Raw genomic sequence first — 88,262 nt, forward strand, 5'->3', positions numbered from 1 at the left:
GGCCCGATTATTTGTTCGCCAGGGCCAACGGTGGATGCAGGACGGTGGTGTTTTGCGGTGATCGGGCCCGTTTGGCCACCTGTTCCACCACCGCCACAACACGCTCCGTCGCGGTGATCGGCAACATATGGGCGCGCCCCTCCACCAGTTGCAGCTTGAGGCCGGGCACCCGGCTCGCGAGGGCCTGGCCGTGCTTTTGAAAGTCCAGCACCTTGTCCTTTGCGCCGTAGATCAGGCCGATGGGCAGGGTCAGTTGCGGGTAGCGCTTGACCATGCCCGGCAGGTGATCGTTGACCTGGTTGATCTCGGTGGAGGCCGCATAGAAGTTGGCCGGGCGCATGCCGAGCAGCCCGCCGCCGCGTGTGGCGAAGTCCGCTGGTGCAGGATCGGGGGCGAACACGCCCTTGACCACCGAGCCTTTGGTCAGCAGGCCGATCGGCATCGTCAGCGTGTGCGACAGCCAGCGACGCAGCCACGCCGGGCGCACCGCCAATGACAGGAACACCAGCGGCAACAGGCGCTGGGGATGGGTCAGCGGTGCCACCAGGATCAACCCGGAGACCGCGTGGGGATGGTCGAGGGCCAGCGCCAGGGCCACCGCGCCACCGAGGGAATGCCCCAGCACCAGCGGTCGATCCAGGCCCAGCGCCTGGATAAAAGCCGCGATTTGCCGGGCCTGGGCCGGCAGGTCCGCCGCCGTGCCGGGATGCCGGGTCGAATAGCCCGAGCCAGGCCGGTCAAGCGTGATGACCCGGAAATGCTCGCGCAACTGCCCCGACAAGGCGTAGGTCAGGTTGCGACTGCTGCCCATCAGCCCGTGAATCATCACCAGCGGTGGGCCCTTGCCCTCGTCGAGATAATGAAAGCGCTCGCCATCGACGTCCACAAAGCGCCCGTTACTTGGAACGGCCGCTTCGATGCGCCGTGTCATCCAGGCACTGAAGCCCCATGCCACCACGCTCGCACCGACCAGCACACCCGCAGCAATAACCCATTCGACAGCCATAGCTCGGTCCTCTGCTTCCCTGCTGCCGACCGCCCGACCGGAATTGATCAAGGCCTCAGCCATCGCCCACACCCTGGACCTAAACTTCGTGCATACCGTCGCACATGAGGAGCCAGGGACTAGCCTAGGCGATATTTTCAGGTAGATTATTTAAAATCTTTTTTAAAATAAGTAATTCAATTTTCCTTTGCAATGGTGTTCTATCTAAAAAGACAAAACAAAAACAGGAGCACATCCGATGCCCACGCAGGCCCGCCTATGAATGCCCACAGTGATTCCATCGACATCGCCATCATCGGTTCAGGCTTCGCCGGCCTGTGCATGGCGATCAAGCTCAAGGAAGCCGGCTTTAGCGACTTCTTTATCGCCGAACAGGCCGCGACACTCGGCGGCACCTGGCGCGACAACCACTACCCTGGCTGCGCCTGCGATGTGCAGTCCCACGTCTATTCGTTTTCGTTTGCGCCCAACCCGGACTGGACCCGCCAATTCGCCGCGCAAGCGGAGATCCGCGCCTACCTGGAGCAATGCGCCCGACGTTTTGCGCTGGCGCCGTATCTGCGCTTCGGCATGGGCCTGCAACGTGCGGTGTTTGATGAGCAGCAACAACGCTGGCAACTGAGCTTCAGCAACGGGCGCCAGGTCAGCGCGCGGGTGCTGGTGTCGGGCATGGGCGGCTTGTCGCGCCCGGCGCTGCCGGATATCCCGGGGCTGGACAGCTTCAAGGGCCAGCGCTTTCACTCCCAGCAGTGGGACCACGCCTATGCCCTGAAGGGCAAGCGCGTGGCGGTGATCGGCACCGGCGCCAGTGCCATTCAGTTCGTGCCGCAGATTGCGCCGCAGGTCGCTCATTTGGACCTGTTCCAGCGCACCCCGCCATGGATCATGCCCAAGCCCGACCGAGCGATTTCCCGCGTTGAGCGCTGGGCATTCAAGCACCTGCCCTTCACCCAACGGCTGGTGCGCGGCGCCTTGTATTGGGCGCTGGAAGGCCGCGTGGTGGGCTTTGCCCGGCACCCACGGCTGATGAAGATGGTGCAGAAAGTCGCCCTGCGCCACTTGCACAAACACGTCACCCGCCCTGCCCTGCGCAAGGCGCTGACGCCGGACTACACCCTCGGTTGCAAGCGCGTGCTGATCTCCAACGACTATTACCCAGCGTTGTCGCGCAGCAATGTGCAGGTGGTGACCGACAGCGTGCTGCGCATCGAAGCCGATGGCGTGATCACCGCCGACGGCGTCAAGCACCCGGCCGATTGCCTGATCTTCGGCACCGGGTTCCAGGCCACCGACCCGCTGCCCCGCGACTGCATCATCGGGCGTCACGGCGTCGACCTGATGGACGCCTGGCACGACGGCGCCCATGCCTACAAAGGCAGCACGGTGCCGGGCTACCCGAACCTGTTCCTGATCATCGGCCCCAACACCGGCCTGGGGCATAACTCGATGATCCTGATGATCGAAGCCCAGGTCGCCTACATCCTCGATGCGCTGCAACAAATGCAACGCCACCGCATTGCCACGGTGGAGGTCAAACCCGCGGTGGAACAAGCCTACAACCACCAATTGCAGGACAAACTCACGCGCACCATCTGGAACACCGGCGGTTGCCGGAGCTGGTACCTCGACCCTCGCACCGGCAAGAACACCACCCTGTGGCCCGGCTCGACCTGGCGCTTCAAGCAGATCACCCGGCATTTTGCGCTCAAGGATTATGTCGCCAGCATGGCACCGATTGACGCGGCGCCCCGCGCAATGGCTGCGCCACATTCCACCGCAGAAGGGAGCCTGTCATGAAGTCGTTCAATGGCCGCGTGGCGGCGATCACCGGCGCGGCATCCGGCATGGGCCGCGCATTGGCCCTGGCCCTGGCGCGCGAAGGTTGCCACCTGGCGCTGGCGGACAAGAACAGCCAAGGCCTGGACCAGACCGTGGCGTTGATTCAAACCGCCACCCTGGCGCCGGTGCGGGTGACCACCCAGGTGCTGGATGTGTCCGACCGGCACGCCATGCAAGACTGGGCGGCGCGTTGCGCTGCCGAGCACGGCCAGGTCAACCTGATCTTCAACAACGCCGGAGTGGCGCTGTCGAGCACCGTCGAAGGCGTGGACTACAGCGATCTGGAATGGATCATCGGCATCAATTTCTGGGGCGTGGTGTACGGGACCAAGGCCTTCCTGCCGTATCTCAAGGCCAGCGGCGACGGCCATGTGGTCAACACGTCCAGCGTGTTCGGGCTGTTTGCCCAGCCCGGCATGAGCGGCTACAACGCCAGCAAATTCGCGGTGCGCGGCTTTACCGAAGCCCTGCGCCAGGAGTTGGACCTGCAACGTTGCGGCGTCTCGGCCAGTTGTGTCCACCCCGGCGGCATCCGCACCGATATCTGCCGTAGCAGCCGCATCGACGCCAACATGACCGGCTTTTTGATCCACAGCGAACAGCAGGCCCGCGCCGATTTCGAAAAGCTGTTCATCACCGACGCCGACCAGGCCGCCAAAGTGATCCTGCAGGGCGTGCGCAAAAACAAACGCCGCGTGCTCATCGGCCGCGATGCGTATGTTCTCGACCTGCTCACCCGCTGCCTACCGGCGGCCTATCAAGCGCTGGTGGTGTTCGCCAGCAAGCGCATGGCCCCCAAACGCCCAACGCCGCTGTTTGACAGCAACGACGAGAGCCGTCTCTGAACAGGAGCAAGCCCCATGCTACCGATCCGTCGCGATATCCGCTTTGCCTTGCCGGCCGAACGCATCAAGGACTGGCACGAACAAGGTCCGTTCATCACGCATTTTTTCAATGCGTTGTCGCTGCTGTTTCCCCAGGGCGAGCTGTTTTTCATGGACAGCGTGCGCCACTACCGCCAACGCATCGATGACCCGGCGCTGAAACAGGAGATCCAGGGTTTTATCGGCCAGGAGGCCATGCACAGCCGCGAACACCTCGCCTATAACGACTTGCTGCAAGCCGCAGGCCTGCCGGCACATCGCCTGGACCGGCGCCTGAAATTCTTCCTCGACCTGCAGAAAAAACACCTGCCGCCGGCGTTCAACCTGGCGGTGACCATCGCCCTGGAGCATTACACCGCGATGCTCGCGGAAATCCTCCTGAGCGACCCTTCGCGCTTCGGCGATTCACACAAGGGTTACCAGCAGATGTGGTACTGGCATGCCCTCGAAGAAACCGAGCACAAGGCGGTAGCGTTTGACGTGTGGAACCGCGTGATCAAGCCGGGCCCCCTGCGCTACCTGCTGCGCACCGGGAGCATGCTGACCACGACGCTGCTCTTCTGGCTGGTGGTGTTCGACTTCCACCTGCGCCTGCTGATTGCCGACCGCAAGGCCGGCGGGCATGTGCAAGGGTTCTGGCGCATGCTCAAGTTTTTGTATGGACCCAAGGGCGTGTTCCCGCGGATGCTGCGGCCGTGGCTGCACTACTTCAAGCCAGGCTTTCATCCGTGGGACCACGACAACCGTGCGCGCCTGGCGAGGATCGAGGGCTTGGTCGAAGAGATCGAACAGACCCAGCGCGAATACCGATCGGCCCAGGCCTAGACCCGCCGCGCACGCAACCTGGTACAGCGCCACGGCCATCGTGATCGCCGTGGGTGCTCGGGTCGGCGTCGAGGCGCACGCCGCCGACGCCGAATAACACACAGCGCGCCCTCGCGGCCGGCGCGCAGCCCCTCGAAGACAGGGCCGGGAACACACCGGCCAACGCCACACATGACCAGGCGCGGCACGAAAAGCCGTTGCGGTCGCCCAGTTGATTTTTCAGGTTTCTCAGCACGCTCATGTGCGCGCTTGCGCTTTAGCGACGGAACTTTCTGATAAAAACCAGCCCCTAAGCCTGTTTCAAGATGTAATATCTGCGACTTTTTCAGGGTTCCCGGATCGCGCAGCAAGGGGAACACGCTGAAATCGCCAGCAGCAAGGAGCTTGGCTTGAGATGCAACACAAACGGTCTAATACTATGCACCCACTGATGTTTAACGCACTGCTGTGGTTATGTGGGGTTGCCTTGCTCTACCTGGCCAAGGCGGTTATGGAGCTGTTTTTAGGGCCGATCAGCGAAACCTGGATCGACCTGACGCTGGTGCTGACCGCGTACCTGTTACTTTTCGTCCTCGACCCCATACGCACCCGGATAAACCGCCGCATGCGCAAACGCGCCCGGCGTAGACAGGCTTGCCAAGACACCGGCGCAGATGCCTGACTTTTTTTCGAGGAACCCACCTGTGTCCCAACCCGGCGATACCCATCAACTCGCGCTGGACCGATTTCTGCAGGCACACCCGGATGTCCTCACCCAACTGGACACTCTGAACCCGCTGGCCGCCCAGGCCAAAGGCGAAACCCTTGCGCAATACCGCGCCGAACGCCTGCATGAGGCGTTCGAAGCCGAAGCCGAGCGCCTGGGGCTGTTTGCCTGGGAGCTGACCCTCAAGCTGACGGCCGAATCCGCCCAGGCATTCGAAGCGCAACGCCTCGAAGTGCATAAGGAAGTGGCGCAGATGGCGGGGATGAGCTGGGACGAATACTGCGAGTTGCATGGCGTGAGCGGCTGACGCGGCACGCCCCATGCTGGTTTTATCGCCTCACACCATCGCCAGCGGATGCTTGCGCTTGGGCGCTCCGAACACCCGGTCGATGGCGTCGAGGTCGTGTTCGTCCAGCACCAGTTGAGCGGCGGCGGCGTTGAGCCGCACATGCTCTTGCGTGACGGCCTTGGGGATGGCGATCATCCCGTCCTGACGCACTACCCAGGCCAGCGCGACCTGCGCGGGCGTCGCCTGATGCCGATGGGCGATCTGCTGGAGGGTCGGGCTGGACAGTAATTCGCCGCCTTGCGCGATCGGACAGTAAGCCATCAACGGCAAGTGATGTTGTTGCCACCACGGCAGCAGGTCGAATTCGATGCCGCGCTCCTGGATGTTGTAGAGCACCTGGTTGGTCGCGCAGGCCGGTGACGCAAGTTCCTGCAGGTCGGCCACATCGAAGTTGGAAACACCCCAGCGGCCGATCTTGCCGGCTTCGCGCAAGCGCTCGAACGCCTCGACGGTTTCTGCCAGCGGGTACTGACCGCGCCAGTGCAGCAGGTACAGGTCAATGTAATCGGTGCCCAGGCGCTGGAGGCTGGCATCGCACGCGCGCGGTACGCCCCGGCGGCTGGCGTTGCGGGGGTAGACCTTGCTCACCAGGAACACCTGCTCGCGCTTGCCGCGAATGGCCTCGCCGACCACGCTTTCGGCGCCGCCTTCGCCGTACATTTCGGCGGTGTCGATCAAGGTCATGCCCTCGTCGATACCGCACTGCAACGCCGCGACTTCGGCGCGGCGCCGGTCCGGGTCTTCGCCCATGCGCCAGGTACCCTGGCCGATGACAGGGACCGGAACACCGGCCAGATCGATGGTTCGCATGACAACCTCCTGATGCGTTCGCGGGTTAACAGTGTGGCATTCACCGGACAAAAGGGTTCAATCGAAGTATGGTTGCCTTTTGCCAAATCGCCGGAAGGGCCTGCAATGCTGTTTGTCGTGATGCTCGGGGGCAAGCACCCACGGGCCAGGATCGAAGTCCATGACGTGGTATTCGCCGTGGCGGATACGCTGGAAGCCACCTACCCACAGTTACGCGATGCCTGGTTTGGCAGCCCCAAGGGCGTGCATATCGATTCGTGGATGGCGGTCGATGGCGTCGACGGTTGGAAAGTCGAACTCAGCCACCTGGCGCCCCAGGCCGGCGCGCAGCGCCTGTACTTCATCAACCTGGGCGGCTATGAGACCAACCGCTTTGGCGAGGCGCATCACTACCTGCTGGTGGTTGCCCGCGACAAAAAGGAAGCGACGGGCAAAGGCAAGCAACAGCTGCTGCGTCACTGGTCACAGGCCCACACCGACGGCGTGCTGGACATCGACGACTGCCTGCCCATCGATCTGGCCGACGGCCGTTACCTTCACCTCGTCCAAGCCCCGCACCGGCCGGTGCTCCAGCAGAACGACTACATTGTGCTGGCGTGAACCGGCTTTACCCGCTCCGCCGACGCTCAACCGCCGGCACCGGATGAACCGCTGCCGGAACTCAATTTACCCTATGGGCACATAGACGATGCCTTGCATGATCGGCTCCACGCTCCCGGTCAACACCACGCCGCCCTGCCCGTCCCACTGCACGGTGACTGTGCCGCCGTCGCATTGCACCTCGACGCGGTCGTCGAGCAAGCCGCGGCGAATCCCATTCACCACCGCGCCGCAACAGCACGAGCCGGACCCGAGCGGCACGCCGCCGCCGCGCTCCCAGATCCGCAGGCGAATATGCCCGCGATCGATGACCTGGACAAAATGCACATTGGTCCTGGCGGGGAACAGCACGTGGGTTTCCAGGGCCGGGCCCAGGGTTGCCACGTCGACAGCGCCGAGGTCCGCGACAAAGAAGGTGCAATGGGGGTTGCCCATGCTGCACGCCGCCGGGTCGCCTTCGAGGGGCAAGTACAGTGTGTCCATCGACTCGGCCAGCGGCACCGCGGCCCAGCCCAGCGATGGCGCGCCCATATTCACCGACACCCGCCGCCCCGACTCACGCACACAGGTCAGCAAACCGCGGTCGGTACGCAGCACGATGGAATCGGTGCCGGCTTCATGCATCAGCCGCTCGGCCACACCGCGCGTAGCGCTGCCGCAGGTTTGCAGGGGCGTGCCATTGGGGTTCCAGAATTTGATCCGTGCGGCAGCGTCTGCGCAATCGAGCACCACCGCCAACTGATTGAAGCCGATGCCGGTGTGGCGATTGCCGAGACGGCGAGCGACCTGCGCGCTGATCGGATCATCCAGACCACGGCGATCGATGATGAGGAAGTCGTCGCCGTGGGCGTGCATCTTCACGAAAGGCAGCGTCATGGCGTGTGCTGTGGGCGGTGACAAATCAGAGCACGCTCCCCATGGCTTTCATCAACACGGGGTCACGCCCGTAGATATCGGGCGCATACACCAACTCGCCCTGGCGATCCACTTCCACGGTCCAGTACCCGAGCAACACCGGCACCGGCGTCGCCAGGCGGAATTCATGGGTCACGCCGGTGGCCAGCAATTCATCGGTGCGAACGCGCTCCGCCGGGCTCACCAGCAGGTCGCGCAGCAGCAACGGTTGTTCGACCCGCACGCAACCCGAGCTGAACGCACGCGGGCCTTTGGTGAACAGCGGTTGGCTGGGCGTGTCGTGCAGGTACACCGAGTACGGGTTGGGGAAACGCAGCACGATCTTGCCCAGCGGGTTGCGCGGGCCGGCTTCCTGGCGCAGCAGGATGTTGCCGGGGCGGGTCCAGTCGATGTGTTCGGGGGCCAGCGGGCGCCCTTCGGGATCGAGCACTTGCAGGTTCTGCTGGCGCAGGTATTCGGGGTTGAGGCGGATGGCCGGGAGTTTGTCCTCGCGCATGATGGTGGGCGGCACGGTCCAGGTCGGGTTGAGGGTCAACCGGTTGATGCGTGATTTGAGCAGCGGTGTCTGGCGTTCGGCGCGGCCGACCTGCAAGCGGGTTTGCCACACCGGGATGCCACTCTGATAGACACTCAATTGCGCGGCGGCGACGTTGACCACCACGCCTTCGGGCTCCAGGTCCTGGCTCAGCCAGCGGAAGCGCTCCAGGTTGATGCGCAACTGCTCGCGGCGCACCGCCGGGCTGATGTTGAGTTCGGCCACGGTGCCGGCGCCGATCACGCCGTCGGATTGCAATGAGTGACCGACCTGGAAGGCCTTGACCGCCTTGACCAGTTCGTCGCGGTACTGCTTGCCGTTGTCCTTGGGTTCGCTGGCGAGGTAACCGCCGCGGTAGAGGCGCCGCGCCAGTTCCGGCACGCGCGGGTCTTCCATGCCGGGGCGCAACAGCGGCCCGCCGGCGACCGCGTCCCAATGCGGTAATGGCTGCTTACGCAGCGTGGAATAGACGTTGCGCAGGCTGCGGTATAAATCCGCGCTGGGCCGGGCCTGGTCGAAGGCTTGCGCCATGTCGTGCAGCCCGGTGGCGGCGAAGGCCAGCACCTCGGTATCCAGGTCGCGGGTGGGCGGCTGGAAATGCCACAGCGGTTCGAAGCGCGATTGCTGCAGGCGCCCGTAATGCAAATCCTGCAGGGCTTGCAGGTACTGTTCGCTGCTGCCGATATCGCTGCACAGCACGTTGTCCGTGGCGTTCGCCGGGGGCAGGCTATAGTGGGTGGGGTCCAGGCCGTCGTCGGCCAGCATCAGCAACTGCGCTTGCAGTGCCTGGCGGCGTTCGGCGACCCACAGCGGCACATCGCCCTGCTGCCGATAGAACGCCTGCAGACGCGCCAATGTCGCCGCGTCGATGCGCGACGCAAGGCTGGGGCACACGCTGGGCAACTGCGCGAGGGCCTGTTGGACCGGGCTGGCTGGAATCACCGGTAACGTGCCCATCGGTACTTCGTCGGCTGTAGCGACCAGCGGTGCAACGAGCAAGCAAATGCTCAAGTAACATGCGTGTTTTTTGAACAATAGCTTTGCTCCAATCCACAGTGGGGGATGTACTGTAGATGCTGACTTTTATGTGCCGCCTCGGCCTGATGACCTTGACCGTGGCTACGCTGAGCACCGTTGTGCTCGCCGCCGACGGCAACCCTGTTTCCTTGTATAGCAGCCTGGCGCGCTCGGCTCCAGAACTCAATCCCACTGTACTCAAAAGCGCGCTGAACGCGGTGCAGTGCGCGGTCAATAATGGTGAAGAGCGTTCCGAGCGCCTGGCCGTGATTGACTATTCCCAGCCTTCGACCGCTCGTCGGCTATGGATTTTCGATTTACGCAAAAAGACCCTGGTGCTGCGCGACCTGGTGGCCCACGGGGCCAAGTCCGGGGAAAACTTCGCCACCCAGTTCTCCAATCGTGAAGGCAGCCACCAGTCCAGCCTGGGCCTGTTCCGTACCCAGGAAAGTTACCTGGGCACCCATGGCTATTCGTTGCGCATGGACGGCCTGGAGCCGGGCTTCAATGATCAGGCGCGCGACCGTGCCCTGGTGATTCACGCCGCCGACTACGTCAACCCGTTGTGGAGCAAGCGCGAAGGCCGTATCGGCCGCAGCCAGGGCTGCCCGGCGGTGCGTCCGCAGGTGGCGCGCCAGGTGGTGGACAAACTCAAGGATGGGCAGTTCATGTTCTCGTGGTACCCGGACCAGCGCTGGTTGAAGTCTTCGACCTACCTCAACTGCAAACCCCAACAGGTGGCGAGTAGTCGTACAATCCGTGGCGGTTAGCCTGTCCCCACCGATAAAGAGAGCGTCGCATGCTTCTACATAAGTCCACCTGGATCGAGATCGGGCAGTTTCTGGAGCGCAGCCGCACGGTGGTGATCCCGATCGGCTCGAATGAGCAACACGGCCCCACCGGCCTGCTGGGCACCGACTGGATGTGCCCGGAAATCATCGCCCACCAAGCGCAGCTACACGCAGACATCCTGATCGGCCCGACCTTCAATATCGGCATGGCCCAGCACCACCTGGGTTTTCCCGGCACCATTTCACTGCGCCCTTCCACCTTTATTGCCGCGATTGGCGACTGGGTGCGTTCGCTGGCCGGGCATGGTTTCGAGAAGATCCTGTTTCTCAATGGCCATGGCGGCAACATCGCCACGATCGAAGCGGCGTTTTCCGAGCTGTATGCCGCCGCCAGCTTCGCCCGCCAACCGGCCGGGTTTGCGCTGAAACTGGTGAACTGGTGGGATCTGGACGGCGTCAACGAGCTGGCTCACCGGCAGTTCCCGGTCGGCCACGGCAGCCATGCCACGCCGTCGGAAATTGCCGTGACGCAATGGGCTTATCCGGAGTCGATCAAGTCTGCCGATTATTCGCCGCAGATCGCCAACACCGGGCCGATCCGTGAAGCGTTGGACTTCCGCGCGCGCTTCCCCGACGGGCGCATGGGCTCGGACCCGGCCCTGGCGACCGTGGAGAAAGGCGCTGAGTTGGTGGCGTTGGCGGCTCAAGGGTTGGTCAAGGTTGTCGACAGCTTCAGCCACGAAGCAACCCCTTGAGCCAACCCTCGTGCCCACCGAGTTATGGGTGGCTTGCGGTTACTTGCACTCTTGCGCCGTCAATTCCAGGCGCGACGGCGTGATGGTCGACGCGAGCGGCTTGCGCTCATACAGGAACACCTTGGTGCCGTCCTGGCTCTTGTAGGCCTCCAGTACATCATCGGCGGCAACCTTGCTGGTCAACACCACCTTGGCGTGGCGCGAGTTCTGCGTCACGGTCGAGGTGAGGTTGTGTTTTTCAAGCTTGGGCAACACGCATTGCATATAACCTTCGGGGGTCTTGGCGGTTTGCAGGGTCAATGTCGGCGCATTCGGAGCGGAAACACAACCGGCCAGTAACAAAGAAGCGACAGCCAGGGCCGGGGCAAAAAAAGAGCGCATAGAAATCCTGAATATATAAAAGGAAAAGTTCACATCAACCCGCTCGGACTAATGCCTTGAGCGACGCATCAAATTGTTTCAAGGCATCGAGCTGTACATCGCGCTGCTGCTCGATCTGCGCGGCAATCTCCGGGGCCGCCTTGTCATGCGCCCACACCGACGGCACCTGCTTCTGCACCGAGCCTTCGGCCTTGGCGATGTACTGCAGGTCCGCGTCATAGAAGCGCGCGATAAAATGCGCCTCGACCAGGTCGTTACGCGGGGTCAACAGTTGGTTATGGGTGTCGAGCATCACTACCACATCGGGGTGAGCCTGCACGAGCGCATCCAGCGTGTCGTAAACGGTCACCGACAAAAACGTGCCTTGCAACGAATTCATCAACCAGTCAATCGCCAACTCCGGGTCGGAACTGTTGACGAACGCCGCACGGATGCGCCCATCAAGGGCATCTCTGGCGCCATTCAAGGCTGTGGCGTGGTAGCGTTCAAGGTAGCTGAGGTTGTCGACCGTATTTTCGCTGTACAGCACCCCCACTGACTGCTCGTGCCGCAGCGAGTCTACGCTACCGCCGAGTGACAGCAAATGGCCTGTACGCAGTTCATCGGCGATTACCGGGTTGATCATGACCACAGTGCTCATCATCAGGGTCATTAAAGCCAGTTGAATAAACGTCCTCATCGCGCGATTTCCTTGAACTGCGTCTCGATGGGGAGATTTTCCGCCTTTGTGGAAAAAACAGAACTTGCAATCTTTGATGCTGACTATTATCTGAATCAATAGTGCTTACATAAAATCTATAAGGACCACGCTATGAAACCCCACCAGAAAACCTTCGACCGCATCCGCGAAGCCGTATTGCCGGATTTTCGCGATCGGGTCGCCGATTACCTGGTTGTCTATGAAGACGTGCTGCTGGACGAGGCCGCCGACCCGGACCAGGCCTACGCCATCGCCCAGCAATTGCTCGGTTACCTGCGCGGTTTGAACACCACCCGCGTGCTGGGCATGGCGGACTGGGAAGAGCTGGACCGACGCGTCGCGCAGGAATGGCCTAAAGCGCGGGCCTTGGCAGATTGACCCATTCCTGCACCGATGGCCGCTGCCATTGGCGCTGCGCATAGCTCACCAAGTCGGCCGGCACAGGGTCGCCGTTGAGGATCAGGCGGTTGAGCATCACCGCCAGGTCCACATCGGCAATTGACCACTCCCCGAACAAGTACGCCGGATTCCCCGCCAACAGCACCTGCGCCGCACCGATCAAGCGATGGGCGGCAGCTTCGGCCAATGGTGACAACGGCGGCATCTTCTGCCCATAGAACACCACCAACGTCGAACGCTCCTGGCGAATCGGCAGCAAATCGCTGCGCAACCACGCCTGGACCTGCCGCGCCCGCGCCCGCTGCTTCGGATCGGCCGGGTACACCGCCGTTCCGGGGTAGGCCTCGTCGAGGTATTCGCTGATCGCCGAGGACTCCGACAGGGAGAAATCACCGTCCACCAGCGTCGGCACGCGTTGGGTCATGGACAGTTGGGCAAAGCCCGCCGTCTGGTGTTGCGCGGCGTCGAGGTCGAGGGGCACGGTGTCGAACGCCAGGCCTTTTTCGCGCAGGGTGACGAACACCGACATCGCGTAGGGGCTGGTGAACAGCGAATCAACGTAGAGGCGCAGCGCAGCTTGGTTCATGGTGGATCTCCTTGAGTGAAACCCCACGCTACGAGATCGGCGGCAATAAAGACAATGCGCAGTTTTTATGGGGGCATTCCCCGGCGGAATAGCGCCTCAACCGGCAAACCCGCCCTGCTCCAGAAAGGCCCGTTCCGCCTCCGTGGTCGTCCTGGCCAGCACCTCATTGCGGTGGGGAAAGCGCCCGAAACGTTCGATGATCCGCGCGTGTTCCTTGGCCCAACGGTAAGTGTTGGCATCCAACTGCTGGTTGAGGAGCAGGGAGCGTTGCTGGTCTTGCGCGTCTTCGGAATGTTCAAACGGCAGATAGCAAAACGCACGCAATGCCGGTTCGACCAATTGATCCAGCCCGGCGTCCACCATGCGCCGCGCATACAGGCGCGCCAACGGGTCCGTGGCAAACATATGCGCCGTGCCGCGAAACGCGTTGCGCGGGTACTGATCGAGCAGGATCAGCAAGGCCAGCGCACCTTGCGCCGAGTCCAGCCAGCCCTCCAGCTCACGCCGCGCCGCTTGCAGATGAGTTGCGTTGAAGGTGTCGCGAAACGCCGCGTCGAACGCGGCGTCCTTGGCGAACCAACGCTTGGGGCCGGCCTGCGTCCAGAAATCGACGACGGTGTGCGGGGTGTCGTTGTGTGGCTTGCTCATGATCAGCCTCTCCCGATGCCAGGCGCGAACCTGTTCGCTCTCGATGACTTCGCGCAGCGGCGCGCGCATACGTTATAGGATAACATTCGTTTTCCATCCTGCCCTTGTGATCCACGCCCATGACCGACGCTGCTCCCCTGCGCCAACGCCTGCTTTCCATCGACGCCCTGCGCGGCCTGGTGATCCTGTTCATGCTGCTGGACCACGTGCGCGAAACCTTCCTGCTGCACCGTCAGGTCAGCGACCCGATGAGCCTCGACAGCACCGAGCCCGCGCTGTTTATCAGCCGTACCCTCGCCCACCTGTGTGCGCCGGTGTTTGTGTTGCTCACCGGGCTGTCCGCCTGGTTGTACGGGCAAAAATACCAGGGCCGTGGCGATGTGTCGGCCTTTCTGTTCAAGCGCGGGCTGTTCTTGATCGTGCTGGAGTTCAGCCTGGTCAACTTTGCCTGGACCTTCCAACTGCCGCCCAGCGTCATCTACCTGCAGGTGATCTGGGCGATTGGCCTGAGCATGATCGCCCTCGCCGCGCTGCTGTGGTTGCCGCGCCCGCTGCTGATCAGCTTGGCACTGGTGATCATGGCCGGGCATAACCTGCTGGACGCGCTGCACTTCGCTCCAGGGACAGCGCTGCAGACTGTGTGGGCGCTCCTGCATGAGCGTAGTTGGATCGAGGTGTCCGATCACCTGCGATTGCGCATCACGTACCCGGTGTTGCCATGGATCGGTGTGATCGCGCTGGGTTACGGCCTGGGCCCATGGTTTGCCACGGCCATGGCGCCGGCCCTGCGCCAGCGTTACCTGTTGCGGGCGGGGCTCGGTGCATTGCTGGGATTCGTGGTGTTGCGGGCGGCCAATGGCTATGGCGAGCAGCCGTGGCACGCGTATGACAGCGGCGTGCTGACGTTGATGAGCTTTTTCAATGTCACCAAGTATCCGCCGTCGCTGCTGTTCCTCGCGTTGACGCTGGGCATTGGCCTGTTATTGCTGCTGGCGCTTGAACGCGTGGGGCAGCGGCGCTGGATCGGCGTGCTCGCGGTATTCGGCGCAGCCCCGATGTTCTTTTATCTGTTGCACCTGTATGTGCTGAAGATGCTCTATGTCGCGTGCGTGGCGCTGTTGGGCCTCAACCATGGCGCCTACTTCGGCTTCGACAGTGTCGGCGCGGTATGGCTGGTCGCGCTGCTCTTGCCGATGGCGCTGTATTGGCCGGTGCGCTGGTTTGCCGGGCTGAAGGCGCGGCGGCGGGATGTGGCGTGGCTTAAATACCTGTGACCTGTCACTGCGCCTGCGGTGAAAGGGCGCAAGCGCCCTCTCACCTTGTCGGGCCGTGTTACGCCAGTTCGGCGCGCAGTTGCCGCGCCGCCGCGACCATATGGATCAGGGCCGCTTCCGTCTCCGGCCAGCCGCGCGTTTTCAAGCCGCAGTCGGGGTTCACCCACAAGCGTTCTGCCGGAATGCGTTTGGCGGCCTTGCGCAACAGGTTGGCCATTTCCGAGGCGTCCGGCACCCGTGGCGAGTGGATGTCATAGACGCCCGGGCCGATGTCGTTCGGGTAGGCGAAAGCTTCGAACGCGTCCAGCAGTTCCATGTCCGAGCGCGAGGTTTCGATGGTGATCACGTCGGCATCCATCGCCGCGATGGACTCGATCACATCGTTGAACTCGCTGTAGCACATGTGCGTATGAATCTGGGTTTCGTCACGCACGCCGCAGGCGCACAGGCGGAACACTTCGGTGGCCCAGTCCAGGTAGTGCTGCCACTGCGCCTGGCGCAACGGCAAGCCTTCACGGAACGCGGCTTCATCGATCTGCACGATCTGGATGCCGGCGGCTTCCAGGTCGACCACTTCGTCACGGATCGCCAGGGCGAGTTGACGCGCCTGCACTTCACGCCTCACGTCTTCACGCGGGAAGGACCACATCAGCATGGTCACCGGGCCGGTCAGCATGCCTTTCATCACCTTGCGGGTGAGGCCTTGGGCGTAGCGGATCCACGCCACGGTCATCGCCTGCGGGCGGCTCAGGTCGCCGAAAATCACCGCCGGTTTCACACAGCGTGAACCGTAGCTCTGCACCCAGCCGAAGCGGGTGAAGGCGTAGCCGTCCAATTGCTCGGCGAAGTACTCGACCATGTCATTGCGCTCGGCTTCACCATGCACCAATACGTCCAGGCCGAGGTTTTCCTGCACCTCAACGGCGTGACGAATCTCGCTGTGCATCGCCTCGACGTATTCGGCTTCGCTCAACTTGCCTTGTTTGTAGGACTGACGCGCCAGGCGGATCGACGCGGTTTGTGGGAACGAACCGATGGTGGTGGTCGGAAACAGCGGCAACTTGAGACCGGCGCGTTGTGTCTCGATGCGCTGGGCAAACGGCGACTGGCGCTGGCTGTCCTGAGCGGTGATCGCCGCCACGCGGGCTTGCACCGCCGGTTTATGAATGCGCGGCGATGCGGCACGGGCCGCCTGTACGGCGCGGCTTTCGGCGAGCGCGGCAAGCACGTTCGGCGCGTCGGGCTGGTCGACGGCCTGGGCCAGCACGGCCACTTCGGCGCACTTCTGGACGGCGAACGCCAGCCAGCTTTTCAACTCGTTATCGAGCTGGTCTTCACGGCCCAAGTCGACCGGGCTGTGTAACAACGAGCAGGACGGCGCCACCCACAGGCGATCGCCCAATTTTTCATGGGCGTGCCGCAAAGTGGCCAGGGCATTGTCCAGGTCGCAACGCCAGACGTTACGCCCGTTGACGACCCCAAGGGACAACACCTTATAGGCCGGCAGGCGGTCGAGAATGGTCGGGTACTGCTCCGGTGCGCGCACCAGGTCGATGTGCAGGCCATCCACCGGCAGGTTGGCGGCCAGGCCGAGGTTTTCTTCCAGGCCACCGAAGTAAGTCGCGACCAGCTTTTTCAGCGGGTCACGCTGGATCAGGTTGTAGGCACGCTCGAAGGCGTTTTTCCAGGCTTGAGGCAGGTCGAGTACCAGAATCGGCTCGTCGATCTGCACCCACTCCACGCCCAGGTCAGCCAAGCGCTGGAAGATCTGGCCGTACAGGGGCAGCAGGCGGTCGAGCAGCTCGAGTTTGTCGAAATCGCCGCCCTTGGCCTTGCCCAGCCACAGGTAGGTCAGCGGGCCGATCACCACGGGTTTGACGGTGTGCCCCAGGTCAAGCGCCTCCTTGACCTCGTCGAAGAGCTGGTCCCAGCCGAGGTGGAAGTGCTGGTCGACGCTGAACTCAGGCACCAGGTAATGGTAATTGGTGTCGAACCATTTGGTCATTTCCTGGGCGTGCGCCCCGCCGCAGCAATTGTCACTGACGCCACGCGCCATGCCGAACAAGGTTTGCAAGGTGGCTTTGCCATCGGCCGGGCGGAAACGCTCAGGGATCACACCGAACATCAGCGAATGGGTGAGTACCTGGTCGTACCAGGCAAAATCGCCGACGGGCAACAGCTCGATGCCAGCCTGTTTTTGCAGGGCCCAATGTGCCTTGCGTAAATCGCGGCCGACAGCGTGCAGGCCGGCTTCGTCGAGTTCGCCCTTCCAAAACGCTTCCTGCGCTTTTTTCAGTTCACGATCGCGTCCAATGCGCGGAAATCCGAGGGAATGAGCGACTGCCATGACTTACAACTCCACTGTAGGTAGTAATGGCAGCCATTGTCGGCAGATGACGATAGTGAGACAAACTCATTTTATTCCTGATGATCACAAGATCTACTCATGTTAATACTGCGCTCACGTCGCCTGAACACCTGACCCTTGTAGGAGCGAGCTTGCTCGCGAAGAACCCAAGTGCGCCGCGTACCGTCAGGCAGCCCGCATGATCGTTGGCGTTCTTCGCGAGCAAGCTCGCTCCTACAGGCTGTTACATCAATGGAATCGAATAACTCACGAACAGCCGATTCTGATCCTGGTCCCGCGCGACCTCACTGCGCGACATACCGTTGCGCCAGCCGAACCCGACGTTCTTGAAGGTGCCGCTCTGCACCACATAATCCAACGAGATATCCCGTTCCCACTCGCTGGCGTTGTTCCCGCTGGCGGTGAGGATATGGTCGCCTTTCAAATACATCATCGACGCCTTCAAGCCCGGCACGCCCAACGCCGCGAAGTCATAGGCGTACTGCGCAAAGGCCGTGCGTTCGCCGGCCTGGATAAAGGTTTGCACCGTCCGGTCGGTGTAGAGGTACAGGCTGGAGCCGCCCTCCCCTTTGTTCACCAGGCCGCCCTGGTTGAGTTGGGCAAAGTTGCTGTCATCGGACACTTGCTGGTAACCGGCGGTAATCGCGTGGGACCCCAGGGAGTAGATGAAGGCCGCACTCCAGGTGTTGTTGTCGATTTCACCGCTGCCGTTTTTGGTATAGCCGCTGAACTTGTAGCCTTCGGCGCGCCCGGCGGCGCTGCTGTTTTTGCCGTCGGAGGTGGTCTTGAAGTAACGCAGGTCGGTTTTCAACGAACCGTAGTCGCCCAGCGGCAATACATGAATCAAGCCGGCAAAGTGTTGTTGGTAATAGTCTTCGAGGTTGGCGTAGTAGTACTGGACCATCAGGTCCTTGGTCAGTTGGTAGTCGGCACCGGCGTAGGTGAATTTATTGCTTTCCTGGGTGCCGCCCGCCGCCGCCAGGCCGCTGCGGTCGCTGGAGCCGCGCCCGGTGGTGTGTTGAAGCTGACCGCCGATCAGGGTCAGGTTGTCGATGTCTTTGCTGGTGACCTGCCCGCCTTCGAACGATTGCGGCAACAGGCGGCCATCGTTGCTCACCAGAATCGGCAGGTTCGGGCGCAGGTAGCCGTAGCGCGCTTCAGTCTTGGCGAAGCGTGCCTTGGCGGTGGCGCCGCCGCGAGCCCAGTTGTCCACGGCCTTGCCGTCGTCGGTAGGGATCATCGAGCTGCCCACATGGCGCCCAGCGCTGCTGTCGAGGGTCATGCCAAGCATGCCGACCGCGTCCAGGCCAAAGCCGACGGTGCCGTCGGTGAAACCCGATTGGTAATTGAGTATGAACGCCTGGCCCCACTCTTCAGTCTTCGACGGTGCGGCGCTGCCGTCACGGTTGTCGTTGTTGAAGTAGAAGTTGCGCATGCTCAAGTTGGCTTTGCTGTCGCTCAAGAAATCGGCCGACGCCAGGGGGCTCAGGGCGATGCCCAGGCTGCCGGTCAATAGGCTTAATACATTCAAAGTAGCTTTCATCAGGACGAACTCCGGCGCGGAATCCAAGTTCCGGGCGCTAAAAATGGACAGCAGGAAGCACACGGCCACACGTGAGTTGGCCGTTGCGTTAACTAACGTTCAGTTACTTGGTTGGGTGAAGTGAACCTCCGTAAAACCTCAGTCAATCAATCCATGAGCGTCATAAAACGGATATGGCCCCGGGTAGTCCCCGAATACGCCGTTGTGGCTGACCAACCCTTGTTGCGCATCCCAGCGATGCAACAAGTAACCCGCCGGTTCCAGGTTGAAATGCGCCGGCGCGGCGTCTTGCAGGTCCAGCACGATCTGATGGGACGTGCCAGGGCATACACAGCTCAAACTGCCGCCGAAACGCCGCTGCATCGACCGGTGCAAATGCCCGCACAGCAAGCGTTCCACCTGCGGGTGGCGCGCCACGACGGTTTCGAGGGCGGCGGCATTGATAAAGCGCTCGCGGTCCATATGGCCGATGCCGCTGATAAACGGCGGGTGATGCAGGATCAGCACGGTCGGCGCTTGCGGACGCAGTGCCAACTGTTGGTCGAGCCACTGCAACTGGCTGTCCAGCAGTTGGCCGCCATGGCCGCCGGGGATGGTGGAATCGAGGCCGATCAGGCGCAGGGGGTGGGCGTCGACCACCCAATCCAACGGGCCCGCCGCCGAACTCGGCAAGTAGGTGTGATCGCGGAACGCATCCAGCAACGGCCCGCGCGTGTCATGGTTGCCGGGCACCAGGTAGCAAGGCATGTGCAGGCGCGCCAGTTCAGGGTGCAGCACGGCGTATTCATCGGCGCGGCCGAAGTCCACTAGGTCGCCGCTGATCACCACGATATCGGGGCGTGGGTGGCTGGCGTTCAGATGGTCGACGGCACGGCGCAGCGCGCCCAAGGTGTCGACCACGCCGTAAGTCAGGCGCTGGCCGGCTTTAAGGTGCAGATCGCTGATCTGTGCAACAAGAAACGGACGGTTCACAAGGCAACTCTCACGCATTCAGGGTGAACAACATGTGCGGCGCGATGGCCAAGGCAATCGGCGCGCCGACGGCGTACAGCTGGTTGTCGCTGCTGTCGACCAGCAACGGTTGCGGGCCGCCCACATCCACCAGCAGGCGGCTTTGCGCGCCCTGGAAAAACTGCGCCAGCAGATGGCCGTGCAGATGCCCTTCGTGTTCCATCACCCGCAAGTGTTCGGGGCGGCAATACACGGTGCCGGGCAACTGCGCTGCATGCCACGGCAATTCGCCGCCGCAGACTTTCAAACCATGGGGCGACGGCTCAATGACCTGGAAGGCATTCAGGTTGCCGACAAAGCCTGCGACGAAGGCGTTGGCCGGTTTCTGGTAGATGTCCCGCGGGCTGGCCAGTTGCGCGACGCGGCCGTGTTCCATCACCAGGATGCGATCCCCCAGGGCCATGGCTTCGCCCTGGTCGTGGGTGACAAACACCGAGGTGATACCGAGGCCGCGCAACAGTTGATTCAACTCACTGCGCAGGCGCTCACGCAATTGTGCATCGAGGGCGGCCAGGGGTTCGTCCAGCAACAGCACCTTGGGGCGCGGCGCCAACGCACGGGCCAAGGCCACGCGCTGGCGTTGCCCACCCGACAGTTCATGAATGCTGCGCTTGCCGTGGTGTTGCAAACCGACCAGTTCCAGCAGTTCCTCGCAGCGCTTGTTGCGCTCCGCTGGCGACACGCCGCGAATCTTCAGGCCATAGACGATATTCCCGGCCACATCCAGGTTGGGAAACAGCGCATAGTTCTGGAACACCATGCCCACATCGCGACGCTCGATGGGCAGGCGCGTGACCTCCTGGTCGCCGAAGAACACCTGGCCCACATCCGGGCGCTCCAGGCCGGCGATCAAGCGTAACGTCGTGGTTTTGCCGCAACCGGACGGGCCGAGGATGGCCAGGGTTTCGCCGCCTTCGACGGTCAGGTCCAAGTCATGCACGGCGACGGTGCCGTCGGCGAACGCCTTGCGGCAACCTTGCAGGCGGATAGTGATAGCGGTCATCGACGCTCTCCACGGGACAGACGGGCACTGATGGCCTGCAACGCAATCAGCAGCGGCACGATCATCAGCAAAAAGATAAGGGTGTAGGCGCTGGCGATTTCCAGGCGCGCCGAGGCGTAGCTGTCGGCCAGGCCCACCGGCAGGGTCTTGGTCATGGGCGTATGCAGCATCCAGGTCAGGTTGAATTCACCCAGCGACAAGGTGACCACCATCAGCACACCCGCGAGAATCCCTGCCCGGCAGTTGGGCACCACCACGCTGAAAAAGCGCTTGATCGGACCTGCCCCCAGGCTCGCCGCCGCCTCCTCCAGCACCGGCAGTTGCTGGCGTTGCATCACCGCCATCACCGGGCGCACCAGGAACGGCAAGGTGAACAGCACATGGCCGACCAAAATGAACAGCCAACTGCTGCGAAACGCGCCGAACTGGCCGTAGGTCAAGAGTAAGGCCAACGCGCTGGCCAGCCCCGGCATCGCCACCGGCAGCACCATCAGTTCCTCGAAGGCGCGACTGAAGCGATTGTTCATGCACACCAGGGCGTAGGCCGCCGGCACGCCGATCACGCAGACGCACACCGCGCAGGCCAGGGCCAGTTGCAGCGACAACCACACCGTCGGCGAATAGGCCTGCCAGACCTGAATCAACCAATCGAAGGTCAAGCCACTGGACAGGCCCACAAAGAAATTGCGCGTGAGCCCGGCCAGCAACGACATCAACACCGGCACCAACATGAAGGCGCACACCAGCAGGGTAAACAGCAGTTGCATCACGAACAGCGATGAGCGCTTCACAGGACAGTCCCCGCGTTTTTCACCCAGCGCCGGGTGAGCAGCAACACTGCCCAGGTCAGCGCGCCCAACACCACGGAAAGCGCCGCGGCGACGGCAAAGTTGGCGTAGTTGGTGAACACGTTGTAGATCGCCACCGGGGTCACGTTCAGCCGGGTGCCCAAGGTGAACGCGGTACCGAAGGCGCCCATGGACGTGGCAAAGCAGATCGCCCCGCAGGACGCCAACGCCGGCGCCAGGCCCGGCACGATCACATCGCACACCACGCGCCAATGCCCTGCGCCCAACGAGTGCGCGGCTTCTTCCAGGCTGCGGTCGAGGCTTTCGCACGCGGCCATCACCGTGAGGATCACCCGCGGGATCGAGAAGTACAGATAGCCGATAAACAACCCGGCCAGCGAGTAAGCGAAGATCCAGCGCTCACCGGCCAACTGCAGGCCCAGGGACGCCAGCAGGCCCTGGCGCCCGGCCAACAGGATCACCAAAAAGCCCACCACGACACCCGGGAATGCCAACGGAAACGTCAGCAACGCAACCAGCGCCGAACGCCCGAAAAACTGCTGGCGCGCCAGGAATACACCGCTGATGCCGCCGATCAGTAACGCCACGAGAGTGACGAACACCGCAAGCGCACAGGTTTGCGCCAGGCTGCCTAGATACTGCGCGCTGCTGAGGACCTGCCAGTAACCGCTGCCGTTGCTGTCGCGGCTCTCGGCGCCGAGCACCATCAGGTGCGCCAGCGGCAACAGCCAGAACGCGAGCAGCACCGCAAAGGCCGGGGCCAGGGCCCAGGCGGTATGTCTTGCCGATGCGGCCACTTACTTGACCTCGTTCAGGTAACGAGCGGCAAAGGCTTCCTGCACGGCGGCCATTTTCTGGTAGTCCACCACGCCGGCGCGGGCGTAATCGCTGTCGGGCAGGAACTGCGCGGCGACTTCGGCCGGCATCTGCACCGGGCGTATCGGGCGCAGGTAAGCCTTCGCCCACAGCGCCTGGCCGGCATCGGACAGCACGAAATCCAGCACTTTTTCGCCATTGGCGCGGTGCGGTGCGTTGGCCACCAGGCTCATCACGTAGGGCACGCTGATGCTGCCTTCCTGGGGAATCACGAACGCGACGTTGGCGTTGTCTTTGTAGCGTGCGCGGTAGGCGTTGAAGTCGTAGTCCACCAGGATCGGCAACTCACCGGACAACACCCGCGCATAGGCGGTTTGCTTGGGCACGATGGGGGCATTTTTCGCCAGTTTCTGGAAGTAGTCGATGGCCGGGGCGAAGTTGTCCAGGTCGCCGCCCAGGGCGCGGTTGATTGCCACCGCCGACACGTAGCCGACGAAAGCGCTGGACGGGTCGAGGTAGCCGACCATGCCTTTGTATTCAGGCTTGAGCAGGTCGGCCCAGCTTTGCGGCACCGGCAAGCCACCCAGCGCATCGACGTTGACCATGATGCCCAAGGTGCCGGAGTGGATCGCGAACCAGTGGCCGGTCGGGTCTTTCAAGCCGGCGGGAATCTGCTCCCAGCCTTTGGGTTTGTAGCCATCGACCACCTCGGCCTTTTGCGCCTGCAGGCCGAAGGTCACGCCGTAATACACCACGTCGGCCACCGGAGCGGCTTTCTCCGCCACCAACTGCGCCAGGGACTGGCCGGAGTTCTTGTTGTCCAGCGGCACCTGCACGCCAGTGCTGGCGGCGATGGCCTTGAGCTGGGTGCCCCAGTCGGCCCAGTCCGGCGGGCAGTTGTAGCAAATCGCCGTGTCGGCGGCCTGGGCCAGGCTGGCCATGCCGCACAGCAGCACGGCGGCCAGGGTTTTACTGAATACGCGCATCAAGGGTCTCCTCATGGGGTTGAGTGCTTTCACCCGGCCGGATATGGCAAGGCAGGCAATGGGAAATCGGGGCGTTGCCGGCGATCTGCGCCAGCAACTGGTCAATCACGGTGCTGGCAAGCAAGGCGATGGGCTGCACCACGCTGCACAGCGTCGGGTGCATCTGGGTGCCGAGGGCGATGCCGTCGAAACCCATCACTGACAGTTGCTCGGGTACGTTCCAGGCGTTGCGGCGCAGCTCGGCGATCAGGCTGATCGCCAGGAAGTCGTTGGAACACACCAGCGCGGTCGGGGCATCAGGGCCGTTGAGAAACGGAGCGATGGCGGCGAATTCGGCCTGGGTATGGGCCGGCATTTCGATCACCGGGCGGGGTTGGAGGCCATGCTCTTTCATCCCATCGCAATAACCGGCGTAACGCAGGCGTGCGCGGTCGGACTGCAACGCGGGGCCGGCGACCATGCTGATGCGCCGGTGCCCCGCTTCGAGCAAATAGCGCGTTGCCTGGGCCATACCGGCGCGGTTGTCGACGGACACCGCGCTGTAGTCGGGGTTGCTGGGTTGGTGGTAGGCGAGCACGAACGGCGTCTGCTCGGTAGCCAGGCTGTGTAGCACGCTGTTGCTTTCGGCATCCGTCACCGTCAGCACCAGACCGTCGACGCGCTGGCGCAGCAACTCTTCCACCACAATGCTTTCGCGCTCGCTGCTGTAGTCGGTGGTTGCCAGCAACAGGCTGTAGCCGCGCAAACGGGCCGCTCGCTCCATGGCCTGCAATTGCTCGGCGAAGACCGGGTTGAGCAGATTGGGCACCACCACGCCGATCAGGTTGGTGGTTTGCAGGCGCAGTTGGCGGCCGAGCAAGTTAGGCCGAAAACCCAGTTCACGGGCAGCGGCGAACACCTGTTCGCGGGTCGCCGGGCGTACCTGGTCGGGAGAGGCAAAGGTGCGGGCAGCGGTCGCACGGGAGACCCCGGCCAGCCGTGCAACGTCTTTCAAATCAGTCATGGTCACTCGCTTGAGATCGATCTCATTGGCGAGGACATTAGCGGCGCAATGTGGCAGGAACGTGGTGGACAGATGACGGTTTGATGTCAGCGCCCTGGACACACCGCGATTCGAATGTGGGAGGGGGCTTGCCCCCGATGGCGGTGGATCAGCTGGCCTATCGGGCGTTTGACACAACGCTATCGGGGGCAAGCCCCCTCCCACATTGGGTCGATGCATGCCGTTGGAGAGTCATATTCCGGGGCTATGCTTGGAAACCCGACGCGCAAAATCCGCCCGCTAACCTTTCGATCTGCTCCAAGTGCGGGCACAATGCGTGTCCTTTTTTGGCAGGCACCGCCGCAGGCTCTCAAAAATGATCAAAACGCCGTACTACCTCATCGATAAACAGAAACTTCTGGTCAACATGCAGAAGATTGCTTACGTGCGCGAACAGTCCGGCGCCAAAGCGTTGCTGGCGCTCAAGTGCTTTGCCACCTGGTCGGTGTTTGACCTGATGCAGCAATACATGGACGGCACCACGTCGTCGTCGCTGTATGAATTGAAGCTTGGTCGCCAGAAATTCCAAGGCGAGGCGCACGCCTACAGCGTGGCCTGGGCCGACGATGAAATCGAAGAGATGCTGGAAAACTGCGACAAGATCATCTTCAACTCCATCAGCCAACTGCAGCGTTTTGCCGAACGTAGCGAAGGCAAGACCCGCGGCCTGCGCGTCAACCCGCAGGTGAGCAGTTCGGATTACCTGCTGGCCGACCCGGCGCGTCCGTTCAGCCGCCTGGGCGAATGGGACCCGGTGAAGATCGAAGGCGTGATCGAGCAGATCTCCGGTTTCATGTTCCACAACAACTGCGAAAACGACGACTTCAGCCTGTTCGACAAGATGCTCGGCACCATCGAAGAACGCTTCGGCGCGCTGCTGCACAAGGTCGAGTGGGTCAGCCTCGGCGGCGGCATCCATTTCACCGGTGAAGACTATGCCGTGGACGCATTCTGTGCGCGCTTGAAGGCGTTCTCCGAGAAGTACGGCGTGCAGGTGTACCTGGAACCCGGCGAAGCGGCGATCACCAACAGCGCCTCGCTGGAAGTCACCGTGCTCGACACGCTGTACAACGGCAAACACCTGGCCGTGGTCGACAGTTCCATCGAAGCCCACCTGCTGGACCTGCTGATCTACCGCCTCAATGCCAAGCTGGCGCCGAGCACGGGTGAACACACCTACATGGTGTGCGGCAAATCCTGCCTGGCCGGGGACATTTTCGGCGAGTATCAATTTGATCGTCCGTTGGCCATCGGCGATCGGCTGTCGTTCATCGACACCGCGGGCTACACCATGGTCAAGAAAAACTGGTTCAACGGCCTGAAAATGCCGTCCATCGTAGTGAAACAACTCGACGGTACAGTCGAGGTGGTTCGTGAATTTGGTTACGACGACTACCTGTCCAGCCTTTCGTAAGCTGGCGGATAAAGGAGAGATAAAGCAATTGAAAAAGAACGTTCTTATCATTGGTGCAGGAGGTGTCGCCAAGGTGGTGGCCCACAAGTGTGCGCAGCACAACGACGAACTCGGTCGTATTGCTATTGCGTCGCGCAACATCTCCAAATGCCAGGCCATCATCGACAGCGTCAAGGCCAAGGGTAGCCTCAAAGTACCCGCCGACATCCAAGCCTTCGCGCTGAACGCCCTGGACGTGGAAGCGACCAAGGCCCTGATCCGCGAGACACAATCGCAGATCGTCATCAACGTCGGCTCCGCCTTCCTCAACATGTCGGTGCTGCGTGCCTGCATCGATACCGGCGTGGCTTACCTCGACACCGCCATCCACGAAGAGCCGGGCAAGATCTGCGAGACCCCGCCGTGGTACGGCAACTACGAATGGAACCACCTGGAAGAGTGCAAACAGAAGAACATCACCGCCATCCTTGGCGTGGGCTTCGACCCGGGTGTCGTCAACGCGTATGCCGCGCTGGCGCAGCAACAGCATTTCGACCGCATTGATTCGATCGACATTCTCGACGTCAATGCCGGCTCCCATGGCAAATACTTCGCCACCAATTTCGACCCGGAAATCAACTTCCGCGAATTCACCGGACAGGTGTGGAGCTGGCAGAACAGCCAGTGGACCAGCAACACCATGTTCGAAGTCAAACGTACCGACGACCTACCTGTGGTCGGTTCGCAGAACCTGTACCTGACCGGCCACGATGAAGTTCACTCGCTGTCGAAAAACCTCGACGTGCCCAACGTGCGTTTCTGGATGAGCTTCGGCGAGCATTACATCAACGTGTTCACCGTGCTGAACAGCCTCGGCCTGCTCTCCGAAAAGCCGGTCACCACCGCCGAAGGCCTGCAAGTGGTGCCGTTGAAAGTGGTCAAGGCCGTGCTGCCCGACCCGTCTTCGCTCGCCCCCGGCTACACCGGCAAGACCTGCATCGGCGACCTGGTCAAAGGCACCAAGGACGGCCAGCCGCGCGAGGTGTTCATCTACAACGTGGCCGATCATGAAGAAGCCTACGCCGAGACTGACAGCCAGGGCATCTCCTACACCGCCGGCGTGCCGCCGGTCGCCGCTGCGCTACTGGTAGCGCGTGGTGAGTGGGATGTGAAGCGCATGGCCAACGTCGAGGAACTGCCGGCTGAGCCGTTCCTGAAAGCGCTGGACGTGATGGGCTTGCCGACTCGGATCAAAGACGAGCACGGCGATCGGGCCTGGGATGCGATTGCCTGACAGGCGATAGCAGACCGAACCAAAATGTGGGAGGGGGCTTGCCACCGATAGCGGTAGATCAGTCACAGCTGTATTGACTGACACACTGTAATCGGGGGCAAGCCCCCTCCCACATTTGGATTCGTGATGCTTCCTGCACACACGGGAGCGGCCTCAAAACACCGACCACCCAATCCGCTCACTCAACAGTTCCAACGCCTTGATCCCCGCCAGCGAATTCCCCGCCGCGTTCAACTCCGGCGACCACACGCACACCGTGAACTGCCCCGGCACCACCGCGACAATACCGCCGCCGACCCCGCTCTTGCCCGGCAAACCCACGCGATAGGCGAAGTTCCCCGCCTCGTCATACAGCCCGCTGGTGGCCATGATCGAGTTGACCTGCTTGGTCTGGCGCGCAGTCAGGATCTGCTCGCCGCTGTGGGCACTCACCCCCTCGTTGGCCAGGAAACTGAACGCCCTGGCCAGGTCCAGGCAGCTCATCTGCAACGCGCAGTAGTTGAAGTAGCTGTGGAGCACCGCGTCGACGTCGTTATGGAAGTTGCCGAACGACTTCATCAGGTAGGCCATGGCCGCGTTGCGCGCGCCGTGTTGCGCTTCCGATTCGGCGACGACGCTGTTGACCAGGATCTGCGGGTTGCCCGACAGGCGCCGCACAAAGTCGCGCATCGACAGAATCGGCACGGCAAAGCGTGACTGGTTGATATCGCAGATCACCAGCGCGCCGGCATTGATAAAGGGGTTGCGCGGGCGGCCGCGTTCGAATTCCAGCTGCACCAGGGAGTTGAACGGTTGCCCCGAGGGCTCGTGGCCGAGGCGCTCCCAGATGGTTTCGCCGCCGTGGTCGATGGCTTGCACCAGGCTGAACACCTTGGAAATACTCTGCACCGAGAACAGGGTATCGGCATCTCCGGCGCAGTAGGCTGCGCCGTCGTTGCCGTACACGGCAATCCCCAGTTGATCGGCGGGCACGTCGGCCAGCGCGGGAATGTAGTCGGCGACGTTGCCGAGGCCGATCAGTGGACGAACTTCGTCGAGAATCGACTCCAACAGCGCCTGCATGTCTTGTCCTGTCATCGTTCTTTGAATCAGTGGTAAGCGGGGCGCGGAGGATACTTCAATGCGCTCGGCAGTCCCACTGGCGGGAGGCGGTGTATGGCTTAGAAATACGTCACATCCGACACCTGCTCATCCAGCACATCCCGCGCCAGCGCCCACGCCTGGTCATTGGACGCCACCATCAGCAGCGGATAACCCCAGGCATTGCCAAACGTCGCGGCGAACGGCTTGAGTGCCCGGCGCTTGGCCGCGCAGGGCTCCACCTGGATCATGCCTTTGACATACGCACGCAGGGCCTGCCGGTGTGTCTTCATCCAGTGCGAGGCGTGCTCGCGCTCTTCGTAGGAGTGCGCGTGATTCAGTTCGTCCAAGGCTTTTTCATACAGCAACACAAAAGATTGCTGACGTGCCAGCAGGCCTTCGAACATCACGAAGCTGTCCTGCGACCCGCCTTCATTCGGCGCATCAAAAACGATCTTCACCACGGGAAATGCTGAACTGTCGAGTCGCATGGCAGAGTTCCTTAATGAGAGGGAGTCTCACTATAAGGCTGACGAAGCTGGACGGCATTGCACAGAATAGCCAGAATGTTTCGCAATTCAGCCAAGCTGCGAGCTCACCATGAAACGCCATCGCCTGGACCTGCATGATCCGTTGTTAGCCAAGGATGCCGATCTGGTCCCGCGTGCGGTGGTGGCCGTGAGCGCGACCAGTACGTCCGAGCGTTGGGAGCACGTTCAGCACACCCACCGCAAAGGCCAGTTGATGTACACGCTGCGCGGGGTGATTCATTGCGAAATCGAGGCCGGCATCTGGATTGTGCCGCGCCAGTGTGCGCTGTGGATTCCCGGCGGCATGCCCCACGCCGCGCGTGGCGCCGGCGAAGCTGAGTTGTATTGCCTGCTGATCGACCCGGAGGCTGCCGGCGCCCTGCCCTCGCAATGCTGCACCCTGTCGGTATCCGGCCTGTTGCATGAGTTGATCAGCAAGGCGGTGAGCTTCCCGCAGTTGTACGACGTGAACAGTGCGCAGGGGCGTTTGATCGACACGCTTTTGGACGAACTGGCCCAGGCGCCCATCGAAGGCCTGCACCTGCCGATGCCCCAGGACCCGAGGCTGCGTCGCCTGGCCGACAGCCTGCTGGCCAACCCCGGCGACAAGGCCACGCTCGGCCAATGGGCGGCGCGCATCGGCATGAGCGAGCGCAGCATGACGCGCTTGTTGCTGGAGGAGTCAGGCCTGAGCTTCGGCCGCTGGCGTCGGCAGTTGCATGTGATCCTGTCGTTGCAACGACTGGCCAGGGGCGAAAGTGTGCAGCGGGTCGCCCTGGACTTGGGCTATGAAAATGCCAGCGGTTTTATCACCATGTTCCGCAAGGCCGTGGGCCAGCCGCCAGCGCGTTACCTGGCGGGCCGCGTCGGGGTGTCGACGTCAACCGAGGCCCCGGCGGCCATCGCATTGCACTCGCTCCAGGCGCCCGATCAGCGCTGAACCGGAATGCGGATATCACCGTCCCGGCACTGGGTTTTCACACTCTTGGGGCAGCCGGCAAAACGCAGTTCCTTGCTCAGACACACGCGCACTTCGGACAGCACCTTGCCCTTGCAGATCACCGCCACGCCATGGTTGCCCATGGCCGGGTTACTCTCGCGAAAGAGCGCCTCGATCTCCCGTGCCTCCAGGTAACCCGGCACGTTGAACGGCTGCAATTGCTGCGGGATCTGCACCGTGGCCAAGGCCGCATCGGTGGCTTGCAGGTAACGCGTGGCTTCCAGGCCGCTGCAGGTGCCATGTTTGGACCATTCATGCTTGAGCAATGCCTGCGTGGGGAATATCAACGCGCCTTTGGCCAACTCATCCGCCGACAGCCGCGACTGCGTATCGCACGACGCCGGCCAGCCACCCCGCGCGTATTGCGGCCATAGCCCATGCAATACAAACCCGTAGCCTTTGCCGCTGCATTGCTCGTTGTTCGGGTGCGCCAGGCAGAACGTCGGCGACCACGACAGCGACAGCACATAAAAATCAAAGTCCCCCGCCGGCCGTTGCTCACGTGGCGCCGCCTGCGTCGCCATGCTTGCCAGTACCCACCCCACGGCCAGCCAGGCTGCCTTGTATTTCATCCGTCTGTTCCTTGAAAAAAATAAGCCCGCATTGTGAGTGCAGGCCAGGGTCCGGCGAAAGTGGTGAATGCAACGCCGGCGCCAGGAAAACTACTCAGGATGATAGGGATTGCGTTGCAGCACCTTGTCCAGAATCCGGTCGGTCTTCAATGCCTCGATCGCCAGCGAGGGGTGCTCGGCTTCGCCGCGAATATGGGCGTTCATGCCCAGCACATGGTGCCACTGGATATGCGTGTGGCAAGGCACCTCCAGCACTTCGTCGACCGCCCCTTCAAGCCGCAACGGCTGGTCGTCGAACACCGCAAACGTGATCCGCCCCAGGGTGCCGATCAGCTCGACGCGATCTTCACGGCGGTCCGCGACAAAGTTCCAGCAGCCCATGCCCAGCGCGCCGGAGCTGAAAGTCCAGCAGGCGGTCACCGCGTCTTCCGCCGCATACTGTCCGGCCTGTCGCGCGGTAAACCCGGCAACCTCGACAATGTCGCCGGCCAGGTACTGGAACAGATCAAAGCCGTGGCTGGCCAGGTCGGCAAAGTAGCCGCCGCCGGCAATGGCCGGGTCGGTGCGCCAATTGGCGGCACTGGTGTCTTCGACGGCTGGCGGCTTGCACAGGGACCAGGTCAGGTGACGCAGTTGGCCGATGCGTCCATCGCGCAACCAGTCGCGCACTTGCTGGAAGCGCGGCAGCGAGCGGCGATAGTAGGACACAAACAAATGCAGCCCGGCACGTTCGAAAGTGCGCTGCATCAATGCGCCCTGCTCGGCATTCAGCGCCATGGGTTTTTCGACACAACAGTGCTTGCCGGCGGCCGCGACCATCAGGCTGTATTCGAGGTGGCTGTCGGGCGGTGTAGCGATGTACACCGCGTCCACCTCAGGGTCGTTGATCAGTGCCTGGGCGTCGGTATAGAAACGACCAATGCCGTGGCGTGCCGCATAATCGCGCACAGCCTCTTCGCGGCGCCCCATCACGGCCACCAGGGCCGAACCTGGCGCTTTGTAGAAAGCAGGTCCACTCTTTAACTCAGTGACGCTGCCACAGCCGATCATGCCCCAACGTACCGTCTTCATCTGCTCCCCTCGTGCGTTGTCGTCAATCGACCAGTATCTATATCCTCACGCAGATGCGCCACCACCACCCAGCATGACATTTGCATTACACTTTTATGACAGACATCTCGCTGCGGGGCACAGACGATGAAAATACGCGCAACGGTGATTTGCGAACACGAGGGGCATATCCTCTTCGTGCGCAAAGCCAGATCTAAATGGGCGTTGCCGGGCGGTAAGGTCGAACGCGACGAGCGCCCGGTAGGCGCCGCCGAACGGGAGCTGGAAGAAGAAACCGGGTTGAACGTCGACGGACTGCTGTACCTGCAGGAATTGAAGGCGCGCGACACGCTGCACCATGTGTTCGAGGCGTCGGTGGTGAACATCGCGCAAGCACGGCCGTGCAACGAAATCATCGATTGCCGCTGGCACGCCTACAGTGCGATGGACGAGCTGGACACTACCGATACCACCCGGCACATCGTCAAATCCTTTCTGCGACGCCTGTAGTTCCGCGCTCTGTCCGGCGGCCTGTGCAGATTCTGCGTCGGGGCGCTTCACTCGAATGTGCTCAGGCAGGTTATCGACTTGCTCGCCACCGAAATCGGTAATCTCATCCAGCGAGTTGGATGGAACAGTGTGATGCTCGAGTTTGCCGAGAACATCGACGAGTTGCTGTACCAAGCCAAGCACAATGGTCGGATGCGCGCGGAGCTTGTTGATGCCGACAACAAATCCCAGGCAAAAAAAATCCCAAGTAGCTGATGGAAACTTGGGATTTAAAAAATGCATAAACCGTGGGAGGTGAACGCCCGGCTATAGTACCGATTGCCTAATCCCGTAACAAGATGGTTTTAATCCTTTCGTCGGAATAAAACAATCGTAAGTCCTTCAATAACCACACATTTATCAAGGTAGGGAGGTATATAAGTGCCACTTTTTGGTGCAAATACCATCGCGACTTTGAAGTACTATTCCCCTTTATAAAGAAGGGTTATCAATCGATCTCGGCGTCAGACTTTTCGATGACTGTCCGCTCAACTGTTTGCACGTATTGCTAAGTTCAATCCTGTTTGCCGACGCGGCACTGGCCACGCGCTCCACTTGCCTGCAGAGAGCCAGGTACTCGACGGTCTGTTCACGCTGGCGGTCGACTTTGGCATTGAGTTGTACGAAATAGATCCCCAGCAACACCGCAACGCACAACACCGCGACTGCGAAGTAGCGCAAGCTGTCGGGCGACCGGGGCTCCGGAGGGGTCATCATTTTAGTGCGCCCTGCTCTTCCGGCAGCGAACGTCGGCGATCAGGAACAGCGCGGCGACATCATCCGACGTCGCCCCGGGAAAAAGCGTTTGCATACCAGCCTCCTCAATGACGGGGGCAATTGTATGCAAATAGAAACACTGAGATTGTCGTGGATTTGTAAACCGCGCTGCTCGACCAGCAAGAAGCGCCTTATTTGCGCGCCACTTTGTAGCGCACGCAATCCTGATAGAAACTCTGGCGAATCGCCTCGGGCTTGAGCCGTGAACGGCTGTCATAGGTCTGCTCGGTGATGCCCATGGCCATCATCCGCATCCATGACTTGTTGAACTTGATGGTCTGGATCTTCTGCCGCGCGGCATACAGTGAAACGCCCGACAGCTTGAGTTCCTGTGCCCTGGCGGCCGTGCCCGCGCCCCAACTGCACATGTACTTGTCGCCCTCGCGCAACTCCCGCGCCTGTACGGCAGCCGCGCCGCCGGCCAGGGAACAGGCGATCAGCATGATTCCTACATTGCGCATTTGCTTCCTCACCTAACCAGCTGAAAATAAAAGCGATTCTGGCGAGGATTTTGTTACAAAGGGGCCACTAAATTGCCTTATCGCACGGATTGAAGGATCGCCACAACGCGGGCTCAACTCGCCGGCCGATATCTGGAAACCGGGCGGCAAGACGAGTGGTTTTATTTGCGCGAACGATGACGGGCGGTCTCGCAATCGGTCGGATCGACTTTTTGGGTAGCCCTTTCAATTGCTTTTTCGCGGGATTTTCCCTGGGTGTGTCAGCCCCTTCTGATTTTTCCAGCCGTTCGTCCAGCGTCTTTTTTCCGCGGCAGACTCCGACGTCTTACCCTTTGCCGAGACGTCACGGATGACTAACGCTTCCCACATTGCCTTTATCACACCTGAGCTGGATGGCATGCATCAACGCCGGGCCGAGTATCCCCAGCAGGTCAACGCCGGGTATGGCGCACTGGATTCGCTGAGGCTGACCGATGCCGCACTGGACGGGCTCCTGCCGTTCGAATGGACGCGGTGCTATCACCCCCGTGCGGTGGATGTGGACTGCGGATTGGGGGTTTGCTGGAGCCACTCGCTGGCGCATCGGCTGACGCTGACAGACGCCTCGGCGGTGTGGATCGACCATGAGCACCGATCGACCGCCCTGCCCTTACCGACCGAGGCGCGACCGACAACCGGCAATCGCCAGGCCGACGCCGCGATCTTCCTGGGGGCGCCGCCGGATGAGCTGGTGCTGTGCCAGGCATCGCGCTTCTACCACTTCTGCCACGGTGTGCTGACCGCGATCAGCGATGCCTACGGCAACCGGCTGCGAATTGTCCGCGATGTGTTGGGGAACATTGAACGCCTGGATAACAGTGTCGGTCGCTCGCTGTTTTTCCGTTATGAGCGCGGCCACTTGGTGGCCCTCGATTACCAGGTTCAGCGGCCCGCGGGCGGTGCGGCAGGGGATTGGATGACCGAACAGACCGTGGTTTCCTACACCTATGACGACATTGGAAGACTGGTTTCGGCGACCAATGCCGTAGGGGAAAGCGAGACCTATCGGTACGACGAGCAACACTTGATCCTTGAACGCCAGTTAGCCGGCGGCGCGCGCTTCTTTTGGGCTTGGGAACGAGCTGGCAAGGCGGCGCGATGTGTCCGGCATTGGGCGAGTTTCTTGCAGATGGACACGCGGTATGCCTGGGGGGACGACGGTAGCGTGACCCTTCACAACGCCGATGGGAGTCAGGAAACCTATGTTCATGCCCCGCAGGCACGGCGGGTGCAGCGGGTGGGTCCGGATGGCGCCAAGCATTTCAGATCCTATGACGACAAGGGCCGTCTCACAGTCGAGCAAGACCCCCTCGGCGCGGTAACGGCGTATCAGTACGACGACGCTGGATGCTTGGTCGCTTTTTTTCCGGGGGAAGATGAGCCAATGTCCTACGAGTATGACAATGGACTCTTAAGAGTTGTACGTCGTGGCCAGGCAGTTTGGAACTACGCACATAACGACCAAGGCAATGTCATTCGTCAGACCGACCCCGATGGCAACGTTACCGACTATAGCTACAACCAGTATGGCCAACTGATCGGGGTATGGTTTCCCGACCATAGCTGCCTGCGGCGGTGGTGGAATGAGCGTGGGCAGTTGCTTGAAGAACACTGGCCAAACGGCAGTGTGAAGCGCTATCGCTATGACGATCTCGGTCGGAGGGTGGCGCAAGAGGACAAGCATGGGGTGGCGACCCAGTACCAGTGGGATGGTGTCGGACGATTGGTTCGTGTGGTCATGCCCGGCGGTGGCACGCGGGAATACAGCTACAACCCCTACGGAAGAATCACCGCCGAACACGATGAACTGGGGCACGTCACTCGCTACGAATACACCGACGGTCTGCCCCTGATCAGCCGCCGCATCAATGCGGACGGTAGCCAGGTCAACTACCGCTACGACCACGTGCGATTGTTGCTCGCCGAAATCGAAAACGAAGTCGGCGAAATCTACCGCTTCGACTATCACCCCAACGGCCGGCTCCAGCAGGAAATCGACTTCGACGGCCGACGCACCGCCTATGCCTACGACCTCAACGGTCACCTGCTGGAAAAAACCGCACACGGCACCGACGGCAGTCAGCTCGTCACCCGTTACCGGCGAGACCACGCCGGCCGGTTGGTCAGGAAAACCCTGCCCGATGGCGGCATTGTTGAATATACCTACGACCGCCAGGGCAACCTCCTCAGCGTCGACGACGGCTACCGCCCGCTTACCTACGAATACGACCCGCAAAACCGCCTGATCGCCGAACACCAGGGCTGGGGCACACTCCGTTATGGCTACGACGCCTGCGGCCGACTCAAATACCTGCGCCTGCCGGACAACAACCAGCTAGGGTTCAACCATGACAAGGGCGGCCACCTCGCGACCGTTGAACTCAATGGCGCGCTGTTGACGTCTCACCTGTTCGACGCCGGCCGAGAACACCAACGCGCCCAAGGCAAACTGCTCAGCAGTTACCAATACGATGAGCATGCACGCCTGTTCAACCATGGCATCTGCGATATCGAAGGCACTCGCTACCGCCGCCAGTACAGCTACGACAAAGCCGGCAACCTCAGGTACTTGCTCGACACCCGCAAAGGCGAGCACCGCTACCACTACGACACGCTAAACCGTCTGGTCCGAGCTGATCATTCCCAGGCCCCACAGGAACGCTTCGCCTACACGCCGGCGGGTAACCGTCTGACGCTCCAGGATGACCGCCACTACGACTACGACGCCTTTGGCAATCTCATCCGCGAACGGCGTGGCCAGGCCCACTCTGTCGTTACCGAATACCGCTACGACTGCCAGCAGCGCCTGATCGGCCTCACCCGCCCCAACGGCCAAACTGTCCACTACCGCTACGACCCGTTTGGTCGCCGCATCAGCAAAACCGTCGCCGGCACGACCACCGAGTTTTTCTGGCAAGGCGACAGACTGATCGCCGAGCACCACGCGCAACGGCATCGCAGCTACGTCTACGAACCCGACAGTGTCCGCCCACTGGCCCTGCTGGAAGGCTTCGGCCCACAGCACACCACGCCTTTCCACTACCAACTGGATCACCTTGGCACCGCGCAGGAACTCACCACCCCCGACGGCGAAATCGTGTGGTCCGCGCACTACCGCGCCGATGGCCGGATCACGCGATTGGACGTCGAAAAAATCGAAAACCCGCTGCGCTTCCAAGGTCAATACTTCGACCGGGAAAGCGGGCTGCACTACCATCGCCACCGCTACTACGATCCGGATAACGGTCGCTGCCTGACGGGTGGGCAGGATCAACGCCTATCGGTAAGCGCCCAAATCCACGGGGCGGGTCTGCAGGCGGGTGAACGCTCGCGGCGCGATCAGGCGATCAACTCCACGCCACCACCAACAACCCGGCGCCCAACAACAGGCACAACGGCGAATAAAAATACGTATCCCACCGTGCAAACCGCGAACCACCGACCTTTTTGAAAAAACCCACCAGCTCCGAATCGCCGATTGCCCTGGCAAACATGATCACGGCAATCGCGCTGATGCCCCATTGCAATGCGCCATGGGACACCGGCGAAAAATACAGCCCGGCCCGCAGGCAAACGAGCAAGGCGATTGCCACCAGGCCCATCGCCACCAGCAAGGTGCCCAATGCCGAAGGCTTGAACGCCAGGCGGGGGCCGCTGGCGAATTCGCCGGGAAGTTGAGGGATGGCGGCGAGGCTGCCGAGCTTGCCACCGGCGGCCCAGTACAAATGCACCATGCTGACAAAGGTGAAAATACCGACGATCCATCGTGCGACGATAAAGCTCATGGCGGCCTCTCCCGGAATTTGTGCGAAGTAGGATAGTCCCCCTGAGATTTTTTGCAGGCATTTCGTCGGCGGCCGATGGTAAAGTGCCACCCCATGAAAATCACCCGTGCCGACCGCTCGCTCATTGCCTGGATGCTCTACTGCAGCGTCCTGTTCAATGTGTTCGCGTGCAGCATTGGTCATGGGCAGATGGTGGGCATGCAGCTCAACGGCATCGGCGGGCAGTTCTGTACCGTCGACCCACGCACCCAGGCGCCCAAGCCGTCCACCCCCGCCGATGAAAGCCTGCCGACGCTGTCCAAGGCGTTTGGTTGCCCGCTGTGCTCGACCGGCGGCATGGGCCCGGCGCTGAACTCCAGCCTCAACGTCGCGGTGTTGCCGCAACCCCACGCACCGCCGCCGGCTATCGTACTGGCGGCTGACATTCCTGCCCGCTTCACCTGGCCCACGGCCCACCCACGGGCGCCTCCCGCCCTCGCCTGATCCTCGCGCTTTCTGATCTGCACTGACACCGTTTCCGTAAGGAAGTACGGGCGACTGTGCGTTGTTTTCAAGCAGGTTTTTCAGGATTCAAGCATGAAACATTTACCTCTGTTGGCAGGCCTGTTCGGCTGCCTGCCAGTCTGTGCCTGGGCGCTCGAACTGGCCCCGACCACCATCGATGGCGAACCCTCCCACGAACCCGGCCTGGCCCTGGACCAGTCCAGCGGCGTGGCCTCGCGACTGGGGTTGAGCGTGCGCGAAACGCCCGCCTCGGTGGCGATCGCCAACCGCAATGACATCGAGCGCCATGGCGCCAAGACGTTCCGGGATGCAGCCAATACCTTGCCCGGTGTCAACGCCAGCGCACCGCCGGGGTTTGGGGGGTTTGTCTCGTATCGTGGGTTTACCAGCAGCCAGATCACCCAGATGTTCAACGGCATCAACGTCGCCACCGGCCTGGCCCGGCCGGTGGATGCGTGGATCTATGATCGGGTGGAACTGGTCGGCGGCCCCTCGTCCTTGATCAACGGCGCAGGCTCCGTGGGCGGTTCGCTGAACTACGTGACCAAGCTGGCCACCCGCGAAGAACAGGCCGCCGAAGGCCAACTGACCTACGGCAGCTACGACACCGCCGGCATGGCATTCGGCCTGAACCACGCGCTGACCGACCCCAGCGCCGACGTGCAGCATTACGCACGCCTGGACGTCAGCCGCAACACCAACCACAGCTACATCGACCGCGACCAGCGCGACGCCTGGAGCGTAGCGTTTTCCCTGCTCAGCGACCTTACCCCCAACCTGTCCCATACCCTGGCCCTGGAATACCAGGACGAACATGAAGACAGCCCGTACTGGGGCACGCCGGTGCTGAACCCCAAGGCCGGCGAGCTGAAGATCGATAAACACAACCGTTTCAACAATTACAACGTCGCCGACGGTCGTTACGAACAGCGCACGCTCTGGGCGCGTTCGATCATCGACTACCGGATCAACGACAGCACCACGCTGAAAAACACCCTGTATCACCTGGACAGCCAGCGCGATTACCGCAACCTGGAGACCTACCAGTACAACGCCGACAACAGCGCGGTGAACCGCTCGACCGCGTACCAGGTGCGTCATCAGGGTGAGCAGAATGGCAACCAGTTCGAGCTGCGCCACGACGACCGCGTCTTCGGCCTCGCCACCACCTGGTCCGGCGGCTTCGAATACAAGGTCAACAGCACGACCAACAGCCCGCTGAGAGCCGCAGGCAACAGCACGGTCGATCCTGACCATTACGACCCGGGGTACTTTTACGACATCCCAGGCACCCGACCGGGCTTTATCAGCGACAAGACCAACGAGGTCACCACCAAAGCGCTGTTCGTGGAAAATCGCCTGGGCCTGACCGATAAACTGACATTGCTGACGGGCCTGCGCTACGACGCCATCGACCTGGATGTCACCAACCATGGCGCGATAACCGCCAGCAGTCCACGGCACTTCACGCGCAGTTGGGAGCCGGTGACCGGGCGCGCGGGCCTGACCTACCAGTTCATCCCGACGGCCAACGTGTACGTGCAATACAGCACGGCCGCCGAACAGCCGAGTACCACCACCCAGGTATTCGACGTATCGACCGGCAAACAGTGGGAGGTGGGCAGTAAATTCGATTACCTGGACGGTCGCGGTTCGGCCACCGTCGCGGCTTACAAAATCGAGCGCAAGGACTTTGCCGTCACCGACCCGCTGGACCCCACCAACAGCATCCCGGTAGGCGCACAGTCGTCCAAGGGCATTGAGTTGGCCAGTTCGTTGCGCATCACGCCGCGACTACTCGCCGAAGGCAACTTCGCCTGGGTGGACGCCGAGTACGACGAGTTCAACGAAAAAATCGCCAGCGGCGCGGTGGTCTCACGCAAGGGCAATACGCCGACCAATGTGCCCAAGCGCGTCGGCAACCTGTGGCTGACCTATGATTTTTCCGAGGATTGGCAAGGCGGCGTGGATGCGCGGTATGTGGCCCAGGTGTATGCGGATAACGCCAACACTCAGACAGTGCCGGCCTACACCCTGTTCGGCACATTCCTGCGCTACAAGGTGGACGCCCACACCTCGGTGACCGGCCGCGTGCGCAACCTGACCAACGAGGTGTATGCCGAATTTGCCCATGTGTCGCCGGCGTATTACCTGGGGTCGCCGCGCACGTTTGAAGTGGCGGTGCAAACCCGCTTCTGAGGCTGGAATGCTAGCCAATGTGAAAGCGGGCACACGCTGACAAGCCCGCTTCCACATTCTTGCCCCGCGTTCTGCCGCAGGATGGGACGCTATTTCAGGCTGGCTTCAACCTTCTGCGCCACATCCTCCGTCAACCAGGCCTTCCACACATCAGGATGCGCCTTGAGAAACGCCAGCGCGACGTCCCGTGGCGCGGTGTGATTCTCGCTCATGGTCGCCAAGGCTTTGTTCAGCGGCTCGATCGGGAACTCGACTTTCTCGAAGAACCCGACAATCTGCGGATGTTCTTTCTGGAACGGCGTGGACACGCCGATACTCAACTTGGACGCCAAAGACCGTGTCGGCTTCGGATCGGGATTGTCCGCATCCGTCAGCGTCTTCCACGCCTCGGCATCGAACGCCGGCTCTTCCAGCTGGATCAATTTGTAGCGCCCCATCAAGGGCGTCGGCGACCAGTAATAGAACAGCACTGGCTTACCGCGACGAATCGAGGAAGTTATCTCGGCATCCAACGCCGCCCCCGAGCCACTGCGGAAGTTCACATAGCTGTCGTCCAGGCCGTAGGCCTTGAGTTTCTGTTTGTTGACCACTTCCGAGGTCCAGCCAATGGGGCTGTTGAGAAAGCGCCCTTTGCCTGGGGATTCGGGGTCCTTGAACACGTCCTTGTAACGCGCCAGGTCCGCGACACTTTTGAGGTCTGGTGCCAGGGGCTTAAGGCCTTTGGCGGGGTCGCCCTTGACCACGTACTCCGGCACCCACCAGCCTTCGGTGGCGCCCTTGACCGTATCGCCCACCCCGGCCACCTTGCCTTCGGCCTCGGCCTTGACCCACACCGGACTGCGGCCTGCCCATTCTTCGCCGATCACCTGGATGTCATTCTTCGCCAGTGCGGTTTCCAGGGTGATGGTGGTGCCGGGCAAGGTGTCGGTGGGCAGGTCATAGCCCTTCTCGACGATATAGCGCAGCACTTCGGTGATCAGACTGCCGCTTTCCCAGTTCAGGTCGGCGAAATGCACAGGCGCCTGTGCAGCCGAAACCGGCAACGAAGCCACCGACAGACTCAGGCTCGCCAGGGACGCCGCCAACAGGGATCTCAATCCTTTCATGCCTTTGCACCTCACGTGTTCGCTGCAATAACGGACGGCTTGGCCGCCACTGCGCGAAGCCTCTGAATAGTTAAGTCAACTCAACTGTAGTAGAGGTTCCGGGAGATAAAGGCTGTTTGCTGTACGAGCGGGTTATTCGCTGGCCTTGAAGGTCACCAGTTCACCCTTGCGCCACTTGGCGGCCTTGCCGGTCACGGCCTTGAGGGTTTTGGTCAAGCCTTCCTGCAATTGTTCGTTGGCGGCAAACACCAGCATCACGCTGTGACCTTCCTTGAACACAATGCCCTGGCCTTCGGCCGAGGAAACAAAGGCATAGTCGCCCAAGCCATACACCGTCAACTTGATATCGCGGAACTTCAATTCAAACTTGCCACCTTCGCGACTGGGCAATACCGCGGCACGAAAATGATCACCGACCTTGAGTTCAAGGCGTTGTTTGTCATCCACGACCAATGCCGATTCAGTATCGATCTCGGCGATATAGATGCCTTCCGGTGTCTGTTCAGTGATGTAAACAAAACGGGATTGAAACTGCTTGACCAACTTTGCGCGCAAATCACCCAGCACGAATAACGCGTGCATATCCAGATTACTGACTGCCAAGGAAACGCCCCCAGATCAAAAAAAGCACTGTCCGCCGAAACGGGCAGCACAAAAAAGCGGCCATACCGGCACGCTGACACAACGCATTGATTAAAAACCCTGAAAAAACGCCCCTGCGGTGCCATAAGACTAATACAGGCATACACGACGAGCCTTATGCAGGCCATCGATCTTCACAGCAAATCACAGGTTTAACAGCCCGAGAAGACGGGTCGACCAGCTTCAGAGAATAACCCAATTAAAAAGCGCAGTTTCCGACAACCTGCACAAAACAAAACATCTGGAATGGAACCGAGTACCGATTGCCGACGACAATATTAAAACAGCAACACGGGTCAAAACCACCCGTTCCGCTGCTGGCGGGCCAACCAGATCGATCGACAGGAGCTGACCATGCAACGACGTCAACACAACGCTACGTCTTCCAGCACTCACTCATCCTATCAAGACGAGCGCCAATACTACTGCTTGCACAGCCATGATGGGTACTCAAACTCCGTGCTTTATCAAGTTGTACCGGCCGGACGCAACTTCTTTCATATTCTGGAAGTCACCAGCGGCAGGATCAAAGGCTTTCGCAGCAACCATATCCGCGCCTGCGAACTGGCAAAAACCCTCGAGGCCGCCCTGCACGCCCCGCACGGCGGGATCGTTTCGTCACCTGGATGACTTTACCGCGCCGTCGCCCCTCAACAACTGCCATACTGGCCCGTCCATTGAAGTTTGCCCCGTGCGGGTCAGGTTTCATCAGTGCAGTTACCTTGAAGGGAAGGTTATACGTGACGGAATTTGATATTGGCGAATTTTTTATCCATGGCGAAGCCAAGGAAGTAGACGGAGAATTCCAAGCAGTTATCGTAATGCGTGCCAAGCCCCCCTTGACCACGATCACAATGCACCAAGTGGAAAAAGATCGTTGGTTCAAGACCGCGGACGCCGCCGCCGTCGCGGCAAAAGAAGCCGCCAGGGCCCTCAAGACAGCGGTGGACTCAGGGGCGTTGACCTCCTGAGAATCCGATAGAACTCTACTGCGCGACAAGCCTCCGATGCATACCCCCCCCCAAAAACCGGCATGGAGAACGATATGGATGCGCCAGTACCAACCCTTGAAACCCTGTTTGATCAACTGGGCCTGGATTCCACCCCGAAGGACATCGACGCGTTTATCGCTGCCCATCCTTTGGCCGACGACGTCAAGCTGATCGACGCGCCCTTCTGGACGCCCCAGCAGGCTCAGTTTCTCAAGGAAGAACTTCGGGAAGACGCTGAATGGGCGATGGCCGTGGATGAACTGAACCAGCGTCTGCACCAAGCGCAATAACACCCCTCAATGCAGGCTGTCTGACTGTTCCATGCGCAACAGTGCTTGCCAGGCGGCCCTGCACTCCTCGGCTTCATCACGGCTGGCGAAGGCGGTGCCACGCTGCTCACCGTTGAGCAGCACGACCCAACAAGCCTTCTGACCCAACGCACGCAGGGTTTCGGGTACGCCACTGCCAATCATCACAGCGACATCGACTTTGTTTTGCATGGAGCTTCTCCGCAACAATCGTTAGCTAACTAACAACGGCGGCCATGCTACGTTTTTCCTACCCTCAGAAAAAGCTATCCCCTGGATAGCTCTATTGCGCAAACAGCAACAATCTCTAGTGCCTGGCCTTCGTGCCTTCGGGTTTATAGCCCAGGCGCAACCCGCCCCAATGCCGGCCCTTGACCATGATCGGCACCGACAAGTCGTGCATCAACTCACCGGTATCGCGGGTGTAGGTCTGCAACAGTACCGCTTGCTGATGGCTGCCACAGCGAATCCCGGTACGGTCATCGAACTTGCGCTTGGTGCGATTCTGTAACGCATCCACCTGTACATCGCCGGTCAAGGGTTGGGAAAACGCCTTGTTGTGTGTCGGCACATACCCCTGTTGCGTACAGGCGATGGCAAATACCAAACCTTCGTGTCGCGGCAGCAGCGCCTCTTGAATCGCCGGCAAAACCTGATCGGTGTAGCTGTCAAAACGCGTGTGGTACTTGCTGGGGTGGGTGTTGGGGATCGCCGCGTAGTTGCGGTCGAACAGATCCTCCAGGCTGACGCGGTTTTGCAGTACATCAGCCTCGAACTGTTCGGCGATGCGGCTCGCGCCTTCGCGGGCGAGGTCGTAGACGCGCTGGTGATAGTCATCCAGCCCGACGGCGGCCAAGCGTTCGCTGATGGTTTCGGCCTGCCCTTCCATTTGCACGGCGGCATCGGCCAGTTGACGGGTTTGCTCGTCGCTCACCGTCAGGTCGCTGCGCATTTGCTCCACGGCATGGAACAGGCTATCGAGTTGCGCCCGATTGGTCTCGGTGCCTTGGGCGATTTCGTTGACCTGCCCTTCGACATCCGCGGCCAGGCTGGCGATGTTCTGCAACTGCTCACCGGCATGCTCCACCTGCTCCACGCCGGTGTGCAGGTCCGCCGACAGTTGGCGAATCTGCTCCACCACCTGGCCGGTACGTTGCTGGATATCGGCCACCATCACCCCGACTTCCTCGGTGGCGGTAGCAGTACGGCCGGCCAGCCCGCGGACTTCATCGGCCACCACGGCAAACCCGCGCCCATGCTCGCCGGCACGCGCGGCTTCGATGGCGGCGTTCAAGGCCAGCAGGTTGGTCTGGCTGGCGATGGACTGGATCACCAGGGTCACCCGCTGGATTTCCTCGCTGCGCTGGCTCAGGGCTTCAATCATCTCGCGGCTGGCATTCGCGCGCTGGCTGAGTTGGTGCATGCGGGTGATCGACTGGGCCAGCACTTCGCGGCCCTCGGTACTGCGCTGATGCGCCTGGCTGGCGGCGCCCAGCGCCTGGTGACTGAGTTGGGAGGTGACTTGTTCGGTGCCGATCATCACTTCGGCGCTGTTGACGATCTGCTGGGCAGCGCTCAACTGCGACTGCAGGCGCGCAGCCAGTTGCTTGACCGAATAGGCCACGCCGGCCGCCGACAATGCGTTATGGCTGGTGGTATAGGACAGGTCGCGGGTCAGGTCGCCAATCGCATCGACCGCTTCGGACGGCGCCGCGCTGGGCGTGCGTTTTTTCAGACGGGGCAGCCAGATCACCAGCAAGGCCAGTGTCAGGCAGAGATAAATCGGCAGGCTGGCAAACGCAAGGCCGAGCAGGACCAGCACCACGGCGGTGCTCTGCAAAAGCGGCGTCAGCCAGCCGGGCAACCCGCGCACCACCGCGTGCGGTGGCACTGCTGCGCCCATCAGAGATCCGTCTCCAGCCATCTTCGTCACCCCACTGCTTGTCATTATTGTCTCTGCATTAAACGCCACTATCAGGCCATTATCTATGGGCCTTTAGTGGGGGAGCTTGCAACAGATCAATATAGCGGGCGTAACGGATATTTTCCCTGGGGAGCGCAGTACTCGCCCCCCAGCTTCAGCGCATCAGGCTTGACGCTGGTGCTTGTCGATCTGCTCGTGGCGCTCTTGCGCTTCGATGCAGTACTTGGTGGTCGGGCTGATCAGCAGGCGCTTGAGGCCGATAGGCTCGCCGCTGTCATCGCACCAGCCAAAGGAATCTTCCTTGATGCGCTCCAGTGCGCGCTCCAGTTGCGGCAGCATGCGCTGGTCGCGATCAATGGCATTCACCAACCAGGTGCGCTCTTCTTCCACGGAGGCGGCATCCGCCGGGTCGGCCGGGGTGTCCAGGCTCTCAATGGCGATGCGGTTCTGTTCAATGCGCTCGTGGTGTTCCACTTTCATGTCTTGCAGCAACTGCTCGAAAAAAGCGTGCTGTTCGGCATTCATGTAGTCATCCGCCGGCATGGCCAGCAACTTTTCCTTTGTCATTGATTTCTCTATAAAAAATACGTGCATTAAGGCGAATAAGGGAGCGTTCCGGTCAACCTCTGCAGGTCTCGGAAAGGCGCCATCCATTCCAAGCGCCACCCGGCACTCAATTTACGAGGGGCGGCAGTCTAAGGCCGACTTGAGGGCGCAGCAACTGAAAAGACAGGCATTTTTTCCAAGATAACCCCCAAAGGCACCAGGACGGGCTTGGCGAATGGTCATCGGAGTGCGTTTATAGCAAGAAATTCAGTGTTGTGGAGCTATATAGAAGACAAACGGTTGGATCTGACGAATACAGGCCTGAATGTGGGAGGGGGCAAGCCCCTCCCACATTTTGCACTGCGTCAGCGTTTTAGCTTGCGCTTGTTGCGATATTGGTCGATCACCACCGCCGCCACGATAATCAGGCCCTTGATGATGTCCTGGATATACGCGTCGACCCCGACAAAGGTAAACCCGCTGGCCATCACCCCAAGGATCAGCGCACCGATCACGGTGCCGGTGATGCGCCCTACTCCGCCGGCCAGGCTGGTGCCGCCGATCACCGCGGCGGCAATCGCATCCAGTTCGTAGGACATGCCCATGCCGGCCTGGCCGGTGGCGGCACGCGCCGAGGCCACCACACCGGCCAGACCCGCCAGGAGCCCGGCGATGCTGTAGACGATGATCAGGTGGCGCTTGACGTTGATCCCCGAGGTGCGCGCCGCCTGCATATTGCCGCCGATGGCGTAGGTGTACTTACCGTACTTGGTGTAGCGCAGGGCGATATGGAAGATCACCGCCACCACCAGAAAGATGATCACCGGCATCGCGCCATGCCCGATGGCCGTGTAGGAATCCGAGAGCATGCTCACTGGCTGGCCTTCGGTGTAGTAACGCGCCAGGCCACGGGCCGACACCATCATCCCCAGCGTTGCGATAAACGGCGGGATACCGGTCACCGCGATAATGCTGCCGTTGATCGCGCCCGCCAGCAGCCCCACGCCGAGCCCCGCCACCACCGGAATCCACACCGGCAGGTCGGTCAGGGACGGAAACACCGCACGGGAAAAATCAGATGTTTGCGCAAGACTGGCAGCGATCATCGCCGATAATGCCAAGACCGAGCCGGAAGACAAGTCGATCCCGGTGGTGATGATCACCTGGGTCACACCGATGGCCAGCAGGCCGATGATCGACACTTGCAGGATCATCAGCACCAGGCGCTGGGAGTTCATCAGGAAGCTCTGGTCTCGCACGATCCAGCCAAACAGCTCAAACACCAGGCCGATGCCGATCAACACCAGGAAGATGCTCAGCTCGGTGGGCAAGCGCCGACGGTGCTTGACCGCTGCCGTGGCAGGCTTGTTGTCTGTTATTGCGTTCATAGCCAATCACCTTTTTATTCTATGGCGCAGGCCAACCGCAGGCCCGCGCGGCTGTTCGTCAGTGGACCGCGGTCATACCGGAGGCCAGCTGCATGACTTTTTCCTGGGTCGCGTCTGCACGGTCCAGGGTGCCCATCAGTTCGCCTTCATGCATCACCATCACCCGGTCGCTCATACCCAGCACTTCAGGCAGCTCCGAGGAAATCATGATCACCGCCATGCCCTCGCTGGCGAGGAATGCAATCAAACGGTAGATCTCGGCCTTGGCGCCGACATCGATGCCACGGGTCGGTTCGTCGAGGATCAGCAGGCGCGGGTTGGTCATCAGCCAGCGCGCCAGCAGGGCTTTCTGCTGATTGCCGCCGGACAAGGTGTCGATGCATTGCTCCAGGGACGGGGTTTTCACCCGCAGCTTCTTGCACATGTCTTCGCACAGCGCACGCAGGGCTTTCTGCTGGATAAACCCGTTGCCCGAGTAATGCGGCAACACCGCCATTTCCATGTTTTCCAGGACCGACAGGCACGGGAACAGCCCGCTGAGCTTGCGGTCTTCGGTCAACAGCGCAAAGCCTTTGTCGATGGCCATGTGCGGGTCGGTGATACGCAGCGCCTTGCCATCGAGGGTTATCTGCCCGCGAGTGCTTGGGCTGATGCCGAAAAGGGTTTCCGCCACGTTGGTGCGGCCCGAGCCCATCAGCCCGGCGATGCCGAGGATCTCGCCGGCATGCAGGTCGAACGAGACGTTGTTGAACACGCCGTCCAGGCCCAGGTCGCGCACCGACAACAGCAACTCACCGATGGGCGTTTCGCGCACCGGGAACAACTGGCTCAGTTCACGGCCGACCATCATCGAGATCAGGCTGTCGCTGTTCATGCTGTCGGCGCGCTGCAGGCCGATGTACTGGCCGTCGCGAAACACCGCCACTTCATCGGCGATGGCGAACACTTCATTCATCTTGTGCGTGATGTAGACGATGCCTTTGCCCTGGGCCTTGAGGTCGGCAATGATCGAAAACAGGTGGGCGACTTCCTTCTCGGTGATGGCGGACGTCGGCTCATCCATGATCAGGATGTCGGAATCGTAGGACACCGCCTTGGCAATCTCGACCATCTGCCGCTCGGCGATGCTCAGGTTGCCCACCTGCTCCTCGGGGTCGAGGTTGATGCGCAGGCGGGCGAGCAATTGGGCGGTGCAGCGGTGCATTTCGCGGTGGTTGACCATGCGCAGGCTGTTGAGTTGCTCGCGGCCGATCCAGATATTCTCGGCGATGCTCATGTGCGGCATCAGGTTGAGTTCCTGGTGGATCATCGCGATTCCGGCCTTTTGCGCGGCCAGCGGCGTCTCAAACACAATCGGCTTGCCGCGCAGGCGGATTTCCCCGGCGTCGGGCTGGTAGATGCCGGCGATGATTTTCATCAGGGTCGACTTGCCCGCGCCGTTCTCGCCCATCAGCGCCAGCACCGAGCCCGGGCGCACACGCAGTTGTACATCGGCCAGGGCCACCACACCGGGAAAGCCTTTGCTGATGTTGAGGATTTCCAGCAGATACGGTTCTTCCAGCAGCGACGGCTGGATACCGGGCGGCTGCGAGACAGTGGCTTGAGCAAGCATAGGGCGGTACTCCATCGACAGGGCGGGCACGACCGCCCTGCCGGCTTATTGTTGTGATGTAAGGGCTACTTGAAGTCTTTGACGTTGTCCGGGGTGATCAGCTTGAACGGGATGACAATGTTCTGCTCGATCGCTTCCTTCTTCGCCATCTTGCGCGCCGCCTCCACCGAGCCGACTGCCTGGCCCTTGGCATCCTGGAACACCGACACGGTCATTTCGCCCTTGGTGATCGCATTCAAGCCGTCCGGCGTGCCGTCGACCCCTGCAATCAAGACGCTGCCCGGCTTGGTGCCGGCCGACTTCAACGCCATGGCCGCGCCAATCGCCATTTCGTCGTTGTTGGCCAGCACGGCATTGAATTCGCGGCCCTGGGTCAACCAGTCGTTGACCAGGGTCATCCCGCGGTCACGCAGCCAGATGCCGGTCTGTTCCTGCTCGATCTTGATCTGCGGGTACTTGGCCAGGACTTCTTTGATGCCCTTGGTCCGGTTGGTGGTGGAGTTGTTCGCCAGGTCACCGAGCAGGATCACCACCTTGCCCTTGCCCCCCAGTTTTTCGGCGATGTACTGCATTTGCAGCCTGCCGGCCTCTTCATCATCGGAGGTCACGGCCGCCACGCCTTTGGGCAGGTCTTTCTGGTCAGGTCGGCGGTTGACATAGACCAGCGGAATACCCGCTTCGAGCGCCGACTTGCTGATCCGCGCCGTGGACGCCGTGTCCACCGGGTTGACGATGATCGCGTCGACCTTCTGGCTGATGAAGTTCTCGACCTGGCTCAATTGCTTGACCACGTCGGCGCGCGCGTCTTCGAACTGCAGTTGCACGCCATCGCCCTTGGGGTAGGCCTTGGCTTGCTTGTCCATGAATTCACGCACATTGGTCAGGTAGGTGTCATCGAACTGCGACATGCTCACGCCGATCTTCAGATCGGCAGCCATGGCAAAACCGCTGGCCAGCAGCAGGGACAACGCCAGCGCGGTAAAACGGATCGGGGTCTTCATGAACGGTCTGTCTCCACTTTCTTGTTGGTTTTTTGGACGTTGCGTTTTTCAGAGCGAGGATGACGGCAGGCGGACGAGCGGTGCTCCCGGAATGCAGCACACCAGGGCGCCTTGGTTTTCGACGCACAGCACGTTGAGGAAGGAGAAGTAAAACGGCCGGGTGCGGGGCAGACCGCGTGGCGCAAGGGCTGGGCGTAAAACTCGCAGTACAGCGTTGAAGATTTTCATCTGACGGTACCTGGTTGTTTTTGATCTTGTTTTTGTTGAGTCGTCGGGATCGAGTCCGGAACGTACTTTATGCAACCTGGAAAAGACTTTATTGGAAAATAATTTCTATATCAACCTGTTTTAGAATTTTATTCTATTTTTGTCGAAACCACCTGCTGGCGCTCGGCGCTCAGGCGTGCGGCGTCCAATATCCTTGTGGTTTCCAGCGCCTCGTAGGCGTCCACCGGCAGCGGCCCCTGCCCTTGCACGGCGGCCTGCCACTGGCGATAGAACTGGGTCCAGCAACCTTTTTCCGACGGCACACGCTCGCGCTCGGGGCCTTGTTCGAACCAGCCCCAGCGGCGGTGCTCCTCGGCCCCCCAGTGCTCGCCCTCGGTTTTGGGCGACTTGCCGGCCATCAGTGCGTCTTCCTGGCCGTCCAACCCGTCGACGGTGTAGCAACCCAGGGTGCCGCTGACCCGCAAGCGCGGTGCCGGGCTGTTCTGCAAGGCGTTGCCCCACAGGTGGGAAATCACCCCGTTGGCGTGGGTCAGGGAGACAAAGAAGCCGTGGTCGATGCTGGGGTGTTCGGCGCTGTAGTGCAGTTGCGCGAAAACCCGATCTACCGGGCCGAACAGTTGCAGCGCCTGATCCACCAGATGGCTGCCCAGGTCGCGCAGCCAGCCGCCGCCGCTGGCATTGCCCACCGATTGCGGGCTGAAACGCTCGACGCGGGATTCAAACCGGGTGACAGCGCCGAGGGCGCCGGCGTCGATCAGTTTGCGCAAGGTCAGGAAATCCGAATCCCAGCGCCGGTTCTGGTAGACGCTGAGCAACACGCCCTGGCGTTCAGCCGCGGTGATCAGCACCCGGGCCTGCTCGGCGTTGGCGGCGAAAGGTTTATCGCTGACCACGGCGACGCCGTGCTCGATGGCCTCCAGCACCAGCGCCGGGCGACCTTTAAGCGTGGTGGAAATCACCAGGGCGTCAACGCCGGCCTCGACGATCTGGCCGATGCTGTCAAAGGCTTTAACCCCTGGAAGATCAGTGCTCAATTGCTGACGGCGCTCGGGCGAACGAGTCACCACACCAACAAAAGTAGCGCCGGGCAGGGTTGCAATCAGTGGCGCATGAAAGAAGCGCCCTCCGTGGCCATAGCCGACCAGTCCAATTCGCATACATTCACTCCTTTATTGAAGTGCACACCCAATCCAACTGTGGGAGGGGGCAAGCCCCCTCCCACATTGACCGAGTGTTAGCCGCAGAAGGCAGGGTTGCAGTCAGTGGCGCATGAAAGAAGCGCCCTCCGTGGCCATAGCCGACCAGTCCGATTCGCATACATTCACTCCTTTATTGAAGTGCACACCCAATCCAACTGTGGGAGGGGGCTTGCCCCCGATGGCGGTGGATCAGATCCAGATTCATTAGCTGACCCACTGCTATCGGGGGCAAGCCCCCTCCCACATTGACCGCGTGTCAGCCGTAGAAGCGCGGACGCTCAGGCAGGCTGACTTGGACAATTTGCCCACTGCCCTGCGCTTCAATACACGCATCCGCCGCGACCGCCGCTGCAAACCCATCCCACGCCGACGGCCCGCCCACTTGCCCGGCGCGCACGCTGTCGATGAACGCCTGCAACTCGACGTCATAGGCGCCGATAAAGCGGTCTTTCCAGTCCATCAGAATCGCATTGGACAGCTTGGCTTCGCTGCGCAATTGCACCTGCGACGGCTCCGGCAGCTTGGCGATACCGGTCTCCCCCACCACTTCGCACTGAATGTCGTAGCCGTACTGGCAGTTCACAAACACTTCCACATCGATGCGCGTGCCCTTGGCGGTTTCCAGCAGCACGATCTGCGGATCGCGCAGATGGGCCAGGGCCTTGCTGGTCTTGCGCGGGAACACCACTTGCACCGACACATAGTCGTCGTCGAGCAGCCAACGCAACACATCCAGCTCGTGGATCAGGGTGTCGGTGATCGCCATGTCGGTCTTGTAGCTCTCGCCCACCCGCGGGTTGCGGTGCGCGCAGTGCAGCATCAGCGGCTCGCCGATCCGGCCGCTGTCGATCACCGCTTTGAGGGCGCGATAACCTTCGTCATAGGGGCGCATGAAGCCCACTTGCACCAGGCGCTTGCCGTGCGCCACTTCGGCCTCGACGATCCTGCGACAGCCTTCGGCGGTGACCGCCAGGGGTTTTTCGCAGAACACCGGTTTGCCCGCCTCGATGGCGGCGAGCACGAATGCCTCATGGCTCGGGCCCCAGGAAGTGACAAGAATGGCTTCGACCTGAGGCGAACGGATCAGCGCATGGCCGTCCGGATACACCTCGGCGTCCAGTTTCAGATCCGCCACCACCTTGGCGGCCTGCTCCAGGTCGATGTCGGTCACCGCCACCACCTGGCTGTTGAGCAAGGTCTGGCTGCAACGACGAATATGGTCCCGGCCGATAGCGCCCGTACCGATAACACCCAGCTTCAACGACATACATTCACTCCTCTTGTTATTAGTACTGCCGGGCCTTGGCCAGCTGTTCATTGAGTTTTTTCGCCGCCGCGTTGGTGCGTTCGCTGGTGGAGACCTGCGCCACACCCACCCGCCACCACGACAGGTAGCCGTGGATCATGGTCTTGGGCAGCACCTTGATATCGATCAGCGTCGACACCGTTTGCGTGCGCGCATCGGCCAGCGCCGCTTCGAGCTGTTCGACGCTGCTGACCTTGTAAGTCTTGCAACCGTAGGCCGCCGCACTCATGGCGAAATCCACCGGCACCAGGCCGCCGTCGAGCTTGCCGCTCTCGGGGTTGCGGTAGCGGAACTCGGTGCCGAAGCTGTCCATGCCGTTGCCGATCTGCAGGTTGTTGATGCAACCGAAAGCCATGTTGTCCAGCAGCACCACGTTGATCTTGCGGCGCTCCTGGATCGAGGTGGCCAGCTCCGAGTGCAGCATCATGTAGGAGCCATCGCCGACCAGCGCATAGACCTCGCGCGTCGGCTCGGCGAGTTTCACGCCGAGGGCGGCGTTGATCTCGTAGCCCATGCACGAATAACCGTACTCGACGTGGTAAGTGTTGACGCCCTTGCTGCGCCAGCTGCGCTGCAGGTCGCCGGGCAGGCTGCCGGCGGCGGCGACGATGATCGCGTCGTCGGCCAGCGCCTGGTTGAGCACGCCGAGGACCCGGCTTTGGGTCAGGCACGAACCGGTCAGCTCGATAAATTCGCGCAGCACGCCGCGGTCGAGGTGGTCGTCGACCTCGGGGACGAAGTCGTCACCGGCGTATTCCAACTGATGCACCCGGTCGACTTCAGCATCCAGTTGCGCCCTGGCATCGCGCACCTGCTCGCCCCAACCGGCGCGATAATCGCCCAGCGCTGCGGCCAATGCCTCAAGGGCGACTCGTGCATCCGCCAGCACTTGCACGCCATCGAGTTTCAACGCATCGCCGGGGCTGATGTTGAGGTTGAGGAACCGCACCTCGGCGTGCTTGAACAACGACTTCGACGACGTGGTGAAATCGGTGTAGCGCGTGCCGATCCCGATGATCAGGTCGGCCTCGGCGGCCAACAGGTTCGCGGCCAGGCAGCCGGTTTCGCCGATCCCGCCGACGTTCAGCGGATGGCTGGACAGCACCGCGCTCTTGCCCGCCTGGGTTTCGGCGAAGGGCATCTCGAAGCGTTCGGCAAATGCCTGCAGGGCCGCATTCGCCCCGGAGTACTTGACCCCGCCGCCGCAGATGATCAACGGCTTGCGCTTGCCCTCGAAGGCCGCCACGGCATCGCCGATCATCGCCTCGGTGGGCGGGCGCCGGTCGAGGCGATGGACACGTTTTTGCAGGAAGTAATCCGGGTAATCCCAGGCCTCGGCTTGCACGTCCTGCGGCAGCGCCAGGGTGACGGCACCGGTTTCGGCCGGGTCGGTGAGCACGCGCATGGCGTGGATCGCCGCGCTCATCAATTGCTCGGGGCGGTTGATGCGGTCCCAGTATTTGCTCACCGAACGGAAGGCGTCGTTGGTGCTGATGCTCAGGTCATGGAACTGCTCGATCTGTTGCAGCACCGGGTCGGGCTGGCGGCTGGCGTAGACATCGCCAGGCAATAGCAGCAACGGAATGCGGTTGGCCGTGGCGGTCGCGGCAGCGGTCAGCATATTCGCTGCCCCCGGGCCGACCGACGCGGTACACGCGTAGATCTTGCGGCGCAGGTGCTGTTTGGCAAACCCGATGGCGGCGTGGGCCATGCCTTGCTCGTTGCGGCCCTGATGCACCACCAGGTCGCCGCTGTCCTGCTCCAGCGCCTGGCCCAGGCCGAGCACGTTGCCGTGGCCGAAAATCGTGAACACCCCGGCCACGAACTTGCTCTGCACACCATCGACTTCGATGTATTGGTTATCCAGAAATTTCACCAGGGCCTGGGCCATGGTCAAACGAGTGGTGGTCATGTCGCGCCCCTTAAAGGTCCAGCAGCCAGCTGTGCTGCGGGTCGTTATGAAAATGCCAGGCGCGCTTGGGGCCGGCCATTACGTTGAGGTAGTAGGACTCGTAGCCATACGGCACGCTCACCGGGTGGTAACCCTTGGGCACCACCACCAGGTCGCTGTTTTCCACGGCCATGGCCTCATCGATGCTGCGGTCGTCGGTGTACACCCGCTGGAACACGAAGCCCTGGGGCGGGTTGACCTGGTGGTAATAGGTCTCTTCGAGAAAGCTCTGGTGCGGCAGGTCGTCGGTGTCGTGCTTGTGCGGCGGGTAGCTCGACGAATGCCCGGACGGCGTGCGGACTTCCACCACCAGCAGGGAGTGGGCGGGCTCGCTGTCGGGCAGGATGTCGCACACGTAACGGGTGTTGGCGCCTTTGCCGCGCACGCTGCGCTTGCACTGTTCGGGGCGGATCAAGCGCGGCGCGAAACCCGTCGCGCCAGGCGCGGCGCAGACCGCGAGCTGCACGTCGCTCAATGCCGTCACCTGGGCGTCGGTGCCCGGCGGCAGGTAAGCGGCAAAGGGCGATTTGTCTTCAAACACCGACTGACGATCGCCGAGGTTCTGCCAGTTGAACCCCTCGCCTTCGATCGTCACCCGGCCGCTGAGCAGCACCAGGCACAGCTCCTGATCGCCGGCGGTGACTGGCAGGGTTTCGCCCAGGCTCAGGCGGTAGGCGGCAAAGCCGACATAGTCCAGGCGGCCCGCTTCGAGGGCGACCATGGTTTGCCCGCGCTTATTGCTCTTGACCAGCAAGCTCATTGCCCCGTCCTCTCGTTCAGCAGCGCACGCAAGGTGTCATAACCTTTTTTCGCATAGATATAGCTCGGCGCGACAGCCGGGTCCTGCTCGGCTTCGACCACCAGCCAGCCTCGGTAATGCGCGGCCAGCAGCACGTCGAGCAACGCGGCAAAGTCGATATCGCCGTCACCCGGCACCGTGAAGGTGCCGTTGACGATGCAGTCGGGGAAGCTCCACATCTGGTTGCGCGCCAGTTGCACCACCGCTTTGCGCACGTCCTTGAAATGCACATGGCACACGCGGTCGATGTGCTTGCGCAGTACGTCGAGGGGTTCGCCGCCACCCATGTAGCAATGGCCCGAATCGAACAGCAGGCCGACTTCGGGGCCGGTGCGGCGCATCAGTTGATCAATGTCCTCCGGCGATTCGACATAGGCGCCCATATGGTGGTGGTAGGCCAGGCGCACGCCCTGGGACAGAGTAAAGCGCGCCAGCTCGGTGAGCTTGTCGGCGTAGTCCTGCCAGGCCTGCTCACTGTGGAAACGCGGGCGTTCGATCAGGCGGATGCGGGAGCCCTGGATCGAATCGGCCACTTCGCCGTAGACCAACACCGTGGCGCCATTGTGTTTGAGCAACTCGACGTGAGCGGCGATGGCTTCGATTTCCTCCGCCACCGACCGCTGGGCCAGACGGCTGGAGTACCAACCGGAGACCAGCGCCAGGTCGTAGGGGCGCAACACATCGGCGACGCCCTTGGCGTCCTTGGGGAATTTGCCGTTGAGTTCAAAACCCTCGTAGCCGATCTGCTTGCCTTCGCTCAACGCCGTGCTCAGGGGCGTTTCGCCGCCCAGGGCCGGCAGGTCGTCGTTGCTCCAGGAGATCGGGTTGATGCCAATTCGGATTGCGGGCATGGCTGCACCTTTATTATTTTCAGGTATCACTGAGATCTGCATTATGTGGGAGGGAGCTTGCTCCCGATGGCAGTGTGTCAGGCAACACTTCTGTAACTGCACCACCGCCATCGGGAGCAAGCTCCCTCCCACATTGGATTACATTTCAAATTAAGAACTGCGTTCAGCCTCTGGCACTGCACCAGGCACTGATCAATTGCTCGAAAGTGGCCCGGACTTGGCGGATCAGGGTCTCGTCATCAATCTCCCCCGCCATCCACGCGCGACTCGGCTCCTGGAAAATCGTGCGTCCCACGGCAAAACCACGGCAGGTGCGACTCTGGCTGGCTTGGCGGAAGCCCTCGGCCAGGCACTCGGCCGAGGCATTCAGGCCCAGCAGCACCACACCGCGGCAGTACGGGTCGCGTTCCTCGATCAGTTCGTCGAGTTTTGTCCAGTCCTCGGCCGACTGTGCCTCGATTTTCCACCACGCCGGGTAGATACCCAGGTTGTACAGGCGCTTGAGGCTGCGGTAGAGCACATCGGGGTAGGTCGAGGGGTGATCCTTGGGCGGGATGACTTCCAGCAACAGTTCATGCCCGCTGACCAGCGAAGCCTCGTACACCGCCTTGAGTTGCGCTTCCTGTTCCAGGCGCAGCAGCGGTTCGTCATCGGGGTGGTATTGCACCAGGCACTTGATGATTTGTTCCTGGGGCCAGGCGATCAGGTTACTGCCGATCGAGCGGCCGTGCTCGAACGCCAGGGGCCGCGAGTTCTGCACCTCCACCGGACGCGCGATCCACCAGCCGCGACCGCTGGCGGCGTTGAGTGCGTCCTGGCCGAAGCGCTGGTCGGCGAGCAAACCGACATCGGCCTCGATGCCCTGCCCGCGCAGCGTCTTCTCCACGCGTTCGACGGCCTGGATAAACAGCTGCTTGATCGTGCTGATGCGGCTCGGGTCCCGGCCGCCGCGTTGCGCCAGGTCGACCAATTGCCAGCGGTGGTCGAAGGCGAACACGAACAGTTGCTTCCAGGCCTTGCGTGGCACCGTGACCCGATGCAGGCGCTGCAGGGTCACGTCTTGATCGGGACGGGTGATCGGCACCGGGCTGTTGAACAGGTAATCCAGTTCGGCCGGCGTCGGCATGGCCGGTGCGCAGGCGTGGCGCGACACCACCAGGCCGCCGCAGGCATTGGCCAACTGGCTGCATCGCGCGTCGCTGGCATCGTTCAGCCAGCCGCTGAGAAAGCCCGCCATGAACGCATCGCCGGCGCCCAGCACGTTAAGCACTTCAACGCGCACGCCGGGGTAGATCGCACCCTCTTCCAAACGGGCCGGGATCGCGCCGTGGATCACCGTGCAGCCCTGCGGGCCGAGCTTGACCACCAGGGTCGCCGGGGTCAGTTCACGGACGGTGCGCAGGGCGCTGAGCAAATCTTCACTGCCGCCGGCGATCAGGAACTCTTCTTCAGTACCGACGATCAGGTCGAAGCGCGGCAGGATGCTCTGCACGTGCTGGCTGACGCTCTGGTCGGCGACAAACCGGGTTTCGCCATCGGCCTTGCCCGCCAGGCCCCACAGCACCGGGCGGTAGTCGATGTCGAGCACGCGCTGGACGTTGTGTTTGGCCGCGTAATCCAGGGCCTGGACGCTGGCCTTGTACACAGCGTCGGTGGAGAAATGCGTGCCGGTGATCAGCAGGGCCTTGCTCGAGGCGATAAAGGATTCGCTGATGTCTTCGGCGCGCAGGGCCATGTCGGCGCAGTTTTCGCGGTAGAACACCAGGGGGAAGGTTTCGCGGTCCTTGAGGCCCAGCAGCACCAGCGCGGTAAGGCGTTGCGGGTCGACCTTGATGCCGCTGACATCGCAGCCTTCACGGGCCAGGGATTCCGTCAGGAACCGGCCCATATGGTCGTCCCCTACCCGGCTCAACATCGCCGACTTGAGGCCCAGGCGCGCGGTGCCGAAGGCAATGTTGGCGGAAGAACCGCCGAGGTACTTGGCAAAGCTGGACACATCCTCAAGCCGCGCACCGACTTGCTGCGCATAGAGGTCGACGCCCAGGCGCCCGAGGCAAATCAGATCCAATTGACGCCCACTGGCAAAACGAGTCTGGCCCATGCTGGCTCCTGTTATTTTTATCAGCCTGCGTTGTGCCGCCGTGGCGACGGCACACGCTCTTGGTGGGAGCAGACTAGAACGTTCAGCGAGCCCAATCAATATTTATTCCATAATTATTTTTGGTAGAATATTTTTTCCAATACGTCAGCATAGGGGCACGCCAGCGACAGTGCATCGTTTCAGCCGTCCATTCGCTGGCGCATGCTGGGGTATTTTTTTGCGCCTACCCTGTAGACTTGCGCCCACTATCAGCGCACCAGATGAACCCGCCAGAAGGATTGCCCATGTCCCGCACCGATCAGCCGGCCACGCCCGAGACCGCTTCCCAAGACACTCTCGCCAGCCCTGCGATCAATGCCGAACGCCTGTTGCAGCTGATCACCGACGAATACGAAAGCCTGCCACGCCAGCTCAAGCGCATCGCCAGCTACATGAGCCAGCAGAGCGACCGGATCATGGTCGACCGCATCAGCGACATCGCCCGCGAATGCGAAGTGCATCCGTCGGCCATCGTGCGGTTCTCCCAGCGTTTCGGCTTCAGCGGGTTCAGTGAGATGCAGGCGCTGTTTCGCGAGGCGTACACCCACAAGACCACGCCGGTGCAGAACTATCAGCAGCGCATCCGCAGCATGATCGCCAACAAGTCGCAGAAGGCCAGCGGCGGCGACCTGGCGCGCGAGTGTGTCAATGCCACGCTTTCGGGCATCGAGCGCCTGGGCCTGGAACTGGATGACGCGGCGTTCGAAAAAGCCGTCGACCTGGTGGTCAACGCCGACAACATCTACGTGGTTGGCGTGCGCCGTTCGTTTGCGGTGGCCGATTACCTGGTCTACAACCTGCAACACACCAACAAGCGCATCCACCTGATCTCAGGCCTGGGCGGCAGCTACCGCGAGCAGATGCGCAGCGTGCGCGCCAATGACCTGGTGATCGCCATCAGCTTCACGCCCTACGGCAAAGAAACCCAGCACTGCCTGCGTATCGCCCAGCACCACCAGGCCAAGACCCTGATCATTACCGACAGCAACCTGTCGCCCCTGGCCAAGCGCGCGAACGCAGTGCTGTTGGTCAATGAAGGCTCGTCGTTTGCCTTCCGTTCCTTGAGCGCCACGTTGTGCCTGTGCCAGGCGCTGTTCATTGCGGTGGCGTATCGCCTGGAGTTGAAGGTGGATGAGATTCATGAGCAGGTGGGCTTCGACGACTGACTCGCCAGGGATCTGCAGGCGCGGGCTTGTTCGCGCAGAGCGTTAACGATGACGCCCGAGCGCCGCGTCCCCGGGCGCAGGCCGGTCATTGCACAAGGGGACTGACGACTTGGGCTTGATCAAGCCTCAAACCTACTCGGAAATATCAAAATTCACCCTCACCGCAAACGGCGTCTCCTCGTTCCTCTGCACCATGCAATCCACACTGCCCACTGTACGCCCGGTCTCAGGCAAGGCAGTAAATTCAAGGCTGCCACTGATGGAATGGGCAAAACCGAAAGAGTTGATTCGGCCAAATTGAACTTGCACTTCCTTGCTGGTGGCCAGGTCAAACGCCATACCCTTCGCCTCTTCTCTCACCACAATCAGCACCAGATTCTGAACCCGTGAAAGATCGTCATATTGGCGACCGATTACCTGCCAGTAAGTAAACGTGCTTACAACCTTCCTGAGACTCACTTCCGTCGCGTCGAACTCAGGCGCCGGCATCGGCCCGCCGGGTACTGACCCGCGCATATAGCCGGTGCCGGTGATCTGCGGTGTGCACATTCGCGAACTCAAGCCGATCAGGTTAATCACGCCCTGCGTGATTTCAACGTCCTTGCTGCCATGCTTGGCCGAAAAACTGAACGTGCCGACCAGCCGGTCCTGTGAGTCAAGGGACAGACTGAGACTCCCTGTGAACGCTACGTAGGGTGCACTGCCGAGGTTTTCGTGCGCCCAATAAGTGCCCGTGGCCTGACTTCCAAGGGAATACGTTCGCTCCTCGCCATCGTCCAGGACGTCCGAAACAACAAAATCGAAGCCGAGCCGCTCGTTGATATCGGGGCCGATTTTTTCGGTCGCACTGATGTACAACTTGTTATCCAGGAAATACATCATCATCTGATCGGCGTCCCCTTGAAAGGAATGCTCGGGAGGACTGACCTGAGGGTTATTGATCTTGGCGGTAAAACTTCCTGTTGTCTGGTTCATGGCTACGCCCCTTGAACATGATTGGTCGACTCACGCTATTTGCTTCGAGCGAGGGCGTAAACTGTCAAATCTCACAGGTTTAAAAACCACGGTTTTAATAACGATAAATAACCGACCTACGGGGGCTGGCGCGCCAGGCGGTGTTTATGAAAACTGTGTCAGTTTTGCCAACATGAAGTTTTATTTAGGAAGCGTTCAGCCATTTCTTGGCAAAATGCCCACACTTCTAGTGTGAATCGCTCACCAGGTAATCCTATGACCCGCATTTTGACCATTGAGGATGACGCCGTAACGGCCCGCGAGATCGTCGCCGAGCTGAGTAGCCATGGACTGGATGTTGATTGGGTGGACAACGGCCGCGAAGGCCTGGTCCGCGCCGTGAGTGGTGATTACGATCTGATCACCCTCGACCGTATGTTGCCGGAACTCGATGGCCTGGCCATCGTCACCACCCTGCGCACCATCGGCGTGTCGACGCCGATCCTGATGATCAGCGCGCTCTCCGATGTCGACGAGCGGGTGCGCGGCCTGCGCGCCGGTGGGGATGACTACCTGACCAAACCGTTCGCCTCCGATGAAATGGCCGCCCGCGTTGAAGTGCTGCTGCGGCGCAAAAGCACGGTCAAGGAATTCGAAACCGCGCTGCGCGTGGCCGACCTTGAGCTGAACCTGATCAGCCGTGAAGCCAGCCGCGCCGAGCAGCCGCTGAGCCTGCTGCCCACCGAATACAAACTGCTGGAATTCCTGATGCGCAACACCGGGCAGATCCTGTCGCGGATGATGATCTTCGAGGAAGTCTGGGGTTATCACTTCGACCCCGGGACCAACCTGATCGATGTCCACATCGGTCGCCTGCGCAAGAAGATCGATCCACCGGGCCTCACGCCGCTGATCCGCACGGTACGAGGTTCCGGGTATGTCATTGCTGAACCCCTCTAAGGGCTGGCGTTCCTCCAGCAGCCGCTTGCTGGCGCTGTACAGTTCGCTGTTCGTGGCTTGGAGCTGCATCCTCATGGGGGTGCTGTATTACGAGGTGTCCGGTTACCTCAGCGACCTCTCGCGCCATTCGCTGATGCAGCGCCAGCACCTGTTCCAGCGGTTCGACGGCGAAGAACTGTTGGAAGCCCTGACCACCAGCATGACCTTTGACATGAAGGGCGTGGACGCCTATGGCCTGTTCGATGAGCAATTTCGCCCATTGAACGGACCGATCCAGGCGATACCGCCCGACTTGCCCCTGGACGGCAAGATCCACGCCCTGGCCAATTGCGTCGACTCCGACGACCCGAAACTGCCCAAAGACAGCTGCGACGCCGTGGTCACCCACACCGCCGATGGCCGCTGGCTGGTGCTGGTGCGCGCCAACGGTTCGCTGTTCGGCGTAACCCGGATCATCTGGCACGCGCTGCTGTGGGCGGTGTCGCTGACCATCATCCCCGGCGCCGCCGGCTGGCATTTGCTGCGCCGCCGCCCATTGCGACGGATTCGCGGGATCCAGGCCAGCGCCGAGGCCATCGTCGCCGGCGACCTCACCCATCGCCTGCCGCTGTCGAACCGGCGTGACGAACTGGACATGCTCGCCGCCATCGTCAACGCCATGCTCGACCGCATCGAGAAGCTGATGAACGAGGTCAAAGGCGTGTGCGACAACATCGCCCACGACTTGCGCACCCCGCTCACCCGCTTGCGCGCGCAGCTCTATCGCATCAAGCAACAAGCCGAACACGACTCGGCCCACGCGGTGCAGCTGGACGACGCCATCGCGGAGACCGACACGCTGATGGCGCGCTTTCGCGGGTTGTTGCGGATCTCGGAACTGGAAGACCACCAACGCCGCTCGGGCTTCCTGGTGATGGACCCACTGCCGCTGCTGCGCGAACTGCACGACTTCTACCTGCCCCTGGCCGAGGAAGGCGAACTGCAACTGGTGCTCGACATCCCAACATCCTTGCCCTGGATCACCGGCGACCGGGCCTTGCTGTTCGAGGCCCTGGCCAACCTGCTGAGCAACTCGATCAAGTTCACCCCCGCGGGCGGCGAAGTGATTTTGCGCGCGGTCAACGATGCGGGCAGCACGCGTATCGAAGTCCACGACTCCGGCCCCGGCATCCCAACAGCGGAACGCAAGGCGGTGTTCCAGCGGTTCTATCGCGTGGATGAAAGCGACCAGCAAGGTGGGTTTGGGCTGGGCTTGTCGATTGTCGCGGCGATCATCAATCTGCACGGTTTCAAGCTGGACGTCGGCACCAGCCAACGCGGCGGTGCGCGGTTGGTGCTGGAGTGTCGCCAGCAACTGATGCCCAAATAAACCAGACACGACACCGATCGAAACGGTGGGAGGGGGCTTGCTCCCTCCCACATTGGGTGTCGGTTGCCCGATCGATCAGGTCAAGCCGGGAAGTTGGCGCGCAGCGCCTCAAGCCCACCGCGGTACACGCCGGCAAACAAAGCCTCCACCGCCTCGTCGGTGGTGCCCGGCACCGGGGTGAACACGCCCGACCACGTCACCTTCGCCGACGACTCCGTCAGGGCTTCGACCCGCAACGTCGCCAGGTAGGCACTCACCGGAAACGGCGACTCCTCGATGCTGTAGCTGTAAGTGCGGGCCACGTTATCAAAGGTCTGCAAGCGCTCCACCACCACGCCGCCATCGGCGGTCTTCAGGTGACGCAGGCGCCCGCCGTCGCCCGGCTTGCTCTCGACGATCAATGGCAGCCAGTCCGGTAGGGCGTCAAAACCGCCGACCAATTGCCACACCTGATCGGCCGAAACCGGAACTTCAATGACAGAAGAAGCTGTAGGCACAATCAATACTCCAGACAATAAACAATTCAGATCGCCAGATCTGTCGCACCGACAGTTGCTGGCGACCGGGGTTGAACAATGTACGCCAGCCGATTCGTCACTTCACCCCCTATTCGTGGCGCGATGGATGCTCGAGATTGACGCCATGCCGTACCGGACCACTGAAATCATCTGCGTGCCTGGACGGCCCGCAGGGCGCAAAAACACCGATGCTAACGCACAGCCACTCGTTCTGTACCTGTTAGAAATGACAGTTGTAACGCCCCCATCTCCAGCGTTTACTGGTACGCAACGGCGCCTGTCCATACGGCACCGACAGGTAAACACTCCAGGGAGGGACTCATCATGCCGCGTTATTTCAAAACCTCGATCACTGCGCTGACACTGCTCGGCGCCTCGCTGCTGTACGGCTATGGTGTAACCGCCAGTGCCGCCACATACGTCGACTCGGGCAGTGCGGCCGGGGCGCAATGTTCAACCAGTAGCGTCAACGATAGCGCACAAGCCGTGGGCAATTGTTCATCCGCTACGGTCAGCGCCAACAGCAATCCTTGGTACGCCGCATCGCTGAGCGGCCCTCAACAGGTCTTGCCGCCGCTGGTGAACGGGCAACCGTGCAGCGTCGAGGCAATCGCTAACAGTGGCTGGATGCTGGGAAGTTGCGCCAACGCCGCCAATCTCAGTTTTGCCGTATTCTGGAATGCAGCGACGCCCAGTGGCCTGCCGACGGCGACGGCCCCCTTGCCTGGCACCTTGCTGTTTCCCCTGCTGCGACCCGCCGATGTCCAGACCGTGCCCACCGCCCTGAACCTGCTAGGCGCGGCCCTGGCTCAAAGCATCAGCGCCACGTTACAGGCAACCGTGGTGCTGTATACCCCGGGCAATGCCACGCCCCAACGCGTTTCCAACTATGGCGACAACTGTGCCGGGATCGACGTGAACAACACCTTGATCAACGGCTATCCCAGTGTCGTCATGAACTGTCCGGGGGCCAATGCCACGCCCAAACCCACCGTCGCCACCTGGAACGGCAGCAGCTACGTGTTGACCGCGCTGGCCAGCCCCTCCGGCGCCAGCTATTGCTGGGCGGTGGGCATGAACGATCAGCTTCAGGTGGTCGGTACCTGCGTGTTCAGCGGCGCTACCGGCGATGTGCCGCAAACGGCATTCTGGGGAACACCCAGCAGCGCGCCCCTGCTGCTGACCATGCCCCTCAATGCGCAGAATTACGCGGTGTCGATCAACAACCCCGGGCATATACTCGCGTATGGCAGGGACCCGTCGGGTTTCGAGAAAGCACTCTTTTGGCCAGACCCCACCAACTCGTTCAGCGTGCAGTCGATCCAGCCGCTGCCTGGCAGCGCCCAGACCAACGCGGTGGGTTTGGCGGATAACGACACCGTCGCCTTGAACAGTTTCGATGCCAACCAATACCCCAGCGGCGCCTACTGGGACGGCGTCAACGGCACCGTGGAGATCAACCCTCTTTTGGACGGACGGATGAGCCGGCTGGAGGGCATTACCCGCTCCGGGGCGATCGTGTATGGCACAGCAACCGATTCCACGCTCAACTACAGGGCCGTAGGCGCAACCTTGCCATGACGAGGAAAAGCGGTTTTCCTTGCAGCCTTAGGTGCGGCTCAATCCAACCGCCCCCATGCGGCGGCAGCTCATCACTGCAGGGTCTCCCGCAACCGATACCACAGCATCCCCAACGCCAACAACGGCGAGCGCAAGACCTTGCCGCCCGGAAAGGTCATGTGCGGCACCTGGCTGAACACCTCCAGGCCCTGGCTGTGCCCGGCATGGATGGCTTCAGCCAGCAGCCGCGCACACCAATGGCTCACGTTCAGCCCATGGCCGGAATAGCCCTGGGCATACAACACGTTCGGGTACTGTTTTAGCCGCCCGACCTGGGGAAAGCGATTGGCGGTGATGCCGATCTTGCCGCCCCACTGGAACTCGATCGCGGTATTGGCCAGTTGCGGGAATACCTGGAGCATCTTCGGTCGCATATACGCGGCGATGTCCTGCGGATCACGCCCCGAATAATGGCAGGCGCCGCCGAACAACAGGCGTCGGTCGGCGGTCAGTCGGTAGTAGTCCAAGCCGACTTTCTGGTCGCACAACGCCAGGTTCTGCGGGATCAATTGCTCGGCCAGCAACGCCGTTAACGGTTCGGTGGCAATGATGTAGCTGCCGGCGGGCAGTACCTTGCCGCTCAAGCGCGGCTCCAGTTCCTCCAGGTGCGCGTTGCAGGCCAGCACCAGATTGGCCGCGCGCACCGTACCGCCGGCGCAGCGCACCTGCACGGTGTCGCCGTGGAGCAGTTCCAACGCTGAGGTGTGCTCGAAAATCCGCACCCCCAGGGATTCGGCCACCCGCGCCTCGCCCAACACCAGATTCAATGGGTGCAGGTGCCCGGACCCCATGTCCACCAGGCCGCCGGCATAGACCTGCGAGCCGACGACCTGGTGCATATCCTGCGGCCCCACCACACGCAGCTCATGGTTGTAGCCCTGCGCCGACAGGCGCTCCTGCTCGCCCTTGAACGCAGCGAACTGCGCCGCGGTATTGGCCAGTTCGCAAAAGCCCCAGCGCAGGTCGCAATCGATACCCTGCGTGCGAACGCGTTCCCCCACCAACGTGACCGAATCAATCCCGGCCCGCTCCAGATAACGCACACCCTCCTCGCCCACATACTTGGCAAAGCCCGACACGTCGTGGCCGATGCCGCGAATCAATTGCCCGCCGTTGCGCCCGCTGGCGCCCCAACCGATGCGCCGCGCCTCCAGCAGGATCACCGACAGCCCGCGCTGGGCCAGTTCGATGGCGGTATTGACCCCGGTGAACCCACCGCCGATCACACACACATCTGCGCTCAAGTCGGCGGCCAAGGCCGGACGCTCGGGCATGGCATTGGCCGAGGCCCGGTAATAGGACCGGGCGTGGTCGTTCGATTGGATCATTTGTCGGTCTTCACTTTGCTCCAGGCGCGGGTCATCAGGCGCATGGTCGCCGGGGTCGGCGTGGTGGAAATATAGAGTTTGTCGAGCACGGCCTGGGACGGGTACACCTCAGGGTTGTTCACCAGTTCCGGATCCATGAAGGCCTTGGCTGCCGGGTTGGCGTTGGCATAGCCGACCGAGGCGCTGACTTTGGCGATGACTTCAGGGTCGAGCAGGTAGTTGATAAACGCGTGGGCTGCTTTCGGGTTGCTCGCATCGGCGGGGATCGCCAGCAGGTCAAACCACAGGTTGGAGCCTTCCTTGGGAATCGAATAGGCAATGTTCACCCCGTTCTTGGCTTCCTTGGCGCGGTTGGCGGCCTGGAACACGTCGCCGGAATAACCGAACGCCACGCAGATATCGCCGTTGGCCAAATCCGAGATGTACTTGGAGGAATGGAAGTAGGTGATGTAAGGCCGCAGCGTCAACAGCTTGGCTTGCGCCTGTTTGTAGTCTTCAGGGTTCTCGCTGCGCGGGTCCTTGCCCATGTAGTTGAGGATCGCCGGGAACAACTCATCCGCCGAGTCGAGGAAGGCCACGCCGCACTGGTTGAGCTTCTTGAGGTTCTCCGGCTCGAACAGCACCGCCCACGAATCGATATGGTCGATGCCGAGCACCTGCTTGACCTTGTCGACGTTGTAGCCGATGCCGTTGGTGCCCCACAGGTACGGCACCGAGTGCGCGTTGCCCGGGTCGTTTTTCTCCAGCAGCTTGAGCAGCTTGGGGTCGAGGTTCTTGAAATTGGGCAACTGCGCGCGGTCGAGCTTGAGGAACGCGCCGGCCTTGACCTGGCGCGCCAGGAAGTGGTTGGACGGCACCACCACATCATACCCGGTGCGCCCCGCCAGCAGCTTGCCCTCCAGGGTTTCGTTGGAGTCGAACACGTCGTAGATCACCTTGATCCCCGTCTTGGCCTGGAAGTCGGCCAAGGTGGTTTCGCCGATGTAGTCGGTCCAGTTGTAGACACTGACCGTCGGCTCCGCCTGCGCGGCGCTGCTGAATGCTGCCACCAGGGCCAGCGGGAGAAGTTTTTTCATCAGACGCATATCGACACCCCTTTATGATTGTTTAGACGCTCAACAGCAGGAACTCACGCTCCCAGGAACTGATCACCCGCTTGAAATTCTCATGCTCGGCGCGTTTGACCGCGACGTAGCCGCGCACGAATTTGTCGCCCAGGTATTGCTTGACCGTCGCGCACTCCTCCATACGCACCAGCGCATCCTCGAGCGTGATCGGCAGGCGCAGGTTGCGCCGCTCATAGGCGCGGCCTTCCACCGGCGCGCTCGGCTCGATCTTTTCGATCATGCCCAGGTAGCCACACAACAGGCTGGCGGCGATCGCCAGGTACGGGTTGGCATCCGCGCCGGGCAGGCGGTTTTCCACGCGCATGGCGTCGGGGTTCGATGTCGGCACGCGCAGGCCGACAGTGCGGTTTTCTTCGCCCCATTCCACGTTGACCGGCGCCGAGGTGTCCGGCAGGAAGCGGCGGAACGAATTCACGTTGGGCGCAAACATCGGCAGCAGCTTGGGGATGTACTTCTGCAGGCCGCCGATGTGGTGCAGGAACAGCGTGCTCATCTGGCCGTCGGCGTCGACGAACACCGGCTTGCCCGTGGCGATGTCGACCACGCTCTGGTGCAGGTGCATCGCGCTGCCCGGCTCGTCGGCCACCGGCTTGGCCATGAAGGTCGCGGCCACATTGTGCTTGAGCGCGGCTTCGCGCAGGGTGCGTTTGAACACGGTGATCTGGTCGGCAAGATCCAGGGCGTCACCGTGGCGGAAGTTGATTTCCATCTGCGCCGGGCCGTCTTCGTGGATCAGTGTGTCGAGGTCCAGGCCCTGGGCTTCGCACCAGTCGTAGACGTCTTCGAACAGTGGGTCGAACTCGTTGGCGGCGTCGATGGAGAACGACTGGCGACCGGTTTCGGCCCGCCCGGAGCGGCCGACCGGGGTTTTCAGCGGCAGGTCCGGGTCATCGCAGCGCTGGGTCAGGTAGAACTCCATTTCCGGCGCGACAATCGGCTGCCAGCCCTGCTCGGCGTAGAGCTGCAACACCTTTTTCAGCACGTTGCGCGGCGACAGCTCGATGGGGTTACCCTGCTTGTCGAAGGTGTCGTGGATCACGATGGCGGTCGGTTCAATCGCCCATGGCACCACGTAGGTGGCGTGGGCCACCGGGCGGCAGACCATGTCGATGTCGGCCGGGTCGAGCAGGTCGTAGTAGACATCGTCGTCGACAAAGTCCCCGGTTACCGTTTGCAGCAACACACTTTCCGGCAGGCGCATGCCTCGCTCATGCAGGAACTTGTTGGTGGGCGCAATCTTGCCGCGTGCGATGCCAGTCAAATCACTGATCACGCATTCGACCTCGGTAATCTTGTGTTCTTTCAGCCAGGCGGACAGCTGATCGAAGGGGGCGTTCATAAGGACCTCGTCATGGGTGGGAGACTGCACCGGCTTGTACTTCCGGCGCATTGAGGTCTATCTTGGGCTCGCCGCGCCACGGCATCTATCCACTTTGCTCCGAACACAACGCACCAATAGAGTGCGAGCAGGTTCCCCCCATGACACAGGCAACCGCTTTGCGCGTACAGGCCTTCACCACCGGTGATGTGGCCGCTCAATGCCGTGCGACACCCGGCTGGGTGCAGCACTACCAGCAGATGTCCCCCGGGCATTTTGCCGGGCAGATCCGCTACCTCGACCTGCACGGCGTGGAGGTCTACGAAGAGAGCATGAACACCCGGGTGGAGCAGCATTTCAACGCGCCGCCGGGGGCCCTGGCGTTCTGTTTCGACGGCAGCGACAACGCGCTGTACCTGCTCAATGGCGAGAGCCGCAACACCTGGATCACCCCGGAGAACTACCGTGAAGTGGCGGTGGTATTCGGGCCGCAGTTTGTGCAGCGCCATCGGTTGGATGTGGCGAAACTCGAAGGGTTGTTCATGGCGCCGCTGACCTGCCAGCAGAATGCGTTATTCAGCCGCTGGCTCAGTGGCACGCTCACACGGTTGTCCGGCACCACCGACCCGATCAGCCGCGATGCCCTCACCCAGCAGTTGCTCGACGATTGCCTGTTCATTCTCGACAACGCCTGCGTATGCCTGGACCGCCAGTCATTGCAGCGCCGCAGCGAAGAGCGCCGGCTGATGACGCGCATCGGCGAATGGGCGGTCGATGCACCGGATGACACCGTCAACCTGCTGGAGCTGGCGCAGATCGCCGGCGTGCCGTTGCGCCAGTTGCAACAAGGCTTCAAGACCTACACCGGAATGAGCCCGGCGCAGTGGTTGCGTTTGCGCCGCTTGAACGGGGCGCGGCGGGAGTTGTTGAGTTCAGCCGCGGCCACAGTGGCGCAAGTGGCGATGAACTGGTCGTTCTGGCATTTGGGGCGGTTTTCCAATAGCTACCGGGCGTTGTTCAAGGAGCTGCCGAGCGAAACCCTCAAGCGCGCCGTTTGAAACGCACTCTAAATGGTGGGAGGGAGCTTGCCCCCGATGGCAATGGGTCAGTCACCAGGAATATTGACTGAGACACCGCTATCGGGGGCAAGTCGAATCGTCGCACCGCCCCTCCCACATTGGACTGCATCAAGGCTGGGAGTTGAGGAAGGTTGCCATCAACTGGTTGACCCGCTCCGCCGCCTCCAACTTTTGAAATGCACTCTAAATGGTGGGAGGGGGCTTGCCCCCGATGGCAATGGGTCAGTCACCAGGAATATTGACTGAGACACCGCTATCGGGGGCAAGTCGAATCGTCGCACCGCCCCTCCCACATTGGACTGCATCAAGGCTGGGAGTTGAGGAAGGTTGCCATCAACTGGTTGACCCGCTCCGCCGCCTCCAACTGCACCATATGCCCCTGCCCCGGCAGGATTTCCACCTGAGCCTCAAGCCCCTCGGCATGTCGGGCCGGGATGATTGCGTCGTCGCTGCCCCAGATCACCAGGCTTGGCTGCTGCCCGACAATATTGCGCAGATCCAGGCGCTGCCGCCCGCCCTCGAACAGCTGGGCATTGAGCTGGCGCAACGCTTGATCCACGCCTTCGAGGCGCTTGAACTTGAGCATGTCCTCCAGCATCTGCCGCGTGACCAGCGCCGGGTCGCTGAACAGTTGAATCAAGTGCGGCTTGAGCGCGTTGCGGTTAGTCGCGTCGGTGAAGCCGTGCAAGTAGTCCGCGTTGATCTCTTCGCCGAGCCCGGCGCTGGCGATCAGGGTCAGCGAGGCGACCCGCGCGGGGGCCTGGCGCGCCACGGTCAGGCTGACCAGGCCACCCATTGAGTGGCCGGCCAGGTGGACGCGGTCGAGCGCGAGATGATCGAGCAACGCCAGCAGCGCCTGGCTCAACTCGTCGGCATCGCCGCTGCGCAGTTGCTTGCCCGACTCGCCATGGCCCGGCAGGTCCAGGGCGATCACCCGGCGCTGCGCCGCCAACCCCGGGTGGTTGAACAGCCAGTTGTTCAAGTCGCCGCCAAACCCGTGGACCAGCACCAACGGCGTGCCGCCCTCACCGAGGTCGAGATAACGCAAAAGCCGCCCGCCCACCTCGACTTTCTGCGCGCTGGGCCCGGACGCTTGCGCCTCGGCCGCACTCGACACGAAGCTGGCCTGGAAACCCTCGATTACCGCATCAATCTCGGCTTCCGTGGCCTCGCCCTCCACCACGATCCCGAGCAGCCCGCCCACCGGCAAGGTCTCGTCGCTCAGCGCCAGCACGCGGCGCAGCACGCCACTGAATGGCGCCTCGACGCTGCTGGAGATCTTGTCGGTCTCCACGTCGAGCACTTCCTCGCCCTTCTCCACCCGGTCGCCCGGCTGTTTGAGCCAGACATCCACGCGGCCTTCGGTCATCGACAAGCCCCACTTGGGCATGGTCAAGATATGGATCATGCGGCAGTCCTCTTATCGGCGATCTTCAACACCGCGGCTTCGATCTTCGCTGCGTTGGGGATGTACAGATCCTCCAGCGCATCGGAGAACGGCACCGGCGTGTGCGGCGCGGTGACCATTTCGATCGGCGCGCGCAAGAACGAAAACCCGCGCTGCGCGACCAGCGCGCTGATATCGGTGGCGATCGAGCAGCGCGGGTTGGACTCGTCGATCACCACCAGGCGGCCGGTCTTCTCCACGCTTTCCAGGATGCTGTCTTCGTCCAGCGGGCTGGTGGTGCGCAGGTCGAGTACTTCGCAGTCGATGCCTTGGCGCGCCAGGTTGGCAGCGGCTTCCAGGGCGATATGCACCATGCGCCCGTAGGTGACCAGGGTCACGTCATTGCCTTCGCGCACGTAATTGGCTTCGCCGAAAGGCACGGTGTACAGCTCTTCCGGTACTTCGCCCTGCAGGCTGTAGAGCATTTTGTGTTCGAGGAAGATCACCGGGTCGTTGTCGCGGATCGCCTGGATCAGCATGCCCTTGGCGTCATAGGGCGTGGCCGGGCACACCACTTTGAGGCCGGGGATGTGCGTCCACATCGAGGTGAGCATCTGCGAATGCTGCGCGGCGGCGCGCAGGCCGGCGCCGTACATGGCGCGCACCACCAGCGGCGTGGCGGTCTTGCCGCCGAACATGTAGCGGAACTTGGCGGCCTGGTTGAGCAACTGGTCGAGGCAGCAGCCGAGAAAGTCGACGAACATCAACTCGCACACCGGGCGCATGCCGCGGGTGGCCGCGCCGACCGCCATGCCGACGTAACCGATTTCGGACAACGGCGCATCCAAGACGCGGTCGGGAAACTCCGGGTACAGGCCCTTGGTCACGCCGAGCACGCCGCCCCAGGCATCCTGCTCGCCGGGAGAGCCGGTGCCGCCGGACACGTCCTGGCCGATGATGAACACACTCTGGTCGCGACGCATTTCCTGGGCCAGGGCTTCGTTGATTGCCTGCTGATAACTGATTTTGCGAGCCATGATCAATTCTCCACGGATTATTTTTGTAGTGGGTGGCGATTAGCGGTAAGCGACGTAGACATCACTGAGCAGGTCTGCGGCCTGGGGCTTGGGATCGGACTTGGCCAGGCGCACGGCGTCTTCGATCAGTTGCGCGACCTCCGCGTCGATGCGCTCGAACTGCGCCGCATCGAGCCAGCCTTCGGCGCTGCAGCGTTGGCGAAACAGCACCAGGCAATCGTGGGATTCGCGCAGGTTCTTCACTTCGTCGGGGCCGCGATAGGTTTGCGCGTCGCCTTCGAAGTGGCCGTAGAAACGGCTCAACTTGACCTCCACCAGCGTCGGCCCCTGGCCGCTGCGCGCACGTTCCACGGCCACCCCCAGGGCCGCGTGGACGGCGAAGAAATCATTGCCGTCGACGATCACCCCCGGCATGCCGAAGCCCACGGCGCGCTCGGCGATGTCTTTGCACGCTACCGACCAGCCCGAGCCGGTGGCTTCGGCGTAGCCGTTGTTTTCAGCCACGAACAGACACGGCAGTTTCATGATTGCGGCCAGGTTCATGGCCTCGAACACCGCACCCTCGTTGGAGCCGCCGTCGCCGAAAAACGCCACGGCCACGCCCTGGCTGCCCTTGAGCTTGGAGGCCAGCGCCGCCCCGGCCGCCAAGGGCGCGCCGGCACCGACGATGCCGTTGGCGCCGAGCATGCCTTTCTCCTGGTCGGCAATGTGCATGGAACCGCCCTTGCCACCGCACACCCCGGTTTTCTTGCCGTAGATCTCGGCCATCATGCCGAACACGTCCACGCCCTTGGCGATGCAGTGGCCGTGGCCACGGTGGTTGGAGGCGATGCAATCTTCATCGTTGAGGTGGGCCATGACCCCGGCGGCGCTGGCTTCCTGGCCGGCATACAGGTGGACGAAACCTGGGATCTCGCCAGTGGCGAATTCCACGTGCAGGCGTTCCTCGAAATCGCGGATGGTACGCATCACAGTGTAGGCATGGAGCAGTTGATCAGTGGACAGGTGAGTGGACATCTTGTTGTTCTCCAGGTTGTCTCGACACACAAAAGGCTGGCTGCAGCCAGTTGCAAGACCTTCAGCACAGCCTGTGCCAACGCCTCGAAAAACCTCGCACAGGCTTGATCCAGAGCAGTGCCATACGGTTGTGCGGTGGCGGCCGCCAACCACAGAATGAGACGCGCCATTGCAACCTGCCCGTGGCGTGCGCGGCCGGATGAGACGCTGCGTCTCACACCGGGCAGTTGGTCAGGCCGCCCTTGTCCCCCTGCGCGCATGCGCGCTTAATGGCGGGCATAACAACAAAAGATCGAGAACCGGAGGCCTTATGCTCGCCGCGAACTCCAAAGACCATGTCGACTGCGTCAGTCGCGTGGTCCGCAATGCCGATCGCCTGCCCCAGGCTCCGGTGCCGTCGCTGATTTTCGATTCATGGCGCCGTTCCATGGAGCAACACCACCTCGACCCTGGCTCGCTGCAAGGGCCACGCATTCTCAGTGAACCGCTGCTCAAGGAATGCCGTGAGCGCGCCGAACTGTTCATGCACATTGCCAGCGAAGAAGTCGGCCAACTCCACCACCGCGTGCGCCATGCCGACTACTGCGTGATGCTCACCGACGCCCAGGGCCAGACCATCGACCACCGCGTGGACACGGCGATTCGCACCGATTGCCGCAAGGCCGGCCTGTACCTGGGCACCTGCTGGTCGGAAGCCGAAGAAGGCACCTGCGGCGTGGCCACGGTGCTGACCAGCAAGGCTGCCGTGACGGTGCATAAGCGCGATCACTTTCGCGCGGCATTTATCGGGCTGACCTGCTCCGCCGCGCCGATCTTCGACCCCCAGGGCAACCTGCTGGGGGTGATGGACGCCTCGGCGCTCAAATCCCCGGATGACCGGCGCAGCCAGCATCTGGTGCGGCAGATGGTGGCGCAGAGCGCACAAGCCATCGAAAATGCCTTCTTCATGCACAGCGCCCGTCAGCACTGGGTGCTCCAGGCCCACAGCACGCCAGGCTATGTCGACAGCCAGCCCGACCTGCTGCTGGCCTGGGACCAGGATGGGCGCCTGCATGCGTTGAACAGCAAGGCGCGCCAGGCCCTGCGTCGGCGCTTTGGCCAGGTGCCGGCGCATATCGGCGAGGTCTTCGACCTGGATGCGTTGCGCGCGGTCACCGATCAATCGGCGCAACAGCTGCACTGGCTGGGCGAGCCCGGCGCATTGCATGTGCGGGTCAGCGCGCCGCGGCGTAAGCCGGCGCGTCCAGCGAAGGCCGTAAACAATCAGGTCGACCCCCGGGTGGAAGAACACCTGCGCCTGGCCTTGCGGGTCAAGGACCGCAACCTGCCGGTGCTGGTGCAGGGTGAAACCGGCGCCGGCAAGGAAGTCTTCGCGCACCAACTGCATGAGCGCAGCGCTCGTCGCGACGGGCCCTTCGTGGCGGTGAACTGCGCGGCGATCCCGGAAAACCTCATCGAAAGCGAGCTGTTCGGCTATGTCGCCGGGGCCTTTACCGGCGCGTCGAACAAGGGCATGCCCGGGCTGTTGTTGCAGGCCGATGGCGGCACGCTGTTCCTCGATGAAATCGGCGATATGCCGCTGGCCCTGCAGACGCGCTTGCTGCGGGTATTGGCCGAAGGTGAAGTGGCGCCGCTGGGTGCGGCAAAAACCCGTGCGGTGGATATCCAGGTGATCTGCGCCAGCCACCGCGACCTGGCGGTGCTGGTCAGCGAGGGGCGCTTTCGCGAAGACCTGTACTTTCGCCTGGGCTGTGCACGGTTCTGCCTGCCGCCCTTACGCGAGCGCAGCGACAAGCTAGCCTTGATCAATCGGCTGCTGGAACAGGAGGCGCACAGCGGCGCAATCTCCGTGGGCATCGGCCCCGCCGCGCTGGAGGTACTGCTCGGCTATGCCTGGCCGGGCAATGTGCGACAACTGCGCCATGTGCTGGCGTATGCCTGTGCGGTGTGCGACGGCGGCACCATCCAACTGGCAGACTTGCCCGTGGAGGTGCGCGGCGAGCAGATCGAGGCCGACGTGGAACAACGTGTCAGCCCGGAACGCCAGGTGGTGCTGGATGCACTGATCCGGCATCGCTGGAAGCCGTCGCCGACGGCCCAGGCGCTGGGGATTTCGCGGGCGACCCTGTATCGCCGGGTCAACCAACTGGGCATCGACATGCCGGGCAAACATATCTGACCCAGCACGGTCAAACATGTGGGAGCGGGCTTGCCCGCGATGGCGGTGTATCAGCCACCGATGCCGTGACTGAACCGCCGCCTTCGCGGGCAAGCCCACTCCCACCTTTGAACCGCGTTATCGGTACACAATCCCACCATCGATCAACGGCGACTGGCCGGTCATGTAGTCCGCATCCGGCCCCGCCAGGTAAGACACCAGCCCGGCCACATCCTCAGGCGTTTCCGCACGGCCCAGGGCAATCCCGTCCACATACTTCTTATAGGTCGCACCGACTTCGGCGCCGGTAATCTCGGCCATGCGCTTGTCGATCTCGACCCACATATCGGTGCCGACCACGCCCGGGCAATAAGCATTGACCGTAATCCCGGCGCTGGCCAGTTCCTTGGCCGCCGCCTGGGTCAGGGCGCGCACGGCGAACTTGGTCGCCGAGTACACGCCCAGCAGGGCAAAACCTTCATGCCCGGCGATCGAGCAGGCGTTGATGATCTTGCCCTTCTGCTTGAGCGCCTTGAACTTCTTGCCGGCGGCCTGGATGCCCCACAACACACCCTGCACATTGATGCCCAGGGTGCGCTCGACCTGCTCGGGGCTGACGTCCAGCAGTGAATCGATCTGCGCCACCCCGGCGTTGTTGACGATGATGTCGAAACCACCGAGGGTCTGGTATGCATGTTCGACGGCGGCCACCACCTGTTCGCGCTTGGACACGTCGGCGATGAACACCGAGGCCTTGCGCCCTGCCGCGACGATTTCAGCAGCCACGGCTTCGAGCTTGGCGCCATTGATATCCACCAGCGCGATATCGGCACCGTCCCGTGCCAGGCGCAGGGCGATGGCGCGGCCGATGCCCTGCCCGGCGCCAGTCACCAGCGCAACTTTTCCAGCGATGAGGTTTCCAGCGGTACTCATGACGACCTCCTGCAACGATGAGAGAAGCCTCGTCTATCGCAGATGCACGCCAGGGCTGTCGAGGCGCACATAAATCGGCGTGCGCGCTGAGACCGGATGTCTCAATGCGCGAATCCTTGTAAATGCGCGCACTTATGCCTAGCTTATGCGCCCCCCGTCCTGCGCTTTAAGGCCTTGCCCCATGGTTCTGCGTTTTCGCCCCGTCGTCACGTCACGTTTCGCCCTCGGCCTGCTGCTCAGCGGTGGCATCGGCAGCAGCCTGGCTGCGGAAATTGAACTGCCGGCGGTACAGGTCCAGGGCCAGGATGAGTCCGGTTATCGCAGTGAAACCGCCTCGGTCGGCGGTTTCAATGAAGCGCCGCTGCTGGACACTCCCGCCTCGATCAGCGTGATCAACGCCGCCCTGATCAAGGACCAGCAAGCCCGCCTGCTCAGCGAAGTGCTGCGCAACGACGCCTCGGTGGGCGATAGCTACGCGCCGATCGGCTACTACGAAAACTTCGTGGTGCGCGGCTTCTCGCTGAACGCGGCGAGCAGCTACAAGATCAACGGCCGCACCATCACCGGCGAGCAGAACGTCGCCCTGGAAAACAAACAGCAGGTGGAAGTACTCAAGGGCCTGGCCGGCCTGCAAAGCGGGATCTCCGAGCCCAGCGGCGTGATCAACTACGTGACCAAGCGCCCGCAAGACGTGCGTTCGGTGACGGTGTCCACCGACGACCGCGGCAGCGGTTATATCGCCACCGACGTCGGCGGCTGGTTCGGCAGCGAGCGGCAGTTCGGCCTGCGCGCCAACGTGGCCCATGAAGACCTCAATTCCTACGTGGAACACGCCAACGGCCAGCGCGACTTCCTGTCCCTGGCGTTCGACTGGAACATCAGCCCCGACGCGGTGCTGCAACTGGATGCCGAATACCAGAACAAACAACAGCGCTCGGTGCCGGGCTACCAACTGCTGGGCGGCAGTGAAGTGCCCCACGATGCATCGCCGAAACAGCTGCTGGGCCATCAAAGCGGTTCCAAGCAGGTCGGTATCGATTCGCTGAACCTCAACGGCAAGTTCGAATACCGCTTCAGCGACCAGTGGAAAGGCAGTGTCAGCGCGGCGCGCAGCAAGGTGGTGATCGATGACTACAGTTCGTTCGCCTGGGGCGGCGACACGAACGGGGTCGGAAACTACTTCGGCTCAGACGGCAACTACGACATCTACGACTACCGCAGCCCCGACGACACCCGCCGCGACGATGAAGTGCAGGCGGCCATGACCGGGCTGTTCGACACCGCCGGCCTGGGCCATGAATTGACCTTCGGCACCAGCGCGTTTCGCCGGGTGATCGACAAGCGCAAGGCGGTCAACGAGTACATCGGCAGCGGCAATATCAATCAGGACGCGCCGACGTTTGCGCCGACCAACGTACCGCTGAACGACAGCCATCGCACCCTCGACAGCCGCCAGTACGGCGTGTTCGTCACCGACCGCATCCGCTTCAACGAGCAGTGGCAAACCCTCCTCGGCGGTCGCGAAGTGCGCCTCGATGAACAAGCCTTTGACAGCAATGGCGACCAGGCGCGCCATACCCAGCAGTACGTGTTCCTGCCCCAGGCCTCGCTGATCTATAAGCCGATTGAAAACATCTCGCTGTACACCAGCTACAGCAAGGGCCTGTCCCTGGGCGGCACGGCGCCGTGGTTCGCGAACAACGCGGACGAGACCCTGGCCCCGACCGTGTCGCGACAAATAGAAGCCGGCGTGAAATACGACTGGCGCCGCATCAGCTTCGCCGCGGCCGTGTTCCAGACGCGCCAGGCCTACCAGTACGCCAAGCCAGATGGCGCCGGGAGTTTCACCTACGTGCAACAAGGCGAACAGAAGAACACCGGGCTAGAACTGTCGGCGAATGGTTGGGCCACCGACCGCCTGCAGATCGCCACCAGCGTCGCGGCGATTCGGGCGCGGGTCAGCGGCAGCGGCACGCCGGACTACGAAGGCCACCAGGCGATCAACGTGCCCAAGCTGCGCGCCAGTGTCTACGCCGACTACGCGCTGCCGTGGGTCAACGGCCTGGCGGTCCTGGGCGGCGTGCAATACAGCGCCAAGAAGTACGCCAACCGCAGCGGCAACGTCGAGGTCGGGGACTATGCGGTGGTCAACGTCGGCAGCCGTTACACCACCAAAGTCGATGGCTATGAAACGGTGTTTCGCCTGAGTGTCGACAACCTGTTCGACAAACGCTACTGGCGCGACGCGGGCGAGTACATGGGCGATGACTACCTGTTCCAGGGCGCGCCGCTGACCGCGCGCCTGAGTGCCTCGGTCAACTTCTGACCGCGCACGGCCCCGGGCTTACTTGGGCATCTTGCGAAAGCCCACCGCCAGGCGGTTCCAGCTGTTGATGGTGGCGATGGCGACGCTCAGATCGACCTGTTCCTGGGGGCTGAACTCGGCGGCGAGTGCGTTGTAGTCTTCGTCTGCGGCGCGGGTCTGGCTGACCAGGGTCAGGCTTTCGGCCCAGGCCAGGGCGGCGCGTTCACGCGGGGTGAAGAACGGCGTTTCGCGCCAGGCCGACAATGTGTACAGGCGGCGTTCGGTCTCACCGCCCTTGCGCGCATCGGCGGTGTGCATATCGAGGCAGAAGGCGCAGCCATTGATCTGCGACACGCGCAGGCGCACCAGTTCCAGCAGGGGCAGTTCGATGGACAGTTTGCCCACTGCGGTTTCCAGGGCGAGCATGGCTTTCATGGCGTCTGGGGAAGCGGTGTAGAAATCGGTACGGGGTTGCATGGTAGAGCTCCTGAACACTGGAAATTGGTGGCCAGATTAGTCAGCGCAGCACTCAGGAGAAATAGCCAATTCCGGCAAAGATCAGGTAGCCAATGTGCCCACGGGCTCAGCCCCTCAGCGCGGCAGCGGAATCACGCGCAAAGGCCGCACCGATTTGTAGGAAAAGCTCGAGTAGATCTCTTTGACGCACGGCAATGTCTGCAACACCTCCCGCGCGAATTCGCCAAACGACTCCAGGTCCTTGGCCACCACTTCCAGCAGGAAGTCATAGCGCCCCGAGACGTTATGGCAGGCGACGATTTCCGGAATGTCGAGCAAGCGCTGCTCGAACGCCCGCGCAATTTCCTGGGTATGGCTCTCCATCATGATGCTGACAAACGCCGTCACCCCATAGCCCAACGCCTTGGGCGACAGGATCGCCTGGTAACCGCTGATCACCCCGCTCTCTTCCAGGTTCCTGACCCGCCGCCAACACGGGGAGGTGGTCAGGGACACGCGCTCGGCGAGCTCGGCCACGGTCAAGCGGGCGTTGCCTTGCAGTGCGTTTAAAAGCGCCTTGTCAGTGCGATCCAGACTGAGGGGCATAACGTGCCTCTAATCATTATTTTTAGGAAGGTTTCATCCCATTGCGCGGGATTTGTCAGCAAATATTGCAAAGTTCAGCTGTGGTTATGAGCATAGCATTGTAGGAAATAAGGAGTGTCCGACATGAACAATAAACACAATGCATTCGGCTTTTCCACCCGTGCCATCCACCACGGTTACGACCCCAAGGACCACCACGGCGCCCTCGTACCGCCGATCTATCTCAGCGCCACGTTCGCCTTCCCCACCGCAGAATACGGCGCCGCGTGTTTTGCCGGTGAAGAAAGCGGGCACTTCTACACACGCATTTCCAACCCGACCCTGGCCCTGCTGGAAGCGCGCATGGCGACCCTGGAAAACGGCGAGGCCGCCGTCGCCTTCAGCTCCGGCATGGGCGCGATTGCCGCCACCTTCTGGACCCTGCTGCGCCCCGGCGATGAGGTGATCGTCAGCCAGACGCTCTACGGCTGCACTTTCGCCCTGCTGCACCATGGCATCGCGGAGTTCGGCATCAAGGTGCGCCATGTCGACCTCACCGACCTGGATGCGCTGCACGCCGCGCTGTCCCCGGCCACGCGCATGATCTACTGCGAAACCCCGGCCAACCCCAACCTGCAACTGGTCGATATTGCCGCCGTTGCTACGCTGGCGCACCAGCAGCCCAACGTCATCGTGGTGGTCGATAACACTTACTGCACGCCCTACCTGCAACGCCCCCTGGAGTTGGGCGCCGATGTGGTCGTGCATTCGGCCACCAAGTACCTCAGCGGGCATGGCGACATCACCGCCGGCATTGCGGTGAGCAACCATGCACTGGCGCAGCGCATTCGTCTGCAAGGGCTCAAAGACCTGACCGGTGCGGTCATGTCCCCGCAGGACGCATCGCTGCTGATGCGCGGCCTCAAGACCCTGGCCCTGCGCATGGACCGCCATTGCAGCAACGCCCAGGCAGTGGCCGAAGCCTTGCAGGCCCACCCCGCCGTCGAGCGCGTGACGTACCCGGGGTTGCGCTCATTTCCCCAGTACGAACTGGCGGCGCGGCAGATGCGGATGTCCGGCGGGATGATTGCCTTCGAGCTCAAAGGCGGGATCGCGACCGGCCGGCGCTTCATGAACGCACTCAAGCTGTTCAGCCGCGCGGTCAGCCTGGGCGATGCCGAGTCCCTGGCCCAACACCCGGCGAGCATGACCCACTCCACCTACACCCCAGAGGAGCGGGCAGCACACGGGATCAGCGAGGGGTTGGTGCGCCTGTCGGTCGGGCTGGAGGACATCGCCGACCTGCTGGCGGATGTGCAGCAGGCTTTGACCAAGTGTCTGCGGGCTGCGCCGCGTGCGACACAGGTGGTCGAGCATGCGATGAAATAGCGCTCAGTCCACGGCCACCGTGGCCTCGCCGCAGGCCCCTGTCTGCGGCACCAGGTGAATATCCACGCGACGGTTCGCGGCGCGCCCGACGTCGGTTTCATTGCTGGCAATCGGCTGACTGGCCGCGAAGCCCTGGACGGCAAAGCAACTGTCGGCGATGTCGCCCATGCGCTGCATCCAGTCGCGCACGGCAGAGGCGCGGGCATGGGACAGCGCCAGGTTCTGTTCGACGGAACCGGTCGCGTCCGTATGCCCGGCGACCACGATCAGCCAGCCGGGTTGGGCTTTGATGTCGACCAGGGCATTGATCAGCACCTTGGCCGAGCCTGGCTTGAGCGTGGCACTGCCGGCATCGAACAGCGACAGGCTGTCCAGTCGAACGGGGTCGGGCATAAGGGGTTCAGTGCCTGGACCGGCCAACCACATGCGCCAACCGATCCCTGCGAGCAAGGCAACGATCAGCGCCCCGAGCAGCCCCCACAGCGCGATGCGTGGCCGGCGCGCCACCACTGCGGGTGGCGGCAGGATCACCACGGGGCTCACCAGCGCCGGCGCCGGCAACCTGAGCGGCGCGAGCATCGTGCCGTCCGGCGCGGGGCTTTGCTCCAGCCGCTGGATCAAGCCGCCGACCTGATAGCGCAGGGCGTGCAGCGGTTGTAGAGGGTGGTCTAGATGAGCCCGCAAACGCACCTGCAAACGGGCCAACTCAAGGTCCAATTGAACCAGCGCGGGCACGCCGTGGGCGGTCATCGCCCGGCTGCGCAGCACCAGTTGCAGTTGCTCGAACAACCATCCCAGCAAGTCCACGCGCGCCGACGCCATCGGCGGCCACAGGCGCACCCACTCACCGCCCAGCGCCTCGATCAACGCCACACCTTGGGTGATGCCCTCGACCCCATGACGCTGGCCGCGAGCCAAGGTGTAAAAGCACGCGCTGTGCAACTCCGCGCCGTTTTGCTGGAACAGCGCAAGGCAGCCTTGCTCGACCTTGGCCCAGTCCACATCCGGGCAGGCGGGATGGCTGAGCTTGGCCAATTCCTCGCGCAAAGCGATGAACTCACTGAAGCCGCGCGGATCACCGCCGACTTGAATACGCATCTCAAACAACGCCGTCATCGGGTTTCCCTTGCGTTATCGGTTCAAGGCTTCGACAGGTAATGCTGTCGCTTCAAGTGACGCACCAGCACCCGGCCTTCGGGTGTCAAGCGGGTGCCGAAGGTCACGTGCTGCCCATCCTTCAATTGCATGTCCAGGGCGTACTCCAGATGCCCCGGCAGCACCTGGGGCAGCAGCTCGATGGTGATCGCCGCCAGACGCGGCTCGTACTTGAGCAACGTGTCGGTCATGACGCCGATCAGGCCTTGGGCCGTGGCGGGCAACCCTTGCAGGATCAGGCCCATGTCCGGCAGCCCGTAATCCGGCAGATGGCTGAGCGCGCCCGCTCGGCTGCTGAGGATGCGCTGCAGGTTGTCCAGCACCGAGAGGGTGTGCTGGTCCGCCTCGCAGACCCGCTGCAGGTCCAGTTCACCGGCGAAATTCTGCAACAGGCGTTCGTAGAGCGAAGGGGTGTACTCGGTCATGGCTCAATCCTTCGTCAATGGGCGCAGGATCAAGCGGTTATCGCCCAGTTCGATCACCCGTGCGCGATCCGGGTCGAGGTCGTCACGCGTCAATGTCAGGCGCCAGCTGTTCTGCCGGGTATCGGGGTCGCGAAACAACGCCACCAACGTGACAAACTGCGCGTCCTTGTCCATCGGCACGTTCAGCTGAGCGCCTTCTTCGGGCTTTACCACCACCGAGTGTTTGTCCAGTAACGCACGCGCGAGCAAGCGCTCGTCATCGCCCAGCAGGCCTTCGTAGGTCGCCAGCTCCACCGCCTTGCTGTCGCGCAATTGGTAAACCCGCACCAGGGTCGGCACCGACAACGCACGCATGTCCGTGGCATCGGTGTTCAGCGCCGTGCGCGCGCTGAAATCCAGATGCAGGGTGTTGACCTGCTTGTAGAAGATCGCCTTGGCGGTGGATGCCGTGCCATCCGCCACGGTCTGGGCCAACCCACAACCGCCGAGCGGTAGCGTGAAAGCCGCCAGCAGCACAAGATTAAAAACGGTACGCGACATGCTGTGTCTCCCTGTTGCGCGGGTTAATCGAAAGGCCTTGGTAGCGCCCCAGGTTGATCGTGAGGGTCTCGTGTTCCGTCGTGCGCCAGGCGCTGCCTCCCAAGCCCAGCACACCGGTCATGCCGAGCCGGAGGGTGGCCAGCCCCAACACCGGCGCAGGCAGGCTGTGCAACGGCAGCGACAAGCGCAGTTTCGCCGTGCAACGCCACCCCAGGTAAACGCGCAACAGCACCCGCAGGTCGCGGTGTAGCTGGCCGTCGGGGAGCCAGCCACGGGCTTCCTGGGCGTGCTCGGTATAGAGCGTCAGACCGAACTGGCTGTTGGCGTCGCGGCCGATACGCCCCAGCGGCGTGCCCTGGGCCAGGCTCACCGGACGTTGCCGGGAGAGGCTGGCCGGCGCCGCCAACGTAATGTTCTGCGGCCAATGCGGAGTCACCTGCACCTGGGTGTCGGGGGCGAGCAATTTGACCAGTGCGACGATGCCTTGTGCATTCCGCGTGGGCAGGCGCATCACGCTGAGCAAGGCCAGAAAGCGCGAGACCGGCGTGGCGACCTGTTGCGCGGTGCCGGGAATGCCCAGGCCGATCAGGCCCAGCAGGCATTGCGAGGTGGCATCGGTGCCACCCGCTTCGAACGTCGCCGGGTAGGAGTACTTGCGCCAGATCCGGTAGAACTGGGTGAAGATCCGGTGATTGAACATATCCAGGAAGGCTTCCAGCGCTTCATGCCCCTCCCGACGCTGCGCGATGTCATCCAGGTACACGGTCGGCATCGGCGAATCGACCCCGTACAACCCAAGCAAGCGCGTGCGTACCGTCGCCGCTCGCTCCGGGTGCGCTTCATCGATTTCAATCGACTTCAACTCGCCGGCCGGAAAGCCCATGCCCGGATCGGGCCGAAAGCGCACGGCGTCATCCGCCGGGTGCGCGGTGCTGCCCAGCGGCGGATGGTCGGGCAAGGCCTGTTCCAGCAACTGGCAAAAACGCTGCAGATTGGCCTCGGCCACCTGGCCCTGTAAGGCATCCAGCAAACCGCTGGCTTTCAGCCGGGAATACGCTGACTGTGATTCTCGTTCCATCGCAGGCACTTTCCAGTAGGTTGCAGGATCAGCGTGAGCTGGGTGTACACATGAATGTCGGCATACAAGGCGAAGAAGCGATTGAGCATCTCGCCGAACAGGCTGATGTCGCCCTCCCCTGAAAAGCCGTTGGCGTCGAGGGTGATCTCGATATCCACGCCGCGTAGCAAAAAGCCTTTCTCGAAACGTTGGACCAAGTGATGACGGACCTCGACGATCGCCGCCAGACGACGACGGTTGAGTTCGCTGCCCGTCCAGTCGTACAAGGCCAATGTGCCGCGCAACACCTCGGCGTTGTCGAGCATCGGCAGGAAGTTCGAGCCCAGGTGACTCAGCACCCGCCAGTGAAAGCGGTCGCGGTTCGGCGGGTAGCACGGCAAGCTCGGCGCACACAGGTTGCGCACCCGCAAACCGGCCTGGGGGCTTTGCACCAGCGTGTCGAGCACGGTGCTTTGCAGTGCCTTGCGCGGCAATTGGCCGTGGGTGCCGGTCAGTCGCAACGACAGGCTTTCACGCGTGCGCAGGCGGTCGCTGTCGAAGCCCTCGCCGCCGAGGATCAGCCAGGTGTCATGCAAGCCATTGGCGGCGCGCTTGAGGCGCGTATGGAAGTAGCGTTCGGGAGCCTCGTCACGCAGCATGCCGCCTTTGTGGCGAAAGCTGCTGAACGGCACATAGTCCTGGCGCTCGGCGTTTCGCGAGGCGGTCACGCGGTCCACCGAATAGATCTCGGTATGGCCGTCCTGCAAACGCATGGGGCGCAGCAGGTAGTCGCTTTGCAACGGTGCCAGGGTCAGCGGATCGGCCTCCAGCGCGAACAGGTTGATCACCGGCACCGCATGCAGGCGGATATGCTCGCGGCTCAGGTCGAAATCGGCCGGCCAGGGTTCGCGCAACACCACTTCAAGCTCGAACCAGGCGGCGTCGGGAGCAATCTGCAGGTGCTCCAGGCCACACAGGGTCACGAACATGAATTTTTCGCGGAAACTGAAATACTCCAGCAATAACTGATAACCGCTGAACGCACTGTCGCCCTTGGGCCACAGCCGGTCTTCATCGGCAAACCCTTTGGGCGCAAAATGCCCGGCCACCGGCTGGCGTTCGGTCTGGCCGGGCCAATGCACGAACATCGCCTGCACATTCAGGGTCAGCGCCTGATGCAAAGCACTGGCCAAAGGGCCTTCTGCATTCAGGTACAGCGGCACGCGACTCAGGTCGATCTGGCTCCAGTCGGTCAACGCGCCGCAGGCAAAACGCAGGCGCAACACGGAGCGACCATCCGGGGCGAAGCCGCGCCCGACCGAGGCCAGGGCCAGCGGGCGCAGGGCCAGGTCCTGGGTGGTGGTGTAGCGGCAACGGGTACTTTGGGGCCCGATGGGTTGCGACAGCACTTCAAAGCCCTGCGCGATCAACTCGCTGTGCTTCATCTGCGCCAGTTCCGGCACCAGTTCGACGATCGACAGCGACGGGATGGTGCGCAGGTAGTGTGGCCAGAGCAGGCTGACCAGGCCTTCGGTCAATTCCGGCAGGTCATCGTCGAGTTTTTCCCGCAGGCGGCCCATCAGGAACGCGAAGCCCTCGAACAGGCGCTCCACATAGGGGTCTTGCGCCCCCGGTTTGTCCAGGTTGAGCTGTGCCGCCCGATCCGGGAAGGCCTCCGCGAATTCCTTGCCGGCCTCGCGCAGGTAGCGCATTTCGGCATCGAAATAGCGCAGTGTGAGATTGTCCATGTTCACAGAACGACTCCTGATAGATAAGGGTTAGCCGCACAGCACGGCGGCGCGTACCGGGTCGATGGCGGCCAGCGCCGCCAGCAGGGTTTCCATGCGCCGCGCCAGGCTGGGTTTGTCGGCGTCGTTGCGTTGGGCTTTCACGCGCAGCAGCTTGAGCAGGCGCGCCTTGACCTCGAAATGCAGCGCCGGCTCCCAGTCGGCCAGGGCCTGGCGTTGCGCGGTGGCGTCCAGTTCCCCCAGCAGGTGAATGGCCAGGTCGCTCTTGCCATGCTGTTCGGCCACCCGCGCCATCAGCAAGCGCAGCAGCCAGCGCTGGCGCCCGCTGTCGATACCGGGCCGCGCAGCCAGCCACGCCAGCGCGTGATCCACGCCGTCGCTGTCGGCCTGGGCCACGGCCTCACCTTCCAGGGACAAGATGTCCGCATCACTGCTGGCCACGGCCGCCGAGGGTACGGGCAGCCATTGCTGGGGTTGGTTGCCGCTGACGTGCTGGGCAATCCACTCGCGGGTGGTTTCGTCGGCGAACGGGGTGCCGTCACTCCAGCACAGCACCTCCAGGCCAGGCAGGCGCTCGAGGAACATGCCCAGGTCACGTTTGGTGATAGCGGCCCAGCGGTCCTGCGGTGCGGGTTGTTTGCTCAAGGCCTGATACAGGTACCATTGCAGGTCGAGCCAGAAATGGTTCACGCCTTCGGCATACATCCGCTCGACCTGTTCGATCAACTCCGCCCAGTTCTGTTGCAGGTACAAACGCTTGAGCTGTGCCCGATAGTCTGCACGCGGCGGCGTCAGGCGCGTGTTGCCGTTGGCCTCCTGAGGCGGCGTCAGATGCACGGTGTCCCAGCGCAAGCTCTTCATCAGTCGGTGAGCGGCCAGCCAGCCCAAGGGTTGCTCGCGCAGGTAGCTCGTCAGGGCCCGGCCGCTGTCCAACAGGTCCCGTCCGGATTTGATCATCGTCGGCGGCGACGCGTTGGCATGCACAGTCGACTCAAGGCTGGCGGTGTGTTGCGGGACCAATGCGTCCATCCCGCCGGACTGCGCAAGTCGCGCCGACAATGCCGCGTACAGCGGCTGCAGATCCGGACGCTGCTCCGGCGCCCACCCACTCAAGCCGCGCTCCAGCCAGGCGAGCGCGGCGGCGGTGCGCTCGGCTTCGGCCTTGACCACTTCCGGGTACAGCGACAGCGTGTCCAACACCTTGCCACTGGCCAACCATTCCAGGGCCATCTTGCGGCTGTTCGGACGGCTGGGCAGCACCGCGTCGGCAAAGCGCTCCACCAGCGCGGCCAACAGACTCAAGCCATCCGCCAAGCCGAGTTCGCCGTCTTTGTGCAAGCGCGCCCACAGGTAGTACGTGGCGACGCGCAAGTCCTTGCAGCGCTGGGTCAGCAGCTTCTGCGCCAGTTGGGCAACCTGCTCGGCATCGGCACCCGACAGTTTGTTGACTTCTTCGCGCATGCGTTGGAAGTCATCGTCGTAGCCGGGGTCGTCGCCGACGGGGGATTCGGTGCTGATGGGGTGTAGCCAGGGTTGCCAGTGGGCGGCGTGTTCGTGTGCGACAGACAGTGCGTCACGCTCCCCAAGGCAGCGGGCGATCAAGGCGCGCAGGCTCATTCGGACCCCTCGCTCACGCCAGCGGGCTGTGTTACACCCTCATGCTTGCCGCGCGTCTGCACACGCTTCTGGAATGGATATAGATGCTGACGCAGAATGCCGTCCGGCAACGGCTCGCCAAACACTCCGTAGCGCGTTGGCCAGTCCTTTGCGGGCAATTTGAATGTTCCAAACACCCTATCGATCAGCGGCAGGTGAATCGCATAGTTTTTGTAGCGGTAGTCTGGATGACGGGCATGGTGCCAATGGTGGTAGCGTGGAAGTACCAATACGTATTCCAGCCAACCACCTTTGATGCACACATTGGCATGAGCCAGCACCGCCCGGACGCCGACCAGCACCACATAGGCATTCAATGCCTGCGCAGAAAAGCCCAGCAACATCAGCGGCATCAGTACGGCGGTGCGCGTCAATAGCACTTCGACAAAGTGGACACGCGAGCCGGCCAGCCAATCCATCGCCGTACTCGAATGGTGTACTGCATGGAAGCGCCATAACCACGGCACCGCATTCTTGGCATACAGCTTTTCCAGCGGAATAAAGACCGCCGCGGAGATGAGGAGCACCAATCCGAGCAGTAGCAGGCTACGCGCCAATTGTTCGTTGTAAACCTTGCGCAGTTCGGTCGTGGTCAGCCACTCGGGAAGCAAAAAACACAACACGGCCAGCAGACTCAACAGCCCGAGCGCAGCGCAGATATAACCGCTGATACGCCCCTCGCCGAATTTGAACGGAGCGTGGCCATGGTCCCGAAGATACGTTTTAATTTTTTGCATTACACATCCTTTGTATCCAATACCTGTTAAGGGTGTTCCTTGGTTACGTCAGCGCGCCGATGGCGGCAGTGATTCACCGGAGTTCGAAACTCCCGTTCTGCGCATAGGGTTCTTCTGCGGCGCCCTCATTGAGAAATATCTGTTGCGGCAACCTGAAATCACGCAGCTTGAGCAACGCCAGCGGCCCCGCATCCAGTTCGGTGCGCAGGTGCCACGTCAGGTTCAGGCCGTCGGGCGCCTTGAGGGCCAGGCGGTAGCGGCTGTTGCCGTCGTCCAATGGCGTGACCTGGGCGTTTTCCAGCAGGCGGATCAGGCCCCAGGTGCCGGGGTAGTCGCCAAATAGCCGCTCGCCGGCATGTACGCTGGTCCAGCTGAGGCTCACGCCGGGATAGTCGCTGCGCCCCGGCCAGTTGA

General features: G+C 62.1%; 84 protein-coding genes and 1 pseudogene. 29 read left to right on the top strand and 56 right to left on the bottom strand.

What is annotated here, in order from left to right; genetic code table 11:
- Positions 1 to 7: 7 nt before the first annotated feature.
- On the bottom strand, positions 8 to 1,006 hold the full coding sequence (locus tag TU80_RS13300) for an alpha/beta fold hydrolase (RefSeq protein WP_057004671.1): 999 nt from the start codon (positions 1,004 to 1,006) through the stop codon (positions 8 to 10).
- A 258-nt stretch (positions 1,007 to 1,264) separates the two neighbouring features.
- On the opposite strand from TU80_RS13300, the gene TU80_RS13305 reads away from it, so the two are divergent.
- The 5 genes from TU80_RS13305 to TU80_RS13325 all read left to right on the top strand — a co-directional run bounded on the left by TU80_RS13305 (position 1,265) and on the right by TU80_RS13325 (position 5,567).
- Complete coding sequence (locus TU80_RS13305) at positions 1,265 to 2,803, top strand: flavin-containing monooxygenase (protein WP_057004672.1); 1,539 nt, start codon at positions 1,265 to 1,267, stop codon at positions 2,801 to 2,803.
- Positions 2,800 to 3,690: an SDR family NAD(P)-dependent oxidoreductase gene (locus TU80_RS13310; protein ID WP_017846509.1), complete on the top strand. Its 891-nt coding sequence runs from the start codon at positions 2,800 to 2,802 to the stop codon at positions 3,688 to 3,690. Before TU80_RS13305 ends, TU80_RS13310 begins: the two co-directional genes overlap by 4 nt.
- Before the next feature lie 15 nt (positions 3,691 to 3,705).
- Positions 3,706 to 4,554 (top strand): metal-dependent hydrolase, encoded by an 849-nt coding sequence (locus TU80_RS13315; protein ID WP_057004673.1) that lies wholly within the window; start codon positions 3,706 to 3,708, stop codon positions 4,552 to 4,554.
- A 430-nt stretch (positions 4,555 to 4,984) separates the two neighbouring features.
- On the top strand, positions 4,985 to 5,215 hold the full coding sequence (locus TU80_RS13320; RefSeq protein ID WP_226927611.1) for a hypothetical protein: 231 nt from the start codon (positions 4,985 to 4,987) through the stop codon (positions 5,213 to 5,215).
- A gap of 22 nt (positions 5,216 to 5,237) precedes the next feature.
- Positions 5,238 to 5,567, top strand: a complete 330-nt coding sequence (locus TU80_RS13325; RefSeq protein ID WP_046383675.1) for a DUF6388 family protein — start codon at positions 5,238 to 5,240, stop codon at positions 5,565 to 5,567.
- A gap of 30 nt (positions 5,568 to 5,597) precedes the next feature.
- On the opposite strand, the gene TU80_RS13330 is transcribed toward TU80_RS13325, so the two are convergent.
- Complete coding sequence (locus TU80_RS13330; protein ID WP_046383676.1) at positions 5,598 to 6,419, bottom strand: aldo/keto reductase; 822 nt, start codon at positions 6,417 to 6,419, stop codon at positions 5,598 to 5,600.
- 105 nt (positions 6,420 to 6,524) lie between these two features.
- On the opposite strand from TU80_RS13330, the gene TU80_RS13335 reads away from it, so the two are divergent.
- Positions 6,525 to 7,019: a DUF1543 domain-containing protein gene (locus tag TU80_RS13335; protein ID WP_057004674.1), complete on the top strand. Its 495-nt coding sequence runs from the start codon at positions 6,525 to 6,527 to the stop codon at positions 7,017 to 7,019.
- Positions 7,020 to 7,085: 66 nt separating this feature from the next.
- On the opposite strand, the gene dapF is transcribed toward TU80_RS13335, so the two are convergent.
- Complete coding sequence (gene dapF, locus TU80_RS13340; protein ID WP_057004675.1) at positions 7,086 to 7,895, bottom strand: diaminopimelate epimerase; 810 nt, start codon at positions 7,893 to 7,895, stop codon at positions 7,086 to 7,088.
- A gap of 25 nt (positions 7,896 to 7,920) precedes the next feature.
- Positions 7,921 to 9,504: a L,D-transpeptidase family protein gene (locus TU80_RS13345; RefSeq protein WP_057004676.1), complete on the bottom strand. Its 1,584-nt coding sequence runs from the start codon at positions 9,502 to 9,504 to the stop codon at positions 7,921 to 7,923.
- Between the two features lie 38 nt (positions 9,505 to 9,542).
- On the opposite strand from TU80_RS13345, the gene TU80_RS13350 reads away from it, so the two are divergent.
- The gene (locus TU80_RS13350) at positions 9,543 to 10,256 is read left to right on the top strand and encodes a murein L,D-transpeptidase catalytic domain family protein (protein WP_017846517.1); all 714 of its coding nucleotides are present in this window, start codon (positions 9,543 to 9,545) and stop codon (positions 10,254 to 10,256) included.
- A 29-nt stretch (positions 10,257 to 10,285) separates the two neighbouring features.
- Entirely contained in the window at positions 10,286 to 11,032 is a 747-nt protein-coding gene (locus tag TU80_RS13355; RefSeq protein WP_057004677.1) for a creatininase family protein, read from the top strand.
- A 39-nt stretch (positions 11,033 to 11,071) separates the two neighbouring features.
- On the opposite strand, the gene TU80_RS13360 is transcribed toward TU80_RS13355, so the two are convergent.
- Together TU80_RS13360 and TU80_RS13365 are read right to left on the bottom strand one after the other, a co-directional pair.
- Positions 11,072 to 11,413 (bottom strand): hypothetical protein, encoded by a 342-nt coding sequence (locus tag TU80_RS13360; protein WP_057004678.1) that lies wholly within the window; start codon positions 11,411 to 11,413, stop codon positions 11,072 to 11,074.
- Between the two features lie 34 nt (positions 11,414 to 11,447).
- Positions 11,448 to 12,092 carry a hypothetical protein gene (locus tag TU80_RS13365; protein ID WP_057004679.1) on the bottom strand — a complete coding sequence of 215 codons (645 nt, stop codon included), beginning with the start codon at positions 12,090 to 12,092 and terminating at the stop codon, positions 11,448 to 11,450.
- 132 nt (positions 12,093 to 12,224) lie between these two features.
- Between TU80_RS13365 and TU80_RS13370 the strand changes: the two genes are divergently transcribed.
- Positions 12,225 to 12,491, top strand: coding sequence for a hypothetical protein (locus TU80_RS13370; protein ID WP_017846521.1), 267 nt, complete (start codon positions 12,225 to 12,227; stop codon positions 12,489 to 12,491).
- Here TU80_RS13370 and yfcF read toward each other — a convergent pair.
- Together yfcF and TU80_RS13380 are read right to left on the bottom strand one after the other, a co-directional pair.
- On the bottom strand, positions 12,466 to 13,098 hold the full coding sequence (gene yfcF / locus TU80_RS13375; RefSeq protein ID WP_017846522.1) for a glutathione transferase: 633 nt from the start codon (positions 13,096 to 13,098) through the stop codon (positions 12,466 to 12,468). The genes TU80_RS13370 and yfcF overlap by 26 nt on opposite strands.
- 96 nt (positions 13,099 to 13,194) lie before the next feature.
- Positions 13,195 to 13,746: a DUF924 family protein gene (locus TU80_RS13380; protein ID WP_057004705.1), complete on the bottom strand. Its 552-nt coding sequence runs from the start codon at positions 13,744 to 13,746 to the stop codon at positions 13,195 to 13,197.
- A gap of 119 nt (positions 13,747 to 13,865) precedes the next feature.
- On the opposite strand from TU80_RS13380, the gene TU80_RS13385 reads away from it, so the two are divergent.
- Positions 13,866 to 15,020, top strand: a complete 1,155-nt coding sequence (locus TU80_RS13385) for an acetyltransferase domain-containing protein (RefSeq protein WP_057004680.1) — start codon at positions 13,866 to 13,868, stop codon at positions 15,018 to 15,020.
- Between the two features lie 58 nt (positions 15,021 to 15,078).
- Here the strand turns inward: TU80_RS13385 and metE are convergent, their stop codons facing one another.
- The 8 genes from metE to TU80_RS13425 form a co-directional block, all read right to left on the bottom strand.
- Entirely contained in the window at positions 15,079 to 17,367 is a 2,289-nt protein-coding gene (gene metE, locus TU80_RS13390; protein WP_057004681.1) for a 5-methyltetrahydropteroyltriglutamate--homocysteine S-methyltransferase, read from the bottom strand.
- A 244-nt stretch (positions 17,368 to 17,611) separates the two neighbouring features.
- The gene (locus TU80_RS13395) at positions 17,612 to 18,931 is read right to left on the bottom strand and encodes an OprD family porin (RefSeq protein ID WP_046383684.1); all 1,320 of its coding nucleotides are present in this window, start codon (positions 18,929 to 18,931) and stop codon (positions 17,612 to 17,614) included.
- Between the two features lie 138 nt (positions 18,932 to 19,069).
- Positions 19,070 to 19,903: a phosphodiesterase gene (locus TU80_RS13400; RefSeq protein ID WP_046383685.1), complete on the bottom strand. Its 834-nt coding sequence runs from the start codon at positions 19,901 to 19,903 to the stop codon at positions 19,070 to 19,072.
- A gap of 10 nt (positions 19,904 to 19,913) precedes the next feature.
- Positions 19,914 to 20,945: an ABC transporter ATP-binding protein gene (locus tag TU80_RS13405; RefSeq protein WP_057004682.1), complete on the bottom strand. Its 1,032-nt coding sequence runs from the start codon at positions 20,943 to 20,945 to the stop codon at positions 19,914 to 19,916.
- A complete protein-coding gene (locus TU80_RS13410) occupies positions 20,942 to 21,736 on the bottom strand; it encodes an ABC transporter permease (protein ID WP_017846529.1) in 795 nt (264 codons plus the stop codon). Before TU80_RS13410 ends, TU80_RS13405 begins: the two co-directional genes overlap by 4 nt.
- Positions 21,733 to 22,551 (bottom strand): ABC transporter permease, encoded by an 819-nt coding sequence (locus tag TU80_RS13415; RefSeq protein WP_017846530.1) that lies wholly within the window; start codon positions 22,549 to 22,551, stop codon positions 21,733 to 21,735. The genes TU80_RS13410 and TU80_RS13415 overlap by 4 nt, the downstream gene beginning before the upstream one ends.
- The gene (locus tag TU80_RS13420) at positions 22,552 to 23,556 is read right to left on the bottom strand and encodes an ABC transporter substrate-binding protein (RefSeq protein ID WP_017846531.1); all 1,005 of its coding nucleotides are present in this window, start codon (positions 23,554 to 23,556) and stop codon (positions 22,552 to 22,554) included. It abuts the gene before it with no gap.
- Positions 23,540 to 24,559, bottom strand: coding sequence for a LacI family DNA-binding transcriptional regulator (locus TU80_RS13425; protein ID WP_046383687.1), 1,020 nt, complete (start codon positions 24,557 to 24,559; stop codon positions 23,540 to 23,542). Before TU80_RS13425 ends, TU80_RS13420 begins: the two co-directional genes overlap by 17 nt.
- 355 nt (positions 24,560 to 24,914) lie before the next feature.
- On the opposite strand from TU80_RS13425, the gene TU80_RS13430 reads away from it, so the two are divergent.
- Entirely contained in the window at positions 24,915 to 26,012 is a 1,098-nt protein-coding gene (locus tag TU80_RS13430) for a carboxynorspermidine decarboxylase (protein ID WP_017846533.1), read from the top strand.
- 28 nt (positions 26,013 to 26,040) lie between these two features.
- Positions 26,041 to 27,285: a saccharopine dehydrogenase family protein gene (locus TU80_RS13435; RefSeq protein ID WP_017846534.1), complete on the top strand. Its 1,245-nt coding sequence runs from the start codon at positions 26,041 to 26,043 to the stop codon at positions 27,283 to 27,285.
- 153 nt (positions 27,286 to 27,438) lie between these two features.
- Here TU80_RS13435 and glsB read toward each other — a convergent pair whose 3' ends face one another.
- The gene (gene glsB / locus TU80_RS13440) at positions 27,439 to 28,347 is read right to left on the bottom strand and encodes a glutaminase B (RefSeq protein WP_017846535.1); all 909 of its coding nucleotides are present in this window, start codon (positions 28,345 to 28,347) and stop codon (positions 27,439 to 27,441) included.
- A 98-nt stretch (positions 28,348 to 28,445) separates the two neighbouring features.
- On the bottom strand, positions 28,446 to 28,856 hold the full coding sequence (locus tag TU80_RS13445; RefSeq protein WP_017846536.1) for a hypothetical protein: 411 nt from the start codon (positions 28,854 to 28,856) through the stop codon (positions 28,446 to 28,448).
- A 109-nt stretch (positions 28,857 to 28,965) separates the two neighbouring features.
- Between TU80_RS13445 and TU80_RS13450 the strand changes: the two genes are divergently transcribed.
- The gene (locus tag TU80_RS13450) at positions 28,966 to 29,835 is read left to right on the top strand and encodes an AraC family transcriptional regulator (RefSeq protein WP_057004683.1); all 870 of its coding nucleotides are present in this window, start codon (positions 28,966 to 28,968) and stop codon (positions 29,833 to 29,835) included.
- Here TU80_RS13450 and TU80_RS13455 read toward each other — a convergent pair.
- Both TU80_RS13455 and TU80_RS13460 read right to left on the bottom strand, forming a co-directional pair.
- Positions 29,826 to 30,467, bottom strand: coding sequence for a ribonuclease T2 family protein (locus tag TU80_RS13455; RefSeq protein WP_046383691.1), 642 nt, complete (start codon positions 30,465 to 30,467; stop codon positions 29,826 to 29,828). The genes TU80_RS13450 and TU80_RS13455 overlap by 10 nt on opposite strands.
- A 90-nt stretch (positions 30,468 to 30,557) precedes the next feature.
- A complete protein-coding gene (locus TU80_RS13460; RefSeq protein ID WP_057004684.1) occupies positions 30,558 to 31,538 on the bottom strand; it encodes a Gfo/Idh/MocA family protein in 981 nt (326 codons plus the stop codon).
- Positions 31,539 to 31,664: 126 nt separating this feature from the next.
- On the opposite strand from TU80_RS13460, the gene TU80_RS13465 reads away from it, so the two are divergent.
- Complete coding sequence (locus TU80_RS13465; RefSeq protein ID WP_046383693.1) at positions 31,665 to 32,027, top strand: NUDIX hydrolase; 363 nt, start codon at positions 31,665 to 31,667, stop codon at positions 32,025 to 32,027.
- A gap of 78 nt (positions 32,028 to 32,105) precedes the next feature.
- Complete coding sequence (locus TU80_RS32675; RefSeq protein WP_156422910.1) at positions 32,106 to 32,282, top strand: hypothetical protein; 177 nt, start codon at positions 32,106 to 32,108, stop codon at positions 32,280 to 32,282.
- A gap of 692 nt (positions 32,283 to 32,974) precedes the next feature.
- Here TU80_RS32675 and TU80_RS13475 read toward each other — a convergent pair.
- The gene (locus TU80_RS13475) at positions 32,975 to 33,304 is read right to left on the bottom strand and encodes a hypothetical protein (protein ID WP_026139966.1); all 330 of its coding nucleotides are present in this window, start codon (positions 33,302 to 33,304) and stop codon (positions 32,975 to 32,977) included.
- A 460-nt stretch (positions 33,305 to 33,764) separates the two neighbouring features.
- Here TU80_RS13475 and TU80_RS13480 point away from each other — a divergent pair.
- A pseudogene (locus TU80_RS13480) lies at positions 33,765 to 36,602 on the top strand (DUF6531 domain-containing protein); the annotation flags it as partial.
- A gap of 88 nt (positions 36,603 to 36,690) precedes the next feature.
- Here the strand turns inward: TU80_RS13480 and TU80_RS13485 are convergent.
- Positions 36,691 to 37,128, bottom strand: coding sequence for a DUF3995 domain-containing protein (locus TU80_RS13485; protein ID WP_046383694.1), 438 nt, complete (start codon positions 37,126 to 37,128; stop codon positions 36,691 to 36,693).
- 93 nt (positions 37,129 to 37,221) lie between these two features.
- Here TU80_RS13485 and TU80_RS13490 point away from each other — a divergent pair, with 93 nt between their 5' ends.
- Both TU80_RS13490 and TU80_RS13495 read left to right on the top strand, forming a co-directional pair.
- Positions 37,222 to 37,611: a DUF2946 domain-containing protein gene (locus tag TU80_RS13490; protein ID WP_046383695.1), complete on the top strand. Its 390-nt coding sequence runs from the start codon at positions 37,222 to 37,224 to the stop codon at positions 37,609 to 37,611.
- 93 nt (positions 37,612 to 37,704) lie between these two features.
- The gene (locus TU80_RS13495) at positions 37,705 to 39,831 is read left to right on the top strand and encodes a TonB-dependent receptor (protein WP_046383696.1); all 2,127 of its coding nucleotides are present in this window, start codon (positions 37,705 to 37,707) and stop codon (positions 39,829 to 39,831) included.
- A gap of 89 nt (positions 39,832 to 39,920) precedes the next feature.
- Here TU80_RS13495 and TU80_RS13500 read toward each other — a convergent pair whose 3' ends face one another.
- On the bottom strand, positions 39,921 to 40,937 hold the full coding sequence (locus TU80_RS13500; protein ID WP_046383697.1) for an ABC transporter substrate-binding protein: 1,017 nt from the start codon (positions 40,935 to 40,937) through the stop codon (positions 39,921 to 39,923).
- 132 nt (positions 40,938 to 41,069) lie between these two features.
- On the bottom strand, positions 41,070 to 41,519 hold the full coding sequence (locus TU80_RS13505) for a hypothetical protein (protein WP_017846547.1): 450 nt from the start codon (positions 41,517 to 41,519) through the stop codon (positions 41,070 to 41,072).
- 414 nt (positions 41,520 to 41,933) lie between these two features.
- On the opposite strand from TU80_RS13505, the gene TU80_RS31560 reads away from it, so the two are divergent.
- The 3 genes from TU80_RS31560 (at position 41,934) to TU80_RS13515 (ending at position 42,861) form a co-directional block, all read left to right on the top strand.
- Positions 41,934 to 42,209 carry a hypothetical protein gene (locus TU80_RS31560; RefSeq protein WP_081610137.1) on the top strand — a complete coding sequence of 92 codons (276 nt, stop codon included), beginning with the start codon at positions 41,934 to 41,936 and terminating at the stop codon, positions 42,207 to 42,209.
- A 110-nt stretch (positions 42,210 to 42,319) separates the two neighbouring features.
- Complete coding sequence (locus tag TU80_RS13510; RefSeq protein ID WP_017846549.1) at positions 42,320 to 42,550, top strand: hypothetical protein; 231 nt, start codon at positions 42,320 to 42,322, stop codon at positions 42,548 to 42,550.
- Positions 42,551 to 42,624: 74 nt separating this feature from the next.
- Positions 42,625 to 42,861: a DUF2789 domain-containing protein gene (locus TU80_RS13515; protein ID WP_017846550.1), complete on the top strand. Its 237-nt coding sequence runs from the start codon at positions 42,625 to 42,627 to the stop codon at positions 42,859 to 42,861.
- Positions 42,862 to 42,867: 6 nt separating this feature from the next.
- On the opposite strand, the gene TU80_RS13520 is transcribed toward TU80_RS13515, so the two are convergent.
- The 13 genes from TU80_RS13520 to TU80_RS13575 all read right to left on the bottom strand — a co-directional run bounded on the left by TU80_RS13520 (position 42,868) and on the right by TU80_RS13575 (position 57,785).
- Positions 42,868 to 43,071 (bottom strand): hypothetical protein, encoded by a 204-nt coding sequence (locus TU80_RS13520; RefSeq protein ID WP_057004685.1) that lies wholly within the window; start codon positions 43,069 to 43,071, stop codon positions 42,868 to 42,870.
- A 115-nt stretch (positions 43,072 to 43,186) separates the two neighbouring features.
- On the bottom strand, positions 43,187 to 44,827 hold the full coding sequence (locus TU80_RS13525) for a methyl-accepting chemotaxis protein (protein WP_372812720.1): 1,641 nt from the start codon (positions 44,825 to 44,827) through the stop codon (positions 43,187 to 43,189).
- 138 nt (positions 44,828 to 44,965) lie between these two features.
- Complete coding sequence (locus TU80_RS13530) at positions 44,966 to 45,370, bottom strand: TraR/DksA family transcriptional regulator (protein ID WP_010564800.1); 405 nt, start codon at positions 45,368 to 45,370, stop codon at positions 44,966 to 44,968.
- 344 nt (positions 45,371 to 45,714) lie between these two features.
- A complete protein-coding gene (locus tag TU80_RS13535) occupies positions 45,715 to 46,737 on the bottom strand; it encodes an ABC transporter permease (RefSeq protein WP_017846553.1) in 1,023 nt (340 codons plus the stop codon).
- A gap of 58 nt (positions 46,738 to 46,795) precedes the next feature.
- A complete protein-coding gene (locus TU80_RS13540) occupies positions 46,796 to 48,349 on the bottom strand; it encodes a sugar ABC transporter ATP-binding protein (protein ID WP_057004686.1) in 1,554 nt (517 codons plus the stop codon).
- Between the two features lie 65 nt (positions 48,350 to 48,414).
- On the bottom strand, positions 48,415 to 49,350 hold the full coding sequence (locus TU80_RS13545; RefSeq protein ID WP_057004687.1) for a sugar ABC transporter substrate-binding protein: 936 nt from the start codon (positions 49,348 to 49,350) through the stop codon (positions 48,415 to 48,417).
- Positions 49,351 to 49,398: 48 nt separating this feature from the next.
- A complete protein-coding gene (locus TU80_RS31565) occupies positions 49,399 to 49,578 on the bottom strand; it encodes a hypothetical protein (RefSeq protein ID WP_079444050.1) in 180 nt (59 codons plus the stop codon).
- Positions 49,579 to 49,706: 128 nt separating this feature from the next.
- Positions 49,707 to 50,735, bottom strand: a complete 1,029-nt coding sequence (locus TU80_RS13550) for a Gfo/Idh/MocA family protein (protein ID WP_057004688.1) — start codon at positions 50,733 to 50,735, stop codon at positions 49,707 to 49,709.
- Positions 50,736 to 51,033: 298 nt separating this feature from the next.
- A complete protein-coding gene (iolG, locus tag TU80_RS13555) occupies positions 51,034 to 52,044 on the bottom strand; it encodes a bifunctional inositol 2-dehydrogenase/D-chiro-inositol 1-dehydrogenase (RefSeq protein WP_057004689.1) in 1,011 nt (336 codons plus the stop codon).
- A gap of 19 nt (positions 52,045 to 52,063) precedes the next feature.
- The gene (iolD, locus tag TU80_RS13560) at positions 52,064 to 53,995 is read right to left on the bottom strand and encodes a 3D-(3,5/4)-trihydroxycyclohexane-1,2-dione acylhydrolase (decyclizing) (protein WP_046383702.1); all 1,932 of its coding nucleotides are present in this window, start codon (positions 53,993 to 53,995) and stop codon (positions 52,064 to 52,066) included.
- 10 nt (positions 53,996 to 54,005) lie between these two features.
- Positions 54,006 to 54,794, bottom strand: a complete 789-nt coding sequence (iolB, locus tag TU80_RS13565) for a 5-deoxy-glucuronate isomerase (protein WP_057004690.1) — start codon at positions 54,792 to 54,794, stop codon at positions 54,006 to 54,008.
- Positions 54,791 to 55,684 (bottom strand): myo-inosose-2 dehydratase, encoded by an 894-nt coding sequence (gene iolE, locus TU80_RS13570; RefSeq protein ID WP_046489005.1) that lies wholly within the window; start codon positions 55,682 to 55,684, stop codon positions 54,791 to 54,793. The genes iolB and iolE overlap by 4 nt, the downstream gene beginning before the upstream one ends.
- Before the next feature lie 163 nt (positions 55,685 to 55,847).
- The gene (locus TU80_RS13575) at positions 55,848 to 57,785 is read right to left on the bottom strand and encodes a bifunctional 5-dehydro-2-deoxygluconokinase/5-dehydro-2-deoxyphosphogluconate aldolase (protein ID WP_057004691.1); all 1,938 of its coding nucleotides are present in this window, start codon (positions 57,783 to 57,785) and stop codon (positions 55,848 to 55,850) included.
- A gap of 284 nt (positions 57,786 to 58,069) precedes the next feature.
- Between TU80_RS13575 and TU80_RS13580 the strand changes: the two genes are divergently transcribed.
- Complete coding sequence (locus TU80_RS13580; RefSeq protein ID WP_017846562.1) at positions 58,070 to 58,990, top strand: MurR/RpiR family transcriptional regulator; 921 nt, start codon at positions 58,070 to 58,072, stop codon at positions 58,988 to 58,990.
- Between the two features lie 132 nt (positions 58,991 to 59,122).
- Here TU80_RS13580 and TU80_RS13585 read toward each other — a convergent pair whose 3' ends face one another.
- On the bottom strand, positions 59,123 to 59,965 hold the full coding sequence (locus TU80_RS13585) for a hypothetical protein (RefSeq protein WP_057004692.1): 843 nt from the start codon (positions 59,963 to 59,965) through the stop codon (positions 59,123 to 59,125).
- Positions 59,966 to 60,220: 255 nt separating this feature from the next.
- Here TU80_RS13585 and TU80_RS13590 point away from each other — a divergent pair, with 255 nt between their 5' ends.
- The gene (locus TU80_RS13590) at positions 60,221 to 60,904 is read left to right on the top strand and encodes a response regulator transcription factor (RefSeq protein WP_003219726.1); all 684 of its coding nucleotides are present in this window, start codon (positions 60,221 to 60,223) and stop codon (positions 60,902 to 60,904) included.
- Positions 60,882 to 62,273 carry a sensor histidine kinase gene (locus tag TU80_RS13595; protein ID WP_057004693.1) on the top strand — a complete coding sequence of 464 codons (1,392 nt, stop codon included), beginning with the start codon at positions 60,882 to 60,884 and terminating at the stop codon, positions 62,271 to 62,273. Before TU80_RS13590 ends, TU80_RS13595 begins: the two co-directional genes overlap by 23 nt.
- Positions 62,274 to 62,353: 80 nt before the next feature.
- Here the strand turns inward: TU80_RS13595 and TU80_RS13600 are convergent, their stop codons facing one another.
- Positions 62,354 to 62,770: an SRPBCC family protein gene (locus TU80_RS13600; RefSeq protein WP_057004694.1), complete on the bottom strand. Its 417-nt coding sequence runs from the start codon at positions 62,768 to 62,770 to the stop codon at positions 62,354 to 62,356.
- Between the two features lie 345 nt (positions 62,771 to 63,115).
- Between TU80_RS13600 and TU80_RS13605 the strand changes: the two genes are divergently transcribed.
- Entirely contained in the window at positions 63,116 to 64,372 is a 1,257-nt protein-coding gene (locus TU80_RS13605; protein ID WP_057004695.1) for a hypothetical protein, read from the top strand.
- 71 nt (positions 64,373 to 64,443) lie between these two features.
- Here TU80_RS13605 and TU80_RS13610 read toward each other — a convergent pair whose 3' ends face one another.
- Genes TU80_RS13610 through TU80_RS13620 form a run of 3 tightly spaced genes read right to left on the bottom strand, consistent with a single transcriptional unit; the run spans position 64,444 to position 68,205 of the window.
- The gene (locus tag TU80_RS13610; protein WP_057004696.1) at positions 64,444 to 65,739 is read right to left on the bottom strand and encodes an NAD(P)/FAD-dependent oxidoreductase; all 1,296 of its coding nucleotides are present in this window, start codon (positions 65,737 to 65,739) and stop codon (positions 64,444 to 64,446) included.
- Entirely contained in the window at positions 65,736 to 66,824 is a 1,089-nt protein-coding gene (locus TU80_RS13615) for a polyamine ABC transporter substrate-binding protein (RefSeq protein ID WP_046383710.1), read from the bottom strand. Before TU80_RS13615 ends, TU80_RS13610 begins: the two co-directional genes overlap by 4 nt.
- Before the next feature lie 22 nt (positions 66,825 to 66,846).
- A complete protein-coding gene (locus TU80_RS13620) occupies positions 66,847 to 68,205 on the bottom strand; it encodes a glutamine synthetase family protein (RefSeq protein WP_046383711.1) in 1,359 nt (452 codons plus the stop codon).
- 140 nt (positions 68,206 to 68,345) lie between these two features.
- Between TU80_RS13620 and TU80_RS13625 the strand changes: the two genes are divergently transcribed.
- Positions 68,346 to 69,242, top strand: a complete 897-nt coding sequence (locus TU80_RS13625) for a helix-turn-helix domain-containing protein (RefSeq protein ID WP_046383712.1) — start codon at positions 68,346 to 68,348, stop codon at positions 69,240 to 69,242.
- Between the two features lie 325 nt (positions 69,243 to 69,567).
- On the opposite strand, the gene TU80_RS13630 is transcribed toward TU80_RS13625, so the two are convergent.
- The 3 genes from TU80_RS13630 to TU80_RS13640 are packed head-to-tail and all read right to left on the bottom strand — an operon-like array spanning position 69,568 to position 72,704.
- The gene (locus tag TU80_RS13630; protein ID WP_017846571.1) at positions 69,568 to 70,671 is read right to left on the bottom strand and encodes an acetoin dehydrogenase dihydrolipoyllysine-residue acetyltransferase subunit; all 1,104 of its coding nucleotides are present in this window, start codon (positions 70,669 to 70,671) and stop codon (positions 69,568 to 69,570) included.
- Entirely contained in the window at positions 70,668 to 71,687 is a 1,020-nt protein-coding gene (locus tag TU80_RS13635; protein WP_017846572.1) for an alpha-ketoacid dehydrogenase subunit beta, read from the bottom strand. The genes TU80_RS13630 and TU80_RS13635 overlap by 4 nt, the downstream gene beginning before the upstream one ends.
- A gap of 39 nt (positions 71,688 to 71,726) precedes the next feature.
- Positions 71,727 to 72,704 carry a thiamine pyrophosphate-dependent dehydrogenase E1 component subunit alpha gene (locus TU80_RS13640; protein ID WP_046383715.1) on the bottom strand — a complete coding sequence of 326 codons (978 nt, stop codon included), beginning with the start codon at positions 72,702 to 72,704 and terminating at the stop codon, positions 71,727 to 71,729.
- A 310-nt stretch (positions 72,705 to 73,014) separates the two neighbouring features.
- Between TU80_RS13640 and TU80_RS13645 the strand changes: the two genes are divergently transcribed.
- Complete coding sequence (locus tag TU80_RS13645; protein ID WP_057004697.1) at positions 73,015 to 74,883, top strand: sigma-54-dependent Fis family transcriptional regulator; 1,869 nt, start codon at positions 73,015 to 73,017, stop codon at positions 74,881 to 74,883.
- 117 nt (positions 74,884 to 75,000) lie between these two features.
- On the opposite strand, the gene TU80_RS13650 is transcribed toward TU80_RS13645, so the two are convergent.
- Positions 75,001 to 75,795 (bottom strand): acetoin reductase, encoded by a 795-nt coding sequence (locus tag TU80_RS13650; RefSeq protein ID WP_017846575.1) that lies wholly within the window; start codon positions 75,793 to 75,795, stop codon positions 75,001 to 75,003.
- A gap of 181 nt (positions 75,796 to 75,976) precedes the next feature.
- Between TU80_RS13650 and TU80_RS13655 the strand changes: the two genes are divergently transcribed.
- Complete coding sequence (locus TU80_RS13655) at positions 75,977 to 78,121, top strand: TonB-dependent siderophore receptor (RefSeq protein WP_057004698.1); 2,145 nt, start codon at positions 75,977 to 75,979, stop codon at positions 78,119 to 78,121.
- Between the two features lie 18 nt (positions 78,122 to 78,139).
- On the opposite strand, the gene TU80_RS13660 is transcribed toward TU80_RS13655, so the two are convergent.
- Together TU80_RS13660 and TU80_RS13665 are read right to left on the bottom strand one after the other, a co-directional pair.
- On the bottom strand, positions 78,140 to 78,577 hold the full coding sequence (locus TU80_RS13660; protein WP_046383718.1) for a carboxymuconolactone decarboxylase family protein: 438 nt from the start codon (positions 78,575 to 78,577) through the stop codon (positions 78,140 to 78,142).
- A gap of 114 nt (positions 78,578 to 78,691) precedes the next feature.
- Positions 78,692 to 79,162: an Lrp/AsnC family transcriptional regulator gene (locus TU80_RS13665; protein ID WP_017846578.1), complete on the bottom strand. Its 471-nt coding sequence runs from the start codon at positions 79,160 to 79,162 to the stop codon at positions 78,692 to 78,694.
- 123 nt (positions 79,163 to 79,285) lie between these two features.
- Here TU80_RS13665 and TU80_RS13670 point away from each other — a divergent pair, with 123 nt between their 5' ends.
- The gene (locus TU80_RS13670; protein WP_057004699.1) at positions 79,286 to 80,530 is read left to right on the top strand and encodes a methionine gamma-lyase; all 1,245 of its coding nucleotides are present in this window, start codon (positions 79,286 to 79,288) and stop codon (positions 80,528 to 80,530) included.
- A gap of 3 nt (positions 80,531 to 80,533) precedes the next feature.
- Here TU80_RS13670 and TU80_RS13675 read toward each other — a convergent pair whose 3' ends face one another.
- The 8 genes from TU80_RS13675 to TU80_RS33050 form a co-directional block, all read right to left on the bottom strand.
- Positions 80,534 to 81,646, bottom strand: a complete 1,113-nt coding sequence (locus tag TU80_RS13675; RefSeq protein ID WP_057004700.1) for an OmpA family protein — start codon at positions 81,644 to 81,646, stop codon at positions 80,534 to 80,536.
- 23 nt (positions 81,647 to 81,669) lie between these two features.
- Positions 81,670 to 82,110, bottom strand: coding sequence for a type VI secretion system baseplate subunit TssE (tssE, locus tag TU80_RS13680; RefSeq protein ID WP_057004701.1), 441 nt, complete (start codon positions 82,108 to 82,110; stop codon positions 81,670 to 81,672).
- 3 nt (positions 82,111 to 82,113) lie between these two features.
- Positions 82,114 to 82,650, bottom strand: coding sequence for a type VI secretion system lipoprotein TssJ (tssJ, locus tag TU80_RS13685; protein WP_046383722.1), 537 nt, complete (start codon positions 82,648 to 82,650; stop codon positions 82,114 to 82,116).
- Positions 82,631 to 83,728: a type VI secretion system baseplate subunit TssG gene (gene tssG, locus TU80_RS13690; protein ID WP_057004702.1), complete on the bottom strand. Its 1,098-nt coding sequence runs from the start codon at positions 83,726 to 83,728 to the stop codon at positions 82,631 to 82,633. The genes tssJ and tssG overlap by 20 nt, the downstream gene beginning before the upstream one ends.
- Positions 83,692 to 85,461: a type VI secretion system baseplate subunit TssF gene (tssF, locus tag TU80_RS13695; RefSeq protein WP_057004703.1), complete on the bottom strand. Its 1,770-nt coding sequence runs from the start codon at positions 85,459 to 85,461 to the stop codon at positions 83,692 to 83,694. The genes tssG and tssF overlap by 37 nt, the downstream gene beginning before the upstream one ends.
- Before the next feature lie 24 nt (positions 85,462 to 85,485).
- The gene (gene tssA, locus TU80_RS13700; protein WP_057004704.1) at positions 85,486 to 87,072 is read right to left on the bottom strand and encodes a type VI secretion system protein TssA; all 1,587 of its coding nucleotides are present in this window, start codon (positions 87,070 to 87,072) and stop codon (positions 85,486 to 85,488) included.
- Positions 87,069 to 87,848, bottom strand: coding sequence for a sterol desaturase family protein (locus tag TU80_RS13705; RefSeq protein WP_082643840.1), 780 nt, complete (start codon positions 87,846 to 87,848; stop codon positions 87,069 to 87,071). The genes tssA and TU80_RS13705 overlap by 4 nt, the downstream gene beginning before the upstream one ends.
- Before the next feature lie 73 nt (positions 87,849 to 87,921).
- A partial coding sequence (locus TU80_RS33050) for a type VI secretion IcmF C-terminal domain-containing protein (protein WP_082643841.1) occupies positions 87,922 to 88,262 on the bottom strand: 341 nt, incomplete at its 5' end.

Origin of the sequence: Pseudomonas veronii (assembly GCF_001439695.1) — a bacterium.
GTDB classification, from domain to species: Bacteria; Pseudomonadota; Gammaproteobacteria; order Pseudomonadales; family Pseudomonadaceae; genus Aquipseudomonas; species Aquipseudomonas veronii.

Excerpts from the sequence above, each read along its gene's own strand:
- TU80_RS13300 (WP_057004671.1), bottom strand. The coding sequence starts at position 1,006 with ATGGCTGTCGAATGGGTTATTGCTGCGGGTGTGCTGGTCGGTGCGAGC.
- TU80_RS13305 (WP_057004672.1), top strand. The coding sequence starts at position 1,265 with ATGAATGCCCACAGTGATTCCATCGACATCGCCATCATCGGTTCAGGC.
- TU80_RS13310 (WP_017846509.1), top strand. The coding sequence starts at position 2,800 with ATGAAGTCGTTCAATGGCCGCGTGGCGGCGATCACCGGCGCGGCATCC.
- TU80_RS13315 (WP_057004673.1), top strand. The coding sequence starts at position 3,706 with ATGCTACCGATCCGTCGCGATATCCGCTTTGCCTTGCCGGCCGAACGC.
- TU80_RS13320 (WP_226927611.1), top strand. The coding sequence starts at position 4,985 with ATGTTTAACGCACTGCTGTGGTTATGTGGGGTTGCCTTGCTCTACCTG.
- TU80_RS13330 (WP_046383676.1), bottom strand. The coding sequence starts at position 6,419 with ATGCGAACCATCGATCTGGCCGGTGTTCCGGTCCCTGTCATCGGCCAG.
- TU80_RS13335 (WP_057004674.1), top strand. The coding sequence starts at position 6,525 with ATGCTGTTTGTCGTGATGCTCGGGGGCAAGCACCCACGGGCCAGGATC.
- dapF (WP_057004675.1), bottom strand. The coding sequence starts at position 7,895 with ATGACGCTGCCTTTCGTGAAGATGCACGCCCACGGCGACGACTTCCTC.
- TU80_RS13350 (WP_017846517.1), top strand. The coding sequence starts at position 9,543 with ATGCTGACTTTTATGTGCCGCCTCGGCCTGATGACCTTGACCGTGGCT.
- TU80_RS13355 (WP_057004677.1), top strand. The coding sequence starts at position 10,286 with ATGCTTCTACATAAGTCCACCTGGATCGAGATCGGGCAGTTTCTGGAG.
- TU80_RS13360 (WP_057004678.1), bottom strand. The coding sequence starts at position 11,413 with ATGCGCTCTTTTTTTGCCCCGGCCCTGGCTGTCGCTTCTTTGTTACTG.
- TU80_RS13365 (WP_057004679.1), bottom strand. The coding sequence starts at position 12,092 with ATGAGGACGTTTATTCAACTGGCTTTAATGACCCTGATGATGAGCACT.
- TU80_RS13370 (WP_017846521.1), top strand. The coding sequence starts at position 12,225 with ATGAAACCCCACCAGAAAACCTTCGACCGCATCCGCGAAGCCGTATTG.
- yfcF (WP_017846522.1), bottom strand. The coding sequence starts at position 13,098 with ATGAACCAAGCTGCGCTGCGCCTCTACGTTGATTCGCTGTTCACCAGC.
- TU80_RS13380 (WP_057004705.1), bottom strand. The coding sequence starts at position 13,746 with ATGAGCAAGCCACACAACGACACCCCGCACACCGTCGTCGATTTCTGG.
- TU80_RS13385 (WP_057004680.1), top strand. The coding sequence starts at position 13,866 with ATGACCGACGCTGCTCCCCTGCGCCAACGCCTGCTTTCCATCGACGCC.
- metE (WP_057004681.1), bottom strand. The coding sequence starts at position 17,367 with ATGGCAGTCGCTCATTCCCTCGGATTTCCGCGCATTGGACGCGATCGT.
- TU80_RS13395 (WP_046383684.1), bottom strand. The coding sequence starts at position 18,931 with ATGAAAGCTACTTTGAATGTATTAAGCCTATTGACCGGCAGCCTGGGC.
- TU80_RS13405 (WP_057004682.1), bottom strand. The coding sequence starts at position 20,945 with ATGACCGCTATCACTATCCGCCTGCAAGGTTGCCGCAAGGCGTTCGCC.
- TU80_RS13420 (WP_017846531.1), bottom strand. The coding sequence starts at position 23,556 with ATGCGCGTATTCAGTAAAACCCTGGCCGCCGTGCTGCTGTGCGGCATG.
- TU80_RS13425 (WP_046383687.1), bottom strand. The coding sequence starts at position 24,559 with ATGACTGATTTGAAAGACGTTGCACGGCTGGCCGGGGTCTCCCGTGCG.
- TU80_RS13430 (WP_017846533.1), top strand. The coding sequence starts at position 24,915 with ATGATCAAAACGCCGTACTACCTCATCGATAAACAGAAACTTCTGGTC.
- glsB (WP_017846535.1), bottom strand. The coding sequence starts at position 28,347 with ATGCAGGCGCTGTTGGAGTCGATTCTCGACGAAGTTCGTCCACTGATC.
- TU80_RS13445 (WP_017846536.1), bottom strand. The coding sequence starts at position 28,856 with ATGCGACTCGACAGTTCAGCATTTCCCGTGGTGAAGATCGTTTTTGAT.
- TU80_RS13450 (WP_057004683.1), top strand. The coding sequence starts at position 28,966 with ATGAAACGCCATCGCCTGGACCTGCATGATCCGTTGTTAGCCAAGGAT.
- TU80_RS13455 (WP_046383691.1), bottom strand. The coding sequence starts at position 30,467 with ATGAAATACAAGGCAGCCTGGCTGGCCGTGGGGTGGGTACTGGCAAGC.
- TU80_RS13460 (WP_057004684.1), bottom strand. The coding sequence starts at position 31,538 with ATGAAGACGGTACGTTGGGGCATGATCGGCTGTGGCAGCGTCACTGAG.
- TU80_RS13465 (WP_046383693.1), top strand. The coding sequence starts at position 31,665 with ATGAAAATACGCGCAACGGTGATTTGCGAACACGAGGGGCATATCCTC.
- TU80_RS13475 (WP_026139966.1), bottom strand. The coding sequence starts at position 33,304 with ATGCGCAATGTAGGAATCATGCTGATCGCCTGTTCCCTGGCCGGCGGC.
- TU80_RS13485 (WP_046383694.1), bottom strand. The coding sequence starts at position 37,128 with ATGAGCTTTATCGTCGCACGATGGATCGTCGGTATTTTCACCTTTGTC.
- TU80_RS13490 (WP_046383695.1), top strand. The coding sequence starts at position 37,222 with ATGAAAATCACCCGTGCCGACCGCTCGCTCATTGCCTGGATGCTCTAC.
- TU80_RS13495 (WP_046383696.1), top strand. The coding sequence starts at position 37,705 with ATGAAACATTTACCTCTGTTGGCAGGCCTGTTCGGCTGCCTGCCAGTC.
- TU80_RS13500 (WP_046383697.1), bottom strand. The coding sequence starts at position 40,937 with ATGAAAGGATTGAGATCCCTGTTGGCGGCGTCCCTGGCGAGCCTGAGT.
- TU80_RS13505 (WP_017846547.1), bottom strand. The coding sequence starts at position 41,519 with ATGCACGCGTTATTCGTGCTGGGTGATTTGCGCGCAAAGTTGGTCAAG.
- TU80_RS31560 (WP_081610137.1), top strand. The coding sequence starts at position 41,934 with ATGCAACGACGTCAACACAACGCTACGTCTTCCAGCACTCACTCATCC.
- TU80_RS13515 (WP_017846550.1), top strand. The coding sequence starts at position 42,625 with ATGGATGCGCCAGTACCAACCCTTGAAACCCTGTTTGATCAACTGGGC.
- TU80_RS13520 (WP_057004685.1), bottom strand. The coding sequence starts at position 43,071 with ATGCAAAACAAAGTCGATGTCGCTGTGATGATTGGCAGTGGCGTACCC.
- TU80_RS13525 (WP_372812720.1), bottom strand. The coding sequence starts at position 44,827 with ATGACAAGCAGTGGGGTGACGAAGATGGCTGGAGACGGATCTCTGATG.
- TU80_RS13530 (WP_010564800.1), bottom strand. The coding sequence starts at position 45,370 with ATGACAAAGGAAAAGTTGCTGGCCATGCCGGCGGATGACTACATGAAT.
- TU80_RS13535 (WP_017846553.1), bottom strand. The coding sequence starts at position 46,737 with ATGAACGCAATAACAGACAACAAGCCTGCCACGGCAGCGGTCAAGCAC.
- TU80_RS13540 (WP_057004686.1), bottom strand. The coding sequence starts at position 48,349 with ATGCTTGCTCAAGCCACTGTCTCGCAGCCGCCCGGTATCCAGCCGTCG.
- TU80_RS13545 (WP_057004687.1), bottom strand. The coding sequence starts at position 49,350 with ATGAAGACCCCGATCCGTTTTACCGCGCTGGCGTTGTCCCTGCTGCTG.
- TU80_RS31565 (WP_079444050.1), bottom strand. The coding sequence starts at position 49,578 with ATGAAAATCTTCAACGCTGTACTGCGAGTTTTACGCCCAGCCCTTGCG.
- TU80_RS13550 (WP_057004688.1), bottom strand. The coding sequence starts at position 50,735 with ATGCGAATTGGACTGGTCGGCTATGGCCACGGAGGGCGCTTCTTTCAT.
- iolG (WP_057004689.1), bottom strand. The coding sequence starts at position 52,044 with ATGTCGTTGAAGCTGGGTGTTATCGGTACGGGCGCTATCGGCCGGGAC.
- iolD (WP_046383702.1), bottom strand. The coding sequence starts at position 53,995 with ATGACCACCACTCGTTTGACCATGGCCCAGGCCCTGGTGAAATTTCTG.
- iolB (WP_057004690.1), bottom strand. The coding sequence starts at position 54,794 with ATGAGCTTGCTGGTCAAGAGCAATAAGCGCGGGCAAACCATGGTCGCC.
- iolE (WP_046489005.1), bottom strand. The coding sequence starts at position 55,684 with ATGCCCGCAATCCGAATTGGCATCAACCCGATCTCCTGGAGCAACGAC.
- TU80_RS13575 (WP_057004691.1), bottom strand. The coding sequence starts at position 57,785 with ATGGGCCAGACTCGTTTTGCCAGTGGGCGTCAATTGGATCTGATTTGC.
- TU80_RS13580 (WP_017846562.1), top strand. The coding sequence starts at position 58,070 with ATGTCCCGCACCGATCAGCCGGCCACGCCCGAGACCGCTTCCCAAGAC.
- TU80_RS13585 (WP_057004692.1), bottom strand. The coding sequence starts at position 59,965 with ATGAACCAGACAACAGGAAGTTTTACCGCCAAGATCAATAACCCTCAG.
- TU80_RS13590 (WP_003219726.1), top strand. The coding sequence starts at position 60,221 with ATGACCCGCATTTTGACCATTGAGGATGACGCCGTAACGGCCCGCGAG.
- TU80_RS13595 (WP_057004693.1), top strand. The coding sequence starts at position 60,882 with ATGTCATTGCTGAACCCCTCTAAGGGCTGGCGTTCCTCCAGCAGCCGC.
- TU80_RS13605 (WP_057004695.1), top strand. The coding sequence starts at position 63,116 with ATGCCGCGTTATTTCAAAACCTCGATCACTGCGCTGACACTGCTCGGC.
- TU80_RS13610 (WP_057004696.1), bottom strand. The coding sequence starts at position 65,739 with ATGATCCAATCGAACGACCACGCCCGGTCCTATTACCGGGCCTCGGCC.
- TU80_RS13615 (WP_046383710.1), bottom strand. The coding sequence starts at position 66,824 with ATGCGTCTGATGAAAAAACTTCTCCCGCTGGCCCTGGTGGCAGCATTC.
- TU80_RS13620 (WP_046383711.1), bottom strand. The coding sequence starts at position 68,205 with ATGAACGCCCCCTTCGATCAGCTGTCCGCCTGGCTGAAAGAACACAAG.
- TU80_RS13625 (WP_046383712.1), top strand. The coding sequence starts at position 68,346 with ATGACACAGGCAACCGCTTTGCGCGTACAGGCCTTCACCACCGGTGAT.
- TU80_RS13630 (WP_017846571.1), bottom strand. The coding sequence starts at position 70,671 with ATGATCCATATCTTGACCATGCCCAAGTGGGGCTTGTCGATGACCGAA.
- TU80_RS13635 (WP_017846572.1), bottom strand. The coding sequence starts at position 71,687 with ATGGCTCGCAAAATCAGTTATCAGCAGGCAATCAACGAAGCCCTGGCC.
- TU80_RS13640 (WP_046383715.1), bottom strand. The coding sequence starts at position 72,704 with ATGTCCACTCACCTGTCCACTGATCAACTGCTCCATGCCTACACTGTG.
- TU80_RS13645 (WP_057004697.1), top strand. The coding sequence starts at position 73,015 with ATGCTCGCCGCGAACTCCAAAGACCATGTCGACTGCGTCAGTCGCGTG.
- TU80_RS13650 (WP_017846575.1), bottom strand. The coding sequence starts at position 75,795 with ATGAGTACCGCTGGAAACCTCATCGCTGGAAAAGTTGCGCTGGTGACT.
- TU80_RS13655 (WP_057004698.1), top strand. The coding sequence starts at position 75,977 with ATGGTTCTGCGTTTTCGCCCCGTCGTCACGTCACGTTTCGCCCTCGGC.
- TU80_RS13660 (WP_046383718.1), bottom strand. The coding sequence starts at position 78,577 with ATGCAACCCCGTACCGATTTCTACACCGCTTCCCCAGACGCCATGAAA.
- TU80_RS13665 (WP_017846578.1), bottom strand. The coding sequence starts at position 79,162 with ATGCCCCTCAGTCTGGATCGCACTGACAAGGCGCTTTTAAACGCACTG.
- TU80_RS13670 (WP_057004699.1), top strand. The coding sequence starts at position 79,286 with ATGAACAATAAACACAATGCATTCGGCTTTTCCACCCGTGCCATCCAC.
- TU80_RS13675 (WP_057004700.1), bottom strand. The coding sequence starts at position 81,646 with ATGACGGCGTTGTTTGAGATGCGTATTCAAGTCGGCGGTGATCCGCGC.
- tssE (WP_057004701.1), bottom strand. The coding sequence starts at position 82,110 with ATGACCGAGTACACCCCTTCGCTCTACGAACGCCTGTTGCAGAATTTC.
- tssJ (WP_046383722.1), bottom strand. The coding sequence starts at position 82,650 with ATGTCGCGTACCGTTTTTAATCTTGTGCTGCTGGCGGCTTTCACGCTA.
- tssG (WP_057004702.1), bottom strand. The coding sequence starts at position 83,728 with ATGGAACGAGAATCACAGTCAGCGTATTCCCGGCTGAAAGCCAGCGGT.
- tssA (WP_057004704.1), bottom strand. The coding sequence starts at position 87,072 with ATGAGCCTGCGCGCCTTGATCGCCCGCTGCCTTGGGGAGCGTGACGCA.
- TU80_RS13705 (WP_082643840.1), bottom strand. The coding sequence starts at position 87,848 with ATGCAAAAAATTAAAACGTATCTTCGGGACCATGGCCACGCTCCGTTC.